The 111,033-nt window shown below is 60.2% G+C and carries 108 protein-coding genes, 1 tRNA gene and 1 pseudogene (2 of these 110 cut by a window edge); 37 read left to right on the top strand and 73 right to left on the bottom strand.

Annotated elements, in window-relative coordinates; translation table 11 throughout:
* The 7 genes from rnc to rpoZ all read right to left on the bottom strand — a co-directional run.
* Positions 1 to 413, bottom strand: the 5' portion of a protein-coding gene (rnc, locus tag ACZ5A6_RS03645; RefSeq protein WP_003512245.1) for a ribonuclease III. The gene continues 301 nt to the left of window position 1, outside the view; the window shows 413 of its 714 coding nt (coding positions 1-413); the start codon lies at positions 411 to 413; its stop codon lies beyond the left edge, outside the window.
* Positions 410 to 1,156 carry a signal peptidase I gene (lepB, locus tag ACZ5A6_RS03640; RefSeq protein WP_003512243.1) on the bottom strand — a complete coding sequence of 249 codons (747 nt, stop codon included), beginning with the start codon at positions 1,154 to 1,156 and terminating at the stop codon, positions 410 to 412. Before lepB ends, rnc begins: the two co-directional genes overlap by 4 nt.
* Before the next feature lie 211 nt (positions 1,157 to 1,367).
* The gene (acpS, locus tag ACZ5A6_RS03635; protein ID WP_003512241.1) at positions 1,368 to 1,772 is read right to left on the bottom strand and encodes a holo-ACP synthase; all 405 of its coding nucleotides are present in this window, start codon (positions 1,770 to 1,772) and stop codon (positions 1,368 to 1,370) included.
* Complete coding sequence (locus ACZ5A6_RS03630; protein WP_003512239.1) at positions 1,769 to 2,347, bottom strand: DUF2062 domain-containing protein; 579 nt, start codon at positions 2,345 to 2,347, stop codon at positions 1,769 to 1,771. The genes acpS and ACZ5A6_RS03630 overlap by 4 nt, the downstream gene beginning before the upstream one ends.
* Before the next feature lie 446 nt (positions 2,348 to 2,793).
* On the bottom strand, positions 2,794 to 2,940 hold the full coding sequence (locus ACZ5A6_RS03625; RefSeq protein WP_003496944.1) for a hypothetical protein: 147 nt from the start codon (positions 2,938 to 2,940) through the stop codon (positions 2,794 to 2,796).
* Positions 2,941 to 3,136: 196 nt separating this feature from the next.
* Positions 3,137 to 5,371 (bottom strand): RelA/SpoT family protein, encoded by a 2,235-nt coding sequence (locus ACZ5A6_RS03620; protein WP_464111047.1) that lies wholly within the window; start codon positions 5,369 to 5,371, stop codon positions 3,137 to 3,139.
* A 132-nt stretch (positions 5,372 to 5,503) separates the two neighbouring features.
* Complete coding sequence (gene rpoZ / locus ACZ5A6_RS03615) at positions 5,504 to 5,896, bottom strand: DNA-directed RNA polymerase subunit omega (RefSeq protein ID WP_003512234.1); 393 nt, start codon at positions 5,894 to 5,896, stop codon at positions 5,504 to 5,506.
* A 391-nt stretch (positions 5,897 to 6,287) separates the two neighbouring features.
* On the opposite strand from rpoZ, the gene ACZ5A6_RS03610 reads away from it, so the two are divergent.
* Both ACZ5A6_RS03610 and ACZ5A6_RS03605 read left to right on the top strand, forming a co-directional pair.
* Entirely contained in the window at positions 6,288 to 6,857 is a 570-nt protein-coding gene (locus tag ACZ5A6_RS03610; RefSeq protein WP_013635795.1) for a LabA-like NYN domain-containing protein, read from the top strand.
* A gap of 224 nt (positions 6,858 to 7,081) precedes the next feature.
* The gene (locus tag ACZ5A6_RS03605) at positions 7,082 to 8,581 is read left to right on the top strand and encodes a methyl-accepting chemotaxis protein (protein ID WP_111795937.1); all 1,500 of its coding nucleotides are present in this window, start codon (positions 7,082 to 7,084) and stop codon (positions 8,579 to 8,581) included.
* Between the two features lie 159 nt (positions 8,582 to 8,740).
* On the opposite strand, the gene smpB is transcribed toward ACZ5A6_RS03605, so the two are convergent.
* Together smpB and dapA are read right to left on the bottom strand one after the other, a co-directional pair.
* Positions 8,741 to 9,223, bottom strand: a complete 483-nt coding sequence (gene smpB / locus ACZ5A6_RS03600) for an SsrA-binding protein SmpB (protein WP_003512228.1) — start codon at positions 9,221 to 9,223, stop codon at positions 8,741 to 8,743.
* Positions 9,224 to 9,385: 162 nt separating this feature from the next.
* A complete protein-coding gene (dapA, locus tag ACZ5A6_RS03595) occupies positions 9,386 to 10,270 on the bottom strand; it encodes a 4-hydroxy-tetrahydrodipicolinate synthase (RefSeq protein ID WP_003512226.1) in 885 nt (294 codons plus the stop codon).
* Between the two features lie 387 nt (positions 10,271 to 10,657).
* Between dapA and ACZ5A6_RS03590 the strand changes: the two genes are divergently transcribed.
* Positions 10,658 to 12,730 (top strand): lytic transglycosylase domain-containing protein, encoded by a 2,073-nt coding sequence (locus ACZ5A6_RS03590; protein WP_174061508.1) that lies wholly within the window; start codon positions 10,658 to 10,660, stop codon positions 12,728 to 12,730.
* A 147-nt stretch (positions 12,731 to 12,877) separates the two neighbouring features.
* Here the strand turns inward: ACZ5A6_RS03590 and ACZ5A6_RS03585 are convergent, their stop codons facing one another.
* From ACZ5A6_RS03585 to ACZ5A6_RS03575, 3 genes are all read right to left on the bottom strand, one after another.
* Entirely contained in the window at positions 12,878 to 13,924 is a 1,047-nt protein-coding gene (locus ACZ5A6_RS03585; RefSeq protein WP_003512223.1) for a porin, read from the bottom strand.
* Between the two features lie 605 nt (positions 13,925 to 14,529).
* Positions 14,530 to 15,570, bottom strand: coding sequence for a porin (locus ACZ5A6_RS03580; RefSeq protein WP_003512221.1), 1,041 nt, complete (start codon positions 15,568 to 15,570; stop codon positions 14,530 to 14,532).
* A gap of 777 nt (positions 15,571 to 16,347) precedes the next feature.
* Positions 16,348 to 16,438 (bottom strand) — tRNA-Ser (locus tag ACZ5A6_RS03575).
* Between the two features lie 163 nt (positions 16,439 to 16,601).
* Between ACZ5A6_RS03575 and ACZ5A6_RS03570 the strand changes: the two genes are divergently transcribed.
* Both ACZ5A6_RS03570 and ACZ5A6_RS03565 read left to right on the top strand, forming a co-directional pair.
* Positions 16,602 to 16,943, top strand: coding sequence for a hypothetical protein (locus tag ACZ5A6_RS03570; protein ID WP_003512218.1), 342 nt, complete (start codon positions 16,602 to 16,604; stop codon positions 16,941 to 16,943).
* Positions 16,944 to 17,038: 95 nt separating this feature from the next.
* Positions 17,039 to 17,215, top strand: coding sequence for a hypothetical protein (locus ACZ5A6_RS03565; RefSeq protein WP_164876626.1), 177 nt, complete (start codon positions 17,039 to 17,041; stop codon positions 17,213 to 17,215).
* A gap of 3 nt (positions 17,216 to 17,218) precedes the next feature.
* Here the strand turns inward: ACZ5A6_RS03565 and ACZ5A6_RS03560 are convergent, their stop codons facing one another.
* Positions 17,219 to 18,019, bottom strand: coding sequence for an aldolase/citrate lyase family protein (locus ACZ5A6_RS03560; protein WP_038490437.1), 801 nt, complete (start codon positions 18,017 to 18,019; stop codon positions 17,219 to 17,221).
* Between the two features lie 7 nt (positions 18,020 to 18,026).
* Positions 18,027 to 19,244, bottom strand: coding sequence for an FAD-dependent oxidoreductase (locus tag ACZ5A6_RS03555; protein ID WP_174061509.1), 1,218 nt, complete (start codon positions 19,242 to 19,244; stop codon positions 18,027 to 18,029).
* A gap of 328 nt (positions 19,245 to 19,572) precedes the next feature.
* Between ACZ5A6_RS03555 and ACZ5A6_RS03550 the strand changes: the two genes are divergently transcribed.
* Positions 19,573 to 19,920, top strand: a complete 348-nt coding sequence (locus tag ACZ5A6_RS03550; RefSeq protein ID WP_013635784.1) for a hypothetical protein — start codon at positions 19,573 to 19,575, stop codon at positions 19,918 to 19,920.
* A 159-nt stretch (positions 19,921 to 20,079) separates the two neighbouring features.
* The gene (locus ACZ5A6_RS03545; protein WP_464111046.1) at positions 20,080 to 21,192 is read left to right on the top strand and encodes a pyridoxal phosphate-dependent aminotransferase; all 1,113 of its coding nucleotides are present in this window, start codon (positions 20,080 to 20,082) and stop codon (positions 21,190 to 21,192) included.
* A gap of 408 nt (positions 21,193 to 21,600) precedes the next feature.
* Here ACZ5A6_RS03545 and ACZ5A6_RS03540 read toward each other — a convergent pair whose 3' ends face one another.
* Positions 21,601 to 21,867: an SEL1-like repeat protein gene (locus ACZ5A6_RS03540; RefSeq protein ID WP_003496982.1), complete on the bottom strand. Its 267-nt coding sequence runs from the start codon at positions 21,865 to 21,867 to the stop codon at positions 21,601 to 21,603.
* 481 nt (positions 21,868 to 22,348) lie between these two features.
* On the opposite strand from ACZ5A6_RS03540, the gene ACZ5A6_RS03535 reads away from it, so the two are divergent.
* The 5 genes from ACZ5A6_RS03535 (at position 22,349) to amn (ending at position 25,539) form a co-directional block, all read left to right on the top strand.
* Positions 22,349 to 22,687, top strand: a complete 339-nt coding sequence (locus ACZ5A6_RS03535) for a DUF2147 domain-containing protein (RefSeq protein ID WP_013635782.1) — start codon at positions 22,349 to 22,351, stop codon at positions 22,685 to 22,687.
* Between the two features lie 121 nt (positions 22,688 to 22,808).
* Positions 22,809 to 23,405, top strand: a complete 597-nt coding sequence (locus ACZ5A6_RS03530; RefSeq protein ID WP_003512208.1) for a P-loop NTPase family protein — start codon at positions 22,809 to 22,811, stop codon at positions 23,403 to 23,405.
* Between the two features lie 159 nt (positions 23,406 to 23,564).
* Positions 23,565 to 23,747: a hypothetical protein gene (locus ACZ5A6_RS03525; protein WP_013635780.1), complete on the top strand. Its 183-nt coding sequence runs from the start codon at positions 23,565 to 23,567 to the stop codon at positions 23,745 to 23,747.
* A gap of 10 nt (positions 23,748 to 23,757) precedes the next feature.
* Positions 23,758 to 23,931 carry a hypothetical protein gene (locus tag ACZ5A6_RS03520; protein ID WP_003509979.1) on the top strand — a complete coding sequence of 58 codons (174 nt, stop codon included), beginning with the start codon at positions 23,758 to 23,760 and terminating at the stop codon, positions 23,929 to 23,931.
* A gap of 102 nt (positions 23,932 to 24,033) precedes the next feature.
* Entirely contained in the window at positions 24,034 to 25,539 is a 1,506-nt protein-coding gene (amn, locus tag ACZ5A6_RS03515; RefSeq protein WP_003512205.1) for an AMP nucleosidase, read from the top strand.
* A gap of 212 nt (positions 25,540 to 25,751) precedes the next feature.
* Here amn and ACZ5A6_RS03510 read toward each other — a convergent pair whose 3' ends face one another.
* The 3 genes from ACZ5A6_RS03510 to ACZ5A6_RS03500 all read right to left on the bottom strand — a co-directional run bounded on the left by ACZ5A6_RS03510 (position 25,752) and on the right by ACZ5A6_RS03500 (position 28,776).
* Entirely contained in the window at positions 25,752 to 26,222 is a 471-nt protein-coding gene (locus tag ACZ5A6_RS03510) for an OsmC family protein (RefSeq protein ID WP_038490422.1), read from the bottom strand.
* Positions 26,223 to 26,281: 59 nt separating this feature from the next.
* The gene (locus ACZ5A6_RS03505) at positions 26,282 to 27,658 is read right to left on the bottom strand and encodes an aspartate aminotransferase family protein (RefSeq protein ID WP_174061511.1); all 1,377 of its coding nucleotides are present in this window, start codon (positions 27,656 to 27,658) and stop codon (positions 26,282 to 26,284) included.
* Positions 27,659 to 27,867: 209 nt separating this feature from the next.
* On the bottom strand, positions 27,868 to 28,776 hold the full coding sequence (locus ACZ5A6_RS03500) for a diacylglycerol/lipid kinase family protein (RefSeq protein WP_174061512.1): 909 nt from the start codon (positions 28,774 to 28,776) through the stop codon (positions 27,868 to 27,870).
* Positions 28,777 to 29,011: 235 nt separating this feature from the next.
* On the opposite strand from ACZ5A6_RS03500, the gene ACZ5A6_RS03495 reads away from it, so the two are divergent.
* Together ACZ5A6_RS03495 and mgtE are read left to right on the top strand one after the other, a co-directional pair.
* Positions 29,012 to 30,256: an MFS transporter gene (locus ACZ5A6_RS03495; protein WP_112155278.1), complete on the top strand. Its 1,245-nt coding sequence runs from the start codon at positions 29,012 to 29,014 to the stop codon at positions 30,254 to 30,256.
* A 286-nt stretch (positions 30,257 to 30,542) separates the two neighbouring features.
* Positions 30,543 to 31,916: a magnesium transporter gene (mgtE, locus tag ACZ5A6_RS03490; RefSeq protein ID WP_174061513.1), complete on the top strand. Its 1,374-nt coding sequence runs from the start codon at positions 30,543 to 30,545 to the stop codon at positions 31,914 to 31,916.
* Between the two features lie 68 nt (positions 31,917 to 31,984).
* On the opposite strand, the gene ACZ5A6_RS03485 is transcribed toward mgtE, so the two are convergent.
* Together ACZ5A6_RS03485 and ACZ5A6_RS03480 are read right to left on the bottom strand one after the other, a co-directional pair.
* On the bottom strand, positions 31,985 to 32,821 hold the full coding sequence (locus tag ACZ5A6_RS03485) for an undecaprenyl-diphosphate phosphatase (protein WP_174061514.1): 837 nt from the start codon (positions 32,819 to 32,821) through the stop codon (positions 31,985 to 31,987).
* Between the two features lie 120 nt (positions 32,822 to 32,941).
* Entirely contained in the window at positions 32,942 to 33,331 is a 390-nt protein-coding gene (locus ACZ5A6_RS03480) for a winged helix-turn-helix transcriptional regulator (RefSeq protein ID WP_174049287.1), read from the bottom strand.
* Between the two features lie 103 nt (positions 33,332 to 33,434).
* On the opposite strand from ACZ5A6_RS03480, the gene ACZ5A6_RS03475 reads away from it, so the two are divergent.
* Positions 33,435 to 34,451, top strand: a complete 1,017-nt coding sequence (locus ACZ5A6_RS03475) for a zinc-binding alcohol dehydrogenase family protein (RefSeq protein ID WP_174061515.1) — start codon at positions 33,435 to 33,437, stop codon at positions 34,449 to 34,451.
* Positions 34,452 to 34,506: 55 nt separating this feature from the next.
* On the opposite strand, the gene ACZ5A6_RS03470 is transcribed toward ACZ5A6_RS03475, so the two are convergent.
* The 4 genes from ACZ5A6_RS03470 to ACZ5A6_RS03455 all read right to left on the bottom strand — a co-directional run bounded on the left by ACZ5A6_RS03470 (position 34,507) and on the right by ACZ5A6_RS03455 (position 39,621).
* On the bottom strand, positions 34,507 to 35,247 hold the full coding sequence (locus tag ACZ5A6_RS03470) for a pentapeptide repeat-containing protein (protein WP_013635767.1): 741 nt from the start codon (positions 35,245 to 35,247) through the stop codon (positions 34,507 to 34,509).
* Positions 35,248 to 35,549: 302 nt separating this feature from the next.
* Positions 35,550 to 37,214 carry an electron transfer flavoprotein-ubiquinone oxidoreductase gene (locus ACZ5A6_RS03465; protein WP_003512172.1) on the bottom strand — a complete coding sequence of 555 codons (1,665 nt, stop codon included), beginning with the start codon at positions 37,212 to 37,214 and terminating at the stop codon, positions 35,550 to 35,552.
* A 504-nt stretch (positions 37,215 to 37,718) separates the two neighbouring features.
* The gene (locus ACZ5A6_RS03460) at positions 37,719 to 38,483 is read right to left on the bottom strand and encodes an isocitrate lyase/PEP mutase family protein (protein WP_003512171.1); all 765 of its coding nucleotides are present in this window, start codon (positions 38,481 to 38,483) and stop codon (positions 37,719 to 37,721) included.
* Between the two features lie 217 nt (positions 38,484 to 38,700).
* Positions 38,701 to 39,621 carry a cation diffusion facilitator family transporter gene (locus tag ACZ5A6_RS03455; protein WP_115063930.1) on the bottom strand — a complete coding sequence of 307 codons (921 nt, stop codon included), beginning with the start codon at positions 39,619 to 39,621 and terminating at the stop codon, positions 38,701 to 38,703.
* A gap of 143 nt (positions 39,622 to 39,764) precedes the next feature.
* Between ACZ5A6_RS03455 and ACZ5A6_RS03450 the strand changes: the two genes are divergently transcribed.
* The gene (locus ACZ5A6_RS03450) at positions 39,765 to 40,553 is read left to right on the top strand and encodes an SDR family oxidoreductase (RefSeq protein ID WP_174061516.1); all 789 of its coding nucleotides are present in this window, start codon (positions 39,765 to 39,767) and stop codon (positions 40,551 to 40,553) included.
* Between the two features lie 22 nt (positions 40,554 to 40,575).
* Here ACZ5A6_RS03450 and ACZ5A6_RS03445 read toward each other — a convergent pair whose 3' ends face one another.
* Positions 40,576 to 41,553 carry a sensor domain-containing diguanylate cyclase gene (locus ACZ5A6_RS03445; protein WP_038490403.1) on the bottom strand — a complete coding sequence of 326 codons (978 nt, stop codon included), beginning with the start codon at positions 41,551 to 41,553 and terminating at the stop codon, positions 40,576 to 40,578.
* A gap of 299 nt (positions 41,554 to 41,852) precedes the next feature.
* Between ACZ5A6_RS03445 and ACZ5A6_RS03440 the strand changes: the two genes are divergently transcribed.
* From ACZ5A6_RS03440 to ACZ5A6_RS03430, 3 genes are all read left to right on the top strand, one after another.
* The gene (locus ACZ5A6_RS03440) at positions 41,853 to 43,151 is read left to right on the top strand and encodes an Hsp70 family protein (RefSeq protein WP_003512167.1); all 1,299 of its coding nucleotides are present in this window, start codon (positions 41,853 to 41,855) and stop codon (positions 43,149 to 43,151) included.
* Positions 43,152 to 43,194: 43 nt separating this feature from the next.
* Positions 43,195 to 44,094 carry a uracil-DNA glycosylase gene (locus ACZ5A6_RS03435; protein WP_112958990.1) on the top strand — a complete coding sequence of 300 codons (900 nt, stop codon included), beginning with the start codon at positions 43,195 to 43,197 and terminating at the stop codon, positions 44,092 to 44,094.
* Positions 44,095 to 44,247: 153 nt separating this feature from the next.
* Positions 44,248 to 44,439 (top strand): hypothetical protein, encoded by a 192-nt coding sequence (locus ACZ5A6_RS03430; RefSeq protein ID WP_003497027.1) that lies wholly within the window; start codon positions 44,248 to 44,250, stop codon positions 44,437 to 44,439.
* 161 nt (positions 44,440 to 44,600) lie between these two features.
* Here ACZ5A6_RS03430 and ACZ5A6_RS03425 read toward each other — a convergent pair whose 3' ends face one another.
* Entirely contained in the window at positions 44,601 to 45,539 is a 939-nt protein-coding gene (locus tag ACZ5A6_RS03425) for a DMT family transporter (RefSeq protein ID WP_003512165.1), read from the bottom strand.
* Positions 45,540 to 46,032: 493 nt separating this feature from the next.
* On the opposite strand from ACZ5A6_RS03425, the gene pepN reads away from it, so the two are divergent.
* The 3 genes from pepN (at position 46,033) to ACZ5A6_RS03410 (ending at position 51,719) form a co-directional block, all read left to right on the top strand.
* On the top strand, positions 46,033 to 48,681 hold the full coding sequence (gene pepN, locus ACZ5A6_RS03420) for an aminopeptidase N (RefSeq protein ID WP_464111045.1): 2,649 nt from the start codon (positions 46,033 to 46,035) through the stop codon (positions 48,679 to 48,681).
* A gap of 142 nt (positions 48,682 to 48,823) precedes the next feature.
* The gene (locus tag ACZ5A6_RS03415) at positions 48,824 to 49,144 is read left to right on the top strand and encodes a carboxymuconolactone decarboxylase family protein (RefSeq protein ID WP_003512161.1); all 321 of its coding nucleotides are present in this window, start codon (positions 48,824 to 48,826) and stop codon (positions 49,142 to 49,144) included.
* A gap of 238 nt (positions 49,145 to 49,382) precedes the next feature.
* On the top strand, positions 49,383 to 51,719 hold the full coding sequence (locus ACZ5A6_RS03410; protein WP_019564062.1) for a PAS domain-containing sensor histidine kinase: 2,337 nt from the start codon (positions 49,383 to 49,385) through the stop codon (positions 51,717 to 51,719).
* 62 nt (positions 51,720 to 51,781) lie between these two features.
* Here ACZ5A6_RS03410 and ACZ5A6_RS03405 read toward each other — a convergent pair whose 3' ends face one another.
* Positions 51,782 to 54,751, bottom strand: a complete 2,970-nt coding sequence (locus ACZ5A6_RS03405; protein ID WP_174061518.1) for a bifunctional [glutamine synthetase] adenylyltransferase/[glutamine synthetase]-adenylyl-L-tyrosine phosphorylase — start codon at positions 54,749 to 54,751, stop codon at positions 51,782 to 51,784.
* Positions 54,752 to 55,074: 323 nt separating this feature from the next.
* On the opposite strand from ACZ5A6_RS03405, the gene ACZ5A6_RS03400 reads away from it, so the two are divergent.
* Positions 55,075 to 55,938 (top strand): MipA/OmpV family protein, encoded by an 864-nt coding sequence (locus tag ACZ5A6_RS03400; RefSeq protein ID WP_025592866.1) that lies wholly within the window; start codon positions 55,075 to 55,077, stop codon positions 55,936 to 55,938.
* A gap of 113 nt (positions 55,939 to 56,051) precedes the next feature.
* Here the strand turns inward: ACZ5A6_RS03400 and ACZ5A6_RS03395 are convergent, their stop codons facing one another.
* The 21 genes and pseudogenes from ACZ5A6_RS03395 to ACZ5A6_RS03295 all read right to left on the bottom strand — a co-directional run bounded on the left by ACZ5A6_RS03395 (position 56,052) and on the right by ACZ5A6_RS03295 (position 75,938).
* Positions 56,052 to 56,477 carry a thiol-disulfide oxidoreductase DCC family protein gene (locus tag ACZ5A6_RS03395; protein WP_065661211.1) on the bottom strand — a complete coding sequence of 142 codons (426 nt, stop codon included), beginning with the start codon at positions 56,475 to 56,477 and terminating at the stop codon, positions 56,052 to 56,054.
* A 191-nt stretch (positions 56,478 to 56,668) separates the two neighbouring features.
* Positions 56,669 to 58,078: a sensor histidine kinase gene (locus tag ACZ5A6_RS03390; protein ID WP_003512151.1), complete on the bottom strand. Its 1,410-nt coding sequence runs from the start codon at positions 58,076 to 58,078 to the stop codon at positions 56,669 to 56,671.
* Positions 58,079 to 58,087: 9 nt separating this feature from the next.
* Positions 58,088 to 58,846, bottom strand: a complete 759-nt coding sequence (locus ACZ5A6_RS03385) for a response regulator transcription factor (RefSeq protein ID WP_013635754.1) — start codon at positions 58,844 to 58,846, stop codon at positions 58,088 to 58,090.
* Positions 58,847 to 59,116: 270 nt separating this feature from the next.
* On the bottom strand, positions 59,117 to 60,670 hold the full coding sequence (locus ACZ5A6_RS03380) for a Do family serine endopeptidase (protein ID WP_003512147.1): 1,554 nt from the start codon (positions 60,668 to 60,670) through the stop codon (positions 59,117 to 59,119).
* A gap of 156 nt (positions 60,671 to 60,826) precedes the next feature.
* Entirely contained in the window at positions 60,827 to 61,291 is a 465-nt protein-coding gene (locus ACZ5A6_RS03375) for a cytochrome c-type biogenesis protein (protein ID WP_025592862.1), read from the bottom strand.
* Positions 61,288 to 63,282, bottom strand: coding sequence for a heme lyase CcmF/NrfE family subunit (locus ACZ5A6_RS03370; protein ID WP_111796152.1), 1,995 nt, complete (start codon positions 63,280 to 63,282; stop codon positions 61,288 to 61,290). The genes ACZ5A6_RS03375 and ACZ5A6_RS03370 overlap by 4 nt, the downstream gene beginning before the upstream one ends.
* A complete protein-coding gene (ccmE, locus tag ACZ5A6_RS03365) occupies positions 63,279 to 63,791 on the bottom strand; it encodes a cytochrome c maturation protein CcmE (RefSeq protein ID WP_174061519.1) in 513 nt (170 codons plus the stop codon). Before ccmE ends, ACZ5A6_RS03370 begins: the two co-directional genes overlap by 4 nt.
* Positions 63,788 to 64,942 (bottom strand): c-type cytochrome biogenesis protein CcmI, encoded by a 1,155-nt coding sequence (gene ccmI / locus ACZ5A6_RS03360; protein ID WP_174061520.1) that lies wholly within the window; start codon positions 64,940 to 64,942, stop codon positions 63,788 to 63,790. The genes ccmE and ccmI overlap by 4 nt, the downstream gene beginning before the upstream one ends.
* A 143-nt stretch (positions 64,943 to 65,085) precedes the next feature.
* Positions 65,086 to 65,514: a hypothetical protein gene (locus ACZ5A6_RS03355; RefSeq protein ID WP_174061627.1), complete on the bottom strand. Its 429-nt coding sequence runs from the start codon at positions 65,512 to 65,514 to the stop codon at positions 65,086 to 65,088.
* A 107-nt stretch (positions 65,515 to 65,621) separates the two neighbouring features.
* Positions 65,622 to 67,022 (bottom strand): sensor histidine kinase, encoded by a 1,401-nt coding sequence (locus ACZ5A6_RS03350; RefSeq protein WP_003512137.1) that lies wholly within the window; start codon positions 67,020 to 67,022, stop codon positions 65,622 to 65,624.
* Positions 67,012 to 67,683 (bottom strand): response regulator transcription factor, encoded by a 672-nt coding sequence (locus ACZ5A6_RS03345; RefSeq protein WP_003512135.1) that lies wholly within the window; start codon positions 67,681 to 67,683, stop codon positions 67,012 to 67,014. Before ACZ5A6_RS03345 ends, ACZ5A6_RS03350 begins: the two co-directional genes overlap by 11 nt.
* 96 nt (positions 67,684 to 67,779) lie before the next feature.
* Complete coding sequence (locus ACZ5A6_RS03340) at positions 67,780 to 68,034, bottom strand: hypothetical protein (protein WP_003497070.1); 255 nt, start codon at positions 68,032 to 68,034, stop codon at positions 67,780 to 67,782.
* A 139-nt stretch (positions 68,035 to 68,173) separates the two neighbouring features.
* Positions 68,174 to 68,380 (bottom strand): hypothetical protein, encoded by a 207-nt coding sequence (locus ACZ5A6_RS03335; protein ID WP_003512133.1) that lies wholly within the window; start codon positions 68,378 to 68,380, stop codon positions 68,174 to 68,176.
* Positions 68,381 to 68,414: 34 nt separating this feature from the next.
* Positions 68,415 to 72,219: pseudogene (locus ACZ5A6_RS03330) on the bottom strand (baseplate multidomain protein megatron).
* A gap of 17 nt (positions 72,220 to 72,236) precedes the next feature.
* Positions 72,237 to 72,671 (bottom strand): C40 family peptidase, encoded by a 435-nt coding sequence (locus ACZ5A6_RS03325; protein WP_174061521.1) that lies wholly within the window; start codon positions 72,669 to 72,671, stop codon positions 72,237 to 72,239.
* Positions 72,668 to 73,552, bottom strand: a complete 885-nt coding sequence (locus ACZ5A6_RS03320) for a DUF2163 domain-containing protein (RefSeq protein WP_174061522.1) — start codon at positions 73,550 to 73,552, stop codon at positions 72,668 to 72,670. Before ACZ5A6_RS03320 ends, ACZ5A6_RS03325 begins: the two co-directional genes overlap by 4 nt.
* Positions 73,549 to 74,187 carry a TIGR02217 family protein gene (locus tag ACZ5A6_RS03315; RefSeq protein WP_038490375.1) on the bottom strand — a complete coding sequence of 213 codons (639 nt, stop codon included), beginning with the start codon at positions 74,185 to 74,187 and terminating at the stop codon, positions 73,549 to 73,551. The genes ACZ5A6_RS03320 and ACZ5A6_RS03315 overlap by 4 nt, the downstream gene beginning before the upstream one ends.
* Before the next feature lie 90 nt (positions 74,188 to 74,277).
* Positions 74,278 to 74,859, bottom strand: coding sequence for a phage tail tape measure protein (locus tag ACZ5A6_RS03310; protein WP_174061523.1), 582 nt, complete (start codon positions 74,857 to 74,859; stop codon positions 74,278 to 74,280).
* A gap of 97 nt (positions 74,860 to 74,956) precedes the next feature.
* Positions 74,957 to 75,178: a rcc01693 family protein gene (locus ACZ5A6_RS03305; RefSeq protein ID WP_174061524.1), complete on the bottom strand. Its 222-nt coding sequence runs from the start codon at positions 75,176 to 75,178 to the stop codon at positions 74,957 to 74,959.
* The gene (locus ACZ5A6_RS03300; protein WP_019564076.1) at positions 75,175 to 75,531 is read right to left on the bottom strand and encodes a gene transfer agent family protein; all 357 of its coding nucleotides are present in this window, start codon (positions 75,529 to 75,531) and stop codon (positions 75,175 to 75,177) included. The genes ACZ5A6_RS03305 and ACZ5A6_RS03300 overlap by 4 nt, the downstream gene beginning before the upstream one ends.
* Positions 75,531 to 75,938 carry a phage major tail protein, TP901-1 family gene (locus ACZ5A6_RS03295; protein WP_003512111.1) on the bottom strand — a complete coding sequence of 136 codons (408 nt, stop codon included), beginning with the start codon at positions 75,936 to 75,938 and terminating at the stop codon, positions 75,531 to 75,533. Before ACZ5A6_RS03295 ends, ACZ5A6_RS03300 begins: the two co-directional genes overlap by 1 nt.
* A 107-nt stretch (positions 75,939 to 76,045) precedes the next feature.
* Between ACZ5A6_RS03295 and ACZ5A6_RS03290 the strand changes: the two genes are divergently transcribed.
* The gene (locus tag ACZ5A6_RS03290; protein WP_174061525.1) at positions 76,046 to 77,245 is read left to right on the top strand and encodes an MFS transporter; all 1,200 of its coding nucleotides are present in this window, start codon (positions 76,046 to 76,048) and stop codon (positions 77,243 to 77,245) included.
* A gap of 7 nt (positions 77,246 to 77,252) precedes the next feature.
* Here ACZ5A6_RS03290 and ACZ5A6_RS03285 read toward each other — a convergent pair whose 3' ends face one another.
* From ACZ5A6_RS03285 to ACZ5A6_RS03235, 11 genes are all read right to left on the bottom strand, one after another.
* Positions 77,253 to 77,648, bottom strand: coding sequence for a tail completion protein gp17 (locus ACZ5A6_RS03285; protein WP_174061526.1), 396 nt, complete (start codon positions 77,646 to 77,648; stop codon positions 77,253 to 77,255).
* Complete coding sequence (locus ACZ5A6_RS03280; protein ID WP_003512107.1) at positions 77,645 to 77,980, bottom strand: phage head closure protein; 336 nt, start codon at positions 77,978 to 77,980, stop codon at positions 77,645 to 77,647. The genes ACZ5A6_RS03285 and ACZ5A6_RS03280 overlap by 4 nt, the downstream gene beginning before the upstream one ends.
* A 3-nt stretch (positions 77,981 to 77,983) precedes the next feature.
* The gene (locus ACZ5A6_RS03275) at positions 77,984 to 78,553 is read right to left on the bottom strand and encodes a head-tail connector protein (RefSeq protein ID WP_174061527.1); all 570 of its coding nucleotides are present in this window, start codon (positions 78,551 to 78,553) and stop codon (positions 77,984 to 77,986) included.
* 112 nt (positions 78,554 to 78,665) lie between these two features.
* The gene (locus tag ACZ5A6_RS03270; RefSeq protein ID WP_174061528.1) at positions 78,666 to 79,934 is read right to left on the bottom strand and encodes a phage major capsid protein; all 1,269 of its coding nucleotides are present in this window, start codon (positions 79,932 to 79,934) and stop codon (positions 78,666 to 78,668) included.
* A gap of 37 nt (positions 79,935 to 79,971) precedes the next feature.
* Positions 79,972 to 80,562, bottom strand: coding sequence for an HK97 family phage prohead protease (locus ACZ5A6_RS03265; RefSeq protein ID WP_065661221.1), 591 nt, complete (start codon positions 80,560 to 80,562; stop codon positions 79,972 to 79,974).
* Between the two features lie 41 nt (positions 80,563 to 80,603).
* A complete protein-coding gene (locus tag ACZ5A6_RS03260) occupies positions 80,604 to 80,924 on the bottom strand; it encodes a DUF6107 family protein (protein WP_174061529.1) in 321 nt (106 codons plus the stop codon).
* 187 nt (positions 80,925 to 81,111) lie between these two features.
* Complete coding sequence (locus ACZ5A6_RS03255) at positions 81,112 to 82,278, bottom strand: phage portal protein (RefSeq protein WP_174061530.1); 1,167 nt, start codon at positions 82,276 to 82,278, stop codon at positions 81,112 to 81,114.
* Positions 82,279 to 82,464: 186 nt separating this feature from the next.
* A complete protein-coding gene (locus ACZ5A6_RS03250; RefSeq protein ID WP_236762836.1) occupies positions 82,465 to 82,788 on the bottom strand; it encodes a Dabb family protein in 324 nt (107 codons plus the stop codon).
* 43 nt (positions 82,789 to 82,831) lie between these two features.
* The gene (locus tag ACZ5A6_RS03245; protein ID WP_174061628.1) at positions 82,832 to 83,470 is read right to left on the bottom strand and encodes a hypothetical protein; all 639 of its coding nucleotides are present in this window, start codon (positions 83,468 to 83,470) and stop codon (positions 82,832 to 82,834) included.
* Positions 83,471 to 83,920: 450 nt separating this feature from the next.
* Positions 83,921 to 85,180: a DNA-packaging protein gene (locus ACZ5A6_RS03240; protein ID WP_174061531.1), complete on the bottom strand. Its 1,260-nt coding sequence runs from the start codon at positions 85,178 to 85,180 to the stop codon at positions 83,921 to 83,923.
* Positions 85,177 to 85,704 (bottom strand): hypothetical protein, encoded by a 528-nt coding sequence (locus tag ACZ5A6_RS03235; RefSeq protein WP_112155260.1) that lies wholly within the window; start codon positions 85,702 to 85,704, stop codon positions 85,177 to 85,179. The genes ACZ5A6_RS03240 and ACZ5A6_RS03235 overlap by 4 nt, the downstream gene beginning before the upstream one ends.
* A gap of 251 nt (positions 85,705 to 85,955) precedes the next feature.
* Here ACZ5A6_RS03235 and ACZ5A6_RS03230 point away from each other — a divergent pair, with 251 nt between their 5' ends.
* Positions 85,956 to 87,596 (top strand): alpha/beta hydrolase, encoded by a 1,641-nt coding sequence (locus ACZ5A6_RS03230; protein ID WP_013635730.1) that lies wholly within the window; start codon positions 85,956 to 85,958, stop codon positions 87,594 to 87,596.
* A gap of 26 nt (positions 87,597 to 87,622) precedes the next feature.
* Here ACZ5A6_RS03230 and ACZ5A6_RS03225 read toward each other — a convergent pair whose 3' ends face one another.
* Positions 87,623 to 88,462, bottom strand: coding sequence for an SDR family oxidoreductase (locus tag ACZ5A6_RS03225; RefSeq protein WP_111789364.1), 840 nt, complete (start codon positions 88,460 to 88,462; stop codon positions 87,623 to 87,625).
* A gap of 143 nt (positions 88,463 to 88,605) precedes the next feature.
* Between ACZ5A6_RS03225 and ACZ5A6_RS03220 the strand changes: the two genes are divergently transcribed.
* The gene (locus tag ACZ5A6_RS03220; protein WP_019564087.1) at positions 88,606 to 88,977 is read left to right on the top strand and encodes a winged helix-turn-helix transcriptional regulator; all 372 of its coding nucleotides are present in this window, start codon (positions 88,606 to 88,608) and stop codon (positions 88,975 to 88,977) included.
* A 103-nt stretch (positions 88,978 to 89,080) separates the two neighbouring features.
* Here the strand turns inward: ACZ5A6_RS03220 and ACZ5A6_RS03215 are convergent, their stop codons facing one another.
* On the bottom strand, positions 89,081 to 89,512 hold the full coding sequence (locus ACZ5A6_RS03215) for an Lrp/AsnC family transcriptional regulator (RefSeq protein ID WP_003512084.1): 432 nt from the start codon (positions 89,510 to 89,512) through the stop codon (positions 89,081 to 89,083).
* A gap of 147 nt (positions 89,513 to 89,659) precedes the next feature.
* On the opposite strand from ACZ5A6_RS03215, the gene ACZ5A6_RS03210 reads away from it, so the two are divergent.
* A complete protein-coding gene (locus tag ACZ5A6_RS03210) occupies positions 89,660 to 90,760 on the top strand; it encodes a saccharopine dehydrogenase family protein (RefSeq protein ID WP_174061532.1) in 1,101 nt (366 codons plus the stop codon).
* A gap of 137 nt (positions 90,761 to 90,897) precedes the next feature.
* On the opposite strand, the gene ACZ5A6_RS03205 is transcribed toward ACZ5A6_RS03210, so the two are convergent.
* Positions 90,898 to 92,358 (bottom strand): protein adenylyltransferase SelO, encoded by a 1,461-nt coding sequence (locus tag ACZ5A6_RS03205; RefSeq protein WP_174061629.1) that lies wholly within the window; start codon positions 92,356 to 92,358, stop codon positions 90,898 to 90,900.
* Positions 92,359 to 92,535: 177 nt separating this feature from the next.
* Between ACZ5A6_RS03205 and ACZ5A6_RS03200 the strand changes: the two genes are divergently transcribed.
* The 3 genes from ACZ5A6_RS03200 (at position 92,536) to ACZ5A6_RS03190 (ending at position 95,619) form a co-directional block, all read left to right on the top strand.
* The gene (locus ACZ5A6_RS03200) at positions 92,536 to 93,606 is read left to right on the top strand and encodes a sensor histidine kinase (protein WP_336510037.1); all 1,071 of its coding nucleotides are present in this window, start codon (positions 92,536 to 92,538) and stop codon (positions 93,604 to 93,606) included.
* Between the two features lie 63 nt (positions 93,607 to 93,669).
* Entirely contained in the window at positions 93,670 to 95,388 is a 1,719-nt protein-coding gene (locus ACZ5A6_RS03195) for a glycoside hydrolase family 32 protein (protein ID WP_111796163.1), read from the top strand.
* A 57-nt stretch (positions 95,389 to 95,445) separates the two neighbouring features.
* Positions 95,446 to 95,619, top strand: coding sequence for a hypothetical protein (locus tag ACZ5A6_RS03190; protein ID WP_003512077.1), 174 nt, complete (start codon positions 95,446 to 95,448; stop codon positions 95,617 to 95,619).
* A gap of 22 nt (positions 95,620 to 95,641) precedes the next feature.
* Here ACZ5A6_RS03190 and ACZ5A6_RS03185 read toward each other — a convergent pair whose 3' ends face one another.
* Positions 95,642 to 97,030: an MFS transporter gene (locus ACZ5A6_RS03185; protein WP_174061630.1), complete on the bottom strand. Its 1,389-nt coding sequence runs from the start codon at positions 97,028 to 97,030 to the stop codon at positions 95,642 to 95,644.
* A gap of 175 nt (positions 97,031 to 97,205) precedes the next feature.
* On the opposite strand from ACZ5A6_RS03185, the gene ACZ5A6_RS03180 reads away from it, so the two are divergent.
* Entirely contained in the window at positions 97,206 to 97,454 is a 249-nt protein-coding gene (locus tag ACZ5A6_RS03180) for a hypothetical protein (protein WP_003512073.1), read from the top strand.
* Positions 97,455 to 97,482: 28 nt separating this feature from the next.
* On the opposite strand, the gene cueR is transcribed toward ACZ5A6_RS03180, so the two are convergent.
* The 4 genes from cueR to ACZ5A6_RS03160 form a co-directional block, all read right to left on the bottom strand.
* Positions 97,483 to 97,908, bottom strand: coding sequence for a Cu(I)-responsive transcriptional regulator (cueR, locus tag ACZ5A6_RS03175; protein WP_003512071.1), 426 nt, complete (start codon positions 97,906 to 97,908; stop codon positions 97,483 to 97,485).
* Between the two features lie 139 nt (positions 97,909 to 98,047).
* On the bottom strand, positions 98,048 to 98,656 hold the full coding sequence (locus ACZ5A6_RS03170) for a class I SAM-dependent DNA methyltransferase (RefSeq protein WP_111798937.1): 609 nt from the start codon (positions 98,654 to 98,656) through the stop codon (positions 98,048 to 98,050).
* A gap of 34 nt (positions 98,657 to 98,690) precedes the next feature.
* Complete coding sequence (blaOXA, locus tag ACZ5A6_RS03165) at positions 98,691 to 99,512, bottom strand: class D beta-lactamase (protein ID WP_111798936.1); 822 nt, start codon at positions 99,510 to 99,512, stop codon at positions 98,691 to 98,693.
* A gap of 150 nt (positions 99,513 to 99,662) precedes the next feature.
* On the bottom strand, positions 99,663 to 100,142 hold the full coding sequence (locus ACZ5A6_RS03160; RefSeq protein ID WP_019564095.1) for a YcgN family cysteine cluster protein: 480 nt from the start codon (positions 100,140 to 100,142) through the stop codon (positions 99,663 to 99,665).
* A 255-nt stretch (positions 100,143 to 100,397) separates the two neighbouring features.
* Here ACZ5A6_RS03160 and ACZ5A6_RS03155 point away from each other — a divergent pair, with 255 nt between their 5' ends.
* Together ACZ5A6_RS03155 and ACZ5A6_RS03150 are read left to right on the top strand one after the other, a co-directional pair.
* Positions 100,398 to 102,593 carry a transglycosylase domain-containing protein gene (locus ACZ5A6_RS03155; RefSeq protein ID WP_013635720.1) on the top strand — a complete coding sequence of 732 codons (2,196 nt, stop codon included), beginning with the start codon at positions 100,398 to 100,400 and terminating at the stop codon, positions 102,591 to 102,593.
* Positions 102,594 to 102,774: 181 nt separating this feature from the next.
* Positions 102,775 to 103,233: a VOC family protein gene (locus ACZ5A6_RS03150; RefSeq protein WP_019564096.1), complete on the top strand. Its 459-nt coding sequence runs from the start codon at positions 102,775 to 102,777 to the stop codon at positions 103,231 to 103,233.
* Positions 103,234 to 103,239: 6 nt separating this feature from the next.
* On the opposite strand, the gene ACZ5A6_RS03145 is transcribed toward ACZ5A6_RS03150, so the two are convergent.
* On the bottom strand, positions 103,240 to 104,139 hold the full coding sequence (locus ACZ5A6_RS03145; RefSeq protein ID WP_065661233.1) for a LysR family transcriptional regulator ArgP: 900 nt from the start codon (positions 104,137 to 104,139) through the stop codon (positions 103,240 to 103,242).
* Between the two features lie 295 nt (positions 104,140 to 104,434).
* Between ACZ5A6_RS03145 and ACZ5A6_RS03140 the strand changes: the two genes are divergently transcribed.
* The gene (locus ACZ5A6_RS03140; RefSeq protein WP_174061535.1) at positions 104,435 to 105,043 is read left to right on the top strand and encodes a LysE/ArgO family amino acid transporter; all 609 of its coding nucleotides are present in this window, start codon (positions 104,435 to 104,437) and stop codon (positions 105,041 to 105,043) included.
* Here ACZ5A6_RS03140 and ACZ5A6_RS03135 read toward each other — a convergent pair.
* Positions 105,040 to 106,428: a M20 family metallopeptidase gene (locus tag ACZ5A6_RS03135; protein ID WP_174061536.1), complete on the bottom strand. Its 1,389-nt coding sequence runs from the start codon at positions 106,426 to 106,428 to the stop codon at positions 105,040 to 105,042. The two genes, ACZ5A6_RS03140 and ACZ5A6_RS03135, sit on opposite strands and share 4 nt — an antisense overlap.
* Positions 106,429 to 106,536: 108 nt before the next feature.
* On the opposite strand from ACZ5A6_RS03135, the gene ACZ5A6_RS03130 reads away from it, so the two are divergent.
* Positions 106,537 to 107,124 (top strand): DUF1214 domain-containing protein, encoded by a 588-nt coding sequence (locus tag ACZ5A6_RS03130; protein ID WP_003512054.1) that lies wholly within the window; start codon positions 106,537 to 106,539, stop codon positions 107,122 to 107,124.
* Positions 107,117 to 107,665 (top strand): DUF1254 domain-containing protein, encoded by a 549-nt coding sequence (locus ACZ5A6_RS03125; RefSeq protein WP_003512053.1) that lies wholly within the window; start codon positions 107,117 to 107,119, stop codon positions 107,663 to 107,665. Before ACZ5A6_RS03130 ends, ACZ5A6_RS03125 begins: the two co-directional genes overlap by 8 nt.
* Before the next feature lie 20 nt (positions 107,666 to 107,685).
* Here ACZ5A6_RS03125 and ACZ5A6_RS03120 read toward each other — a convergent pair whose 3' ends face one another.
* Positions 107,686 to 107,874 carry a hypothetical protein gene (locus tag ACZ5A6_RS03120; RefSeq protein ID WP_038490312.1) on the bottom strand — a complete coding sequence of 63 codons (189 nt, stop codon included), beginning with the start codon at positions 107,872 to 107,874 and terminating at the stop codon, positions 107,686 to 107,688.
* 555 nt (positions 107,875 to 108,429) lie between these two features.
* Between ACZ5A6_RS03120 and ACZ5A6_RS03115 the strand changes: the two genes are divergently transcribed.
* Positions 108,430 to 109,338 (top strand): DUF2336 domain-containing protein, encoded by a 909-nt coding sequence (locus tag ACZ5A6_RS03115; RefSeq protein ID WP_003512047.1) that lies wholly within the window; start codon positions 108,430 to 108,432, stop codon positions 109,336 to 109,338.
* A 58-nt stretch (positions 109,339 to 109,396) separates the two neighbouring features.
* Here the strand turns inward: ACZ5A6_RS03115 and ACZ5A6_RS03110 are convergent, their stop codons facing one another.
* The 3 genes from ACZ5A6_RS03110 to ACZ5A6_RS03100 form a co-directional block, all read right to left on the bottom strand.
* A complete protein-coding gene (locus ACZ5A6_RS03110; RefSeq protein WP_003512046.1) occupies positions 109,397 to 109,750 on the bottom strand; it encodes a DUF1491 family protein in 354 nt (117 codons plus the stop codon).
* Between the two features lie 112 nt (positions 109,751 to 109,862).
* Positions 109,863 to 110,786, bottom strand: a complete 924-nt coding sequence (locus ACZ5A6_RS03105; protein ID WP_174061537.1) for a peptidoglycan-binding domain-containing protein — start codon at positions 110,784 to 110,786, stop codon at positions 109,863 to 109,865.
* Positions 110,758 to 111,033, bottom strand: the 3' end of a protein-coding gene (locus tag ACZ5A6_RS03100; RefSeq protein WP_174061538.1) for a sensor histidine kinase. Its footprint extends 1,254 nt past the window's final position; only the last 276 of its 1,530 coding nucleotides appear in the window; its start codon lies off the right edge, out of view — the gene reads right to left on this strand; the stop codon is at positions 110,758 to 110,760. The genes ACZ5A6_RS03105 and ACZ5A6_RS03100 overlap by 29 nt, the downstream gene beginning before the upstream one ends.

Raw genomic sequence — 111,033 nt, 5'->3', positions numbered from 1 at the left:
AGACCACCATCCAGATAGAGAGTGGCGATCAGGCTTTCGACCACATCGGCGCGCACGTTCAGCATCGCCTTGCCGGTCAGCTTCTTCACATCCGATCCGGTGCGAATGAAATTATGCAGGCCCATTTCGTCGCCGATAGCGGCGCAGGATTCGGCGCTGACAAGCTGGTTGAGGCGAACCGAAAGCTCCCCTTCGCTGGCGTTGCGGAAGGTGGAGAACAACAGCTCGGCAACACAAAGGCCGAGAACGCGGTCGCCCAAAAACTCCAGCCGCTCGTAATTGCCCGCTGCAGCGGAACGGGCACTCGCATGGGTCAAGGCCCGGTCGAGCCGGGCCTTTTCCTTGAATTCATATCCGATCAACGCTTCGAGACGGGAAATCTCCGCAATCGACAGCGGCTTGGTCTTGCTCATCCCACAACCTTGAAGAGACGGTCCCAGCGCATGTTGGACGGCCAGTCCCAAATGCGGCTGAACGGCGTGTCATTGCCCAGCGAGAAGAAGATGACGCTGGCGCGGCCGATCAGGTTTTCTTCCGGCACGAAACCGACGTCGAAACGGCTGTCGAGCGAGTTGTCGCGATTATCGCCCATCATGAAATAATGGCCTTCCGGCACCAGGAATTCGCGGGTGTTGTCGCCGCGCGAATCGGGCGACTGGTCGAGCGTGTCGAAGGTGACGCCATTATCGAGCGTTTCGCGGAACACCGGTACATTGGCGCCCGGATCGGCACGGTAATCGGAGGTGAAGGTGCCATCAGGCTGCTTCGGAACCGGCTGGCCGTTGATGAACAGCACGCCGTTCGTCACCTGGATGCGGTCACCCGGCAAGCCGACGAGACGCTTGATGTAATCGACTTCAGGATTGGGCGGCAGGCGGAAGACCACAACATCGCCGCGCTTGGGCTTGCTGAATTCGAGGATACGGCCGGAAAACAGGTTCGGCGAAAAGGGCAGCGAATATTTCGAATAGCCGTAGGAGAACTTGTTGACGAAAAGATAGTCGCCTACCAGCAGCGTCGGCATCATCGAACCTGAAGGGATCGTGAAGGGCTGAAACAGCACGGTGCGGATGACCATGGCCAGCAGCAGCGCCTGAATGATGACCTTGACGTTTTCCCAGAGGGCGTTCTGCTTCTTTTCAGCTTTTTCGGACACTTAAAGACCTGCCTGATTGTTTACCGGTTCCTGCGATTTGACGGAGGCGTCCGGGCCGTTGTTGCTCGCGACTGCGGCGGGGTGAAGCAATTTTTCACGCAGCCAGCGACGCTTTCATATTTCTGCGACTTCTCTAGAACCTTTCCAGCCGGAAGGGAAGCGCTTCTGTCATACGCCTGCAAATAGGCCGCCAATGCGGCAGCCCCCAGTCTCAGTCGCTCACGGGAAGCGCCTCGATAATCACAAATGCCTGAGCGTAAGGGTAATCGTCCGTGATGGTCAGATGGATATTGGCGCGGTGACCGGCGGGCAGCATGGCCGCCAGCCTTTCTGCGGCACCGTTGGTGAGCGCCATGGTCGGCTTGCCGCCCGGCAGATTGACGACCCCCATATCCTTCCAGAAAACGCCGTTCGCAAGGCCGGTTCCGAGCGCCTTTGAACAGGCTTCCTTGGCGGCGAAACGCTTGGCGTAGGATGCCGCGCGGTTCTTGCGGCCATCGGACTTGGCGCGCTCGATATCGGTGAAACAGCGGTGCGTGAAACGTTCACCGAAACGGGTGAGCGAATGTTCGACGCGGCGGATATCGATCAGGTCGCTGCCCAATCCAAGAATCATTTCAACATCTCCAGAGACGCGTTTTTATTGGCGGCGCGATGCGCGAGATTTTCCATCTTGCGGCGCTGGAAACCGCTGATGAGGCTGTAGACGGTGATATAGGCGATGACCGCGCTCACGGCCGCGGGCAGAAGCGCACCGACGGTCATGGGTTCCAGCACCGGCCTCCATATCTGCCGGAATTCGAGGTGGCTGAACAGCGCAACGAAATCCACATGCGCAACCCCCGCCTCCTTCTGTCGTCCGAGCAGGAAATGCCCGAGTTCCCAGGTGGACGCCCAGATGAACGGAAATGTCAGGGGATTGGCGAATGTGGTGCCGAGTGCTGCCGCAACGAGATTGACGCGCATGAGGAAACCGAGCGCCATGGCGATAATGATATGCACGCCGAGAAACGGTGTCCACGCCACGCCGATACCGAGCGCGACACCGGCAGCAATCGAATGCGGAGACGCAGACAACCGCAGGAGACGCAGCTTCATATAGCGCAGCGAACGGGTAAATCCCGTGCGCGGCCAAAAGAGGTCACGAATCTTCTCTGAAAAACCAACGGGTTCACGGCGGCGAAACGGCATGAGGGCAGTCTATTTCATCGCCCCGGCTGAGCCAAGAGCATCGTATACGACACGGGGATTTCTTTTGCAGGCATATTTTCCCCGTCATTCCGGCCTTTAGCTGGAATTCCGCCCACGCCACGTGGCACAACCGAGTATACGAACCTTGCCGAACACTCTGACCTCATCCTCAGGCTTGTCCCGAGGATTTGCAAACGATTGATTGAATGCAAGGTTATCAGCTCCCTGGGACGCGCCAAGGATGACGTCGAGGAAACAAGCACCTCTCGCCGTCAAATTCGTTTCAAAAGCAGCATGTCCTATCATTTGGACCGGACAGCGGTAAACGCCCGTTCGTAGCGCGCATTCACACAGCCTTACGAGACACGAGAAGGAGCTTACCGATAACGGCCACCCACCTTCCAAGTCCCATACGCATGGCGAACGGCTGCCATGCGCTGAGTGCATTACCGGCGGAACAGGCCGCGGTCGATTTCGCGCTGGCGGAACTCTAGGTCGACATTCGACACGGAGCCGCTGAGATATTCGAATTCGCGTTCCTGGGTCGTCTTGCCACGAACTGCACGGGCGATCTTGCGAAGCGGAGTAAACATGATTTCATGTCCTTTCAGTTTGGAAATGGCGTTTCTCATCGGGGCAGGACCACCGGCACGCCGCGTTTTCCGTTTTCAATTTCTGAAAGGAAGATAGTCGCAAACCACATGCGCGACCAGAGACAGTAAAAGGCCGCTGCCATGCATCCAATGCATAACAGCGGCCTTTTGGAATGTGTGAATGATCAAAAATGCCTCAATCGAAGGCACGTTTGACCGTGGATACGCAATCGAGGTCTTTCAGCTGCGACAGCAGCTGGTTGAGTTGCCGCAAATCCCAGACTTCGACATCCAGCGCCAGTTCGGAGAAATCCGTGCCGATGCGGACCATATTCAGAGCGCGTATGTTGACATCCAGCGTCGCGATCGATTGCGCCACGGAGGCGAGCGTGCCGGGTTCGTTCAGCGCGTTGATCATCACCCGCGCCATGAAGCGCGACTTGTTCGCCTCATCAAGATCCCAGCGGACATCAATCCAGCGCTCCGGCTCATCGTCGAAACGCTGCAGCGCCGGCGCCTGAATGGGATAGATGGTGATGCCCTTGCCTTTTTCCATGATGCCGACGATGCGATCACCCGGAACGGCACCGGCGGCACCAAAATGCACATCGACATTGCCGGAAAGACCACGGATGGGCAGCGGGTCCGGTCCATCGAGCATTTCGGCTGCGCCATCGTCTTCCAGAACGGAGCGCGACTTTCCGGGGATCTTGAAGACCATACCGGAAGCGCTGCGCATGTTGAACCAGCCGTCGTCGCCGGTCATCTTCACCGTCACGCGCTCGTCCTGATAATCCGGATAGACTGCACGCAGCACGTCGAGCGAGGAGACCTCGCCGCGCCCGACGGCGGCGATAGCGTCTTCCACATCCTTCTGCGCCAGACGATGCAGCACGGGTTTTAGCGCGTCACGCGAGAAGGCCTTGCCGGCACGTTCGAAAGTGCGCTCCAGAATACGGTAACCGAGACCCGAATATTGCTTGCGAATGGCCATGCGCGTGGCGCGGCGGATGGCCGAGCGGGCTTTGCCCGTCACCACCACCTCTTCCCATGCAGCGGGCGGAACCTGCACGCCGGAGCGGATGATCTCCACCTCGTCGCCGTTGTTGAGCCGGGTCACAAGCGGCATGATCCGGCCGTTGATCTTGGCGCCAACTGTGGTGTCGCCGATATTGGTGTGCACCGCATAGGCGAAATCGATGGGCGTCGCGCCGCGCGGCAGCGCAATCAGCTTGCCCTTGGGTGTGAAGCAGAACACCTGGTCCTGGAACAGTTCCAGTTTGGTGTGTTCGAGGAATTCTTCCGGGCTGTCGCCTTCTGCCAGCGATTCGATGGTGTGGCGCAGCCAGGAATAGGCGTTGCTCTCCGGCGAGAGCAGATCGCCCTCCCCGTTTTCGCCGTCCTTATAGAGCGCATGGGCGGCAATGCCGAATTCGGCGATTTCGTGCATGCGCTTGGTGCGCAGCTGCAACTCGATACGCTGGCGCGAAGGGCCAACGATCGTGGTGTGGATGGAACGATAGTCGTTCTGTTTCGGCGTGGAGATATAGTCCTTGAAGCGACCGGGTACCACGCGCCAGCGGGTGTGGACGATGCCGAGCGCCCGGTAGCAGGAAGGAATATCGTCCACCAGAATGCGGAAGCCGTAGACGTCGGACAGTTGCTCGAAAGAGAGCGATTTCGACTGCATCTTGCGGAACACCGAATAGGGCTTTTTCTGACGCCCCTTGACGCTGGCGCCGAGAAGGCCATTCGCCACGAGAAGCTCGCGCAGCTCGTCCTCGATCTTCTTGATGAGCCCTTCGTTGCGCGTTTCCAGTTCCTGAAGGCGGTTGGTCACCGTCTCATAGGCTTCCGGATTGAGGTAACGGAAGGACAGGTCCTCCAGCTCGTCGCGCATGTCCTGCATGCCCATGCGGCCGGCCAGCGGCGCATAGATTTCCATGGTTTCTTCGGAAATGCGGTTGCGTTTGTCCGCCGGCATATATTCCATGGTGCGCATATTGTGCAGGCGGTCGGCCAGCTTCACCAGAAGAACGCGCACGTCGTCGGAAATGGCAAGCAGCAGCTTGCGCAGGTTTTCGGCCTGCTTGGCCTTGCGCGTGACGAGATCGAGTTTCTTGAGCTTGGTCAGCCCCTCCACCAGTCTGCCGATATCCTCGCCGAACAGCTCGTCGATTTCAGCGCGGGTAGCGGTGGTATCCTCGATCGTATCGTGCAGCAACGCCACCGCGATGGTCGATTCGTCGAGATGCATTTCCGTCAGGATGGCGGCAACTTCCAGCGGATGCGAGATATAGGGGTCGCCATTGGCCCGCTTTTGCTGGCCATGTTTCTGCATTGCATAAACATAGGCCTTGTTCAGCAGGGCCTCATTCGCATCCGGTTTATATTTTTGAACCCGCTCAACGAGTTCGTATTGCCGCATCATGCGATATTCCACAAAAAGAAAGCGCGCCAACCTTGGGGTCGGCGCACAATGCTGCATCAATAGGGATCAGATTATGACGGCAAATATTGACAGACGGTAACCACCGCCTGCCAATGGCGTCATAAAGTCAGATCAATAGTCGTCATTTTTTTCCGGCGGCACAAGGCCTTCGATACCGGCCAGCAGTTCTTCTTCCGACATCTGGTCGAAAGTAACGGTTTCCGGCTGGTCGTCCTCTTCGCCATCGGCAGTAGCGGAGGCTGCCAGCGTAACCGGATCGGGCTCGGGCTCGTCCACTTCCACATGCTTCTGCAGCGAATGGATGAGATCTTCCTTGAGGTCGTCGGGCGAAAGCATCTCGTCGGCGATTTCGCGCAGAGCGACGACCGGGTTCTTGTCGTTATCGCGGTCAACCGTGATGGACGAGCCCTGGGAAATCTGGCGCGCACGGTGGCTGGCGAGAAGGACCAGCTCGAAACGGTTGTCTACTTTATCAATGCAATCTTCAACTGTGACGCGGGCCATTGCCTGTCCTTTGCGAGTCGTAATGTCGTGGATCAGAGCGCCGTGCTTTCTTGAGGATGCACAAGGGATGCTCTAACCTATTGAATCTGCGCTTCGTGCCTTGCGAAAAACGCTTTGGATTCCTCGCGACGAAGCCTTCCAGCTTCCGATACAGCCATTGGCCGCGGAATTCAAGTTTTTCCTGTCTTTGGCGTCTTTTGGCACCTTATTGCCCTTGTTTGGCGTCTGATGAACAAAATGTCTAGAAGAATTGTCTTGGAATACGGGTGAAGTTACCTTACTTAAAACGCAACGGCGCTACGCAAAATTCGTTGATACGACATGATTTTTCGCATTTGCGACCGGAAATAAAAGCCAGATAATGGCCTTTCCAAAAAAGGAATGGGATGGAATGTTCGATCCACGGGAGAAAATTGCGCTCTTTATAGATGGAGCCAATCTTTATGCAGCATCTAAAAGCCTGGGGTTCGATATCGACTATCGCAAGCTTCTTAAGGCGTTTCAGAAGCGCGGATACCTGCTGCGCGCCTACTATTACACCGCATTGATCGAGGATCAGGAATATTCCTCGATCCGCCCTCTGATCGACTGGCTGGATTATAACGGCTACAAGGTCGTGACGAAGCCGGCGAAGGAATTCACCGACGCGCTCGGTCGCCGCAAGATCAAAGGCAACATGGATATCGAACTTGCTGTCGATGCCATGGAACAGTCCGAGACCGTCGATCATCTGGTTCTGTTTTCCGGTGACGGCGATTTCACCAAGCTGGTGGACGCGCTTCAGCGCAAGGGCCGCAAGGTTTCCGTGGTGTCCACCATGGCAACGCAGCCCGCAATGATCGCCGACGATCTGCGCAGGCAGGCAGATCACTTCATTGATCTCATGACTTTGAAGGCCGAAATCGGGCGTGACCCGAACGAGCGCCCTGCCCGGCACGTCGAAAGCCCCGAAACGATCTGATCCCGGTTTTTAAGCCGCCGACCTAATGAGAACGTGTCCGTCTGCAAGGCGGGCGCGTTTTTGTTTGGCGCCACAACCGTGTATTCCTGCCGGAAAATTCCTCTTAAAATTAACAAACATCAAATTCGGCCAGTCAAAATTATATCTTGGTTAATTTTAGACGTGTCTAAATCACCCAACGGCACCAACGACATGATTTCGGTGTCAAATCAGGATGTTCAGACATGCATGGCCAAGTAAAAACCAATCAACAACTCGACGAAAGACTTAATTTTCTGGGGCTTGGCCAGGAGCAACGGCAAAACCTTTCGGACATGAAGGGCGTCATTACAGGCTCTCTCGACGCCTCTCTCGACCGGTTTTATGCGAAGGCGCGCTCCGTGCCGGAAACGGCGAAATTCTTTGCAAGCGACGCGCATGTCCAGCATGCTAAAGGCATGCAGATGAAACACTGGGCAAGAATTGCCTCCGGCACCTTCAACTCGGACTATACCGATGCCGTGACGGCCATCGGCCGTACCCATGCAAGGCTGGGGCTGGAGCCGAGATGGTATATTGGCGGTTACGCGCTGATGCTTGATGGCATCGTCAAAGCCGTCGTCAATTCGGAACTGAAGGGCCTTTTCCAGGAAAAGAAGGCCAAGAAGCTGAACGACGCCCTGACGGTAACGATCAAGGCCGCCCTTCTCGACATGGACTATTCGATCTCCGTATACCTCGACGTGCTTGCCGCCGAGCGGCTGAAGGTCGAGGAACAACAGGCGCAGATGAAGAAGGAGCAGGAGCACGTTCTCGAACTGCTCAACAACGCCCTGAACAAGCTGGCGAATGGCGACCTCACCTCCAGCATCAATGAAAAGACTGCACCGCAATTCGAGGGGCTGATTGCCAATTTCAACGCTGCGGTCGGCAATCTCGCGGGTGCATTCTCGCAGATCGTCGAGGAAGCCAACAAGATATCAGGCAATACGCGCGAACTGACATCGGCTACCGACGACATGGCCCGCAGAACGGAGCAGCAGGCAGCAGCCCTTGAGGAAACCGCCGCCGCCGTGGAGGAAATCACCACCATTTCCAAACTTTCGGCGCAGCGCTCCGAAGAAGCCAAGGCCATCGTCGAAAGCTCGGCGGCCGAGGCGGCGCGGTCACGGGATGTGGTGACGGAAGCGGTAAAAGCGATGGGCGCCATCGAGGAATCGTCGCAGAAGATCACCCAGATCATTTCCGTCATCGACGAGATTTCGTTCCAGACCAACCTTCTGGCGCTGAATGCCGGTGTGGAAGCCGCGCGTGCCGGTGAAGCAGGCAAGGGTTTTGCCGTCGTCGCCCAGGAAGTGCGCGAGCTGGCACAGCGTTCAGCCAACGCCGCCAAGGAGATCAAGACCCTCATCACGAAATCCTCGGAGGATGTGATGCAGGGCGTATCGCTGGTCAATAAAACCGGGCAATCGCTGAATACGATCGGCAACAAGGTGGATCATATTCAGGAACATATCACGTCGCTGACCAAGGCGGCCCAGGAGCAGTCCGTCGGCATTCAGGAAATCAGCGCCGCCATCAACAGCATGGACAATCTGACCCAGAAGAATGCGGCCATGGTGGAAGAAACCAACGCGGCCACGCATAATCTGAGCGATGTGAGCGCCAATCTGGCGGCACTGGTCAGCCGGTTCAGCGTTTCGGCGTCCACGTCCTATGTGGAGCGGACTTACAGGGCGGCGTGAGAGCTGTCTATTCAAGAGGCGAAAGCATCCCCGCTCTCATTCCTGTGCTTGTCACAGCAATCTAGCCAGCCCAAATCCTTGGGCTGAAAAGAACTCTCTCGCCGCGCAGAAGCGCGGCGGCTTGATTTCTGCGACAAGTGCAGGAATGAGGGATGAGCTCTAGGCGTTGTTGCCCTTCAGCAGCCGCGACTTCTGCCGGTTCCAGTCGCGTTCCTTCTCCGTCTCGCGCTTGTCGTGCAGCTTCTTGCCCTTGGCCAGTGCCAGTTCCAGCTTCGCACGGCCCTTTTCGTTGAAATAGACTTTCAGCGGCACCAGCGTCATGCCTTCACGGTTGATGCCGGCGCGCAGACGGTTGATCTCGCGCTTGTTCAGCAGCAACTTGCGACGGCGGCGCGGCTCGTGGTTGAAGCGGTTGGCCTGCAGATATTCCGGCAGGTGGGAATTGATGAGCCAGATTTCATCGCCCTCGTCCGATGCGTAGGACTCGGCGATATTAGCCTTGCCTTCGCGCAGCGCCTTGACCTCGGTGCCGGTCAGCACCAAACCCGCCTCATAGGTGTCGATGATTTCGTAGTTGAAACGAGCCTTGCGGTTTTCCGCAACGATCTTGTTCACCACGCGCTGGCTGCCTTTGGGGGCCATGATATTTCAATCCCTTGTTTTTCTTATTGCGCCTGCGGCTTGTCCGCCACGAGCGGTTTTCACGTTTCTATTTAGTATCGTCGTTACGAAAAGAAAAGGCGCGCGAAACGGCTTCTGTCGCGAAGCAGTCCCATTGCGCGCCTTTCGGGTTTCAGGTGTCCGTCAGTTCATCAGGCCGGCATGCTTCAGCGCCGCGTCGATTGCCGCTTCCGTTGCCGGTTCCAGCGTGCTCATCAACGGCGAGCGGACCTTGCGGTTGCCGCCACGGGTCTTCGAAAGCGCATATTTTGTGCCGCAGACACCAGGTTCCATGAAGATGGCCCGGTGCAGCGGCATCAGGCGGTCCTGATACTCCAGCGCCTTGGCGTAGTCGCCTGCAAGCATGGCCGCCTGGAATTCGGAACAGAGGCGTGGCGCAACATTGGCGCTGACCGAAATGCAGCCGACGCCGCCATGGGCGTTGAAGCCGAGCGCCGTGCCATCTTCGCCGGACAGCTGGATGAAATCCTTGCCGCAGGAAATACGCTGTTCGGAGACGCGGTCGAGCTTGCCCGTCGCATCCTTGACGCCGACGATGTTCTTGTGCGCCTTCACAAGCGCACCCATGGTTTCCGGCGACATATCCACCACCGAGCGCGGCGGGATGTTATAGATCACGATCGGCAGTTTCACCGCTTCCGCAACTGCGGAAAAATGGGCGAAAAGCCCCTTCTGCGTCGGCTTGTTGTAATAGGGGGTGACCACCAGCAGCGCATCCGCGCCGGCATCCTGCGCGTGCAGGGCAAGTTCTATCGCTTCATCGGTATTGTTGGAGCCAGCGCCCGCGATGACCGGAACCCGTTTCGCCGCTACCTCGATGCACAGCTCGACCACACGTTTGTGCTCGTCATGGGACAGGGTTGGAGATTCCCCCGTCGTGCCCACAGGCACAAGTCCGTTGCTGCCTTCGGCAATCTGCCATTCCACATGGGCGGCAAATGCCTGTTCGTCCACGGCACCATTGTCCGTAAACGGGGTAATGAGGGCGGGAATTGATCCCTTGAACATACAAAGCTCCTGGCGCCGAGCCGGTTCATGCTTCGGCCGCATTCGATGGTTAAAACCGGCACACATTAGTGCCAGCCCTTGGCGCCGACAAGCGCAAAGGCAGCCTATTTTGTCCGAAATTGTCGGAAGTGTGACAGTCGCGGAAGCTCACGCGGCAGGCAAAAAACGAGGCGGTGGAATTTTGCGCCGCTCGCAGACCGGTGAATAAAAGTTGATTGAAGTGCCGAGCGGAAAGTAAGGTTTCGTTAAGCACAGTCTCCGTAGATTCCAGAGCGGGATCTGAGGCGAAACTCATAGGTGCAACGCACTGGCGCATTTCGCAATCCCGCTGCAATGAAACGACAATACAAGAAGGTCGATTGTTTCCGTCCAGTGATGAAGAGCGGTATGAAAAAGACAGTTTGGGGATTGATGGCGGCAGGTCTTGCCGCGACCGTTTGGAACGCGCTGGCCGGCCCCGTGCCGGAAGCTGCCGTGCCGCTTCCCTATGTGAAGCCGAATGCGCCTGCTATTCCCGCCTTCATGCCGGCCTCGCCCGAAATTACCGGCGCCATACCACGCCTTAACCGGCCTGACGATGCGAGCCAGCTTAAAGCCGGACTGGATGCGCTTTCCAGCCGCGACACGACACGCGCCATCGCCGTTCGCAACGCCATGCAGACAGGCAGTCTCGACCGGCATATTCTTACCTGGGCGATTGCCATTTCCGGGCAAAAGGACGTGCCTTCCGCCGAAATCACTACAGCCCAGAGCGAACTGGCGGGGTGGCCAGGTGCGGCGACGCTGCGCGCCAATTCCGAAAAGGCGCTTTACCGCGAAAATCCACCGGCACCCCAGGTGCTTGCCGCTTTTGGCAGCGGCCGGCCGGAAACAGCCGAGGGCACCGTTGTGCTCGCCAAGGCCCTCACCTCTTCCGGCAAGGTTTTGGAAGCACAACGCCTCATTCGCCGGCTCTGGGTGAGCGAAGGCATGGACAAGGACATGGAAGACCGTGTTCTTGCCGAGTTCCCCACTTATCTGACGCCCGCCGACCACAAGGCGCGGATGGATTATCTGATGTATCGCAGCCGAATCGGCCAGGCGAAACGTTTCGGTGATCTCGGCAAGGCGCAGTCGCTCTACAATGCCTGGGCCGCCGTGCTGCAGCGCTCAGGCAATGCCGTGGCGCTGCTGGGCAAGGTTGACGCCAACTTGCGCAGCGACCCTGCTTTTCTCTTCGCGCGCATCGAAAATCTCCGCAACCAGCAGAAATATCCGGAAGCCGCAGCACTTTTAAAGCAGGCGCCGAAGGACACGGCAAAACTCGTCAATCCCGGCGAGTGGTGGAACGAGCGGCGAATCATCGCGCGCGGCGTCGCCGATCTCGGCGATTTTGCCGAAGCCTATCGCATCGTTGCCAATCATTCGGCCACATCAGCCGTCGATGTTGCCGACGCGGAATTCCATGCTGGCTGGTATGCGTTGCGGGCGCTGCGCGATCCCGCCACGGCCTCACGCCACTTCAACACCCTTTTGCAGACCTCGAACCGGCCACTTTCCGCCTCGCGGGCCTATTATTGGCTGGGGCGGGCGGCGGAAGTGGGCGGGCCGGGCAATGCCCGCGATTTCTTCACCAAGGCGGCTGCCCATTCCGGCACCTTTTACGGCCAGCTTGCCGCCGCACGAATCGATGCAAAGACGCTGAACGTCACATACCCTGCTCCGAGCGCTGCCGACCGTGAACGATTTGCCGGCCGCGAAGCCGTGCGGGCCATCGACAGGCTGGAAGCCGCAGGCTACGGCTGGCGGGCTGACAGCCTCTACAGGTCATTGGCAGATCAGCTCGACAGCCCGGGCGAGCTTGCCATTCTGGCAGCAAGGGCAGAGGGCAACGGCAACCATCAGGTATCACTGCAAATCGGCAAGACGGCCTTCAGCCGGGGCATCGATGCGGCCGCCCTTGCCTATCCGCTCGGTGTCATTCCCGCCAGTGCCAATATTGCCGGCTCCGGCAAGGCGCTTGCCTATGCCATCGCCCGGCAGGAAAGCGCCTTCAACCCGGCCGCTGTCTCCGCTGCCAATGCCCGCGGACTACTGCAATTATTGCCCGGAACCGCCAAGGGCGTGGCCGGACGCCACGGCCTGCCCTACACTCAGGCGATGCTGACCAGCGACGCCGGATATAACGCCACGCTCGGCGCACATTATCTCGGCGAACAGATCGACAGTTTCGGCGGCTCCTACATCCTCACCTTCATCGCCTATAATGCCGGCCCGAAACGCGTGCCGGAATGGATCGCCCGCTATGGCGACCCCCGCGGCAAGCCTATCGACGATGTCGTGGACTGGATCGAGCGCATCCCCTTCCCCGAAACCCGCAATTACGTGCAGCGGGTGATGGAGAATTATCAGGTCTACAAGACGAGGCTGGGGCAACAGGCCGATATTGTCGATGACCTGCGTCATGGCCGGGCGGGATAGAACACCGGTTCATCAGTTGATCACTCTCAACACGTCAAAGCACCGGCAGGCCCGGTGCTTTTTTTTTGTTTTCAGGATTTACCGCACTCAAACGAAAAAGCCCGGCTCGAGAGCCGGGCTTTCCATCACTGACAATGTCAGATCAGATTAGAACGAACGCTGCAGACGAACGAAACCGGTGACCTGATCGTCAGCGCCATCTTCGTCGTAGTAGTTCGCGGTAACCTTGGTGCTCAGACCTTCGGTGATCTTGTAGTCAACCGTCAGACCAGCGGTCCAGGCATCACGGTCACCAACGAAGTCACCATCAACCGGGTTGACGTCGAGCTTGCTCAGATATTCGAAGCCGGGCGTGATGGTCAGGCGGTCGGTAGCCTTAACAGCATACTCAACAGCAACAGCCCATTCAGACTTTGCGTAGTAAGCGTTGTCACCCGAAGCCCATACACCTGCGAGGCCGAACGTGCCCGGACCAACGTCTGCGAACAGGATGCCGCGCACCGCAACGTTTTCGGCATCGAAGTCGTAGCTGGCAATCAAGTTGGCAGAAACTGCGCCGAACTTGCCGCCGATCATGCCACCGATACCTACGTTGTTATCCGGATCGTAACGAAACTGACCGAACTGGCCTTCAAGCTCGTCAACCGAGATAGCAGCCTGGAAAGAACCTGCATCGTAGGTGTACTTGATCGAGTTGAACAGGGTGTTCGTGGACAGAATGTCGGTTTCGCCATTCAGATCGTCGTCCCACCAGCTGTAGAACTTACCGACCTTCAGGCCGCCGAGTTCGATGAAGGCCTGGTCAACGAAAACGCTGGAGCCAGAAGCAGTACCGTTGTCGGCATTGCCACGGAAGCCAATGAAGCCACGCAGAGCGCCGAGTTCGGTGTCGGTGCGTGTGTCGATTTCGAACTGAGCGCGCGTGAACGAATCCCAGTCAGACGTGCCGCCAGCAGCGGTGCCTGCGCTTGAACCGTTACCACGATTAAAGTCGGTCTGGAAACGGATGTAACCGCCGAACTTCAGGCAGGTTTCGGTGCCGGGGATGTAGAAGAAGCCGGTGCCGAAAGCGTCGCAAACGCGAACGTATTCCAGGGGCTCAGGCTCAGCAGCGACGATAGCGTCGGCAGCGTGAGCGCCGGATACTGCTGCGAGAGCCGCAGCGGAGCCGATCAAAAGGCTCTTGATGTTCATGGTTGACCTCCAGTCAAACGCTTAATCTTCTAAGCAGCGAGTGGGAAACACAAATCGATGCGTGCCGCTTATGGAGATGATTAGAGCCAAAACCGGCCGGACAGGCAATCGCAATCGTGACAAAAGGAAGACAGTAAGGTGCCCTTAGTTTTGCATTGTTGCGAAATAGCTACAATTCTAATTTCCCCAACTCCAATTCTTAATGAGTCGTTAATTTCTTATTTATTTCACATACTTACGAGGAATGGCAAAATTTCCTCGCGAGCTAGACTCGGCCCGCAAGCAGGATACCGACGCAATCAGGCCACGCGAACTTGTCAAAAGAGCGATTTACAGGGCTGTAGATTCGGACATGCTCAGCGCTCAGAACCGCCTCACCGCCCCGCTTGATATATTGCGCCCAAGCAAGAGATGCTGAACGAATCGGCAGCCATGGACGCCGTCTGACGTCAGTCAGAGAAAATGGACTCGGAGACCTGCAATCAATCGTGGCTGACCACCTTTGCAGTGATGCGTCACACGCGCCTTCCGAGGGCAGATTGACAGAAAATGAAAAAGCCCGGCTCGAGAGCCGGGCTTTCCTTCACTGACAATGTCAGATCAGATTAGAACGAACGCTGAAGGCGCACGAAACCGGTAACCTGGTCGTCACGGTTGTCGATGTCAACGTAGTTAACAGCGATCTTCGTGGAGAGGCCCTGGGTGATCTTGTAATCAACCGTCAGACCAGCCTTCCAGCCGTCGTCGTTCGAGAAGTCGTCGAAGGAAACGAGGCCGTAGTTGCCATAGTACTGCGCGCCGGGGGTGATCGTCAGCTTTTCAGTTGCCTTGATGGCATATTCAGCTGCAACTGCCCACTCGGAGACGTTGTAGTAAGCGTTTGCGCCAGAAGCCCAAACACCGGCCAGACCGAGCGTGCCCGGACCAACGTCAGCCGTTGCGATCAGGCGAACGGAGCCGTTTTCGCGGTCGGTGTCGTAGCCGCCGATGAGCTGGAAGGAAGCAGCGCCGAGCTTGGCGCCAACGCCGAGAGCAACACCAACGTTGTTGTCGGATTCGTTGAACGGACCAACAGAGATGCCTTCGAGTTCGTCAACCGAAGCGCCTGCCCAGAACGAGCCAGCGTCGTAGGTGTAACGAATGGAGTTGAACAGAGCGTTGGAAGACAGCTCGTCCGTTTCGCCAGAAAGGCCATCGTCCCACCAGCTGTAGAACTTACCGACCTTCAGGCCGCCGAGTTCGATGAAGGCCTGGTCAACGAAAACGCTGGAACCAGAAGCAGAACCGTTGTCGGCATTGCCACGGAAGCCGATGAAGCCACGCAGAGCACCGAGTTCGGTGTCGGTACGGGTGTCAACTTCGAACTGAGCGCGCGTGAAAGCGTCCCAATCAGACGTGCCGCCGTTGTTGGTGCCAGCGCTCGTGCCGTTACCATTCTTGAAGTCTACCTGGAAACGAACGTAACCCTGGAACTTCAGGCAGGTTTCGGTGCCGGGGATGTAGAAGAAGCCGGTGCCGAAAGCGTCGCAAACGCGAACGTATTCCAGGGGCTCAGGCTCAGCAGCGACGATAGCGTCGGCAGCGTGAGCGCCGGATACTGCTGCGAGAGCCGCAGCGGAGCCGATGAGAAGGCTCTTGATGTTCATGATTGACCTCCAGTCAAAGTTTTTAAGTGGGTCTGGGTACTTTTGCCGAAGGACAGCATTCCCTGCCCCATTCCCGTGTTCTTAGAAGCCAAACGATCCACCGCCTCGCTTCTGGTCGTGAAAATACAAAAGGTTTCGCCGCTTGCAATCGCCAACATCCGATAAAGCGCATTTACGTACATGCTTCATTTCGGTTTGTTGCGGAAACAGCACACAGTGGGCACACGGCCCACAGGCGGCTTTACCATGCGTTAAGAAATGACTTGAAAATCCGTTAGTTAGCGCGGTTAACAAGGTCTTTCTAAACTATAGGCCTTTTCGGAGATCCCTTGCCCCGCAGGGGAACGGCGACGGAAACTTTTGCCCCGCTCCGGCGCCACCCTTAGTATGGCGCCCGGGTGCGCAAATAGAAACAACAGTGAAACCCGAGCGGTTCGCCACCGATTCCCCATCAACGATTCGGCTCGCAGGCTCCGGCACTTCAATTGTTTGGCCGATTGCGTCCGCAAGCGTTATGGGACGAGTCGCGAAAACGGCGCGGGATACGAGTGTGTGTCACTTGGGTACAGAGTGCTTTATAACTGCCTGCAAGAAACGAGGGGCAGAATCGAGTCGGCCCATTAGCTCTCTCCACTATCCTGCGGTTTATCGCAGGGGCCCGGAGTTTCGCGAAATGTGCTGAAGAACGAACTGGCATGCGGAAACGCATGCTTTGGGTGTCTGCTGGGAAGAAGTAGCTGTTTAGGGAGATTTATAATTTCAGGCTTCGTGCCGGAATGGCGGAGAGGATGGGATTCGAACCCACGATACGCTTTTGACGTATACTCCCTTAGCAGGGGAGCGCCTTCGACCACTCGGCCACCTCTCCGGTGCGGCCTGATTATTGCTTTAAAAAAATGAATGCAAGGGTTTTCCGCCAAGAAGCCGAAAAACCTGTTGGCCGAACACCCGCCAGCGAAACTTTGCGGGCCATTGGGGAACTTCTTCTCTTCCGGGACGTTCTGGCTTCGGTAACAAAAAGAGGTGTTCTAATGGCTCAGACCAAACTGAATGTTGTCGAAGATACGATCGAAAACCAGATTGCGGAGTTGCGTTCGCAGATTTCGTCTCTCTCCAAGTCCGTTTCCGCTCGTGCGGAAGGCGTTGGTGAAGATGCATCCGAATTTCTGGATGAGGCTCGTGGCCGCGTTCGCAAGGCGGCAAGCAATGTGCGCGCCCAGGGCCAGAACGTTGTGGAAGCAGTCAAGGAAAACCCCGGCACTGCAACGTCGCTGCTGACGATCGTAGGCGCACTCGGCTTTGCGATCGGTTATGCGGTCGGCGCTGGTACGCAGCAGAGTTCTTCGAACAGCAGCCTTTATCGCTGGCGTTGATTGCCGCACTAGAGGCTAGAATTCAGGCAAGGTGGGATACGTTCCGCCTTGCCTGTTCGCATTTATTTTAGAGAATTGACGACCCGGGGGCGGAAATGATGTTTAGCAGCGATCTTGAAGAAGCATTGTCGGATTTCGCGAGAGATCACGGCATTGACAGGGATGAGGCTATCCAGCGCATCGTCCGCGCGGCACTCATCAATAACGGCTATCTCGCTTCCGGCGAAGAAGGCATTCCGCCGGAAAAGCTGAACGCCAGCAACGATGACTAAGACTCAATATCCGGATTTGGATGGCGCAGGCGCTGCCCCGCCCTTGTAGCGGCTGGAAAGCGCACGCAGTGTATTGGAAAACTCCGTAACATCGGCGCCAACAGCCACGAAAGATGCGCCGAGTTCCAGATAACGGCGATTGAAGGTCTCGTTGAAGGTGAGAATGCCCGCAGCTTTGCCGGCCGCGACGATCTTGACGATCGCTGCCTCGATTACGGCCTGCACTTCCGGCTCGTCCAGCCTGCCGAGATAGCCCATATCCGCAGCAAGATCGGCCGGGCCTATGAAAATGCCGTCCACACCTTCCACCGCAAGAATATTGTCGAGATCATTGATCGCGGCGCGCGTTTCGGCCTGCACCAGCAGGCACACGCTGTCGGACGCACTGTCGGCATAATCGGTTATGGTGTTGAAGGCTGAGGCGCGGGCAACCGCCGCCCCCATGCCGCGAATGCCGCGCGGCGGATAGTGCATCGCGCTGACCAAATCTTCAGCTTGCGCCGCCGAATCGACCATCGGCACCAGAAGCGTGCGGGCGCCTGCGTCCAGCAGCTGCTTGATCATCCAGCTTTCGCCAACAGGCACACGCACCACCGGTTCGGCGGGCGATGTGGCGAGAGCGCGCAATTGGTCGATGATGCTGCGAAGATCGTTTGGGCCGTGCTCACCATCGATGACCAGCCAGTCGAAACCCGCTGTTCCGGCAATTTCCGCCGTGATGGCCTCACCCATATCGAGCCAGAGGCCGATTTGCGGCCTGCCGGCGTGGATGGCTGTTTTGAAACGATTTTCGGGAGCGGGCATGATGTCCTCAGGAAAGCAGTAATTTCAGATCGGCGGACGGGTCCGCCAGGATGGCGCGATCCGGCTCAGCGCCGGTATCGAGCAGTTTTTTGCCGGAAACATAAGCCTTGGCATCGTTGACGGCGTCGACCGCCACGAATCGCCCGTCGCGGAAATACCAGACCGACCAGCTGCCTTCGCGCGCGCCGGGCCGCAGCACCGTCTCGTCATAACCGAGGTTGAAGCCGGCGATCTGCAGCTTTACCTCGTATTGATCAGACCAGAACCAGGGTTTGGCATCATAGGCGACTTCAGCGCCTGCCAGTACATGCGCGGCGGCCTCGGCCTGATCAACCGCGTTCTGGACTGATTCGAGACGCACAAGCTGGCCCCGCCACGGCAGCAACGCGCAATCGCCCACCGCGTGGATATCCTTGTCCGAGCTGCGGGTGTGTTCATCCACCACGATGCCATTGCCGACATCGAGGCCCGATTCGCGGGCAAGGCGATCGTTCGGGGTTACGCCAATGCCGACGATGACGAAATCCACGTCAAGCACCGAACCATCGGAAAGCTCGGCAGCGGCCACCCGGCCATCCATGCCGACGAGCCGCACGAGGCCGGTCTTTTCGCGGATGGAGACGCCGTGCTCCTGATGGATGCCGCGCATGATATCGGCGGTTTCCTTTGCCGCCACGCGCTGGAGAATGCGGTCGGCCATTTCGATCAGCGTGACCTCGAGACCGAGCTTGCGGGCGACGGCTGCCGCTTCCAGACCGATATAACCACCGCCGATAACCAGCAGCCTGCGGCCGGGTTTCATTTCCTCAAACAGCCGGTCAGCATCGCGCTTGTCGCGAACGGTCAGAACACCTTCAAGATCGCCACCGATGCTGGCGGGCAGCTCGCGGGGTGCAGCACCGGTCGCCAGTACCAGCTTGTCGTAGGAAAGCGTGCTGCCATCCTGCATGCGAACGGATTTGGCAGCGCGGTCTACCTCCTCCACGAAGGTGGAGAGCCGGATATCGACATTGTTTTCCGCGTACCACTCCTCAGGCCGAAACATCAGCCGGTCGAAGCTCATCTCGCCTAAAAGGTATTTTTTCGACAGTGGCGGCCGTTGATAAGGATAGGCATCCTCCGAGCCGATGATGGTGATGGGGCGCTCATCCTTCAGCGCCCTGAGCTTTGCCGCCAGCGCGAAAGCGGCCTGCCCCGCCCCGACGATTACCAGCCTTCCCGCCACATTTCACTCCCAGAACAATCGCCAATGGGCAGATTTGCCGCACCCTGCGAAGCCATATTGCGGGATCAGGCGTAACGCCAAGTACGGCCCGCGTCAACCGTACAGCGCCACCAGCCCGGTGCAAGCATGACACATTATCACCCCAGACTGCGACACCCTTGCAACCGGAAGGAGCCGGGTGCATTTCCTCAAGGGAAACATCGGCTTCCGACAGGCGGTCTGGCCCATGTCGAGACGCACAACAGACAATTGCGCGGATTTCCTTCACGCACTGGCAAGGAAGCAGCGTTAAAATCGGCATCAGGAAAAGGCAATCCGGGAGGTTGTCATGGCTTTACATATTGATCACCGTCAAAGCGTCCCGCAGGACGAGCAATACGAGAAGTTTCAGATCGACCGGCCCGGAAAGATCACCTTCATCGGGCATCACCTCAGCGCCAAGGATACCATGCGCTGCCTGGTGCGCAGCATCTCGCTTTATGGCGCAGAGATCGAGGTCAGCCCGCATCTGGAGATGCCCACTAATTTCTATCTGGAAATTCTCGGCATTCGCGATGAGATCGGCTGCAACCTGATCCGCAGGGAAGAGGAAAAGGTCACCATCGGATTCAACATGTTGATCGACGCGGAATTCCTGCACCATGTGCGCAGGCTGAGTTTCGAGACCAGCGTCTGAGCCGCATCGGCCGATTCGCGGCCGAGTTTTTCTCTCACGGCGCGACGGTGGAAAAAACTGTTCCAAAACAGGCTTCCGGTAACCGGGCGCGACTTGCGTCCGGTTTTTTTGCACCTATTGTGTGCCGGGTTTTCAAACAGGTACTGGAAATCTCAGCCAATGTCCGCTTTCTCACGTCTTACGCCGCTTGCCGTCTCTCTTCCTTCAACCGTTCCCTTCGTCGGCCCGGAAGCCATCGAGCGGGGCCGCGGCCTGAAGGTGGAAGCGCGGATAGGCGCCAATGAAAGCGGGTTCGGTCCTGCCCCATCCGTGCTTATGGCCATGCGGGATGCGGCGGCCGAGACCTGGATGTACAGCGATCCGGAAAATTTCGAACTGAAGGAAGCACTCGCCATCCACCACGGCGTTTCGCGTGGCAATATCGCCATTGGCGGCGGTGTCGATGGTTTGCTGGGTGAGATCGCCAGGCTAATCGTTGAGCCGGGCACGCCGGTGGTCACCTCGTTCGGCGGTTATCCTACTTTCAACTACCATGTGAACGGCTTTGGCGGAAAACTCGTGACCACGCCATATGTCGACGATCACGAGAACCTCGACGGGCTTCTCGATCTCGTCATCCGGGAAAATGCACCGCTGGTCTATTTCGCCAATCCCGACAATCCGATGGGAAGCTGGTGGGAGGCAAGCGAGGTCGTGGCCTTTGCCCGTGCGCTGCCGGAAACCTGCCTGCTCATTCTGGACGAGGCCTATTGCGAGACCGCACCTGCCAGCGCCGTGCCAAGCATCGACGCCCTTATCGGCCAGCCGAACATCCTGCGCATGCGGACTTTCTCGAAAGCCTATGGGCTTGCCGGCGCCCGCGTGGGGTATGCCATCGGCACGCTCGGCAATGTCGAAGCCTTCGACAAGATCCGCAATCATTTCGGCATGGCACGCGTTTCGGTCGCCGGCGCATTGGCGGCACTGAAGGATCAGGCCTATCTGCATGACGTCGTTGGAAAAATTGCGGTGGCTCGAGATCGCATTTCCGCGATTGCCCGCAATAACGGCCTCTCGCCCCTGCCGTCGGCAACCAATTTCGTCACCATCGATTGCCAGCGCGACGGCACTTACGCCCGCGCCATCGTCGACGGCTTGATGGAACATGGCGTGTTCATCCGCATGCCGGGCGTGGCGCCGCTCAACCGCTGCATTCGTGTGAGTGTGGGACCTGATGACAAGCTTGATCTTTTTGAACAGGCATTGCCGAAGGTCATCAAGGCGCTGGGTTGAGGTTTCGCTTGCCTTCTCATTCCTGTTCTTGTCACAGGAATCGAGCCAGCCCAAGTCCTTGGGCTGAGAGGAGTCTTTCGCCACACGGACGTGTGCCGGCTGGATCCCCGTGGCAGACAAAGGGATGAGGATGGCGAGCCAGGCGGCATATGGTGCGATCGACCATTGCGTGCATCGATTCAACATCCTCTGACAAACCCCTGTTCGCGAATCGTTTTCCATCAACCGACATCGCCAGACATAAGAAAACCGCGCCGGCCTTGTTTCTGCCGGTCGCGGTTTGATGTGTCAGCGCAAAAGCTCCTTTTCAAAGCCCTCGCCGCATTCCCCTTCGGGTTTACTTTCGTTTGTACCGGTCATCGGGACTGGAGGGAACCGGACCGGAAATTCTGTCGCGGATCAGGTGCGTCAGTGCATCGTCATCCAGTCGCGTGCGGCACGCAGCGCTTCGGCCAGTTCCGCCTTGGTCATGTTGCGGGCAAGATCTGCTCGCAGCGAAGCGGCTCTTTCCGATCCGCGGATCGCGGCGATGTTGAGCCATTTGTGGGCCGCGACCAGATCCACCTTGCATCCCCGGCCGGTCGCATAGACCAGGCCGAGATTGCAAAGGGTGTCGGCGCGGGTTTCGCCACCGGCAACTGCCATTTCGATATCGCGAATTTCAAAGCGTGCCATCGTTTTAATCCCTGTCTTCTCGCCTGTTTCATCAAGTGCCTTCTTGTCGAGGCTAACCTTTGGAACTGCCGTCTTTTGCGGCTTTTTTGTTCTTCCGGCCGGCAGGTTTTCCCTGCGCTTTTGATGACCCCAATATGTCATGAGGCTTTCAACGGGCGCTTAAAAGGCATGATTAATGGGCCGCAAACAAACTGCAAACGATTGGTAAAATTGGGTTTTTGTTAAATATCACGAGGTGCGGAAATTAAGGACTTTCGAGCGAATTTTACGAAAACTTTAGAATTGGATTTCAACCCTTCATTCACCACGATCCAAACAACGGTTTTTCGAATTGCCCCTCTCCCACTCTCCTAACCGACGCAAATGCCGTCTCGCAGCTGGAATTTTCTGTTTCCTTTTACGTGAACGTCAAATACTATCCGAATGCCCGTGCGGAGGACGAAACGGGCAAAGAAAGCGCGACATGGACGGAGGAGTTTTTATGAAGCGTGTGATGATGATTGCCGCAGGCCTGCTGATCGGCAGCAACCTTGCTTTTGCTGCTGAGCCCATTGAAGGCAACTGGAAGACGGCGAGCGGCGAGACAGCCGTAATCGGCCCCTGCGGCGCAGCTTTCTGCGTGACGCTGAAGACAGGCAAACATGCGGGAAAACAGATCGGCAAGCTTTCCGGCAAGGGAAACAGCTATTCGGGCGATATTACCGATCCCGCCAATGACAAGACCTATAGCGGCTCCGGCACCGTTTCCGGCAATTCGCTGAGCATGAAGGGCTGCGTGCTGAAAATCCTGTGCAAATCGCAGACCTGGACGCGGTTGTGAGATAAGATGCGGCGGACAGGCTTTTAACAGCCTGTCCGTCGTCGCAGACGGACGTCGTGTGTAACGCATATATCCGTTGATGTATCGTCGCGGCCCGAACGAACACTCTTAAGAGCGACGCATGCCTGCCACCCTTTCCATAATCCTGATTTCGGGTACGTCCCATGTCGGCAAAAGCACTCTAGCCGGCCTGTTAAGCGAAAAGCTCCACTGCGAGGCAATTTCAACCGACAGCCTGGCACGCCACCCCGGGAGGCCATGGCCGGGCATACCCACGCCTGTGGAGGAATATTACAGGCAGCTGTCGGCAGAAACGATCCATTGGTTTCTGAAGGTGCATCACCAGAATATCTGGCCGCTTGTGCGCGGGCTGATCGACAGCAAGACAGGCACCGGCAATATCGTCGTCTTCGAGGGCGCGGCATTGCGGCCGGAATTTATAGCGCCCCTGCTGGGCAGAACGGTTGCCGGGGTCTTTCTTCACGCACAGAATGACTTTCTCTCCGACAGAATGCGCGCGCATGCAGGATATAAAGATGCGACGGCGGGCCAGCGCCGGATCATGGACGCCTTCATTGAGCGGTCCCTGCGCGAAAATACCGAAATGCTGGCATCCGCGCGACACCATCACGTCCCGATCGTCGACATCGCCAATCCCGAAGCATTCGATGGCCTCGTCAACGAACTTAAAGCCCGTGCGGTAGCCTCTCCGGCGTGATCCAAAAGCAGGCGATTTGAGGCCGCTGAAGCCAGCCACCGCCCTAATTCACACTGGAAGTATCCCGTTAATCTCCCTGAACACCATATGAACCGGGGTCTCAGGGTCCGTTCAGTCCGAGTGTGGCAAAACTCTGTCCATGAACTCCAATAAAGGGGAATGGACATGACAAAGTTGATCAGCCGGCTGGCAATCTTCGCGTTTCTCATGGCGATCTTCGCCATGTCCTTCGCCTCGCTCGTCGTTAATCCCAACCGCAGCTTTCAGCGGGTGAATGCGGGTGCGGCGCTTGCCTGCCAGCACAGCCCGGCACCCGCCGCCAATTGCCCCGTCGTGCTGTGAGGACCGGCCGATGACGACGAGCTTTTCCAACGGCCTGTTTTCCGCACTGAGACTGGTGCTGATGGCATCGATCTTTCTAGGCCCGGTGGCGGGACTTGCAGTTTACAAGGCAGATCCCCGCCCGGCATCCAAAGGCGCCGGTTTCGTGCTGCTGATGAGCCTGCAACGCGGCGCGCTCGGCTGAGATTTCACCGCCTGCCCTTTGTCGCAGCCATTTTTCCGTTTCTTTTCAGTTTCTTCGTATTTCTGTCGCTTGCCTGTCGAAATAGGCCTCCTATAATGGGCCATGACAATAGCAAAACGAACGATTCCGCCCTTCTCCTTCATCAGCCCCGAGCCTTTCGCGCCGCAGACGTTCACGGACCCGAAAGAAGCTGTTGAGGCTTTGACCGCGCTTTACGAACGCAATACGGCGTTCCTCATCAACTCCTTCACCGAACTTGCCAAGGGTGCGCCGATTACCGGCCGCTACCGCGCCTGTTATCCGCAGGTCAGCCTCGAGACATCCACTTTCGGTCATGTCGATTCGCGCCTTTCCTATGGCCATGTCACCTCCCCCGGCGTCTATACGACGACGATCACCCGGCCGGAGCTTTTCCGCCACTACCTGAAAGAGCAGCTGGGGCTTCTGATCAAGAACCACGGCGTTCCGGTGACGGTTGCCGAATCGGCCACGCCCATTCCGCTGCATTTCGCCTTCGGCGAAGGCGCTTATGTCGAGGCGGCGGCGGCATCCTCGCTGTCCGACGTGCCGTTGCGCGATCTTTTCGACACGCCCGATCTCAACAACACCGACGATCTCATCGCCAATGGCGAATATGATCAGGTGCCCGGCGAACCCGCGCCGCTTGCGCCGTTCACCGCGCAGCGCATCGATTATTCGCTGGCCCGCCTCAGCCATTATACGGCAACGAGCGCCAGCCATTTCCAGAACTTCGTGCTGTTCACCAACTACCAGTTCTATATCGACGAATTCGCCGCATGGGCGCGGCAGTTGATGAAGAATGGTGGCGAAGGCTACACGGCCTTCGTGGAGCCGGGCAACATCATCACCCCCGCCGGTTCCGACAGACCGGACACGGATGCGGTGCTTGGCCGCCTGCCGCAGATGCCAGCCTATCACCTGAAGAAAAAGGGCCATGCCGGCATTACGCTGGTCAATATCGGCGTCGGCCCTTCCAACGCCAAGACGATCACCGACCATATCGCCGTGCTGCGCCCGCATGCCTGGCTGATGGTTGGCCATTGCGCCGGCCTGCGCAACAGCCAGCGCCTTGGCGATTATGTGCTGGCACACGCCTATGTGCGTGAGGACCACGTTCTGGACGACGACCTGCCGGTCTGGGTGCCGATCCCGGCTCTGGCGGAAGTGCAGCTGGCGCTGGAAGGTGCGGTTGCGGAAGTCACCGGTTACGAGGGATTCGAGTTGAAGCGCATCATGCGTACCGGCACCGTCGCCACGATCGACAACCGCAACTGGGAGCTTCGCGACCAGGCGGGCCCGGTCAAGCGCCTGTCGCAATCGCGCGCCATCGCACTCGACATGGAATCGGCCACCATAGCGGCCAACGGCTTCCGGTTCCGCGTGCCCTACGGCACCCTCCTCTGTGTCTCCGACAAGCCGCTGCACGGCGAATTGAAGCTGCCGGGCATGGCGACGGAGTTCTACCGCACGCAGGTTGCCCAGCATCTGCAGATCGGCATCCGCGCCGTGCAGAAACTCGCCGCCATGCCAACGGAAACGCTGCATTCGCGCAAGCTCAGAAGCTTCTACGAGACGGCGTTCCAGTAAATTTGCGCATCCATGTCCTCAAGGTGGTGATGTTGCTCAGACACCTTGAGGCGCTGCAAAGGCTGGAAACCTCTCCGTCGTTATCCTCCGGCTTGACCCGAGGATCCACCACCGGTCGACTATGGATCCTCGGGTCAAGCCCGAGGATGACGTTGAATTTGGGCCGAGCAAAATAATCCGCTACGCGCGCTGGGGAAGCAACTACATCCGTCTCAAACCACCTTCACCGTCCCCTCCACACGCACGGGAAAATTCACCGACCGGGCGATGAAGCATTTGTCGTGGGCATCGTGGTGCAGCTCATCAGCCCGCGCAAGATCACCCTTCGAGATGGTGATGACCGGTTTCAACACCACCTCGCTGAATTGCCCGGCGCCGTCCTTTTCCATCACCAGCGTGCCCTCGGCATTGTCGACATAGTCTTCAACGATGATGCCGTTGACGGAGCAGAAATGCAGGTACCATAGCTTGTGGCAGGCCGAGAGCGAGGCAACCAGAAGGTCTTCCGGGTTCCAGCGGGAGGCATCGCCGCGAAAGGCGGGATCTGAAGAGCCGACGATATCCGCTTTCCCGGACGTGGAAATCGTGTAGTCGCGTTCATAGTCACGGTATCCCGAGGTACCCTTGCCGCGATTGCCGGTCCACTTCACCTGAACGGCATAGTGATGTTCCTGTCCTGCCATTTCATTTCTCCCTTAGAGTTTTTTGTCGCATTTCCCGCACGTAAAACAACTACGCGCTTTTATTGGAAATGCTCTGGTGTATCGCGCAGGTGATCGAGCCCCTTGCGCAGAGTCTCGATGATCTGGTCCACCTCCGAGCGGCTGATCGTCAGCGCCGGTGAGGCCAGCATGCGGTCGCCGGTGGCACGCATGACGAGGCCGTTTGCCAGGCAATGGTTGCGCACGGCGGTGCCGATGTCATCCGGCTTGGCAAAACGCCTGCGGGTCGCCTTGTCGGCCGCAAGCTGCAGGCCACCCATGAGGCCGACATTCACTGCCTCACCCACCAACTCGTGGTCGGTGAGGCTTTTCCAGCCTTGCGAAAAATAAGGGCCGATATCATCCCGCACCCGTTCCACCAGCCCCTCATCCTCGATGATACGAATATTTTCCAGAGCAGCCGCGGCGCAGACGGGGTGGCCGGAATAGGTGAAGCCATGGTTGAAATCACCGACCTCGGACAACATCACATCCGCCACGCGGTCGGAAACGAGGACGCCGCCAATCGGCAGATAACCGGATGACAGGCCCTTGGCGACGGGCGCGAGGTCCGGCTCCACGCCGAAATGCTGGTAGCCGAACCAGGAACCGAGGCGGCCGAAACCGCAGATCACCTCGTCGGACACCAGCAGAATGTTGCGCGCCTTGCAGATGCGGGCGATTTCCGGCCAGTAGGTTTCCGGCGGCACAATGACCCCACCGGCGCCCTGAATGGGTTCCGCTACGAAAGCCGCGACATTCTCTTCACCGAGCTCGTCTATCTTCGCTTCCAGTTCGCGGGCCACCTTCAGGCCGAATTCCGCGGGTGAGAGATCGCCGCCTTCCGCATACCAATAGGGTTGGCCGATATGGGCGACACCCTCGATCGGCAGATTGCCCTGCTCGTGCATCCACTTCATGCCGCCGAGCGAAGCGCCGGCGACCGTAGAGCCGTGATAGCCGTTGCGGCGAGCGATCACCTTGGTCTTCGTCGGATGGCCGAGCGCCTTCCAGTAGACCCGTGCCATGCGAAACCAGGTGTCGGTGGCTTCCGAACCGGAATTGGTGAAGAACACATGGTTCATCTTCGGCCCGGCACGGGAAGCGATCTTCTGAGCCAGAAGTGTGGCTGATGGTGTCGTAGTGCCGAAAAAGGCGTTGTAATAGGGCAGTTCGTTCATCTGGCGCTGCACGACATCGGCGATCTCGCGGCGTCCGTAACCGATATTGACGCACCACAGTCCGGCAAAGGCGTCGAGATACTTCTTGCCGGTGCTGTCATAGATGAAGACGCCTTCTGCACGCTCGATGATGCGGGTGCCGCTCGCGTTCAGCTTACCCATATCGGAAAAGGGATGCAGGTGATGGGCGGCATCGATGGCGGCAAGGTTGGACACCGGCTTGGAGACTTCATTCATGACAGATCGCACTCCCGCAAAGACGACGGCGCCTTCCGGAGCCGCACCCAACCGAACATGGCCGGGCGGCTTCGATTTGGCAAGACTGGCGTTTTTTGGGGGGTCGAGACGATGGGTCGGCCTTGCCGCTTGTTTCTACTCCCCGCCGGGGAGAAGAATGCGCCGCTATCTTGAAGCAGGTTCGATTGCACCGTTATGGAGGTGGTGCGCTACGCCAAGACCCCTCGCCCCACCAGCACCTTCAATTCGCCGGCATGGACTTCAAGTGCCACGTCGCGCTCCATCGGCAGCAATTCGCCATCGATGACGCAGCGCACGTCATGGCGCTTCTTGGGGAAATGAAGTTCCACACCCGTGACGGTCGTGGCCGTTACCGCAGCGTTTTCCTTCAGCTTGCCGCGCAGGATGTCGAAAGCGAGCCTTGCGACGCCCGAGGGGCGCAGGGGATCGGTGAGATAGAAGCCGAGATGGCCGCCCGAGACATTATCCGCGACCAGAAGCGAGTTCTGCCCGAATTCATTGTTGGAGACGGAAATTGCTGACACCTTGCGGCGCTGCGTCTTGCCATTGACCGTATATTCCACCTCGAAGACCGGCGGATTGAGAATGACGCTGATGGCGGCGCGGACGCTTGCCTTGATCTTGCCAAGGCGGGAGGCGAAGGCGAGATTGTTGCGATAGCGCACCATGCGCGAATGCAGGCCTGCGGAAAACTGGTGGACGAAAAGACGGCCGTTGGCGCTGGCGATATCGACATTGGCGATCTCGCCATTCGCCAGTGTCTCCAGGACCTGGCGGATATCGAGCGGCAGCTTCAGCGAGCGGGCGAACAGGTTCATGGTGCCGGCCGGTACGATACCGAGCGCGATGCCGTGTTTCCAGGCGATACCGGCAGCGGCCGAAATCGTTCCATCACCACCGCCGGCAATGATGCCTTTGATATCAGGCTCATCGGCGGCGCGTTCCATCTCCTCGACGACTTCCTTGCCGGAGACCACGCGGCAGTCGATTGTGTGGCCGGCGCGGGAGAAGACCTCGCGGGCGTGGTCGCAGTAGGCATCCATATCCGTGGTGCGGAAGGTGCCGCCGTCACGATTGAAAATTGCAATGAGCTTCATATTTCCAACCTGATCCTGTGAGGCAGCCGCGCGTAAATGCTTGGGGTTATATAGGGTTCCAAACACCATCGCGTGAAGATGCTCTTTTGCCGAGAATCGCTCTACCGCAATGCATCATTTCATGTTAGATATCACTTAAGGTCATTTTCATGACCGCGCATCTCCAGTCAGGGCAGGCCGTTCCCATACGGTCTTGCCCTTTTTTCTGTGGGGTCCTCCCCCTTTTCAGGTCGCAATGAGCCATTCGAATTTGTCGGAAGCCCGCCTCGAGGCGGAGAGTGAAACCGTTGTTGCGGCAAGGCCTGCCGTGGCACTGACGCCTTTTGCCGTCGCACTCATCGAACTGGCGCTTGCCGCAGGCGGTTTCGGCATCGGCACCGGCGAATTCGCCATCATGGGCCTGCTGCCTGACGTCGCAACGACCTATGGCGTCACGGTGCCCCAGGCAGGTTACGTCATCACGGCCTATGCGCTGGGTGTCGTCATCGGCGCTCCCATCATCGCGGTGCTGGCTGCACGCATGACGCGGCGCACCCTGCTTCTCGGGCTCATGGGACTTTTCGCACTCGGCAATATCTTGAGCGCCGTCGCACCTGATTTCCTGAGCTTCACCGTGCTGCGCTTCATCACCGGCCTGCCGCACGGCGCCTATTTCGGCGTTGCAGCGCTGGTGGCCGCCTCCATGGCGCCAATCCACAAACGTGCCCGCGCCGTTGGCCGCGTCATGCTCGGCCTCACCATCGCCACGCTGCTTGGAACGCCGCTTGCCACTTTCTTCGGGCAGGTGCTTTCCTGGCGCGCAGCCTTCATGCTGGTGGGCGGCATCGGGCTGTTGACAGTCGCCCTGCTGTGGCTGTTCCAGCCGCGCGACAGGGTAGAGGAAGGTGCCAGCGTTTGGCGTGAACTCGGGGCTTTCCGCCGCGTGCAGGTGTGGCTGACGCTCGCCATCGCATCGGTCGGTTTCGGCGGCATGTTCTCGGTTTTCAGCTATATCGCCAAGACCACCACCGATGTCGCGATGATGCCGGTTTCCACCGTCTCCATGGTCCTCGCCCTCTTCGGCATCGGCATGAATGTCGGCAATGTGGTCGGCTCGCGGCTGGCCGATATCTCGCTCAACGGCACGATCGGCGGCATGCTCGCCTTTAACGTGGTGGTCATGGCCGTGTTCGGCATGACGGCGCATGACCCATTCATGATGTGTCTCTGCGTCTTCCTGATCGGCTGCGGTTTTGCCGCCTGCCCCGCCGTGCAGACGCGGCTGATGGATGTGGCAGCGGATGCGCAGACGCTTGCGGCTGCCTCCAACCACTCCGCCTTCAACATCGCCAACGCGCTCGGCGCATGGCTTGGCGGCATGGTCATCGCCATGGGCTATGGATATGCCTCCACCGGTTATGTGGGCGCTGTTCTTTCGCTTCTCGGGCTTGGCGTTTTCCTTGTGTCCGTCACCGTCGAACGGCGCGCAAAAGCCGGCTGAAAGCCGGTTTTTCAGCGGCTGGAACACCCGTTCCGGCACCTGCAATAAACCTTACGGAAATTTCACGATCGGCTCGCTTGACTCTTTTTGGTTTCGGGCGCAACACGGCGTTACGCGCAGGCCGTGACCCGGCACAGCGCGGATTTTAACGGAGCATCATTTGATGTCTAGCGACAGTAGTAGTCGATTGCCTTTGCCGAAAGCGGCGAACGGGAACTGATCCGGCACCTGTCGGCTCACCACCGCGTTCGTCGTAATCGGCGAATCGACGGAAAGGTGAGCAATCATGAACTTCCACACCCTCTCCCAGAGAGCCAGCAAGGCCGCACGTATTCTCCGCAGCGGAAATGCCGGTTCCACCACCATTGCAGAACGCGTCGAGCACCTCAACACACTCGATACGCATGAGGCAGTCGCCGCCCTGCTCGCCATGCCGCAGGCAAAGGCTGTCGCCATTCTCGACCGGCCGGAACTGCATGACGCAGCCGCCATCATTGCCGGCATTCCGCTTGATCAGGCCGCCCGCTTCGTCAACCTGATGTCAGACGACCGCGTTGCCGACGTCATGGCGGAAATGGACGAAGAGCCGCGCGCAAAGCTGTTTTCCCGGCTGGATCGCACGACCGCGCTCTCCATCAAACATCTGATGGGTTATCCGCCGCGCACCGCCGGCTCGATCATGACCACGGAATTCGTCAGCGTGCCGGATAGCTGGACGGTGGAACAGACCCTTTCGCACATCCGCGTCGTCGAGCGGTCGCGTGAAACGGTCTATGCCATCTATGTGCTGGCGCAGGACGGAACGCTGTCCACCGTCGTGACGCTGCGTCGCCTTCTGACCGGCGAGGCCGGCGCCTCCATTCTCTCCGTCGCATCGAAGGAAGGCATCGTCTGTGCCAGCCCCTTGATGTCGCAGGAGGATGTTGCCCGGCTCATCCGCAAACACGACCTTCTGGCGCTTCCCGTCGTTGACGATCATTCGCACATTCTCGGCATCGTCACGGTCGACGACGTGATCGACACCATGATCGCCGACACCACGGAAGACGCCCACAAGTTCGGTGGTATGGAAGCACTCGGCAAGCCCTATATGGCAATGGGTTTTCCGGACATGATCCGCAAGCGCGCAGGCTGGCTGGCTGCCCTGTTCCTGGGTGAAATGCTGACGGCAAGCGCCATGCAGCATTTTGAAGGCGAGCTGGAAAAAGCCGTCGTGCTGACGCTGTTCATTCCGCTTATCATGTCATCAGGCGGCAACTCCGGTTCGCAGGCCACCTCGCTCATCATCCGGGCGCTGGCGCTCGGCGAACTGAAGCTTTCGGACTGGTGGCGGGTGCTGCTGCGGGAAATCCCGACGGGCCTGACGCTCGGCTGCATTCTCGGCGCCATCGGCTTCCTGCGTCTGACCATCTGGCAGCAGGCAGGCTTTTATGATTATGGCGACCACTGGCTGCTGGTGGGCGCCACCGTCTTTGCCGCACTCGTCGGCATCGTCACCTTCGGCTCGCTGGCCGGCTCCATGCTGCCATTCCTGCTGCAGCGTCTGCGGCTGGATCCAGCCAGCGCATCTGCGCCGTTCGTCGCCACGCTGGTGGATGTCAGCGGCCTCGTCATCTACTTCTCGGTGGCGCTGGTTATCCTCAGCGGCACGCTGCTCTGAAACACAAAAGGCCCGCTCGAAAGAGCGGGCCTTTTCATTTGCAGCGTTTTCGACAGGGCAACCACCCCTCAACCGCCGGCGCTGATAACGCCCGTTCCGAGAAGTCCCAAAAGAATGACGCCGATGACCACCCGGTACCAGACGAAGGGCATGTAGCTCTTGGTGGAGACCAGCTTGAGGAAGACAACGATCACGGCGTAACCGACGACGAAGGCGATCAGGGTTGCAAGCCCCGTCTGGCCCCAGCCTACAGGGTTCTCCTCGCCGATGCTTTTGAACAGCTGGTAGAAACCGGAACCGAACACGGCGGGAACGGCGAGCAGGAAGGAATATCGTGCGGCCGCCTCGCGCGTGTAGCCTAACAGCAGGCCGGCGCTGATGGTGCCGCCCGAGCGCGAGACGCCGGGGATGAGCGCCATAGCCTGCGCGAAACCGAACAGGATGCCATCACGCCAGATCAGCTGGTTCAGCTTGTAGCGCTTCTTGCCGATACTGTCGGCGACGCCGAGAATGATGCCGAAGACAATCAGCATTACGGCGGTGATATAGAGATTGCGCAGCGAATGCTCGATGGCATCCTTAAAGAACAGGCCGAGCAGCACGATCGGCACCGAGCCGACGATGATCAGCCAGCCAAGCCGCGCATCAGACTTGTCATAGGGTCCGAGGCGAAGGTTCTGCCGGAGCCAGGCGGCGGCGATCCGCATGATATCGGACCAGAAATAGACCAGCACCGCAGCTTCCGTGCCGATCTGCGTAATCGCCGTGAAGGCGGCGCCCGGATCCGCACCGGAGGGCAGAAACTCCCCGGCTATCCTCAGATGCGCGCTTGAAGAAACCGGAAGAAATTCCGTAAGTCCTTGCAAAAGGCCGAGAAATCCGGCCTCCAACCAACCGATGCTCATGTGATTTGGTGTCCCTGCTGCGAATCGAATTCGCAGCATTATGCATCAAACCGGGCAAATCCGTGTTGCATCGCACCATGAAAAAGAAGTGCGGGAGGGCTTGGTTTTACCCGTTATTTTTCAGGCTGCTTTCTCCGCAGCCTCAGGATGAAGGGTGTATTTCGCGCCGTTCTTGCACACAACATGGGCGTCGCCCCAGCTTTTCAGCGCCGAGATCACCGGCTTCATGGTTTCGCCAAGTGGCGTCAGCGCATAGTCCACGCGCGGCGGCACCACCGGGAAGACGGTGCGCGAAATCAGGCCCGCCTCTTCCAGTTCCCGCAGCTGCTTGGTGAGCATGCGCTGGGTGATGCTTGGAATGTGGCGGCGCAACTCGTTGAAGCGCAGGGTGCCCTCGTTGATGAGGTGATAGAGGATCACGCCTTTCCATTTGCCGTCGAGAAAACTCAAGGCAGACTCCACCGGGCAGCCCGGAAAATTGCCGGTAAGCTTGGCGCGCGGTCGCGACATCACAGTATCCTTTTTGTATGTATCATCACAAAATGTGCATTCTTGCGATCGATGTTCATATGTATCAAGTAAGAGGCACGCAAACAAGCAAAGGAGACTGTTCATGCGCGCCATCGGTTACAAGACGGGCCAGCCCATCACCGCAACGGATGCCCTTATCGACCTCGACCTGCCGCAGCCGGAGGCGACGGGGCATGATATTCTGGTGGAGGTGAAGGCCGTTTCGGTCAATCCTGTTGACACCAAGGTTCGCCGCAACCAGGCGCCGGAAAACGGTGCTGCCCGCGTGCTGGGCTTCGATGCGGCGGGCGTGGTGAAAGCCGTCGGCGACAAGGTATCGCTGTTCAAGCCCGGCGACGAGGTGTTTTACGCTGGTGTCATCAACCGCCCCGGCTCCAACAGCGAATTCCATCTGGTCGATGAGCGCATCGTCGGCGCCAAACCCAAGTCGCTGAATTTCGAGGAAGCAGCGGCACTGCCGCTGACCGCGATCACGGCCTACGAGACGCTGTTCGACCGGCTGCGGGTGACAGAGCCCGTTCCGGGTGCGGCAAATGCCGTTCTGGTGATCGGTGGCGCCGGCGGCGTCGGCTCGATTGCCATCCAGCTTCTGCGCGCACTGACCGATCTCACCGTCATTGCCACGGCTTCGCGGCCGGAAACGATGCAATGGGCCAAAGACCTCGGCGCGCATCATGTCGTCGATCACAGCAAGCCGATTGCCCCGCAGGTGGAAGCGCTTGGCCTTGGTGCACCGGGCTTCGTATTCTCGACCACCCATAGCGACATTCACGCTGCAGACAGCGTGGCGACCATTGCGCCGCAGGGCCGTTTTGCGCTGATCGACGATCCGGCCGGCGGTTTCGACGCCATGGCGTTCAAGCGCAAATGCGTTTCAATCCATTGGGAAATGATGTTCGCCCGCGCGGTTTTCCAGACGCCTGACATGATCGAACAGCACAAGCTGCTCAATCACGTTGCGGAACTGGTTGATGCCGGCAAGATCAAGACGACGTTGACCGAGGTTTTCGGCACCATCAACGCCGCAAACCTCATCAAGGCCCACGCCTTGATTGAAAGCAACACGGCCAAGGGCAAGATCGTGCTTTCGGGCTTTTGATCTACACGTCACACGAAGTGGGAGGTGCGCGCCTGATAAAGCGCGCCCTTCCCGGTCAATCGTCTTCCGGATCTTCCGGGCATGGCCATGCGGCAGGCGTCGTCAGGCCGCTCGGCAGTTTTGTCTTGGCGTCGCCGCAGGCGATGTCGATCTGTTTCTGCTCAAGGCCGGTGGCGGCGGAAAGATCGACCCCCTCTATGCGGGTCAACAGCAGGAAGGCGTTGGCAAAATCCACCGCGCCGCCGAGCTTTGCGCCCTGGAAGCTGGCACGCGACAGGTTGGTCAGCGAAAATTTCGAGCCGGACAGGCTGGCATCTTGAAACTCGGCACGCCCGAGCTCAGCCTTGGTAAAATCCGCGCCGTCCAGTTTGGCCTTGTTGAAATTGGTCCGCTGCATTTCCGCATTGATGAATTTTGCGCTGGTGGCGTCGGCGGCGGAAAAGTCACTGCGGTAGGCTTCCACCTTCGTCAGGTTGGCGCCCTGCAGGTTCGCCTCTCCAAGAGCCGTCCGGATGAGTTTCGCCTTTTCAAGATTGGCGCCCTTCAGCGAGGAGCCGCGCAAATCCGTATAAGTGAAATCCGTGCCGTAAAGCATCGCCGAATCGAGGTTGCTGCCGCCCAGCATCAGGAGGCGCTTGTTGCATTCGCGCCAGTCGATGCCGGCCATGGCGTCGGCGCGGCAGCTGGCGGCCATCAGCGGGCTGCCACTGAGCGAAACGGCAACTACCATACCTGCCGCCAGACCGGCGACGATCCTTGTATTCCGCACGATATTCAGCCTCTGAAAGCCGGACATTCCATCACTCCTGCCGCCGGGCGACGGCCCAAACGCAACATATGCACATTCAAGGCGTTACCGCATTCCTGACCCACAATCCATGGACCATGCAAAGCTACAACACCCCAACATCCTATATGTAAGAAATCGAAGGGCAATCCACAAATACTAGGGGGGACGAGACTTTCGACGCCTCGCGCACGCGACGTCATCCTTTCGCTTGTCCCGAGGATCCAACCACGTATCGTGAAATCAATCGGTTGCAGATGCCCGGGGCAAGCCCGGGCAAGACGAAGGTTGCCGGCAGACCAACACCACGATCACATATTGGCGTAAACCGGCCCTTCGCCACCCTGCGGCGGCACCCAGTTGATGTTCTGGTTGGGGTCCTTGATATCGCAGGTCTTACAATGCACGCAGTTCTGCGCGTTGATCACGTAGACCTCCTCACCGTCCTTCTCCACCCACTCATAAACGCCGGCAGGACAATAACGCGTCGAAGGACCGGCATAGACGTCGTGTTCGGAACGCTTCTGCAAGTCCATATCCTTCACCTGAAGATGCACCGGCTGGTCTTCCTCATGGTTGGTGGAGGACAGGAACACCGATGACAGTCGGTCGAAGGTCAGAACACCGTCCGGTTTCGGATAGGCGATGGGCTTGTGTTTGGAGGCCGGCTCAAGGCTCTGCGCATCCGTCTTGCCGTGTTTCAGCGTGCCGAAAACGGAGAAACCGAACAGCTGGTTGGTCCACATGTCGAGACCGCCAAGGCCGACGCCAACAAGCGTGCCGAACTTCGACCACAGCGGCTTGACGTTGCGCACACGCTTCAGGTCCTTGCCGATATCGCCGTCGCGCCATTCCGCCTCGATCTCGGCCACCTCATCATGGGCGCGACCGGCGGAAATAGCCGCGGCGATCTTTTCCGCCGCCAGCATGCCCGACAACACCGCATTATGGCTGCCCTTGATGCGCGGCACATTGACGAAACCGGCCGAACAGCCGATCAGCGCGCCGCCGGGGAAAGTCAGCTTCGGCACCGACTGGTAACCGCCCTCGGTAATCGCGCGCGCGCCATAGGAAATGCGCTTGCCGCCCTCGAAAGTGTCGCGGATGGCAGGATGCGTCTTGAAGCGCTGAAATTCCTCGAAAGGATAAAGATAGGGGTTCTTGTAATTGAGATGCACCACGAAGCCGACGGCAACGAGATTGTCCTCCAGATGATAGAGGAACGAGCCGCCGCCGGTCTTGAAACCGAGCGGCCAGCCGAAGGAGTGCTGCACGAGGCCCTGTTTGTGGTGTTCCGGCTTGACCTGCCAGAGTTCCTTGATGCCGATGCCGAATTTCTGCGGTTCGCGATCTTTCGAAAGGTCAAACCTGGAAATCAGCTGCTTGGCGAGCGAACCGCGCACACCTTCGCCGATCAGCACATATTTGCCATGCAGCTCCATGCCGCGCGTGAAGGCGGGGCCGGGTTCACCGTTCTTCTCGATGCCCATATCGCCGGTGGCGACACCGATCACTGCGCCTTCTTCATTATAAAGCACTTCGGTGGCGGCAAAGCCCGGATAGATCTCGACGCCGAGCGCTTCCGCCTTTTCCGCCAGCCAGCGACAGACCAGCCCAAGCGAGACGATGTAATTGCCGTGATTGTTCATGAGCGGCGGCATCATGAAGTTCGGCAGACGGATGGAGCCCGCAGGGCCTAAGAACATGAACTGGTCGTCCTTGACCTCGGTCTTGAAGGGATGCCCCTCTTCCTCACGCCAGCCGGGCAGAAGCCGGTCGATGCCGATGGGATCAACCACGGCACCTGAGAGAATATGCGCGCCGACTTCAGCACCCTTTTCCAGAACGACGACCGAAAGCTCCGGCTCGACCTGCTTCAGACGGATCGCGGCGGCAAGGCCCGCAGGACCCGCACCGACGATCACAACGTCGAATTCCATCGCTTCGCGTTCCGGCAGTTCCATCGCTTCCGTCATCTTGTCCTCTCACCTCGCCGGTCCCATCCGGCTGTTGTTATATCCGCTTCCGGCATTCGCACCGTGTTGCCTGCACTGGCCGAAAAGCCAGTCTGCGACAACACATTCGCCCTAGCCTGTCTTCGCAAAGCACGACGGCTTTGTCGAGCTTCCATAGCGGCAAAACATGTCGCACGCCACTCAATTGTCAGACAACCTGATGAGTATTTTATTACTTTTACGTGCACGTAAGATTGAGAATAGGAGTTGAGTGGGTGGGCGTCAAGGTTTGTCATTATTTGATGGCAAAGGATTGCCAATTCCAAGGATTGCACCGAGCCCAAGTCGCTAGGGCGGTCAGGACGCTTCCCGCCGTTCATTGCAGCTCGCACTCCCAGCCATCCGGCCGGCCGAAAACTCGAGCTGCAAAGTGTTTTTCCGCCAAGGCCGACTCAGCCGGGCTAACGCCGCTCTTCCGACTTTGACCTCAGCAATGATGAGATCAGGTCAGTACAAGAGTTGCTTTCAGGCAAAAACGCGTGCGCTGTTTTCCAAGTCTCCAGCCACCTTGATGTATGGCGTGGGGCCAAAACTGATCCGGGCCACACCAAGGTCTGCCAGCTCTCGGATATCTTTCAGGTCGCCCGATATCATAACATTGACCGGTAAAGTCGCGCGGTCGCATATTTCTTTGATCAGCTTTTTGTCTTTTAGCCCGGGCACGAAAAAACCATCTGCTCCTGCCGCCTTATAGGCTGCCCCGCGAGCGAGCACCTCATCCAGCAAGACCGCATGATCGATGCCCTCATCTGCTTTGAGAAACACGTCCGTTCTCGCATTGATGAAGACCGGGACACGGTGGTCTTCGGCAGCGCTGCGAATAGCTCGAAGCCGGTCCACCTGATAATCGACATCATAGAGGCCCGTCCCGTGCACCACCTGATCCTCGAAGTTCAATCCGATGACGCCGAGGGTGAGTAGACGACCTACGTTGCGCCTGACCGTTGCAGCATCACTCGAATAACCGCCTTCAAAATCCACAGTGAGAGGCAGATCGATGCATTTCATTATTCGAGCGACGACCGCCAGTGCGTCATCGAGCGGCATCTCCTCACCATCCGAATAGCCTTGCGCGGCAGCAACGGACCAGCTTCCGGTTGCAATGGCCTTCGCACCGCTGCGGGCAACGGCCATCGCGCTTCCTGCATCCCAGATGTTGTAAAGGACGATGGGATCGCCCGGAATGTGCAAGCTTCGAAACTTTTCTGCACGTTCAATCTGATTGCTCATTTTGGTGTCTCCCGTGTGCTATCTTTGAGCTTTCGCTCATTTCGATCAGCCGTCGCCTGTTCTAAAGGCCGCAGCCGTTACCTGGAAACGACTAGCACCGGGAAAATGCTCAGAACGCCGATTTTCGGGCACCTATTTCTTTTTGTCTAAAATTACGAGAGTCCTCTACTTGCGAATCAGGATGAGTACCGCAAGCAGCTAAAATCAAACATCCCGTTCAAACCGCCCATTCCTCATCCGTCGTAAACACAATCGTCAGCCACCGATCCGTCCCCTCGCCGCCGAGTGCATCGCCGATCTCGTCGCGGATCGCGTCCCATTCTTCGAGACGCCGGGGTGGCCAGTTTTTCGGGACGATGAAGAAGAGTTCGATCTGGCGGCCTCGGCCAACGCGGGCGACATAGGAATAGTGCGAGGCGAAGCCGAATTTTTCGACGGTTTCGGCCGCTACCCTGTCCACATGCTGCTTGAATTCAAAAGGCGTCACCAGAAGGATGTCGGCGAGCGCCTGCTTCACATTGCCGAGCGGCATGGGAATGATGATGAGGCAGACCAGCGCCAGAACGGCGGGGTCGATATAGGGCGCGATCCACTGATGCGCCGTTCCCGTCAGCCCGTAGCCGATGGCGAAGGCGAGGAACAGGGCCGCGCTCAGGAGCGCGCTCATCAGCCAGCTTTTGGCGTCCAGCGCCACGAAGGCCGATTTCAGTCTGCGGTTCTGGCGTTTGACGAACCATGCCATGACGAGCGAAATGGCAAAGCTGACGAAGGTGACGATGATGGCGTAATCGAACTCGATCGATCTGCCGCCGTCCATCAGGCTGTCGATGGCGTTGATCAGGGCATAGATCGCAGCGCCCATCAAAAGCGTGCCGTTGAGGCCGAGGACCATCGGCTCCAGATGCCAGAAGCCCATGGTGAAACGCTCTGCCAGCCTTCCACCGGGCCGTGGGGCGGCGGAAGCCGCGATCAGCCGCGCCACCAGCAGCGCCAGCACCGTCATGAAGGCATCCGTCAGGGCATAAACGCCATCGAACACCACCGCGAAAGAGCCGGAAAACAGGCCTGCACCAATGCCGAACGCGGCCAGAAGAACCGTGATGGCAATTGAGAATTTCAGCAGAGATTGTTCGGTCATGACGCGTATTTAACCTTCAAAAGCGGGCGCCGCCTTCCTATAAACAGCACAGATGGAGCGGGATAGCGAAAACTGTGGACGGTTTTCGCCTGTAGTCACGCTTCGATTCTTTGATACGCTGCAAACAAGACAGGACAAAACCCATGGATCTCGGCATTTCCGGCAAACGCGCCCTCGTTCTCGCCTCCTCTCGCGGCCTTGGGCTGGGCATCGCCACGGCGCTGGCGAATGAAGGCGTGAATGTTCTTCTCGTTGGCAGAAGCAGCGAAAAGCTGGACGCGAACTGCAAGACGATCAATGCACTCGGCAAGGGCAAGGCCGACTGGGTGCGGGGCGATCTTGGCGACGACAATTTCGTCGAGGCCATGGTTCAGGCCGTGAACGACAAGCTCGGCGGCATTGACATTCTCGTCAACAACACCGGTGGCCCGACGCCGGGTCTTGCGCAGGAGATCACGACCGAGAAGCTGGAGAGCTTCTTCCAGTCGATGGTGCTGCGCGTCATCACGCTCACCAATGCGCTGCTGCCGCAGATGAAGGAACAGGGCTTTGGCCGCATCCTGACCGTTGCCTCCTCCGGCGTGTTCGAACCCATCCCCAATCTGGCGCTCTCCAACACGCTGCGTGGGGCGCTGGTGGGCTGGAGCAAGACATTGTCGAGCGAAGTGGCCTGTTTCGGCATCACCTCCAACCTTCTTCTGCCCGGCCGCATCCATACCGACCGCATCGACGAGCTGGATGGCGCCAATGCCAAGCGCCTGGGTAAAAGCATGGAGGAAATCCGCGAGGCTTCGGTCAAGAGCATTCCGGCAGGCAGGCTTGGCACGGTGGAAGAATTCGCCGCCGCCGGAGCTTTCCTCTGCTCGGTTCCGGCAAGCTACATCACCGGCACAATGCTGCGGGTGGATGGCGGCGCGGCGAAATCGAACTGACGCCGGTGCGACGCCGGAGCGGTCAAGAGGCCGCTCCGTAGACTACGAAGCGGTTTCTGCCGGTATTCTTGGCTTCGTAGAGTGCCGTGTCGGCGCGGCGCAGCACATCGCTCGCGCTCTCACCGGGATCGGCAAAGGCAATGCCGGCCGAACAGCTGTAACGGAAATCCGGCACATCGCTCAGCGGCGATGCCTCGGTCAACGTCGCCAGCAGCTTCTGCATGGTGCTTTCCGCGCTCAGCATTCGCGAACCGCTGAGAACGAGCAGAAACTCCTCACCGCCGATCCGCCCCACCAGATCGTCCCGGCCGATCGCGGCGGAAAGCCGGGTGGCGAAATCCTTGAGGACGAGATCGCCGCAGGCATGCCCGAAACGGTCGTTCACCGCCTTGAAATGGTCGATATCCATGATGATCACCGCAAGCGCCTGCGCCTTGTTGGGGCCAAGCATCTGGTTGAGGATATCCATGGCATAGCGGCGGTTGCCGAGGCCAGTGAGCTCGTCGCTCAGCGCCGATTTCAGCGCCCTGTCGCGCTCCTGCCGCAGATCGCGCAACTGGATGCCAAGCTCGGAAACATCAGTCACGACACACAACATCCAGCCGCCCGGCAGCGTCGTTTCCGTCGTCAGCATCCAGCGTCCATCGTTCAGGCTGGTTTCGATGGTGCGGTAAGGCAACTTGCCGCGCCTTGTCCGCGCCGAGCGCAACCACAGTTCGAAATCGGTGGTTTCGACCGCCGTTCCTGTCGAGCTGCGATACCCGCCGCGCATCAGCTCCATCCAGTTCGGAAAACCGTCCGGAGCCATGCCCAGCGCCTCGCGGAAGGCCGCATTGGCAAAGCGCAACTCGTCGCTGCCATCGAAAAGGGCATAACCCTGCTGCGATGACGCCATGAGGTTCATAAGCTGGGAATGGAAAATTTCCACGTCGCCGCGAATGAGGACCTCCGGCCCGGGCGGCACATCTTGGAGGGCGGAACATGCCTGCTTGCGGGACATCTGGACTTCCGGGTTACAACGCGACAGCTACAATTAAGAAAGCTCCCTGAGGATATAGCCTTTATTTATACTTTGCGATTGCGAAAAAATATTTAATTTGCATCGCAAAACTGTATTTATAACGGAAAATTACTTTATTCTAATGTTTTAATAAACCGAGAAGTGGCGCTTGCCATTCTGCCGGGCCTGTGCAATCAACCGCCCTCCTCTGACATCGGGATGCCAAATGCGTCCCTTATTCTCAAGCCGGGCCGCCTTTGGGCCGGGCGAGCATTTCTATCGGCGACAAGGATATGGCGATGACGCAAAAGCGGGCACTGGGCCTCGATTTCGGCACGACCAACACGGTCATGGCTCTTTCCGACGGCGGCGGCGAAAGCCGCTCCATGCAGTTTACCAGCAGCGCGGGCACGGATGACAGTATGCGCACCGCGCTCTCCTTCATGAAGGATTCGGGCCTTGGTGCGGCTGCCCTGCACGTGGAAGCGGGCCACGCAGCCATCAGGCAATTCATCGACAATGCGGGCGATTGCCGCTTCCTGCAGTCGATCAAGACATTTGCGGCCTCGCCGCTCTTTCAGGGCACGTTGATCTTCGCCAAGCGCCAGAGCTTCGAGGATTTGATGGACGTGTTCCTGCGCAAGCTGAAAACCTATGCGGGCGCAGAGTGGCCAAGCGACGTCTCGACCGTCATCGCCGGTCGCCCCGTGCGTTTCGCCGGTAGCAATCCGGATGAGACGCTGGCGCTCTCCCGCTACAACGAAGCGCTGACGCGTGCCGGTTTTCCGGAAATCCACTATGTCTACGAGCCGGTGGCGGCCGCCTATTATTTCGCCCAGAGCCTGAAGAAGGACGCCAATGTGCTGGTGGCGGATTTCGGCGGCGGCACCACCGACTATTCGCTGATCCGCTTCGAGACCCATGCCGGCAAGCTTTCCGCCACCCCCATCGGCCATTCCGGCGTCGGTGTCGCCGGTGACCATTTCGACTTTCGCATGATCGACAATCTGGTTTCGCCGGAAATCGGCAAGGGCAGCAAGTTCAAGAGCTTCGACAAGGTGCTGGACGTGCCTTCCGGCTACTACGTGAATTTCGGTCGCTGGAACCAGCTGTCGATCTTCAAGACCTCGAAGGAATTCACCGATCTGAAATCGCTGGTGCGCTCGGCGCTGGAGCCGGACAAGCTCGAACTCTTCATCGATCTCGTGGAGCATGACGAGGGTTATCCGCTTTATCAGTCGATTTCCGCCACCAAGATGGCGCTTTCCTCGGCCGAAGAAGCGGAATTCAACTTCGCGCCGCTCGGCAAGGCCGGCCGCAAAATGGTCAAGCGCAGCGACTTCAACAACTGGATCGCCGACGACCTCGCTAAGATCGAGGGCGCGCTGGACGAGGTTCTGGAGAAGACGCAAGTCGCGCCCGAGGCAATCGACAAGGTGTTCCTCACCGGCGGCACCTCCTTCGTGCCGGCGGTGCGCGAGCTTTTCACCCGTCGTTTCGACGCGGACCGGATCGAAACCGGTGGCGAGCTGCTCTCGATTGCCCATGGTTTGGCCATGATCGGCGAAAGCGGTGACATTCAGCGCTGGACAGCGTGATTTACGGGTTCCCCGGGCGGGGAACATGGGATAATTTCACCCCATGATCGCCGCTCACGACCTCTCCCCGGCCGAACTCGCCGCGCTTCTGCATTTCCATGCGGATGCGGGCGTGGACTGGTTGCTGGAAGACGGACCTGTTGACCGTTTCGCCGAATTTGCCGCCTCCCGCCCTGCCCGACCGGCAGCGCGTCAGGAAAGTTCTGCGCCCGCACACCAGATGGACGGCGGCGCGGAGCGTCGTGCCGATGCTCCGCAGCGGCAGACGGCAGGTCGCAGCGCGCCGACGAGAGGCGCGCCGCCTGCTCCGGCACTTCAGCAGAATGTTGCCATGCCGGACGAACAGGCCGTGGCGGCTGCCCGTTTTGCGGCTGAAAGCGCAAGGTCGCTTTCCGAACTGAAAATCGCGCTTGAGGGTTTCAGCGGCTGCAACCTCAAGAACAGCGCCCGCAACACGGTATTCACCGAAGGCGACCCTGCTTGCGCCGTCATGGTCATCGGCCCGATGCCGGATGCAGATGACGACCGCGAGGGCCAGCTTTTTGCCGGCAAGACCGGGCTGCTGCTCGACCGTATGCTGGCCGCTATCGGCCTTGACCGCGCACGCATCATGCTCGGCAATGTCGTGCCCTGGCGTCCACCGGGCAACCGCCCGCCGACTCAGGCCGAAATGGATATCTGCCGCCCCTTCATTGAGCGCCAGATCGCACTTGCGGAGCCGAAACACCTGTTGCTTCTTGGCAACTTGACCGCACGTTTCTTTTTCGGCGGCACCGGAACGATCCATACGCTGCGCGGACAGTGGCGTGATGTCGCAGCTGGGCACCTGGTTTTACCGGCGCTGGCGAGCCTGCATCCGCAGGAACTTCTAAACGCACCTGCCAGCAAGTCATTGGCATGGCAGGATTTATTGGCGTTTCAGGCAAAAATCTCCGAAGGCTGATTGCCTGATTCTTACTCAGAGTAAACGAAGTATGAAAAAAGCCATGCGTATTACGCATAACAGCGGCGCGCTGACCCGGCTTGCCGAATCCATGCTGCACTGCGATAAGCCAGCCTGTGTCTTGGGAGGAATTCGGTTTAAGGAACCAAGGCAATGACCACTCGCTTCCGTCCGGTACATTCCGGCTTTGAAACGCTCCGACTGGCGGGCCTCGGCCCTCGCTCCAGTCAGGGTTACCATCGTTTCGGCGCTGCCGCTAACGAACAGATGACCGCACGTGCTGCCATGCAGCAGGTTCGCGTCACACGTCCTGCAGCTGTCTTTGCGGATTTCCGCGAGCGCTGAGAGCACTCAGGCCGGCGTAAAACCGGTCCATATCTTTGATTGCGCGCTGGCGTCTTTCTTCGGGAAGGCGCCTTTTGCATTTGCGGGACTAGGCGACGAAACGACAACGGCTCTGGCGCCGACGATGCCGCATGTTTGCGACCTCCGCCAAATTTGGTGCGTTACCCCTGCGGCGTGGAGGCCTTGCGTGCCGCGCGTCTCGCCAGGCCCAGCTGGTGCTCGCGGAAAATGATGAAGATGCCGGCGAAAATCACGATTGCCGTGCCGATCAGCATGGTGAGCGTTGGAATGTCTCCGAACAGGATATAGGAGACCGCTATCCCGAAAACGATGGAGCTGTATTCGAAGGGCGCGATAGTGGAGACCTCCGCGTGGCGATAGCTCTCCGTCAGGAAGATCTGTGCGACGCCGCCACAAATGCCGCTGGTGATCAACAGCACGGCCTGCTTGGTATCCAGAGCGCTCCACCCGAAGGGCACGCTGACGAGCGAAAGCAAGGTGGCCGTGAGCGAGAAATAGAGAACGATGGTCGGCGTCTTTTCCGTTTCCACCAGTTGCCGCACCTGGATCATTGCGAGACCGCCAAGTGCTGCCCCGCATAGCACGGCAATCGCGCCCAGCCCCTCGCCCGCGGCAAAACCGCCTTCACGCAACAGGGTCATCTTCGGCCACAGGATAACCAGCACGCCCATCATGCCAACGAAAACCGCGCTCCAGCGGTAGATGCGCACCTTCTCGCGCAGGATGAAGGCGGCGAACACGACGGCCAGCAGCGGTGAGGCATAACCGATGGCGATGAATTCCGGCAACGGCAGCAGCGTCAGCCCGTAAAACCCGCAGGCCATGGAGAGAATGCCGAGAAACCCGCGCTTGAAATGGCCGATGAGATTGTTGGTGTGCAGCGCGCTCGTTAGCGCATGCAGCCAGGCAAGATAAACGACGATGGGGATGATGGCGAAAGCGGAGCGGAAGAAAGTGATCTGACCGGCCGGCACATCGGGACCGGAGGCCTTGATACAAGTCTGCATCACCAGAAAAAAGCCAACCGAAATCAGCTTCAGGCTTATCCCCCGAAAGGGATTTGTCGGTTCGGCGTTCATCGGCAGTTACTCATATCGGCTGCGCAAACACGCCATCGGGAGATTGTTCATGCGGGGGAGGACGACGCGGGGGAATTGGATTTGCCCAAGGCTAGAGCATTCCCGAAGCGCTTTACAACAAAAAATGTTATTTACCCATGAATTCCGTTGATCTGGTGAGGCGCAGGATTGCTTTCCCCGGCTTGGGGCCTCCTCACCCCCATTGTTCAGGCCTTCAGCCCTGATGGCGACGTGAGAATCAGACCAAAAGCGACACGCGCTAAAATTTGAAGAAAATAAAATACAATTTCAGCAATCGTTCAACATTTGCTGGCATGGTCCGCAGGTCCGGCAGCGGCAGGATCGTCTGCAGGGCCGGCAAAGCCTTCCATGGCAGGACAGAACGTCCTCCCGATGCGCACATGATTGTGACGAATACTCTACCTATTTTACATCCGGGCCTTATGACGACATGATGCCCGGAGGACAACGACAAAGTTATTCAGGAACAGTCATGCGAACAGACACGGGCCAGATCGTTCACCTGGCAGATTACCGCCCCACCGATTTCGTTCTGGAGCGGGTGGATCTCACCTTCGAACTCGACCCCAAGAATACCAAGGTCGAAGCCCGTCTGATCTTTCATCGCCGAGAGGGCGTCGATGTGTCAGCGCCGCTCGTTCTCGATGGCGACGAGTTGACGCTTTCGGGCCTGCTGCTTGATCAGGTGGACATTCCCGCAAGCCAATATGACGCGACGCCCGATAGCCTGACGATCCGCGATCTGCCTGCGGCGACGCCCTTCGAGATCTGTGTCACCAATTACATCAACCCGCAGGTCAATACGCAGCTGATGGGGCTTTACCGCACCAACGGCGTTTATTGCACCCAGTGCGAGGCTGAAGGTTTCCGCCGCATCACCTATTTCCCAGACCGGCCCGATGTTCTGGCACCTTATACGGTGACGATCATCGCCGCGAAGGACGGCAATCCCCTGCTGTTGTCGAACGGCAATTTCCTCGGCGGCGGCAATTACGATGAAGGCCGCCACTTTGCAGCCTGGTTCGATCCGCACCCGAAACCCAGCTATCTCTTTGCGCTTGTCGCCGGCGATCTCGGCGTGGTGGAAGACACGTTCACCACCCTTTCTGGCCGCGAAGTGGCGCTGAAGATCTATGTCGAGCATGGCAAGGAGCCGCGCGCGGCCTATGCCATGGATGCGCTGAAGCGCTCGATGAAGTGGGATGAGGAACGCTTCGGCCGTGAATACGACCTCGATATTTTCATGATCGTCGCCGTGTCCGATTTCAACATGGGCGCGATGGAGAACAAGGGTCTCAACGTCTTCAACGACAAATTCGTGCTGGCCGACCCGGAAACTGCCTCCGACGCGGACTACGCCAATATCGAGCGCATCATCGCGCATGAATATTTCCACAACTGGACCGGCAACCGCATCACCTGCCGCGACTGGTTTCAGCTGTGCCTGAAAGAAGGCCTGACGGTCTATCGCGACCAGGAATTTTCCGCCGACATGCGCTCGCGCCCGGTCAAGCGCATCGCCGATGTGCGTCACCTGAAATCGGAGCAGTTTCCAGAGGATTCCGGTCCGCTGGCCCATCCGCCACGCCCCGATACCTATCGCGAAATCAACAACTTCTACACGACGACCGTTTATGAAAAGGGCGCCGAAGTCACCCGCATGATCGCCACGATCCTTGGGGAAGACGACTTCAAGAAAGGCATGGACCTTTATTTCGAACGTCATGACGGCGAAGCGGCGACTGTTGAGGATTTCGTCAAGAGTTTTGCCGATGCCAGCGGCCGCGACCTGTCGCAGTTTTCGCTATGGTACACCGAGGCCGGCACGCCGCTCGTCTCCGTTTCCTCCGCCTACGATGCCGCCAAGGCGACCTTCAGGCTGACGCTGGAACAGACCGTCGCACCAACGCCTGGCCAACCGGTGAAGCAACCGCGTCATATTCCGCTTTCGCTGGCGCTGATTCTCGACAATGGCCAGATCGCCGAGCCGCAGGCTGTCACGGCCGGAGAATACCGCGACGGCGTGCTGCATCTGACCGAACGCAACCAGACATTCTCCTTCTCCGGCATTTCATCGCGCCCAGTGCTGTCGCTCAACCGCAGCTTCTCGGCGCCGATCAACCTGCATTTCGAACAGAGTGCTGCCGATCTGGTGCAGGTTGCCCGGCACGAGACGGATATGTTTGCCCGTTTCCAGGCGCTTACCGATCTCGCTTTGCCGGCGCTGATTGCCGCTACCAAGGCCGTGCAGAACGGCCAAGAAGTACGCTCGGACGCCGACCTCATCGCAACGTTGATCGAAATCGTCGGCGACGCTTCGCTTGAACCCGCTTTCCGGGCACAGGCGCTGGCGCTGCCGAGCGAAACGGACATCGCTCGCGAACTGGGCGGCAATACCGACCCGGACGCCATCCACAAGGCCCGCAACGCGACGATCAAGGCCATTGCCACGGCCGGTCTCGAAACGCTCCGCGGGCTCGCCGACAGCGACGGCAATGGTGAAGCCTACAGCCCCGATGCCGACAGCGCCGGACGGCGTTCGCTTCGCAACGGCGCGTTGAGCTTCCTTGCTTTTGCCGAGGGAACGCCTGACAGGGCGGCAAAGGCCTATGCCAGCGCCACCAACATGACCGATCTTGCGCATGCGCTTGGTGTGCTGACCCAGCGTTTCCCCGACAGCGCGGAGACAAAGGAGGCGCTTGCCGCCTTCGAAGCCCGCTTTGCCGACAATGCGCTGGTTCTCGACAAATGGTTCTCGCTGCAGGCCGCCATTCCCGGCGACGGCGCGCTGGAACGTATCAAGGCGCTGATGACGTCGAAACACTTCATCGCCTCTAATCCCAACCGGGTACGGTCGCTGGTGGGCACGCTCGCCTTCTCCAACCCGACCGGTTTCCACCGCGCCGACGGTGCCGCCTACCGGTTCCTCGCCGAGCAGATCATAGCCATCGACAAGCGTAACCCGCAGCTTGCCGCACGCATTCTCACCTCCATGCGCTCCTGGCGGTCGCTGGAAGCAAGCCGCGCCGAACACGCCAAGGCAGCGCTTTCGACAATCGCCGAAGCAAAAGGTCTTTCGACGGATGTCAGCGATATCGTCGGGCGTATTCTGAAAGGATAATACCCGGCGAACATTCGCCAACTCCCCTATTCCGGACAATGCGTTGCGCCGTCTTGATTTCCGTCAAGGCGGCGCAACGCATTGCGCGACACAATCGTCAGCGACAGGCCGGAACGCGGCCGCGAGCGGAAAGGGACTTCAAATGACGGATATTTCCAACACCAGCAATTCGTTCCAGCGTTTCATCACCGAAGCCCCGGCCCATCAGGCGGTCTGGCTTCAGGCCGTGCAGGGGCTGGGTGCGGCGTCCACGCTGGATGCCAAGACGCAATGCCTGGTCTATATCGGCATTCTTGCCGCACTGAGGCTTGAAGGCGGTGTGGCATTTCATGTGCTGGAAGCCAAAGCGCATGGCGCAAGCCGTGACGATATCATCAGCGCGGTGCTGACCGGGCTTCCCGCCGCCGGAAACGGCGTTCTCGGCGCACTTGGACCTGCTCTTGAAGCTTTCGACAAGGCTTGAGAACCACCGGCCGGAACACACCGGAACGTCCCAGACCGGCCATCCGGGTGTCGGTTTTTCCAATGCCTGGCGTCGCTGTGCAGACCGTAACGCGCTGTCCCGAAAAAATACGGAGTCGGTTCAAGGGGTTAAAATTCTTTTAACTTTTGCCTCTGGACACGGCGAATCGCATTTGATTCACTATGCATATTCGAGCGGCGGCGCTTCGAATCAGTGGGGATATCTTGAAGGCGGGACAATGACGAACGTGCGGCGGGCGACTGCGGGCGATGAGCGGCCGTATGCCAAATTTTCTGATCTTGCGGCCTGGGGCGAAAGGCTTTCCAGCGACCTGATGGGTTTGATGAACGGCTCCGACCGCCCGATGCCGCAGGTCGAGACCCTGCTGAAGCGCCTCATTCCCATTCTCATTCTTGCATTTCTCGTCGTCATCGCGGCGTCACGCATGCTGGGCATCGTTGCCGAATATAGCCGCATGGAAGAGGCAGCCCGCCACTCTACCGCACTGACAGCGCTGACGGCCAAAGCAGCCCTTATCAACAACGGTATTGTCTTTGCCTCGCAAGAGCGCACCCGCGCAGAGGCGAGCCTTGCCGCAGCGCTGCCTTCGGGCAGCCTTGCTGATGGCACCATGGTGCTTCTGTCGGGCAGCAACGGCCGGATTTTCGCCGGCGCTGGCAAGGGCGCCACGCTTTATATCGGCACCTCCCTGCCGGCTTTGCTTCCCGAAATCGCCATTGTTCAGCGTTTTCCCGGCGCGCCCGGCACCATCGAAACGAATATCGACAACCAGCCGCATTATGCGACGATGATCCCCTTCGGTGACGATGGCGGCATGGTCATCGCGGCGCGCTCGCTTGAGCCGATCCGTTCTTTCTGGCGCAGCGAAATCGCCATGAACGTGACGCTGTTTGCCGGAATCTCCTCGATCCTTCTCGTCGTGCTCTACGCCTATTACATGCAGGTCAAACGCGCCCGCGATGCCGACGACATCTTCGCCGAATCGAACCTGCGGGTGGAGACGGCGCTGTCACGTGGCCGCTGCGGCCTGTGGGACTTCGATCTTTCCACGCGGCGCATGTTCTGGTCCGGCTCGCTCTACGAAATCCTCGGCAGACCGCCGAAGGCCGCACCGCTGTCCTTTTCGGATGCGGCGCGCATGATGCATTCCGAAGATGGGAACCTCTACGAGCTTGCCCGTGCTGTCGGCTGCGGTGATCTGCGCCAGATCGACCAGATCTTTCGCATGCGCCACGCGAAAGGCCACTATGTCTGGCTGCGCGCCCGCGCCCAGGTCATCCGCACCAATAACGGCCCGCGCGTCATCGGCATCGCCATGGACGTGACTGAGCAGCACCGCCTTGCGCAACGTTATGCCGAGGCAGACCAGCGCCTTGCAGACGCCATCGAATCCACCTCGGAAGCCTTCGTGCTATGGGACAAGAATGACCGTCTCGTCATGTGCAACACCCATTACCAGAAGGCTTACGGCCTGCCGGACAGCGTTCTGGTAGCGGGCACCGAAAAGAGCGCCGTGCAGGCGGCTGCGGCACGCCCGGTTGTGGAGCGGCGCGTTGCGGACCCCGATCAGTCTGGCCTTTCGCGCATGACGGAAGTGCAGCTTGCCGATGATCGCTGGCTACAGATCAATGAACGCCGCACCCGTGACGGCGGCCTCGTCTCCGTCGGCACCGACATTACGCTTCTGAAGCGCCATCAGGAGCGCCTACGTGACTCCGAACGCCGGCTGATGGCCACCATCGGCGATCTTTCCGCCTCGCAGCATAAGCTGGAGCGGCAGAAGACGGAGCTTTCGGACGCCAACGCCAATTATCTCGCCGAAAAAGAGCGCGCCCAGGCGGCAAACCTCGCAAAGTCCGAATTCCTCGCCAATATGAGCCATGAACTGCGCACGCCGCTCAACGCCATTCTCGGCTTTTCCGACATCCTGCAAAACGAGATGTTCGGGCCGGTTGGCTCGCCGAAATATTCCGAATATGCCCGGGATATCCACGACAGCGGCAAGCACCTCCTAAATGTCATCAACGACATTCTGGATATGTCCAAGATCGAAGCGGGCCATATGCGGATCAACCGCGAGACAATCGATCTCGCGCCGCTTATCGAGGAAACCCTGCGGCTGACCGCCATCCAGGCGGAACAGAAGAACATCACCGTGCAGCAGAAGGTCTGCGCCGGGCTGACGATGCAGGGCGACCGCCGCGCCATGAAGCAGATCATGCTCAACCTTCTGTCCAATGCCGTGAAGTTCACCGGCAATGGCGGCCGCGTAGCGCTGCGCACCCATGTGCATCAGGCCGCCATGATCCTCACCATCGCCGATACCGGCATCGGCATTCCCGCCGAGGCACTCGACAAGATTGGCCAGCCCTTCGAGCAGGTGCAGAGCCAATACGCCAAAAGCCAGGGCGGCTCAGGCCTCGGGCTCGCCATCTCGCGCTCGCTCGTCAGGCTGCATGGCGGCACGATGAAAATCCGCTCCTGCGAAGGCAGAGGCACGGTGGTGACGATTATCATCCCGCATGCGGCAGGGTGCTGTGGCACGGTGCATTGAGGAATATCGGGCTGTGCCCGCTGCGTTGCAGTAAGTGAAGGCAGAACGCGCGATACCCACCATCACCCGCCATTCTTCACCGTTGCCACAAACGCCTTCCTGACAACCTTCGCCAGCCGCTTCACCTCGCCCTCCAGCGTGGAAATATCCGGGCAATCCCCGGCCCGGCAAACCAGATCGATAAGACCGGCAGGCGCTTCCTTCGGATTGAAAGCACCGTCGATGCACAGCCGCACGATCTGCGATATCTCGGTGTAAAGCGCAGTCGCCGCCAGGCAGTCGTCGAAAGATTGCTGCTCCATCACCGGGGCGGCCAGCACCTGCAATGCCTCTGCCGTGTTGCGACCCGGTTCGTGCGGCTGGAGACCCTTGGCGGGACCGACCAGCGCCAGATATTGGGCGATGAATTCGAGGTCGATCAGGCCGCCATTGATGAGCTTGAAGTCCCAGATATTTTCCGGCGGCTTCTCCTGCTCGATGAGGCTGCGCATCTCCAGCACGTCAGCAGAAACCTTCGCCACATCGCGTTTTTGCGAAAGGATCGAGGCGATGATGCCGCGCGCATCTTCCATCAGCGAGGCTTCGCCACAAATCAGGCGAGCGCGGGAAAGCGCCATATGTTCCCAGGTCCAGGCTTCCTCGCGCTGGTATTTCTCAAAGGCGGAAATGCGCGTCGCCACCGGCCCCTTGTTGCCGGAGGGGCGAAGCCGCATGTCCACCTCGTAAAGCACGCCTTCGGCCGTGGGCGCCGATAGTGCGGCAATCAGCCTTTGGGTGACGCGAGTGAAGTAACGCACCACATCGAGCGGTTTTGCGCCGGTCGATTCATGGGCGGCATCGTCGTAATCGTAGAGGAGAATGAGGTCGACATCCGAACCCGCGGTCAGCTCGAAGGAGCCGAGCTTGCCCATGCCCATCACGGCCACGCGCCCGCCCGGATATGGCCCATGTGCCGTCTCCATCTCCGAGAGAACGGCATTCAGGGCCGCTTCAATTACCAGATCGGCAAGATGGGTGAAGGCGCGGGCGGCGATCTCGCCACGGATCGCGCCTGTCAACAGCCGCACGCCGATGAGAAAGCGCTGCTCGGCGGCGAAAATACGGAGCCGGTCGAGAATATCCTCGTAGTGGCGGGCATTGGAAAGGAAATTGCCCATGCGCTGGGCAAGATATTCGCGCGTCGGGATGTCACTCATCAGCGCCGGGTCCAGCATGCCGTCAAAAACATGCGGGCGGGCGGCGATGATTTCGGCAAGGCGCGGGGCCGACGACATGATCGTCACCAGCAGCGACAGCAGCGCCTGATTGTTGCCGAGCAGCGAGAAGAGCTGGATGCCCGCCGGTAGCCCGGAGAGGAAATTATCAAAGCGCAGCAGCGCCTCATCCGCCCGCTTGCTTTCGCCAAAGGCGCGCAGCAGATCCGGCGTAAGCTCCGTCAGCCGCTCGCGCGCCTCGACCGATTGCGTTGCCCGGTAGCGGCCATTGTGCCAGGTGCGTATGACGCGGGAAATATCCTCCGGCCGCTGAAAACCAAGTGCTGAGAGGGTTTTCAGCGTATCTGGATCGTCCTTCTGGCCCGTGAAGACCAGATTGCCTGCCTCACCGGAGAGTTTCGTCTCCTGTTCGAACAGCGCCGAATAACGGCGCTCCACCAGCCGCAGCACCTTTTCCAGCTTCTCGGAAAACGCCTTGGTATCTTCAAAACCGAGCATGAAGGCAATGCGCTTCAGTTCTGTTTCGGTGTCGGGCAGCACGTGGGTCTGCTCATCGCGCACCATCTGAATGCGGTGTTCCACTTCGCGCAGGAACCAGTAGGCGTCAGTCAGGCTGTCGCGCGTTTCGGCATCGATCCATTTCGCTTCGGTGAGCGCCGCCAGCGCCTCCTGCGTCGCGCGGACCCTGAGCGCCGGCATACGGCCGCCGGCGATCAGCTGCTGCGTCTGCGCGAAGAACTCGATCTCGCGAATGCCGCCGCGTCCGAGCTTGACGTTATGGCCCTTAACCGCAATCGCGCCATGGCCCTTATGCGCATGGATCTGCCGCTTGATGGAGTGAATATCGGCAATCGCCGCGTAATCTAGATATTTGCGGAAGATGAAAGGCGTCAGTTCGCGCAGGAAATTGTCGCCGGCCTTCAGATCGCCGGCCACCGGCCGCGCCTTGATATAGGCGGCGCGTTCCCAGTTTTGGCCCCTGCCCTCGTAATAAAGCAGCGCCGCTTCCACGGGAATGGCGAGCGGCGTCGAGCCGGGGTCTGGCCGGAGCCTCAAATCGGTGCGGAAGACGTAACCGTCTGCCGTGCGTTCCTGCATGATACGCACGAGGCGGCGCATCATGCGGCCGAAATTCTCTGTCGCAGCATAGGGATCATCGATAATGCCAGCAGAGGGTTCAAAGAACACCACTGCGTCGATGTCCGAGGAATAGTTCAGTTCGCGCGCGCCGAGCTTGCCCATGCCAAGCACGATCAGGCCGGAACCTTCGCTTGGCGTGGCAACGTTCTTAAGTTTGAGCTTGCCGGTCTCATGGCCGACAAGCAGCAGGTGGTCGATGGCGGCCGACAGCGAAGCATCCGCCATGTCGCTCAGCCAGCGCGTGGTATCGCGGGCGGTGAAGATGCGCGCGAGATCGGCAAGCGCTGCGACGAAGGAAAGCCGACGCTTGGCGATCCTCAAGCGCGACATCACCTCGTTTTCGACGGGCACGCCGCCCTCTTGCCCCGGCTTCCAGCAATCGCGCGCTTCACCGACGAGATCGGCCAGTAGTGGCTCCAGCGGCTTCGAAATCGCGAGCGTCAGCAGTCCCTCGTCCGCCGCGGCCATATCGCGCAGATAGGGCGACAGCGTGAAAGCCGCAGCGATGAAGTCCTTCAGCGGGCTTTCGGCGGCAAGAAGCGCGGCCACAGCTGGCTCGCCCTTGGCGATATCCTTCAGTGTGGAGAGAACGGATTTCAGTTCCGTCTGCGTATAGGGGCGGATAACTCCCGGCAGAACCTCGCTCAGCCGCCTTTCAGCGGTTTCCCGTTTCGTCACTGTCTCTCTCCCTCTCCCGAGCGACCCATCCTTGCGCTTCGACCGTGCCTGATTCTCAGGAAGGATCGCTCCCCGCAAAATCGTCCTGCCGCCACGCATTGTCGAAGCTTCCGGGCGCATACACTCCGCGTTGTAACAAATGCGTGGCGCTTTGCGATCAGGAAAACCGTTTTTGCCGATCTTTTCCGAAGTCCGGCCTGCGGAAGCGCCATTTCAGTCGTGGCCGGCAATCTCGCGTAATGTCTCCGCAATTATGCCCACGTAGCGTCCTGCTCAACGAAACCCGACTCCCAGGTTTTGCAACGCTTGATGCTGCAACGGATATGATCATGAAACAGATTTTTACAGTGAAATGGCAAAAGAACCTGCGTGCAATGGCGTTGTGCCTGACCGCGCTGCCCCTGGCGCAGGGCATCTGCACGCCCGTCCTCGCTGCCGATCTCGGTAAATCGGACAGGTTCGCCGAACCGCAGGGCAATTTCGACAATGCCCGCTACAGCAGTTCCAGTGAGTGGAAAATCACACTTGGCGTGGGTGCTGCCTACGCTCCCAAATATGAGGGCTCGGACAAGCTGGAAGCAGGCGCGGTTCCCCTGGTTTCCGTTGAGTATGGAGATACGCTGAGCATCGATTTCAGTGGCGTCACCGTCAACCTGCTGAACAGCAACGGCTTCAGACTGGGCGTCAAGGGCGGCTGGGAAGCAGGGCGCAAGGAAAAGGACGACAAGAAAAATCTTCGCGGAATGGGTGACATCAAGGCGGGCGGCGTGGTCGGCGGTGTTATCGCTTATGGCATCGACCCCTTCGAGGTCTATGCGAAGGTGGACAAGACCATCAGCGGGAGCGAAGGGTTGACCGCAACCGTCGGCGCCAGCGTTTCGCACAAAGTCGACCAGTTCATCCTTGGCGCGGACCTCTCCGCCACCTGGGCGGACGACAAGCACATGAAATCCTATTTCGGCGTCACCTCGGCCCAATCCGCCCGTTCCGGCCTGCGCCGCTATGACGCCAAGGCAGGCTTCAAGCGCATCGACGCCAGCGCCTCCCTCACTTATCTTATGACCGAGAACTGGTCGATCACCGGCGCCGGCGGTGTTGGCTTCCTGCTGGGCGATGCCAAGGACAGCCCGCTCTCCAAGAAGGACATCCAGCCCTTCGCGATGATTGGCGTGGCTTATACGTTCTGAGCCGATGGCGATGTGGCATTGCGGGGATGCGTAACCATCTCCGCAACGCCGTCACGTGTCTGTACCGCCACCTGAAATTGTCGCCTGCCTTGGGCGGAGGATCGTCGCTAAGTTCAGAGAATCCTGTCCCTGTATTCCGGCGGCGCCACCCAGCATTGCGCACGTTTTCCGAACCAACGGTAGCGATTGCGGGCGACAAAACGATAGACGGGATCGCGCAGAAATGCGGGAATTATGCGCAACATGCCAAGCAGCCGCCAGGGCATGCCAAGCGCCTCATAGATCGCAAGAACACCGTCGCTGTCCTGTCGCACCCTGTCGCCATCGACGACGAGCAGGCTGACCGGATTTTTGGGGTCCATTCCGTGCCGCCGGTAGATTTCCGTGCCGACGGCTCCCTGCATGGAGGCCAGCCGGAAATATCCGGCCTTGTCATGCCGCAGTACGAATTGCGCATTCACGGAACACAGCACACATTCGGCATCGAACAGAATGATCGGTCCATGGTGGTCGCCGACCAAGGGGGCCATGTTTGCCATCAATCATAAGTCCTTTTGCCGATCGCGATGCGATCCCCTCATAAAGTGCAGCTGTAGAACCTTATAAGATATTCTTCCGATCATCTTTCAATTCAATCTCGAGAGACGATTATTTCTCGGAGGTGAACGAATTTCCGCACAAATAGCGGTGACCAGCCGGTGCTGGTGTCAGCGGCGTTGGACAGCGCGGCTTACTGGGTCGAAACGGGAAAGATCATCGAGACGGTCAGGCCCGGGCAGACGGAATTTGTAGTGTCGGTGTCCGACAGCGCGAGCGATCCGCCGTGCAATTCCATCACGGCCTCCACCAGCGACAGGCCGAGCCCCGTGCCGGGTTTGGAGCGGCTTTCGTCCAGCCGCACGAAACGTTTCAGCACCTCGCCGCGCTTGTCGGCGGGGATGCCGGGGCCGTTATCGGAGACGGACAGCACGATGGCGTCCGGTTCGCTCACCAGACGCACGATGAGTTTTTTGTCGCCCTCGCATTCGCAGGCATATTTCATGGCGTTGTCGATGAGGTTTGAAAGCGCCTGGCCGATCAGTTCACGGTTGCCCTGCACCGAAAGACCGGGTTCGATCTCGGCCTCAAGCGTAAGTCCCGCGTCCTCGGCCACCGGTTCGTAAAGTTCGGCGCTGTCGGCGGCGATTGCCGACATGTCCACATCGGTCATTTCGGCGGCGATGGAGCCGGCCTCGACGCGGGAAATCATCAACAATGCATTGAAGGTGCGGATCAACTGGTCGGATTCGGCGATGATGCCTTCGAGTGCCGCGCGGCGTTTCGTCTCATCGTTGTCATCCAAGGCGGCGGCTGCCTTGTTGCGCAGCCGCGTCAGCGGTGTCTTGAGGTCGTGGGCGATATTGTCGGACACCTGCCGCAAGCCCTCGTTGAGCTTTTCGATACGGCCGAGCATGGCGTTGAGCGAGCCGGATAGCCGATCGAACTCGTCGCCGGAGCGGCCCTGCGGCAGGCGCTGCGAAAGATCACCGGCCATGATCTTCTTGGTCGCTGCCGACATGCGGTCGATGCGTTTCAAGGCATTGCGGCCGATGCCGAACCAGATGAGCAGCGCACCGGCGCTCATGATGGCAAGCGCCACCATCAGCGCATTGCGCACCAGCGCCCGGAATTTGGTGGGCTCGCCGAGATCGCGGCCGATCAGGATGCGCAGGCCGTTGTCCAGCATGAAGACATTGGCGGTCGCCATATGCTGCACGCTGTCGCCGCTTTCGGAATAACGTTCGTAACGGAAGGGGAAACCCGTCCAGCCCTCCTTGTCAAACACGCCGGGCTGCACGGAAGCGACGTTGCCTGCAAGGATTTCGCCATTGGGGCCGGCGATGATGTAAAGGCTCGCCCCCGGCTGGCGGGCACGGCGCTCCATCATCCGCAACAGCGGGTTGATGCCGCCGCGATTGTAGATGCGCTGCACATCCGACACTTCCTGCAGCACCGCGTCACGCGTCTGCTGGTTCAGCAGCCGTTCGGAAAGGGCGGTGACATAAAAGACCAGGAAGGCGGCGCAGAGCGCAAACAGCAGGATATAAAGCGCAGAAAGGCGCACCGCTGTTGACCGGAACAATATTCTGAGGCGGACCATTTTCGCCAATCAGCCCTCATCCTTCATCATGTAACCCGCGCCGCGAATGGTCTTCAGCAGCGGCTTTTCGAAGTCCTTTTCGATCTTCGAACGAAGGCGGGACACATGCACGTCGATGACATTGGTCTGCGGGTCGAAATGATAATCCCAGACGTTTTCCAGAAGCATGGTGCGGGTCACCACCTGGCCGGCATTCTTCATGAGATATTCCAACAGGCGGAACTCACGCGGCTGCAACAGGATTTCCTTGCCGCCGCGACGGACATCGTGGGATAGCCGGTCAAGTTCGAGATCGCCGACACGGTAGACCATGTCCTGTTCGGGTTTGCCCTTGCGGCGGCCCAGCACTTCGATGCGTGCGAGAAGTTCGGAAAAGGCGTAGGGTTTGGGCAGATAATCATCGCCGCCGGCACGCAGGCCGGTCACGCGGTCGTCCACCTGCCCAAGCGCCGAAAGAATGAGAACCGGCGTTTCGATGCCGCGCCGGCGCAGCTCGCTGATGACGGAAAGTCCGTCGCGGCGCGGCAGCATGCGGTCGATCACCATCACGTCATAGGAATTCTCGCAGCCCATGAACAGGCCGCTTTCACCATCGCTCGCGTGATCGGCAACGATACCGACTTCCCGGAACGCCTTGGTCATATAGGCCGCAGCCTCGAGATCGTCTTCAATAACAAGAATCTTCATGTGCGGGACAATAGCGCCCTCGCCCTTTTCCGCACAACCGGAAACAGATGCGACGGACATTTCCTGAACCTTGTTTTCCATGAGATTTCCTCCTCGGTGCTGACTGGACCGGCTTTGTGGGTCCTTGTCTTCTCCCCGGCGGGGGGAAGGTGGCCCGAAGGGTCGGATGAGGGGGCAAGGGCGCGGTCTATCGCTGGCCTTGCCCTTGATCCCGCTGCCGCGACCTCCTCCTCCCTAGCGGAGAAGAAACAAGCGGCACGCGCGTTCCACATACTCTGTCCCGCCCTTAAGGGGAGACACAGTCCCGAGCGACGCCGGCTCGAAGAAGAACCGGCGTCGCATCTCAGATTATCAACCCTGGTCGATATCCAGTGCGATGAAGCGGCTGCCGCTGTCCGTCTGGATCTGGAACAGCGCCTTGGAGCGTCCGTCCTTCTTCGCCTGCTCGAGAACCTTCTCGATATCGGCGGCAGAAGCCACCTGCTGGTTGTTGACGGAGGTGATCTTCTCACCCGTCTTCAGGCCACGGGCAGCGGCGTCGCTGTCCGGATCGACATCAGTGATGGCAAGGCCGTTGCCGTCGTCAGCGGGCGCAACCGTCAGGCCGAGGCTCGACAGCACCTTTGCGCTGGAAGGCTTGCTGCCACTGTCGTTTTCCTGGCCCGGCGTTGCCTTGGAGGCATCGTCGCTTGCGAGATCGCCAAGCGTCACGGTGACCGACTGCGACTTGCCGCCGCGCCAGAGCGAGATTTCAACCTTGCTGTTTGGCGTCATGCTGCCGATGCGACGCGACAGATCGCGGGCATCCTTGACCGGGTCGCCATTGACGGCAGTGATGATGTCACCCTGCTTGATGCCAGCCTTGTCGCCCGGCGAACCGGACTGCGGCGAGACGACGAGCGCGCCCTTCGCTTCGGCAAGACCAAGCGACTCGGCAATGTCCTTGCTGACCGGCTGGATCTGCACGCCGAGCCAGCCGCGTTCGACCTTGCCGTCCTTTTGCAGGTCGGCGATCACGTCCTTGGCAACGGACGACGGGATGGCGAAAGCAATACCGACATTGCCGCCGGAGGGCGAGAAGATCGCGGTGTTGATGCCAACGACTTCACCGTTGAGATTGAAGGCGGGACCACCGGAGTTGCCGCGGTTCACGGCGGCGTCGATCTGCAGGTAATCGTCATAGGGGCCGGAGCCGATATCGCGGCCGCGGGCGGAAACGATGCCCGAGGTTACCGTGCCGCCGAGGCCGAAGGGGTTACCGACGGCTACGACCCAGTCACCGACGCGAATCTTGCTATCGTCGGCAAACTGCACATAGGTGAACTTGCGGTTCACATCGACCTTCAGTAGCGCCAGGTCGGTACGCGGATCACGGCCAACGAGCTTGGCTTCGAGTTCGGTGCCGTCATTCATCACCACCGTGTAGGCGGAGCCGTCATCGACAACGTGGTTGTTGGTGACGACATAACCGTCTTCGGAGATGAAGAAGCCGGATCCTTGAGCGACGGGGCGCAGCGGACCCTTGCCGTCACGGTGACGGTTCGGACCACGGTCGGGACGGTCCTGGTTGGGACCGCCGAATTCCTTGAAGAAGCGCTTCAGGGGATGGTCGTCCGGCAGTTGGTCGAGACCACGGCCGCCGAAATTGAAGGAAAAGTTGCTGGAATCGTCGGAAGCGGGCTGCACGTTCGACTGGACGCGAACGGAGACGACGGCGGGCGAAACCGCCTCGACCACATTGGCGAAGCTCGGAACCTGCGGCGCAGTCACCTCGACCGGAGCGGCAAAGGAATGAACGATCGGTGCGGCGATGCCTGTGGAAAGCATCAGCGCGGCAAGACCGCCAACGGTCGTTGCCTTCAGAACCGTCTTCAGCGAGGAGCGTCCGTTTTGCGAGTGAGACATGGTGTACCTTCTTTCTTCATTCAGACTGGAACCCGTTTGACCGGGGGAGAAGCGGTGGATGATGAAGATATAGGAGGCGACACCTTACAGCGAAGTGTCTGACGAATGAAAAAACCGTAATGTTGAAAAAGAACCGAGGACGGATATGAAAATCAGTTATTTTTCAATGAGATTACGAATTCTCTCTTCTTCGTCCGCGCTCAGTTTTTCCGGCCGCTCCTGGGTGGCGCGCCGACGCGAAAAAACGAGGATGGCGAATATTCCCGCAAGCGCCAGAACGATGGGCGCGCCCCACAAAAGTGCGGTGCGCAGGCTGAAACGCGGTTTCAGCAGCACGAATTCGCCATAACGAGACACGACGTAGTCGACTACAGCCTGATCGCTATCGCCTGCCACCAGCCTGTCCCGCACCAGAACGCGCAGATCCCGTGCCAGTTCGGCATTGCTGTCATCGATCGACTGGTTCTGACAGACCATGCAGCGCAGTTGAGACGTGAGATTGCGGGCGCGCTGTTCCAGTGCGGGGTCTTTCAGCACCTCGTCCGGGTTGAAGGCGAAGGCCGGCCATGACGTAAACATGAGAACGAGAAGGAGCGTGAGCCCCGCCACAACCTCCCTCATTCCGCCGCCTCCGGCATCGCGGCCGTTTTTGCCGGCTTCGCCTTGCGGCTCGGTGCGCCCACCCTCAACCGTCTGTCGGAGAGCGATATCAAACCGCCGGCCATCATGAACAGCGTGCCGCCCCAGATGCACAGGATGAAGGGTTTCCACCAGATGCGCACGACCATGCCGCCATCCGCCATCGGGTCACCGAGCGAGACGTAGAGCTGGCTGAGGCCGAAGGTCAAAATGCCCGCTTCCGTGGTCGGCATTCGCCGTGCGGTGTAGAGCCGTTTGGAGGACCAGACGTCGGCCACTTCCACACCCGCCTTGCGTATGGTGAAATGGCCGCGATCCTCGGTGAAATTAGGGCCGACGGCATGGCGGATGCCATCGAAGGTGAGACTGTAGCCGCCCGCCTTCGCCTCCATGCCCTGCTTCATTTCAAGAACGGTTTCGGTCTCGAAGGTGGTGACGGTGACGATGCCGAGCACGGTGATGCCAAGCCCCATATGGGCAAGTGCGGCGCCGAAGGCCGAACGCGGCAGGCCCTTGAGGCGTCGAAAAGCGATGCCGAAAGCCAGTTTGCCGAAATTGGCCCGATACCAGAGATCGGCAAGCGCCCCGAAGATCAGCCAGAAACCGGCTGCGATGCCAAGTGCGGCGAGTACCGGGCCGCCATTTTCCACGTACCAGAGCGTCAGCCCGGCAAGGGCTGCAATGGCGGCCGCCACATAAAGCCGCTGGAAAGCGCCGAGAAGATCGCCGCGCTTCCAGGCGAGCATCGGCCCGAATGGCGTGACGATCAGGACCGGGATCATCAGGAGGCCAAAGGTGAGGTTGAAGAACGGCGCCCCGACCGAGATTTTTTCGCCTGTCAGCGTTTCGAGAATGAGCGGATAGAGCGTGCCGATCAGTACCGTTGCGGTCGAGACCGTCAGGATCAGATTGTTGAGGACCAGCGCCCCTTCGCGTGAGATCGGCGCGAACAATCCACCCACCTTCAGCGAGGGCGCCCGCCATGCGAACAGCGCGAAAGCTCCGCCGATGAAAACGGTAAGGATGCCGAGAATGAAGATGCCGCGGCTCGGATCGGTGGCGAAGGCGTGCACGGAGGTCAAGACGCCGGAGCGCACGAGGAAGGTGCCGAGCAGCGACAGCGAGAAGGTCATGATCGCCAGAAGCACGGTCCAGATTTTCAGCGCTTCGCGCTTTTCCATGACGAGTGCCGAATGCAGCAGTGCGGTGCCCGCAAGCCATGGCATGAAGGAGGCGTTTTCAACCGGATCCCAGAACCACCAGCCGCCCCAGCCGAGTTCGTAATAGGCCCAGTAAGATCCCATGGAGATACCTGCCGTCAGGAAGGTCCATGCGGCGAGCGTCCACGGCCTTACCCAGCGCGCCCAGGCCGCATCGATCCGGCCCTCCAGAAGTGCAGCGACGGCGAAGGAGAAACAGACGGAAAAGCCGACATAACCGAGATAAAGCAGCGGCGGATGTATGGCGAGGCCGAAGTCCTGAAGGATAGGGTTCAGGTCCTGCCCTTCGGCCGGCACCCGCTCCAGACGCATGAACGGATTGGAGGTGAGCAGGATGAACAGCAGGAAAGCGACGGAAATCCAGGCCTGCACGGACAGCACATTGGCTTTCAGCGTTTCCGGCAGGTTGCGACCAAAGACGGCAACGAGCGCACTGAAAAACACCAGGATCAGAAGCCATAACAGCATGGAGCCCTCATGGTTGCCCCAGACGCCAGTCAACTTGTAGAGCATCGGCATCAGCGAATGGGAGTTTTCCCAGACGTTGCGCACGGAGAAATCCGAAACCGCATAGGCCCGCGTCAGCGCCGCAAAGGACAAGGCCACGAGCACGAACATCACGACGGAGCCGAGCGAGGCGATATCCATCAGCGCCCGGTCGTTGCGGCGCGCGCCGATCACCGGCAGCGTCGAGACGATCAGCCCCACGGCGAGTGCCAGAACCAGAACGTAGTGGCCGATCTCATTGATCATTTTATCGCTCCGGTCTTGTCGGTTGAAGCCCCCGCAGGAGAAGGCGCTGCGCCGGAAGGTTGCCCGCCCTCTCCGGTGTTCTGCCACAGGCCCTTGTCTTTCAGCCGGTCGGCCACTTCCTTCGGCATGTAATTTTCGTCATGCTTGGCCAGAACGCTGTCGGCAACAAAGCCATGGGTCGCGGCATCGAAAACGCCTTCCGTCACCACGCCCTGCCCCTCGCGGAAAAGATCGGGCAGAATGCCGGTATAGCTGACGGGCACGTTTGCTTCACCGTCAGTCACCGTGAAGCTCACCGTGCGGCCCTCCCCGCGCTTGACGGAGCCTTCCGCCACCAGCCCACCTAGGCGGATGCGGGTGCCGGGATTGACCGGCGTCTTCTCCAGATCGGCCGGCATGTAGAAATAGGCTATGGACTGGCCGAAGGCGAACATGACGAGCAGCACGGCCGCGACGATGAAGCTCATGCCGCCGCCGATGATTGCGAGCCGTTTCTGTTTGCGGGTCATTGCGTCACTCCCTGCGGCATCGCGCGCCCTTGCCCGTCCATGCGAACGGGTCCGGCAGAAACTCCCAATTCCTTCGCCAGCGCCAGAAGCTGCTTACCCTCTTCGCCCTCAGGCGGGAAAACCTGCAAACCGGCTCTCAGTGCCTCGCCCGCCTTCGCTGCATTGTTCAAGACGGAATAGGCGCGCACGAGGCGCATCCAGCCTTCGAAATCACCGGGATTTTCCTTGAGCTTGGCGTCGAGGCTCGCCACCATGCCCTCGATCATCGCCTGCCGGTCGGCGGGCGTCATGTCTTTCGCCGCCGCCACGTCGCCTGCGGTCGGGCCGGGCGCTGCCTCGCCGCCGGTTCTGGCGATATGTTCCCGCACCAGCGGCAACCATGGCGCACCGGCTGGTGCATCCGCCGCCAGTGCTGCAAAGGCCGCACGCGCCTCCTGCGCCTTGCCCGCCTGCTCCAGCGACAGCGCCAGATAAAAGCGGGCGCGTGGATTGCCGGGTTTCAGCCGCTCGGCTTCGGCAAAGGCCTCACGCGCAGCCTCGATGACGATGCCGTCATTGCTCGCCACCAGTGTTTCGCCAAGTCCCGTCAGCCGTTCTGTGCTCGGCCCTTGCAGACGAAGCGCGTTGCGATAGGCAAGCTCGGCATCGCCAAGCCGCATCGTCTTGAAATAGATCGGCGCCAGGATATCCCAGCCTGCACCGTCGTCGGGGTTTTCGGCCAGGTGCCGCTCGGCACGGGCGACCAGAAGGTTCATGTCGTTACCGGGTTGCTCCAGACGTGCCTCGAGCGGCATGTCCGGCACTACCGGACTTCCCTTCCAGATGTAAAGACAGAGGCCAAGTGCAGGCAGCAAAACGGTAATCAGGGTTACGGCGAGATTGTGCCGCAGCGGCCGGGCGCTGCTTTCAGCGTCTTGACGGGTATCGGCTGCGGCAAGCAGCCGGCGGCCGATTTCGGCGCGGGCATATTCCGCCTCCGTCTCGCCGATCAGGCCAGCGGCACGCTCGCGGTCCAGTTCGGCAAGCTGGTCGCGATAGACTGCAACCTCGCCGTCGCGGCGCGTGTGCGACACCTCGGTCTTCCGCATCAGCGGGTACATCAGGACGATGGCGACAGCCGCCGTCAATATCGCAACGACAATCCAGAACATAAGGCTCAATTACTCGAATGCACGGCACATGGAAACATGAAGCGCGGAGATGACGCGAATTTGAGACATCACGCCGCACCGCCCGGCGTCCAGCTGCACCGCTATAGCCCTTCCTGTCACTCGGAAAGGTCCATGACCTTGATTTACGTCAAAGGAGACCAGCTGCCATCGGCATTGCGGCAGGCCGCACCGCGAACCCGGGTTTCCTTTTCATCGACAGTCAGCGTGTGGGAATACTGCCGGCAATTCTGGTTGCCCACCTGATAGGGCGCATTGGCAACCACCTGGCCGCTGGCATCGTCGCCGGTCCATGTCACCGGCGTACCGACCGGGGCGGTTTCCAGTGCGCGATATTCGGCCTCAAGCGCTTTGGTGCGGTCGCCCTTTTCGAGTTGCAGACCGCTTCGTCCGACAATGCCGCCCTGCATGTTGGTAAGGAACGGCGTTGAAGGTTGTGCCGAACCGCCGAACAGACTGCCACCGGCCGAGCGGGTGCCCGTGGTGGTGCAGGCGCTCAGCATCGATACGCACAGGATCGAGAGAAGTGCCGGGCGTGACACAAGCGAACGCATCGTCACGGAGCGGCAGCCATCATACACGTCAACCAAACCCTGTCCTCTTTTCCTTACCGCACCGCGCGTTATATATCGGCATTGAATTTCTTGCCTTTTTTCTTGCCTCACGCAAGCTCTTTCGAGAGGCCAGGCAAAATCAAATCGGCTTTCAGGCCACCTATCCCGCTGCGCGAGAGGGAAAAGTGGCCATGGTACTCAGACACCACTTCGGAAACGATCGACAATCCGAGGCCGGTGCCCGGACGGCTTTCGTCCAGCCGCCTGCCGCGCTTCATCGCTTCACTTATCTGCCCGGGCTCCAGCCCCGGCCCGTCATCCTCCACGATCAACTCCACCCATGAGCGCCGGCCCATTTCGGGGTCGGAGGACGGGTGAGTGCCGGTCGCAAGCGTGACAACGACTTTGGTCTGTGCAAAACGCGCGGCATTCTCGAGAAGATTGCCGACGATCTCCTCCAGATCCTGCTGTTCCATGCCCAGCACCGCCCCCGGATGCTCGAAATTCAGCTCGAACTGCTTGTCGGGGTTGAGGCGGCGCATGACGCGCACCAGCCGTTCCAGCGCCGGCTCCGCTTCCACGCGCGCAAGAATCGAGCCGCGCTGGGCGGCGATGCGGGCGCGCGAAAGATAGGATTGCACCTGCGCCTGCATGGCGTCAGCCTGCGCGCGCACCAGATCGCCATGCTGCGGCTCCAGCGTGCGGGCCTCGTTCAGAAGCACGGCAATCGGCGTTTTCAGCGAATGTGCGAGATTGCCGACCTGCATGCGGGCGCGCTCGACGATGCGCCGGTTGCTGTCGATCAGCGCATTGACTTCGTTCGCCAACGGCTGGATTTCGCGCGGGAATTCGCCTTCGAGGCTTTCCGCCTCCCCGCCCCTGATCTTTCCGAGCGCCAGACGGGCCTGATCGAGCGGCCGCAGACTGTAGAGAATCGCAAGGCCATTGACGACCAGACTGCCGACACCGAAGACGGCGAGCGCCAGATAAAGGCTGTTGGAGAAATTGCGCACATCGTCTTCAACGACATTCAGGTTGCCGGAAACGCGGAAACGCGCCGCGCGGCCTTCACCATCCAGCACGACTTCCGTTTCCGCCACCCGCACCTTGTTGCCCGCCTCGTCGGTCACGGCATAAAAACGCTCGTATCTGTTATCGAAGGGAGCATCGATAATGCTCGGCACCGGCAAGGACGCGACGCCGAGCGAAGAGGAGACCAGCGGTGCCGTCTGGAAATTGCCGAGCGGCTCCACCACCCAGTACCAGCCGGTATCGGGCTGCGAGAACCGGAGATCGCCGAGCTGCGGGCTGCCGGCCAGCGTATTCTCGTTCGAAATCGTCACGGAATTAATGACGTTATAAAGCTGCGCCCGCAGAAGATCGGTGAAGCTGCGCTCCACGCCCTGCCGGTAGAGCGTCGAGATCACGACGGCAATGACCACCAGCGCCAGCGCCGACCAGGCGGAGGCGAGAAGAAGAACGCGGGCGGTAAGAGAGCTACTTCGCATCTGCCGGCGCTTGCATCCGGTAACCGAGGCCACGGATGGTCTCGATCAGATCAACCCCGAGCTTCTTGCGCAAACGTCCGACAAACACCTCGATCGTGTTGGAATCCCTGTCGAAATCCTGATCGTACATATGTTCGACCAGCTCCGTGCGCGAGACGACCTCGCCCATGTGATGCATGAGATAGGAAAGCAGGCGGAACTCATGCGAGGTGAGCTTCAGCGTCACGCCGTTGACCGTTGCCTTGGAGGATTTGGTATCGAGCTTGACCGGTCCGCAGACGAGTTCGGAGGAAGCGTGGCCAGCGGCGCGGCGGATGAGCGCACGCACGCGGGCAAGAACTTCTTCGACATGGAAGGGCTTGGTCACGTAATCGTCGGCACCGGCATCGATGCCCGCCACCTTGTCGCTCCAGCGGTCACGGGCGGTGAGAATGAGGACCGGCATGGCCTTGCCCGCCGCGCGCCATTTCTCGACGACGGTGATGCCGTCCATCTGCGGCAGGCCGATATCGAGAACGATAGCGTCATAGGGTTCGGTATCGCCGAGATAATGGCCTTCCTCGCCGTCAAATGCCTGATCGACAACATAACCGGCTTCTTTCAGCGCGTCGGTCAGCTGACGATTGAGATTGGCATCGTCCTCAACCACGAGAATACGCATTATCCGCCCTTTCCTTACGTCCCGGCCCGCGCGCGCGTCGCCGGTCATGCTAACTGTGTCGGATTGTTTTCCGATATTTCGGCGATGCGGGCAAGGCTACATCGGCACGCGCATCGTTACCTTGCGCGGGCGCTCGCCATTACCCTGGACGAGAACGGTAACTACACAGGACTGACCGTCACCGGAGGGATAGACCGAAAGAAGCTGACCACCGGTTTCGCGCACCACGCGGGCAACGGCCGCGCCGCAATCGCTTGCAGCCAGAATGTAATGGCCCTGCAAATCAGCCTCGGGCGCCGTGAAACCGGAAAGCCCGGCTGCAAGCGTCGCGATGATGAGAGGTGATGCCATTGCACAAATCTTCCAAAAAAATCGGCTGCGTCTCGAACCGTATTGTGACCGAATATGTAGCGCAAAGCGTCTGAATGGCAAATGAATGCCGCCCCCGACGCCACGACGCACGGCGGGGACGGTATGGGCGCTAGTGGCGTCAGCGGATGGCACGGGTTGCCGAAAGGCGGCCGTAAAGTGCGACGAGGCCGCCAATTCCGCCCGCAACGGTCACCAGTCCCTCCGCCAGCTCGCCGTGCAGGCCGGCGGGAAGATCAAGACCAGCGACGCTGAAAAGCGGTGCGAAAACCGCAACCAGGGCGCCCCAGATCGTGCGCGATTGATACCATGCCTTGGTACTCTCCATAATCTCGTCCTTTGCGTTGTTTTTCAGGTGGTTGTCAGAGTGGGAGAACGGCGTGCGCCGCCACTCCCAGAGGCACCGCGCGGCCGAGCTGACGGACACGCACGGAAATGTGATCCCGCAAGGTCGGGAAATCTGTGAGTTCGCCCGCTTTGGGGTACAGCCAGAAGGGTTCGGAGACCTCTGCCGTGCGTCGAACGGCCTCGCGATCCAGCACCTCCACGCGGTAACGCTCGAACGGCTCTTCCAGCGGTATCTCGCTCGCGTCCCAGCCATCGGCCTCCATCCGGCCTCGGCGCACCCAGCGCAGCAAAATGCCGTCCCTGCGCCGCTCGGCCGCAAGATGCACCGGCGCAAGCGGCGTTTCAGCCCGCAAGCCACCCTCGAAGACAAAAGGACCGGCGGGGGCGCCCGCCATTCCCGCAGCCTCGGCGATCCAGTTCAGCCGCCGTCCGCGTTCGGTCGCGGCAAGACCGAGCGGCTGCACCGCCGCGTCCAGCACCACAACAGGGGCGCCCACCGGCGCGCCAATGGCCAACGCATCTTCCGTGCCGCCAAGCCCACGCAACAAAGCGGAAAGCCGCCAGCGCGCGGGCGCAGTTTCCTCTGCGCGCGCGAAAGCGATGATCTCCCAAACACCGTTTGCGGCCCTCACCGCCATGCGGTTCTCGCCGTTCAGCACCAAAAGCTCCGTGGCCGAGGAAAGCTCGCCGGATGGCAGATCGATCAGGATGGTGTTTTGCCGGTCGAAACGGCCGGAGGGGCCTGATGTCAGCGGCATGGCCAACGTGCCGATCATCGCGGGCCGGTCAAGCACGGCGCGCTGCCGGTAGCCTTCCGTGCCGGCGGAGGACGAAACGACGATAGGCCGCCATGGCCGTGCAAAAACGGCAATCCGCGCCGAATTTTCAGACGCTGTGCCGTCATGGCGCGGCAGGTCGAGAAACAGCACCTCCGGGGCAAAACCTTCCGCGCCGTTTGCCCCGCCAACACGACGCTCATCCAAAGCGCCCGAAAAAGCAGCGGATGCGGCGGAAAAGGCGCGCGCCTCCACCTGCCGTACAGTACCGTCCTCAATCCGGCTGACCAGAAACCTCCCTGCCGGAGCCTCCGAAAACACATTCTGCGGGAGACGAATGCAATCGCCGGGTTCCAGAGCGATATCTGCGGGCGGCAGGGCAAAACGCAGCGTGCGCCGTGCCTGCCTGTTGTCACGCAACAGGGCCTCAGCCGCGACTTCCGCTGTTTCCGCCGGGAGTGCCGCGTTCAGGTCGAGCCGCATGACGCGGCTGCCGGCATTGTCGATACGACGCGAACGCACGCTCGCCTGCTCGTAGTCCAGCGCCGGATTGAACGAGGTCAGCACGGCCTCTGCGGCGAAATCGCTGTCATGGCCGCGATTTTCCGACCACAGCGGTTCGTCGTCCAGATCGGCCAGCACGGCAGCGTCACGCACGGGCAGAACCGCCGTATTGCGAGAGCGGAAGCGCAGGGTTCCGCCGTCCTCGGCCACATCCACCTGAAACGCCGACATCAGCGGCTCCAGGAGGTTGCGGGCCGAGGTCACGTCGCCCTGCACATACCCCGTCAGATCGCCACTGACGGCGGAGACGTCGAAGCCAGAAAATCCATGGTCCGTCAGGATCGCGGCGATGGTATCGGCAAGTGTGGCAGTCCCAAGCCGGCCGTTCAGCCAATGGCCGGTACGCCAGTTGGCCCCATCGCTCCAGGCCGCGCCGTTCTGCGGAAAGGCGGGGAACGGCCGCGCATCCCAGGTCCACATATAGACGCGGTTCGGATCCACCATCGCCGCATCGCCCTTCCCCCTCCAGTGGTCGAGATGCGCCTCCAGAAACCGTCGCTGCTGGCTATCGGCGCGGCTTCTGCGGGAAAAATAGGGATAAGCGTTTTCCGCCGATTTCGGATCGGGAAAGACATTCGGGCGCGTCGCACTCTTGTCCACCGCCGGGCAGCCGAGTTCGGTGAACCAGATCGGTTTCGACCCCGGCACCCATGCGGTTGGCGTCAATTTCTCTGCACCGCGCACCCGGTCAAAATGGGCATTCTGCCACCAGCTTCGCAGGTCCTTGTAGCGGAATACCCACGGCTTGCCCCTGAGACCATCAGTGATGGGCTTGCGCCGCCGCGCCGCGCGGTCGGCATGGCTGGGCGTAATACCAGTCGAAACCCTCGCCCGCCGTGATGGCACGACGGAAGGCGTTAGCATCGTCCGGGCCGCTCATACCATCAGGATTGCCGTTTGCGGCATCCTCGTCGCGCCAGTCGGAAAGCGGCATATAGTTGTCGATGCCGATGGCATCGATATCAGGGCTTGCCCAAAGCGGATCTAGATTGAAGAAGACGTCGCCGGAACCGTCCGCCGGCTGATAACCGAAATATTCGCTCCAGTCCGCGCCATAGGTCAGTTTCGTTGCCGGCCCAACAACGGCGCGCACATCCGCCGCCAGCCGCACCAGTTCCTCCACGAAAGGAAAGGCGTCGTTATGGTCGCGCAGGCTTGTCAGCCCGCGCAGCTCCGAGCCGATCAGGAAGGCATCCACCCCACCCGCCTGCGCCACCAGCGCCGCATAATGCAGCACCATGCGGCGATACCCCTCAGTGCGGTTGCAGAAGGTGTAAATCTCCGTGCGCGTGCCTGCACTGCGGTCGGGCGAACCTGCCAGGCCCGGTGCCGGAAAACAGGTGATGCGTCCGCGCCAGCCATAGGCGTCCTGCTCGCCTTTGCCGTAGGGGTCCGGCAGGCCGTTGCCAGCTGGCACATCCATCATCACGAATGGATAAAGGCAGACCTTCAGACCACGCGCCTTGAGGTCGGCTATCGCCTGCACAACGCTTTTATCATCCGGCGTGCCACCATAGGCCGGGCCGCCGCCGTGACGGCTGACGAGATGCGCTTGCCCACGCGAAACACCGGCGACGGACCATGCCGCACTTTCCCTGTCGCGACCTGCCACTTCCACACCCGGCAGAATGCGGCATTCGCCCGCGCGCATGTCGGTGCCGAACCAGCTCACCACCAGCGCCACGCTTTGCAGATTGGGGCACAGCGCCTGCAATTCGTCGATCGCGGCCTGCCAGTCGGTCAAGGCCGTCAGGCAATTGCGGTTCATGATGCGACTTTCGCCCATGCCGGTGCGTTCCGAAACCTGCGCCGTGGCGTAACCGTGTTCCGTCGCACCGGGAATGACGGTGATGGCACGGATGGCTTTTTCCAGCCGGCCGACCGGTCGCACCACCTCGAACTGCATCAGCGGAATGCGGTTGCCATAGCTGTCAAGCGGCAGGCGCTCGAACACCACATAGGCCAACCCGCGAAAGGCGGGTGCATTGCCTGCGCCCTGTTTTGCCTCGATCAGCGGATCCGGTAATTGCGTCTCGCTGCCGGGATAAAAGCGCATCTCGATGGCGCTCAGGTCCAGTTCCCGCCCATCGGCCCAGACACGCCGCACCATGGCAGCCTCGCCCTCGCACAGCCCGACGGCGAGATTGGCGAAATAGCGGAAGGTCTCGACCTTCGGGCCGCGATTGCCCTTGCCGCCACGACGCGTCACCTCGACGCTTTCCTCAAAGCGCGTCGCCCAGATCAGCGTGCCGCCGATCCTCGCCGTGCCGTAAAGCCGGTTGATGGCCGCGCCTTCGTCCGCACCCGGAATACGCGCTGTGGAAAGCCGGGCGCCGGACACCGTCCGCCCGTTCGAAAGCAGCGCGCGGTCGACGGCATTGCCCGCCAGCGCGCCAGCCGCGCGGCCGATGATGGCAGCCGCGGGGCCGAAAACGCCGCCGAGTGCTGCACCCGCCGCCTGAAAGAGAATGGTCGCCATGGTCGCCTCGAAAAATGTCAGGGTTCGGGAAATCGGAAGACGCCGGCAATACGTCGCTTCCAGCCGGGCACCAGCGCCGAGCGCACAACTGCCACCTGTTCATAGGCATGGATGAAATGCTGCGGCCCGGCGAGGATGCCGAGATGTTTCGCCGCTGCATCGGCCCGCCAGCGGAACAGCAGCAGGTCGCCCGGCATAGCCTCTTCCATATCAGGCACCGCCGAAAAATAACGTTTCGCGGCCTTCAGCAACCGGTCCTCGCCGCCCCGCTCGGCCCAATCTGGTGTGTAGGGCGGCGGCAGTTCCGGTTCCTCGCCGTAAATCGAGCGCCAGATGCCCCTGACAAGGCCGAGGCAATCGCAGCCAACGCCTTGCAACGACGCCTGATGCCGGTAGGGCGTGCCGATCCAGCCTTGCGCGACCGCCAGCACTTTTTCTGAGGTGCTGCTCATGGAAACAGCGCCTTGCCGTCATGGGTCTGGCCGCCGCTGGCGTAGGAATAGGCGAAATCCGCCCCCGGCAGATGCGGAAAGCCATGAAAGTTCAGGTAATTGGCGAATTTCGCCTTGCAGGTCGCAAAACTCTTGTCGCAACCGGCGATGACGGAAAAAACATCACCCGGCTGCGGCGGTTGCTCCGGAGCGAGCCAAAAGGACAGAAGCGTGCCGCCATCGCGTTTCTCGTGGCCGTCGAGATCGAAACCCTTGCCGACAAGTTGGCCGCTCAGAAACCGCAATTTCCCCCGGCTGAAGAAACCATCGGCGAAAGCGTCCAGCCCTGTTACCAGCAGGCTGCCCGCCGCGTCCATGCCCGCAACGCTGCCGGTGCCGGTAAATCGCTTGAGATCGACGCCGCATCGCCGATCACCAAGGGCGGCATCGCAGCGCCGCCCATAGACCCTGCCCTGCGGCTGGGAAAGACGATGGGCGATGCTGCGCAGCTCGGCACGAAACGCTCCGCCCGCGCGTGTCACCTCGCCGATTTCGCGCATGTTCAGCAGCACATGCTGTTCCGGCGCCTGCCAATTGACGAGGTAGAGCGCCACCTGCGCACCATCGAAACGTCCGGCGGCCAGATCGCTTTCGGAAATCGCCTCACTGGCAAAGCCGCCCGTCACTTCGCCCGCACTCGCGCCAAGTCCGGCCTCGCTGTCGCTGTCACTCGCACCAAAGCCGCTTGCGGCCAGGTAGGCAGTACCGGCGAAGGAAAGGGTCCCGTCATGGTCGGTAAAACCGATGACCTCGCCGTCCTTCAGCGTCACTTTCCAGCAATGGCAGGTGGTCGTGGCCTCGCCCGCCAGATGTTCGGCCAAAGCGGCAGGAATGGTCTTCATGGCAGGATTTCCATCAATGGAATGGAGGGAATGCGGCCCGCCTCGAAGGCGGTAAGGTTCACGTCGATGCGGTCGATTGCAAATCGCACCGGCACGTCGAATTCGAAACCGGCCCGAATTGCGGCACCGGCAGGCGGCGCCTTACCGGCGCGAAACGTCACCGTACCGGTCGCATGGTCGACCGAAAAATCCGACAAGACGGCTTTCACCCCATCGACTGAGATGATGACCGAAGCCTCGACCGGCTTCGCCACCCGCCGGGTGAAGGAACCGCCCGCATCGGCATAGGTCTTCACCAGCTGAAAAGCCGTCGTCGTGCCGTCACCGGTGCCGATCTTCTGGTCGCTTGCAGCAGGTGTCTGGCCCGGCGGACACGATTTGAAATCCACCGGGTCGCGAAACCGAAAACCATGGAGTTCACCGCGCCGCGCCTCGAAAAAGGACAGCACCTCGTAAAGATCGGCGACGGAGCGAATGCCCGATCCTGCGTCATAGGCGCGTCTGGCATTCTTCCAACGCTGGTTGCGGTTCTCCCGCCCATTGGAAAGGTTGACGATATCGGTTCTCCTTACCGGCCCGCCGCTCACGCCAAGTGCCAGCCTCAGCGGAAACCGCACTTCATGAAATGCCGCCATGTCGTTGTTCCTGGATTCGTTTTGATAGTCTGGGAAAGATGGAAGGGTCACGCTCGACACAGAGGTCTTGCAGGGAGGAGGTCCAATCCGTCACAGGCCGCGCTGGCCACGCCCGACGCTGCGCGCCAGCATGGCGGCGATCTGGCCTTCACTTTTTCTGAAGCTCGCCGCATCCGTCGCCGTCACATTGAAAACGATCTGCGCGCCGCCGCCACCCGCCGGTGCGGCAACACCGAGCGCCCCATCCGAACCACGCTTCAGCGGCAGGATCGCCTCGGCACCCGCTTCGCCCATCAGGCCAACCCCGCCGCCCATCGGGAAGAAGGCCGGGCTTGCGACCACACCGCCATCGGCAAAGGGCGTGATACTGCGTCCCGGCACCCCGCCATCGGCAAAGGCAAACAGCGAACCGCCGCCATTCAAAAGCCCGCCCACGGCATTGCCGATCATGTTCTCAAGCGGCTTCAGCCCGGCGGAAAGCGCAATGCCGGAGAGCCGTTCGCCAAGCCCGCGCAACACTTCATCCAACCCCTTGCCGCCTGTCACCGCGGCCTGCATGGCAGAAGTCAACGCCGCCCCGAACCGCTCGGAACGCCGTTCGAGATCACCCATCACCTCCGAGAGCGCTTCCGCTTCCTCGCGACTGTCCGCAATCGATCCTTCGCCTGCCATCACGCTTGCCTTTCTGATTCAAAACGGAGCCGTAGATGTTTGAATTGCCTGGTCGTTTTCACGAAAGATGCACGTCCCCCAAAATAGCAAACCACACTCACCCATCCGGAAACCGCCGCATCATCGCATCCATCGCCGGGCGGTCGAGGGTGTGGAAAGCGGGGCGGATACCGCCGGTCATGGCAAAGAATTCCCTTGGCGTCAGCCGCCAGAAGGTTTCGGAGGAAAGCCGCAGCAGGTGGAAACCGGTGTGTATTACCGCCCCCCAGGGAAGAGGACGCGCCGTCAGATCGCCCACCTCACCTGCTGCGGCACTCAAGGGTCCGGCGGCGTGCCCCTCGAACCGGCAAAGGTGGCGGTCAGGAGATCGGCGACGATGGCGGCGTGGCCGGCAACGCCGCCTTCTACCGTGGCTGCGGCCACGTCCTGATCGGAAAACACGTTGCCCGCGCCGCGCAGACCTGCGCCGATCACCCGTATCATATCGGTCGCCTTCATACGTCCGGCTGCGAAACGTTCGGCTAGCGCGGTGAGATCATCGGCCTGAAAGGCGGTTTCGAGTTCGGCGAGAGCGCCGAGCGTCAGGCAAAGAACGCGCCTTTCGCCATCGATCAGCGCCTCGATCTCGCCGCGATGGCGGTTCGCCCGCCCGTAACGTAACCCTTGCGGCATCACAGTGCTCCGAAATTGAGGAAACCGGCCGATTCCAGCGCAGTCTCGAATTGCACTTCGCCATCGTGGCGACCGGAATATTCGAGTGCGACGATCTGGAACGGCCCGGTGATTGTGCCGAAGTCAGGAATGACAATCTGCCAGCCCGGAATGGAGCCGGCGAAAAATGCGCCACGCACCAGTGCATCGCTTGCCTGATCCTTGAAGATGCCCGACGCCGTCAGCGATGCCCGCTGCACGCCGGCGCCGGCCAGAAGCTCGCGCCAGCGCCCGGCGCTTTCGCCGTCGGTAATATCAACCGCCTGCGCGTTGAAGGCCAGACGCTTGGTTCTGAGCCCCGCCACGGTCACATAGGAGCCGGCGTTGTTGAACTTCAGCAGCAGGTCCTTGCCCTTCTGCGCCACCATGGTGTTCTCCCTCTCGTTTCGATTGATGTCGTCTCGTTTGATGTTGCCGGGTCGCAACTGGCCTGCTACCAAAAGCATTCCCGCATCTCGCACCCGCGATTTTCATCATGTCTGATGCCACCCCCTTCACGTCTCGCGCGCGCCTTATCGGCGTGCTTGCGGTTGGGCAGGTCGTCAGCTGGGGCACCGGTTTCGACATGCTGGCCATACTGGGGCCACGCATCGGACAGGAACTGACCATCGCAAACGAGGTCGTTTTTGCCGGTCTCACCGTCATGATGACGATCAGCGCCCTCTGCGGCCCGCTTCTGGGAAGAACGCTGGTGCGCCGTGGTGCCGCCCCTGTTCTTGTGGCGGGTTCGTTGCTCTTCACGGCGGGTTTTGTCGTGCTCGCCTTTGCGGGCGGCGTGATAAGCTACGTCCTCGGCTGGATCGTGATGGGTCTGGCCGCGACCTGCGGCCTGACGACGGCGGCCCATACGGCTGTGGTGGAACGTGTCGGCGCGGAAAGTGGCCGGTCGCTGACGCTTCTGATGGTGTTTACCGGGCTTTCGGCAGCGGTTTTCCTGCCCGTCACCACCGTCGCAGATCAGCACCTGGGCTGGCGCGGCACCCTTTTGGTATATGCCTGTCTGCAGATATTCGTGCTTCTGCCACTCTATGTTTTTGTCCTTCCCGGACGAAGGACGAGCAATACTCCAGGCACGTCGAAAGGCGCTGCGGTCTCGACATCGCCTGTCGATACGCGGCGCGCCTTTCTGCTTCTGGCGGCAATGACGACGCTTAGCGCCTTCACAGCCTTTGGCTTTTCGCCGCTCCTGCCTCTGCTGCTGGTCCATGCCGGCGCATCGCAATCGCTCGCCGTGCAACTGGCAGCCGTGCGCAGCGTGCTTGCGATCATGGCGCGCGGGTTGGATTTTCTGCTTGGAAAACACGGCAATCCTTTCGTCACCTGCATGATCGGCTTAGGTATGCTGCTCGCATCCTTCGTGCTGTTGCTCGTTTTTGCCCCGGCCATGCCCGCTTTCATCGGCTTCATCATTTTCTTCGGCTTTGGCGCGGGCGTGCTCACCGTCAGTCGCGCGGTGTTGCCGCTCGCGGTATTTTCACCGGAACAATATGGCCTTCAGGCTGCGCGTATCTCCCTGCCGCAGAACCTTGCCATTGCCGTGGCGCCCGTCATTTTCACGCTGGCGCTGGATCGCGGCGGGGTGGCGGCCATGCTCACCATCGCCGCCGTGCTGATCAGCATTTCGTTTCTGCTGCTGATCGTGCTCTGGCGCACCGTGCGCAAACAGAATTCCTGAACGGACCCTATTCCGTTACCGCCCTGAAACGCATTTCTGCGAGGAAGTTCCGTGTCTTCGGCTCGCGCCGCGAACGGCTCGAGAGAAGCTGCAGATTGACGAGCGAAATACCGACAAGCGGAAGGGCGGCATCGTCGAGCAGGGTTTTCACCCGCCCGGCAATCTCACCCGCGCACCTGCGGCCATTGACATCGCCCCAGATGTCCAGCGACAGAAAATGTTCTTCGGCCTTTTCCGTCGCCGTCGAGTAATCGCGGCTTTCAAGTTCGCCGATAACGATCAAGGGCAGGACGGCGCGCGGCAAAAGCCGGTCGACGATACCGCCGGGGATAAGCGCCATCAGAGCAGCGTCGCCGGAAAGTCTTGCGAAAATCGCCTGTAGAAGCACATTTGCGGCACTCACGGGCTTTCCTCCTCACAGCGGCAGACGATGAAACGGCGGGTCTCGTCCGGATCCATCACGGCCCGGATCGCCAGAATGCGCCGTCCCTTGCGAAAGCGCATGCCGGCGGCAATGTCGCTGCGCCAGACCAGCCAGACGCGGTGGGTGATTGTTACGCCCTCAGCCGAGGCCCGCTCATGCGAGGCATTCGAAACAGGTTCGATAGCCGCCCAGAGCGAACGCAGGAAACTCCAGCTTTCCGCGGCCCCACCCTGCCCGTCCGTTACCTCGCTGCGCACCTCAAGCTCCAACCGCGCCGTAAGCTTGCCGGGGTCGAGAAAAACGAGGTTCATGGCTCAGAGCCCCACACGGCAGAACGGCGACACCAGCCGCTCGTAACCGGCCGGAACCGCTGCGGGTTGATTATCCAGAGCAACGGCTCCGCGGAAGGCGAACATCTGGGCCACATGCATCAGCATGGCGCGTTTCAGCGTATCGGGCACATCGGTTCCCGCCTCACCGTAACCGGCAATGAAGTCGATCTCGATGCCGTTCATCACCCGTCCGGGGGCTGGCGGGTCGCGCAGCCACAGCCGCGCCGGGCGCGCCTCGCCGTCAAGCAATCTGTCGGCGGCTGTGATGTCGGCCGCGCGCCCTTGACCGTCAAAAACCAGAATCGTTTCGATGGTTTGCACCGGTCCCTTACCAATCAGAATCATGCCACTCGGCGGCCACCGGTCGAGATAGAGCCGCCAGGTCTGGCGTATCAGGCAAAGTCCTGTCGTACGTTCCAGATGCTCGCGGGCGGTACGGATCAGCGCAGCCAGCAGCGCATCCTCGTCGCCGCCGTCGAGACGCAAATGCGCCTTCACCTCGGCAAGCGTCAGCGGCTCCGCCTGCGGCGGATGAATGAGGGCATAGGTCATGGGGTCTCCGGATATGGGACAGAAAGAATTCCGGCCGAAAGCGTTTGGCGAAAATGTAGCATCCGCACGCCGTCACCCCCGACTTGGTCCGGGGTGACGGGGAAGATTGTGGTCAATTCACCCCGAACTTCACCAGCTTGATCGCCTCGAAGTTCTGCACGCCGCCGCCCACGCGCTTGGTGGTGTAGAACAACACATAGGGTTTTGCCGAATAGGGATCGCGCAGGATGCGCACGCCGGTGCGGTCCACCACGAGGTAACCGGCGCGGAAATCACCGAAAGCGATGGCGAAGCTGTTTGCCGCGACATTCGGCATGTCTTCGGCCTCCATCACCGGAAAGCCCATCAGCGAGGCGGGCTGCCCGGCGGCAGCGGGCGGATGCCAGAGATAGGCGCCGCTGGTATCCTTGAAGCGGCGCAGCGCGCCTTGCGTCTTGCGGTTCATCACGAAGTTGCCGTTCTGGCGGTGGCCTGCCTTCAGTCCATAGACGGCATCCAGCAGGACATCCATTGGCCCCGCGGAGGCGAAGCCACCCGCAACACCGGTGGCGACATAACCGATATTGCCCCAGCTCCAGCTGTCATTGGCGACGGCCGTATAGGAGAGGAAACCCTTCGGTTTGTTGGTGCCGTCGCCGGCGATGAACGCCGCTGCCTCCTGTTCGGCAAAGGCAATGTCCACTTCCGAGGCGATCCAGGCCTCGATATCCACGGCCGCATCATCCAGCAACCCCTGGGTTGCGGCAGGCATGGCGTAGAGTTCCATAGTCGGGAAGGAAAGTTCGGAGAGCTTCGGTGTCGTCGTCTCGGGGCGAGCCGCAGTTTCAGAAACCCAGCCGGTGGCAAATCCACCCGGCGAAAACGGCTTCTTCAGCACGGCAGTGGAAACCTGCCGCACGGTCGCCAGCGACCGGATCGGTGAAATCGCCGTCATGCGGCGGCCGATCTCGCCATCCGTTTCGGTGGGCAGCAGATAACCACCATCGACGCCTGTCGATCCGGCAAAGGCCTTGGCCTCCAGATCGCGCAGCGCGCCCTCCTCACCCCGGCGGATATAGGCCTCGAAGGCGGCCTTGTGCTCATCCGTATCGAGGGAATGCGCCTGCTTGCGGCCGAGCGCCGGGCGCGCTTTCTTGAGCGCCAGATCGTCCATGATCTTGCGGTTGTCATCGAGCGCCTTGTCGATGCGGTCGAGCTTGTCGCGGGTCACGACGTCGGACCCCATCTTGCGTTCGATATCGGAAAGCCGCTGGTCGTTGGTGTCGCGGAAGGCCTCGAAGGCCTCCATGAACTCGTCGAAGGCCGCCGTCATCGAACCGGGCACGGCCTTCACCTGCGGCGCAACCGTCATTGCGGCCGGTTTTGTCATCTGGTCTGTCATGTCGCCATCCTTGTTTTCGGAAGTGTTTGGGAGGAAGTCAGCGTTTGAAGGCTGTGTCGAAAAGCGAACGCGCCGCGCGGCGCATGGTGCGCACCAGCTCGGTTTCGCGGTCGCGGAAGAAGCGGGCGTGTTTGACATCCGATACCCGTGCGGACGGCAGCATCGGAAAGGTCACCACCGAGATTTCCCAGAGATCGGCCTCCAGAATGCGCCTGACGCCAGAGCGTGCCGCCTTGCCGGAGCGCCCCTCCTTGCTGGAACGTACCGTGCGAAAACCGATCGAAAGCCCGTCCAGCGCGCCTGTCTTCATCAGCGAATGGACCTCTCGCGAGCGGGCGACGCCGGGCGCTAGAACACCTTCCACGTAAAGCCCGCGCTCATCCTCGCGGATGGTGCGCCATGCGCCGATCGGCTCGGCCGGATCGTGCTGGTAGAGCATCCGGATACCGCCCGCACCGCGTTCCTCGATGGAGCGGCGGAAAGCGCCGCGCTCGATCACGTCGCGGCCGAGATCGACCTCGCCGAAGACGCTGGCATAACCGGAAAACGTGCCGTCGCCAGCTATGCCGCGCAGTTCCAGATTGGCGAATTTGCGCGTGGCGGGGCGCGGCCCGCGATAGACGTGCATGGGAAACTCCTGCGATGTGAAAAGGGGGTGCCGCGTGGAGGCTAAGCGCGCGGACGGGCGTTGTAACGTTCGGCCACGCGCACCAGCAGGCCAAGCCCCCACCAGGCCACCATGCTGGCAGCGGCAGAGCCCGCCACCATGATTTCCCGGCCGGAAAGCGCGCCGGCAATCTCGAGTTGCTGCACGATCCACAGGCCCACGGGGCCGCCGAAGATCATGCCGCAGGAGACGCCGGTCACGAAACGGCTCGCCGCCTCGCGTTTGCTTTTCGGCAGGAGGTAGACGAGCGACACACCCGCGCCTGCGACGGCACCGGTGATGCGGGCGGCCCAGATGCCGCCTTCATTGGCGAATTCAGACATGGGTAATCATTCCGGTTTAGGATGTGAAAAATCGGACAGACGCGTCGCGTCGCCCGCAGGTCGGGTGTGCAGTTTCAAAACGCCATTTCGCGAGTCTTCAGAATCGCTTGAACGGCGAACCTCACAAAACGATTCCGCTGGTTCAGAAATTGGTCGAAGACGCAGCCCGGCGGCTCAAGCACGGAGGCTAATACCCCACCGCCTCCCGCTTTTCCTCGTCGGTCAGAAACGACGCTGCGCCGATCCTTGTCCACAGGGCGTCCCGCTCACCGGCAAGACCGGCGATCCTGTCAAGATCCGGTTCCAGCCGCAGCCCGGAGCCGAAAATCGGCGACAGCCAGCCGCAGAGCCGTGCCGCCGTGCGGTTGACGAGCGGCAGCACGGTGAGACGATAGAAAGCGCGGTTTGCCTCCTGGTAATTGGCATAGGTATTGTCGCCGGGAATGCCGATCAGCATCGGCGGTACGCCGAGTGCAAGCGCTATGTCGCGTGCGGCACCGTTGCGCGCTTCCAGAAAATCCATGTCGCGCGGCGAAAGCCCCATGGCCTTCCAGTCGAGACCGCCTTCCAGAAGAAGCGGCCGGCCTGCATTCATCGCGCCCTGATAACCTTCCTCCAGCTCGCGCTTCAGCCGCTCATATTGCTCGGTGGAGAGATTGCCACCCTCCTTTGGCTGATAGACCAGTGCACCGGAAGGGCGAGCGGAATTGTCGAGCAGACGTTTGTTCCACTGGCTTGCGGCATTGTGCAGATCGAGAGCCGCGCCCGCCGAAGCAAGTGGCGCGAACCCGGCCCGATCGTCCAGCGGATGAAAAAGCTTCAGGTGCAGCAGCCCCAGCCCGTCACGTTCAGAGGCAATGCGCCTGATGGCGCGGCCCTCGGCACGATAATCGTAACCCACGGGCCAGCCATCCGCGCCTTCGATGATGCTCACCCGGTCCGGCCGTAGAAGATGCAGCTCGCGCAGTCGTTCGCCGACCACTAGCGGTTCGATATAGGCGTTGCCAGCCAACATCAGATGGCCATACAGCGTCTCGAAAAAGTCCGGCCCGCCCATATGAGCGCTCGGCTTACCTAGAAGTGCGAGCAGCGAATGATCGCCGATCTCCTCATCGCCATCGTAAAGCAGCCAGCTCACTGATGCGGAGGCTTCTGCCACCATGCGGGCGGCGCGGTGCGCTACCGGGTTTTTCATGAAGCCCTCGCGGGCGAGTGCGGCATAGGAGCGGCCGGACCAGAATGCCTGCCCACCCTGCGCCGCAACCGCCATGAAGCCGCCCGTCGCTGTCTTGCGTTCAGGCACGGCTCTGCCATCCGCCGGGCGCCGCCACGGCAGGGAAAAAGGAAATCGCATGGAATTGTCCTTGTTTTAATGCGGGCTCAGTTTCCCGCCAGGCCCTCATCCCTGTGCTCGTCACAAGGATTCAGCCAGCCCAAGTTTTTGGACTGAAAGCATTCTTTTCGCCGCGCAGACGCGCGTCGGCTGGCTTCGTGTGACAAGCACAGGAATGAGGATCGAGAGCCCGAGTCTTGACGAAACTTACCGGATTGGCGCTTTCACTGCCGTATCGCTGTTGAAATCAGCGGCAACCCGCGTCTCGCGCAGCGGCTTCACCGTACGCGTCGAAAGATCATAAGCGGGGTCGGCCTTATAGGCCGCGAGCGCCGCCTCGTTTTGGAACTCGCCATAGACGATGAAATCGACCGAATTGCCCCATTGGTCCTTCTTCACATTCTCGCCGATTTCCAGCTTCAGCGAATGCGGTATGGCGGTGAGGCCGGAGAGCCCCTTGCGCACGGCGTCGCGGTTTTCCTCGGGAACGGTGAAAAAAACGATATGGCGGATCACGGTGTCACCTGTCATGCAAAATTCGAAATTGGCCCTTGCGGCGCTTGCTAACGAGTTATCATCTGGCCCGCGCCGGTTCAATCCGCGCCGCCAAAAGGGCGCGATGAAATGCCCGGCCGTAGTCCCCGACAAGCCGCGCCCGGTCGCGGCCATTGATGATGGCGCGCGCACCCTCCCAATCCTCACGCTTACCCTCGAAGACATCGGCAAGCTTCCGGCCGGTAAAGCTGCCGGCTACCATGCCGTGGATCAGGATCGCGGTTGCCACATCCGGTTCCATGGCGCGTTCTGGGCGCGCCAGAAGGTCCACACCGGTCAGCTGCGACATGGCCTCGTAATTGCGGCGATGCGTCAGTTGCACGAAACCGCGCCCGAGCCAGCTTTTGCCCTCGGCGTCTGGCCGCCAATAGGGTTTGCGCACCATGGGCAGCCTGCCTGCCGCAAAGGCCCGGTCCAGCCTTGCGATCGCCTCGGCATCGTTTGCCGCCAATGTCTCGCGCACCGGCTGCATGGTCGCAGCCGTCTCGTGAAAAGTGGTGGCCAGCATGTAGGCGAGCCAGCGGGGATCACCGCCCGGCAAGGCCTTGCCGAAGCCGGCCAGGATCGTCTTCGTGCCGTCAAGCTGTGCAGCTCGCAGGCGACCACCGTAGATGGAAATTCGCACCGACGCGAAGAATCGCGCCTCGTCATAGGCCACAGCCGGCTCCTGAAAATCGGGGGCGATATCACCCTTTGTTTTTTCCACATGACAGCCGTCAGAACTAAATCGATTTGAAAAAATCCTAATCGATTTTAATCCGCTGACCGGGGTTTTGAGGTAAAAAATTCCTTGAGTTGCGGAACCTTAGCGCGCTAACTCCATTCACCGCGCACTTCCGCAGCGTTGACCATTCAAGGAGGAATGCCACCATGACAGCGACAATCCCCCAGACCGTTTATGACCGGCTCGAAAACGAGTGGCGCCAGATGCGCGAAACCGGTTCTCAGCCGAAACCCGCGCAGTCTCCGAAGAAGTAGCATCTGCCAGACGTCCGATTTTGGGCGTTAACGGCGACCCGGATTTCTTCTCCCCGCCGGGGAGAAGAACCAATATGCGTCTGCTAGATAGGCAATTGGCTCTCATTCATGGGGCCAATTAGCGCCGATATCACATCCCGCGCACCCTCGGCTCACTCGCCACAGTCGTCGTCAACGCCGTTATTGACCAGACCAGCGCATCCAGCCGGTCGGGCGAGCGTCCGGATGAAAGGCCGTCGGGTCCGAAATCCGCCATCTGGTCGGTTAGCTTTTCAAACCGTGCGGCGTGGCGTACCCTGCCCTGTTCGTAGAGTGCCGCCACCGGCTCGGCGCGGGTGAACTTGCCCCGGCTTGCTCGCACCAGGGTCAGCGGCAGATTGGCGTCTATGCTCTGCAACATTGCCCGCACCATCTCGCCGCCCTGATTGACTTCCGCCACCACCCGGTCGGCCTCATGACGGCGAACGGCAGCGACAACGGCCCGCGCCCAGCCGGCCGGTGTTTCACCTTCCACCGAACAATCCGCAAGCACGACCAACTTGCCTGATATGCCAAGCCCGGCCGCCACGATGCCGCAGCAGGAATTTTCACCGATACCGGCGGGCGGGTCTACCGCGACCACGATCCGCGCCAGCGGCTCATGGTCGGTTTCCACAATTGCTTCCAGATCGGCACGTTTCCACAGCGCGCCTTCGCGCTCATCAATCAGTTCGCCGCCGATTTCCTGACGCCCCAGCCGCGTGCCGCCGTAACGGTCGTGCATGGCTTTCAGGAAACCCGGTGAGAGATTTTGCGCATTCATCGCCGTCGGCATTTTGGCCACCCAGCTCGAAGGGTCAGCGAGAAGCGCCTTCAGGAGCGGAATGGGCCGTGGCGTCGTCGTCACCAATTGCCGTGGGGCCTCACCAAGACGCAGGCCAAATTGCAGCATGTCCCAGGTTTCCTGCGGATATTTCCATTTTCCAAGTTCATCGGCCCAAGCCATGTGAAATTGCGGGCCGCGCAGGCTTTCTGGGTCTTCAGAGGAAAACACCTGCGCCATGGCCCCGTTTGGCCAGATGAGCCGGCGGCGCGATACCTCGAAGGCGGGGCGGCAACGGCGGGCGATACGGCAGATACCGGAAATGCCGTCGATCATCACCTCACGGGCATCCCCCAGGGTTTCCGCAACAAGCGCGATGCGCAGATCAGATTGCTTGCCGGCGGACGCAATCCTGTGCACCCATTCGGCCCCGGCGCGGGTCTTGCCGGATCCTCGCCCGCCGATCAGAAGCCACGTCCGCCAGTCACCCTCAGGCGGCTGTTGCGGCAGGTTGCCGATGAAACGCCAGTCGCGCAGAAGGGTGAAGACCTGCTTTTGCAGTTGGGGTTCGCTCGAAACATCCGTCATGTGTCAGCTTCTGTAGATGGACTACGAGCCAGATCTGCCTCCAGCCTCGCGCGGCATTTCTGTTCCGCCAGTTCGTCGATGCGTTTGAGGAAATGCGCCACCGCCATTTCGTAATCTTCGGTATCGGCTTCGTCCTCGCCGGCAAGAGCCTGCCTCTCTTCTGCCAGCACCCGTTGCAGGGCATCGATCCGTTCCAGTGTGCGCACAATCAGCGAAAGCTGATCCGTTGCGGCCTTCACGTCGGCGCGCGCCTGTTTGCCCGAGGCATCCTCCACCGTTGATAAAAATGCCGCTTCGCTTGTCTGCCGCAGGTTGCGGTACATGCAGAACTGTTCGCGCATCTCCACCGTCAGCTCGTTCAGCAATTGCCGCAGATTGCCATTGCGCGCCGCATCTTCGGCAGCCAGCTTGTCGGCCCGCGATTTTATCTCGGGTGCGGCCTCTAGCCTGCCCTCGCCGCCATAGGCGCAGCTTTCCTGCCAGACGCCGTGGAGCGCCAGATCGCAATTGCGGATATTTGCCATGAGGTGGACCTGCGAGAGAATGACGTGTCGCGGAAAAGCATCGGCTAAACCGACCTTTGCCGCTCAGCCGCAAATCTCCGACTGTGACCTAAACCTATCAAACCACCGTCACGCTGTAAAGGATTATTTTCCTATAATTGTGATTTTTGTCCTGCGAACAGGGTTTGCACCCTCGCCCGCCGCATACTACACTCGTGCCAGACGGCGGGAAAAAGGGGCAAGTCAAGTTGTTGAAACAATGGGTTGGGCGGTTGTTTGCGGGTCTTTCGGCAACCGGCATCGTCTTTGGCACTATTCTTTTCTGCGCTTCGCTCACGCCGTCTCTTCTGCCGCGCACATGGCTGATGCAGGGTGTGCTGTGCGGATTTTCCTTTGCCATCGGTTATCTGATCGGCGTGGCGCTCACCGCCATCTGGACCTATCTGGAATTGCCCCACCCCTCGCGCCATAACCGGCGCAGCATCCGCTTTCTCATCGCCCTTGCCAGCGCGATAACGGCGATCGCGTTTCTTTGGCAGGCGAAAGACTGGCAGAATTCCATCCGTATCCTGATGGAGCTAGATCCGTTGCCCAGCGCCCACCCCACCAAGACCGGCGGCGTTGCGGTGCTGGTCTCCGCCCTCCTCATCGGCGCTGGACGGCTTTTCCAGCTCATCCGGCGATTCTTCTCGGTGCGCAGCCGTCACTTCCTGCCGCGCCGGCTCGCCAATGTGCTCGGTATAGCCGCCGCCATCGTGCTGTCATGGATGCTGCTGAACGGTCTGATCTTCGATATCGGCCTGAAGTTTGCCGATTCCTCGCTGAAACAGGTGGATGCGCTGATCGAGCCGGATGTACCGCGCCCTTCCGATGCGCTCAAAACCGGCAGCAGCGCTTCCCTGATGACATGGGAATCGCTTGGCCGCAGAGGCCGCGAATTCGTGGCCGGCGGGCCGGAGGCACAGGAGATTTCCGCCTTCACCCACCGCCCGGCCAGGGAACCGCTCAGGGTCTATGCAGGCCTGAATTCTGCGGCAACGCCCGAGGAAAGGGCAGCACTTGCGCTGGAGGAGCTGAAGCGGGTTGGCGGGTTCGAGCGCAAGGTGTTGCTGGTCGTCATTCCCACCGGCACCGGCTGGATCGATCCGGAAGCGCTTGATACGGTCGAATATCTGCATGACGGCGATATCGCCAGCGTTGCCGTGCAATATTCCTATCTTTCCAGCTGGATCGCGCTTCTGACCGAACCGGATTACGGTGTGGAAACGGCGCGCGCGCTGTTTCAGGCTGTCTACGGTTACTGGACCACACTGCCGAAGGAGACGCGCCCGAAACTCTATTTGCACGGGCTGAGCCTCGGTTCGCTGAACTCGCAGAAATCATCCGATCTTTACGATGTGCTCTCCGACCCGTTCCAGGGTGCCCTGTGGAGCGGTCCGCCCTTTTCCAGCCCCACATGGCGCATGGCCACCAATGGGCGCGTGGCGGGTACGCCGGAATGGCTGCCGCGATTCCGCGATTCCTCGGTCATCCGCTTCGCCAACCAATATACCACTGCGCATATGCCTGATGCGAAGTGGGGCCCGATGCGCATCGTCTATCTGCAATATGCCAGCGACCCGATCACCTTCTTCGAGGCCGCATCGCTTTACCGGCGACCGCAATGGATGGTTCATCACGGCCCTGACGTCTCCACATCCTTCCGCTGGTTCCCGGTCGTGACCCTGCTGCAGCTCGGTCTTGATGTTGCCGCCGCCACCACGGCGCCGATCGGTTACGGCCATGTTTACGCGCCGGAGCACTATATCGATGCGTGGATGGAGGTAACCGCACCGCAGGGCTGGAATGCGGATGATATCCAGCGGCTCAAGATGTTGTTCAAGGCCCGCCGCGGCTCCACCGATCCGGCGTGACGCGACGGGCGTGTCGTTTCTGAGCGTCAGTCCTTCAGCGCGGCCACATGGTCGGCCACATAGGTTTCCAGCGAGCGCGGTGCGTGGCCGGTCAAAGTCTCGACATCACCGGTGACCGCCGACGTCCAGCCTTCGCGCACCGGATAGAAGATCGACGCGAGGAAGGCGGCGTAATCCTTCGGAACGCCAGCGCCGGTCAGAATGCCGATGAAAACATCGTCCGAAACCGCGCTATAGCCGACCGGCTTGCCGATGGCCTGCGAGATGATCGTGGCCGCCTCGCCGTAACTCAGAGCCTTCGGCCCGGTCAGGTTGAACGCCTTATTGTCGAAAGCCGTCGAGGTCAGCGCTGCCGCTGCACTGTCGGCGATATCGCGCACGTCGATGAAGCTCGACTTGCCTTCGCCTGCCGGAACGGCGATCTGGCCGTGTTCGATGCCGGCCTTCCAGTAGGTGTGGAAATTATCGGCAAACCAGTTGGGGCGCAGAATGACGTAAGGCGCGCCGGAAGCGATGATCTTCAGTTCCACCTGGCGATAGGGAATGGAATCGTCGGCATCGACGCCGAAGACGCTGAGGAACACGATCTTCACATTGCGGCGGGCAGCTTCCTCGACAACCGGCGTCAGCGCGTCGATTGCATCCAGACGCCCGCCAGCCAGGATCAGAAACAGACGATCAACGCCATCGAAGGCATCCGTGTAGGTCGAGGCGTCGGTATAATCGAAGCGCACCCCTTCCGCGCCTTCGGCTGCCTTGCCGGTGCGCGAGGCTGCTTTCACGCTTTCGCCCTTGGCCAGAAGCGCCTTTACCAGCGGCGTGCCGATGGTGCCGGTGGAGCCGATTACGAGTATCTTGCCAGTCATCTCAAATCTCCGTAGTATCTAGTGGAAACCATGTTTCGAAAACATACGTACTGCGTATTCGAAATCAGGAAAAGAGAGCACTTTCCGGTTATCTGGTATCCTCAAGGAAACCGACCCGGGCTTTTCAGAGCTGGATGAGACCCATGGAACATGTCTATGACGTTTACGAGGATCGCTGCCCCACACGCATGGTGCTGGACAGGATCGCTGACAAATGGGCGCTGCTGATCCTCGACAAGCTGCGGGTGGACGCGGTGCGCTTCAATCTGCTGCGGCGGGAAATCAAGGGCATTTCGCAGAAGGTTCTGTCTCAGACGCTGAAAAAGCTCGAGCGCGACGGCCTGATTTCGCGGCAGGCCTTTCCGACGGTGCCGGTCACGGTCGAATATTCCCTGACGCCGCTCGGGCGCACGCTGACCGACACGGTTGCGGCACTGGCCCACTGGGCGGAGGGCAACATGGACGCGGTGCTGGCGGCGCAGAAGGCTTATGACGAGAGGGGTGGGTTAGGGTAAGGCAAGCCCCCACCTTCCTGATTTCTGTGCTTGTCAAAGGGATGAGGGAGACGAGAGCATTGCGCGCACTCGTCCGCCTTTCGCCTGCCAAACCCTCCAACGCCTACCGCGAAATCCGCGTGGAAAGAATGATCGACGATAGCGTGCGTTCCACGCCGTCCAGCGCGCCGATCCTGTCGATCAACCGGTCAAGGTCGAGAATGGAAGGTGCTGCCAGAATGGCGATCAGGTCGAAAGTGCCGCTGACCGAATGCAGCGTTGTCACCTCCTTGATGGCGGTGAGCGCCGCCGTCACGCCAGGCAGCGCCTTTGGCCCGATGGTGATCAGCACATGGGCGCGCACCAGCCCGGAAAGATAGCTTTCCGAAAGTCTCAGGCCATAACCGGCGATCACCCCTTCGGCCTCGAGCCGCTCGATGCGAGCCTGCACGGTGGTGCGCGAAAGGCCAAGTTTGCGGGCCAGTTCCGCCACCGGCATGCGGGCGTTTTCGGAAAGCAGGGCGAGCAGCGCCCGGTCCTTGTCGGCAATCGTCATAATGACCAATCCTGTCGTCTAATTGTCCAATATTAACCCGCTATCCGCACATAGTGAAGCTGCGAATCGTCCAAAAAAGCTGACATTCTGTCTATGAAGCGCATCTGGTGCGCAGAGGCATATAAATTTACTGCGGGGAACAAAAACATGAAAAACATCGTCGTCATCGGCGCGGGCAATATCGGTTCAGCCATCGCCTGGATGCTGGCTATCACCGGCGATTATCGCATCACGGTTGCCGATCGCTCGGCAGACCAGCTGACGAATGTGCCGGCGCATGAGCGTGTCGACACTGAAATCGTCGACATTGGCGACCGTCCGGCGCTGGAAGCGCTGTTGAAAGGTAAGTTCGCCGTGCTTTCCGCTGCGCCCTTCCACCTGACGGCGGGCATTGCGGAAGCTGCGGTTACAGTCGGCACGCATTATCTCGATCTGACTGAAGACGTCGAATCCACCCGCAAGGTCAAGGCACTGGCGGAAACGGCTGAGACCGCGCTCATTCCACAATGCGGCCTCGCCCCCGGTTTCATCTCCATCGTCGCCGCAGATCTTGCCGCCCGGTTCGACAAGCTGGACAGCGTGCGCATGCGTGTCGGCGCGCTGCCGCAATATCCGTCGAATGCGCTCAACTACAACCTTACCTGGAGCACGGACGGGCTGATCAACGAGTATATCGAGCCCTGCGAAGCCATCGTCGAAGGCCGCCTCACCGCCGTTCCGGCGCTGGAAGAGCGCGAAGAGTTCTCGCTCGACGGCGTGACATATGAGGCCTTCAACACCTCGGGCGGCCTCGGCACGCTATGTGCGACGCTGGAAGGCAAGGTGCGGACGATGAATTACCGCACCATCCGTTATCCCGGCCATGTCGCAATCATGAAGGCGCTTTTGAACGACCTCAACCTGCGCAACCGCCGCGATGTGTTGAAGGACCTGTTCGAAAACGCCCTGCCCGGCACCATGCAGGACGTGGTCATTGTCTTCGTTACCGTCTGCGGCACCCGCAACGGCCGTTTCCTGCAGGAAACCTATGCCAACAAGGTCTATGCCGGCCCCGTTTCCGGCCGGATGATGAGCGCAATCCAGATCACCACCGCAGCCGGTATCTGCACCGTTCTCGACCTGCTTGCGGAATGCGCCCTGCCGCAGAAGGGGTTTGTCCGGCAGGAAGAAGTGGCCCTGCCGAAATTCCTGGAAAACCGGTTTGGAAGATATTACGGCGCGCATGAGCCGCTGGCCCGGGTTGGGTGAGTTAAGGGGAGCAATCGGCCCCGACACTGTCATCCTCGGGCTTGTCCCGAGGATCTAACGTCTCACGAAATCGATAGGTCGCAGATGCTCGGGACAGGCCCGAGCATGACGACGAGCGGCGGAATGCCTCTCCCAAATCACGTCCCGCAAAAGGTCCGAAACACCTTCTCATCGCTCATCGGCGGCTGCATGTAGACGAAATTGTCCGGCCGTTCCTCAAATGGCGTGGCAATCGCCGCCAGCATGGCGTGGAACGGTTCGAAATCGCCGTCTTCCACCGCCGCCTCGATCAGTTCCTCGATGCGGTGGTTGCGGGGAATGATGGCCGGGTTGACGGCGAGCATCGCCCGCGACCTCTCGGAGGCAGAAACTTCTTCCCGCCCGGCCCGCTCCTGCCAGCGCGCCAGCCATGCATCCGCCGCCGCGATATCGATGAACATGCCGCGAAACGGCTCGGCATCGCCCTCTACCGCGTGAGAAAGACGCCGGAAGGTCAGCGTATAATCGGCTTCCGATGCCTGCATCAGCGAAAGAAGCGCCTGCACCAGCTCGATATCGCCGTCCTCTTCGCCCCTCAGCCCAAGCTTTTCGCGCATGCCGGCAAGCCAGCGCTTGGGAAACGCGGCGGCGAAATCAGCGAGCACGGCGTTTGCGAGTTCGGCTGCTTTCTCTACTTGAGGGTCGAGCAGCGGCAACAGGCATTCCGCCAGCCTTGCAATGTTCCATTGGGCGATGCCCGGCTGGTTATTGAAGGCGTAGCGCCCCTGTGCGTCGATGGAGGAGAACACCTTGTTCGAATTGTATTCGTCAAGGAAGGCGCATGGACCGAAGTCTATCGTCTCGCCGGAGATCGCCATATTGTCGGTATTCATCACGCCGTGGATGAAGCCAACCATCATCCATCGGGCGATGAGTTCGCACTGCCTCTGAGCGATGCCCTGCAACAGGGCGAGATAGGGATTGTCCGCGTTTTTCACTTCGGGATAGTGGCGGTCAATCACATAATCCGCAAGATTTCTGATCCCCTCATCATCCTCGCGCGCGGCGAAGAACTGGAAGGTGCCGACCCTGATATGGCTTGCCGCAACACGGGTGAAAACCCCGCCCGGCAGACCCACCTCGCGCTGCACCCTGTCACCGGACAGGACGGCGGCGAGCGCCCTTGTCGCGGGAACGCCGAGCGCGAACATTGCCTCGGAGACGATATATTCGCGTAGCACCGGGCCGAGCGCCGCGCGCCCGTCGCCCCTTCGCGAAAACGGCGTCGGGCCGGAGCCCTTCAGCTGGATATCCCGACGTTTGCCGTGTTTGTCGATGACTTCACCGAGAAGAATGGCACGACCATCGCCGAGCTGCGGCACGAAACCGCCGAACTGGTGGCCGGCATAGGCCATCGCCAGCGGCTCGGCCCCTTGCGGTACCACATTGCCGGAAAAGATCGCCGCCAGCCTGTCGTCGTCGAGGCCTGAGACGTCGAGAAGAAGCTCGTCTGCCAGCGCCCGATTGAAGGCGATGAGGCGTGGCGCCTTCACCGGCGTTGGCAAGACGGCGGCGCTGAACCTTTCCGGCAGGCGGGCATAGGAATTGTCGAATCTGATCACGGGTAAACTCCCTGCTTTTACCTGATATGGCCCTTTTTCCGCCCGGTTGCGAGGGGTGAATAGCCACAATTACGGGAAGCCGCAGCGGAGTTTGGAAAAATCAATTTGAACTACAGGTATATTTGAACATACAAACATCCAATGAATGAGCCGCAATGCAAGCAGGATAAATTCGTGCCAGAGTTCCCGTATGACGACAGTGAAATGGGCGAGGCCATCCGCCGCTTCGACTGGGCGTCGACAAGCACGGGGCCGATAGAGACATGGCCGGTATCACTCAAAACCACCGTGCAGATGATCCTCAAGCAAGGCCATGCAATCTGTCTGTTCTGGGGGCCTGACCTCAACATCGTCTACAACGACGCCTACCGCCCGTTTCTTGGGCTGAAGGAAGAGGGTGCGCTCGGCAAGCCGTTTCACATCATCTGGTCCGATGTCTGGAACGATGTGAAACCCTTCGTTGATCAGGCACTCTCCGGCAAGGGCACGTTCGCCGAGGACATGCATCTCGTCATGGACCGCAACGGCTACCCCGAAGACACCTACTGGACCTTTTCCTACAGCCCGCTTTACGACGACCAGGGCAAGATCGCAGGGCTGATAGACATAGCCGTCGACACGACCGGAGCGGTGCAGAGCCGCAGCCGGGAGGATCTTCTGCGGCGCGAACTCGTCCACCGGGTCAAGAATACGATGGCGATCACCACGGCGGTCGTCAGCGCCACCCTGCGCCATTCGCAGACGCTTGAGGATGCGCGCGACACCATCAAAAGACGTATCGCAGCACTCGGCAACGCCCAGAACCTCATTCATGCTTCGGGAAAGGGTGCCAGCATCTCCGCGCTTGTCCGCGAGTCCGTTTATCCGCATCTCGACGACAAGGCGCGCGTAACGATTTCCGGACCGGACATGGAAATCGCGCCGCAACAGGCGCTGGGCCTGTCTCTGGCCATTTATGAACTGGCCACCAACGCGATGAAATATGGCGCACTTTCCAACGCGAGCGGCAAAATCGAAATCTTTTGGACGCTGGACGAGGATGACCGCTTCGAACTGCGCTGGCGCGAGACGGACGGACCTGCGGTCAGGACGCCGACGCGTACGGGTTTCGGCTCGCGGCTGACCAACCAGATCGTTGCGGCTTACTTCTCCGGCGAAGGCCGCACCTTCTATCATCCAGACGGGCTGCTGTTCGAGCTGGATGGCAAATACGAGGCTGGCGACGGCGAAACCTCTGGCGGTTGAACTTTCTTTCGTCCCATTCGTTGCGTTTCCTGAACCAAAGTAGCCGCGACGAAAGGAACGGGAATGACCGTCGTTGAAGCCGTAGCCGCCGAGCCGGAAAGCGCAATCCGCATCCTGCACACCGATCTGCCTGTTAACGCCACTTTCCATGTATGGCTGAAGGCGAAAAAACCGGCGGAACCCGGTGCCGTCTCCTTTTCCAATGCGAATGGAAAATTCGCTGAGGTTTCAAGCCTCAACACGGAAGAGTTCGGATTTAGAATCTATCAGGTCTTCGGCGGCGGCCATGTGGAACTGAGCTACGATACTGTCACGACCGCCGTTTCCGTCATCTACTGGTTCACCGCCGCCGACGTGCTGGAAACCGGCATAACCGTCGTCCATACCAAGCCGGACAATGCCGCACCGGAACTGCCTGACAGCTATCACTTCCGCCCGCCCTTCGGCTGGATGAACGATCCGAACGGCTTTGGCCGGTTCGAAGGACGGCCGCATCTGTTCTACCAGCATTATTCACACGGGCTGCGCTGGAACACCATGCATTGGGGCCACGCGGTTTCCTCCGATTACCTGCGCTGGCGGCATCTGCCGATCTTCCTCTTCCCTTCAGAGGACCTGACAACGCGGCCGGACAAGCGCGGCGGCGCTTATTCCGGCTCGACAATTCCTTTGGTCGAAGGTTCGGGCATCCGCGTGTTCTTCACCGAGCAGGTGCAGGATCGCATTCCCGAACAGCAGATCCAGCTCACCGCCACTTCTTCCGATCTCATCATGGCCGGACAGGCCGAAGTCATTCTCGGCCATCGCCCGGACGGACAGGGGCTGACGCCGGACTTCCGGGATCCTTACGTCTTTCGCGGCCCGGATGGACTTTGGAAAATGCTGCTCGGAAGTCAGAGCGACGGTGGCGGCGTCATCCTGCTTTACGAGACGCTGGACCCGACGGCGGCGTCAGGCTGGACCTATGTGGGCAAGCTTTGGGTGGAAACGCGCTACAAGACCACTGCCATTGAATGCCCCTGCCTTCTGCCGCTCGACGGCCCGGCCAATGCCCGATCCACGCGCTGGGTTCTGGTCTATGGGCTGATGCATTCAGAAGACCCTGAAACCGGCCGCAAGAACCTGACCATGGCCGATGTCGGCTGGTTCGACGGCAAGGTCTTCACCAAGGAATTTGGGCAGGAGCTGGATTTCGGCACCGACAATTACGCCTTCCAGGCGTTTCTGGATGGCGACAGCATCATCGGCATCGGCTGGCTCGCCAATTGGGCGGATGCCAATCCGGAGATCGATTTCCCGACATCCATGACGCTGCCGCGCCGGATCCACTATTCGAACGGCGAGCTACTGACCCCGCCAATCGGTGCGGCGGAAAGCCTGCGAAGCCATATTGTCGATCGCACGCGGCTGGCGGCCGGGGAGCGCGTCACCTTCATCAACGGTGCGGTGGAGATGCTGATCGAGCTTGCCTCGCCCGGCGCACCGTTCGAGTTGGTGCTCGATCATCCCGTGGTCACACTGGGCCTCATCGCCGATGAAACGGGCCTGTGGATCCGCCATGATGACGGGCGCGATGGCCCCTCGCCGCACTATATCGCCAGAGGGGCAAGGGCCTCGCACATCCGCGTCTTTCTGGACTACGGATCCATCGAAGTGTTCGCCAACCGGGGCCGGTATGTGGGAACAAAACGCATAGAGGGTTTCGAGCCCGTGCGTTCAGCGCTCCTCAAGGCAGCGCCGGGGGCTGTAGTGCACGCCACCAGCTGGGCGCTGCGTCCGTGAGGAACCTTTTGGCGGATCTGCTGTTGATAAGCAGCAACCGCTCAAAGGAGAAACGGCATGACAAAAATCAGCGATTCCCGCGATCCCATCCTGTTTCCGACAGAAGCCAACGAAAACAAGACCGAGAAAAAACGCGCGGGCAAGGGTGTCGTCATCATTATTGGCGCAGTCGCGATCATGGCTTTCGTGGTTTATCTGGCGGCGATCACCATCGCCACCACGCAGTCTTAACCGCACACACGCCGCAGAGGCGTCAGCGCTGTCCGCTTCGCAAGCCGCGGGTTGTCAGGATCGCCAGAAGCGAGACGATGACACCCAGCCCATAGAGATAGAGCATCGGCATCGTCACATCCGCACGATCGATCTGCAGAACGAGATCGCTCGCGGCAGCGACGGTGCCGCTTGCGCCCGCACCGGCCGCGGCACCCAGCGTCGCGACCGTAGGCAGCAGCGCGCCCGTCATCTTGCGTTCCTCTTCCGGCGCGGCTTCCATGGCTGCCTGGCTGATGCCTGCCCAGGACATGCCGAAAGCTGAACCGATCAATATCTGCCCGATCAGCATTTCCGGCCAGTTCCCCGTCGCCAGCCCAAGCCCGAGCAGCGCACAGCCCGGCACCATCTGGTAGGGTCCGTAATGCAGGCAAAGCTGCCGCAGGCGGCCCGAACGCAGGCTGCCGATCAGCATTGCCACGAAGCTCCAGGCAAGCGGCATCGTCACGACGATAAAACCGGCGAAGGTCGGCTCATGGTGCCAGAGATTGATGGCGACATAAGCGAGATAGACGCTGCCGAGTGCATGGGCATAGGACATCAGGAACAGCACCCAGAAACGGCTGCCAAGTACCGTTTTCAACCGGAAGGAATCCCTGGGGAACAGGCCGGTGGAAGGCCGGATGCCCGCCTTCAGCGACGCCCACAACAGTGCCGCACCAACCAGCAGCGACATGATGCGCAGACCGGCATCCTCAAAGGCGGAGGGTGCGGAGAAAGCCAATGCGCCAACGAGGCAAAGCAGCAGCGGCACCATCGGCTTGCGCGAGGTCGCGACCGACCGTTCCGCCGAGACCGCAATCGCCGTATAGGCCAGCAGCAGCACGATCAGCGGCGCAGACAACAGGAATGTGGCGCGCCAGGAGATGTGCTCCGTGGCAAACCCGCCGGTGAGCGGCCCGACGAAGGACGCCACCGCCCAGATGGCCGCCTCGATGGCAAAGACCTTCGGCAGTAGAGCCGAGCGAAAGCCGGCAGGTATGAGGCTGTAACACACCGCCACGATCAGGCCATCGGCAAGTCCCTGCAACGCCCGGCCGATGACGACCCATAAAAAGCTGTCGGCGAGTGCCGACATGACGGAGCCGAAGGAAAAGATAAGGCAGCACAGGAATAGAACGCTGCGTGCGCCAAAACGCTCGCGAAACAGAACGGCGGTGACACCGCCTGCCACGGAACCGACGAAATAGAGGCTGTAGGCCCAGCTATAGAAGGCCGCGCCGCCAATCTCGCGCACCGCGACCGGCAGGGCCGTGACTACTGCAAACTGGTTGAAGGCATGCAGGCCGATACCGGAGGAAATGACGGTCAGAAGCGAGAGGTTCGCCCCACCAAGCAATTCCGACCAGCTATTTTTCTCCGTCATTTCCATACTTGTCAAAGCCGTATCCTTTCCATTCTTGCGATACGGCGGGCAAACTAGAACCTCAAGCACCATTGAGGTCAAGGCGCCTTTTCACCTATTCCGCTCGAGCGAACTTGCAGGCATCAGGAACCCTCTGCCTCCCCGGTCGTTTGCGCAATGACCAGACAGAAAGGATACCACCATGGACCGCAAGAAAATCACACCTCTCAACGAAGACGCCATGGACGAGGAACTGCTCGATCTCGATATCGACGCCCTTCCGGCAAAGGGAGAAATTCCGCAGTCCATCGAACATGAAATCGAGGAAGAAGAGGCCGAGAGCGAGGACGACCCTTATCAGGAAAGCGACGAGGCCCTTCCCGATGACGCGGAAGAGCGCGTGATCGACCGCAATCCCTCGCGCGAAGGCGGTGCGTTCGACGAGGTTTAGGGACTGGCGGCGGGGCGGGATGCGGCCGTCAGTGGGCCTTCGCAGGCTTGTGGGCGGCCTTTTCGACGCCTGCCGCTAGATCATCGAGGATCGGGCAATCCGGCCGGTGGTCGCCGCCGCAGCAATGGGCAAGGTGGGACAGCGTCTTCACCATGCCCTTCATCTCGGCAATCTTCTGTTCGAGATCGGCGATATGGCCGAGCGCAATGTCCTTCACTGCCGAACTCTCGCGGCTCTTGTCCTGCCAGAGTTTCAGGAGCGTTTCGGTCTCCTCCAGCGAGAAGCCAAGCGTGCGCGCCCGCTTTATAAAGCGAAGATTATGCACGTCCTGCTCGCCATAGACCCGGTAGTTGTTGCCGGTGCGGGCGGCGGGGGTAATGAGGCCGATCTGTTCGTAATAACGGATCATCTTGGCGGAAACGCCGGATGCATCCGAAGCCTGTCCGATATTCATAATGCCACTTCCCTCAGGGCGACTTTCGCCCGTTTATGGCTACTATGTAAGGATTCCCATCATGGGAAGGTCAAGGGATAACGACATTTTTTATCGCACGCACAATCGTGAGTGCCTGGCAGGGCTCTGAATTCGATGGTTACGCCGCCACACGTCTGGCGAGATAAATCGTCGCCCCACCGCAATCGGGATCGTTGACGATGTGATCGAGAAGTAGAAACCCGTGCGCGGCAAGCAGGCTTTCATATTCTTCGCGAGCGAGGCTGGCATGGTAAAGCGGTTTTCCCTGAAGGGTCCCCGTCGCTTCCCCGTGTCCCGGCCCGGCCGTGAACATCAGTGCGGCGCCGTCATTGGCGTGCTGCCGGAAAATACCGAACATGCGGCGCTGATCGTCGGCTTTCAGATGGAAAAAACTATGCCAGGCAATCAACCCGTCGAAGCGGCAACTCAATACGAGTTCACGCATATCGGCGACCACCCAGCGCTTTTCCGGAAATCTGGTGCGGCAAATTTCTATCAGGGGATATGACGTATCGATGCCGGTCACGTCATATCCGTTGCCGATGAAGTAGCCGGCAATCGGCTCGCCTGAACCGCAGCCGATATCGAGGATGGATCCGCCCTGCGGCAAAAGCGACGTGAACCGATCCAGCCAGGATTTTTCGGCGAGGGAGCGACCGCGCAGCCTGTCGAAATCGGCCCCATGGTCGGTGTAGAGCTTGATCACATCGTTGGAGGCATCCGCCATGTCCGCTTTTCCTTGGGGCTGGCCGGCTGTGTAATCATCTGTGCACCGCCAGCCGGGCAATATCGCGCAGGAAGGCGTCGCGCACTGCGGGGCCGAGCGGTTCATTCGACGGCTTGTCGGCAACGCGAAGCCTTGCGAAGACGATGTGCTGGCCTTCGCGCTCCGCCCAGCCAACGAACCAGCCGAAGGGGCGGCTGCGGTCGGGGTTGCCTTTTTCGTCGCGCATGAAGCCCGTACCGGTCTTGCCGTGCACGCTCCAGCTCTCCGGCGCATCGAACACCGGCACGATCGCCCGCGTCTTTGCCTGCGCGTCGCGCGAAACCGGCAGATTTCCGGCCAGAAGGCGGCGGATGAAGCCCACCTGCTCGACCGGGGAAACGGTCAGGGAAGCACCGAGCCAGGAATGGGTGAGACCGTTATTCTTGCCGGGCTCACCCGAGACATCGGCATTGCCGTAACCCAGACGTTTGACATAGGCGGCGAATTTTTCCGGGCCGAGACGGCGGGTGAGTTCGCGCGAATACCACAGCACCGAATCCTGCTCCCATATGGTCGGATCAACCGTCTTGCGGTCCTGCGCGCGGGCCTCCGTGCCGGGTTTCCAGTCCCATGCGGGGGTCTTGTCATCCAGCAGGATGCCGGCGTCATAACCGATCAGAGCCAACGGCACCTTGAAGGTGGAGGCCGGCGCCACGCGCTGATCGCAGGCGCCCTGCTGGTTGATGACAGCGCCGGTCTCGATGGAGGTGACCAGCGTGCATTCAAAAGCCTGCGATTGCTGGGCGGAGGCGGAAAGCGGCAGAATACCCTGAAGGGCAATGCACGAAAGAACGATGGCGGGCAGCCGATAGCGCATGCGTTTTGATGTCCCTCGTCCGCATTCTGCGGATCATATGCCGGAATGGATGAACGGCGGCCCTTGTTTCAGGCATGCCGTTATTCCGAAACATGCCTTAAGAAAACGATGGGGCAGGAATAGGACCAACACGAAAATTGGCGACTTCCGTCAGCTATTCTCTTTTTCGCCCGCCGTCTCACCCACTGTGAGCGGCCAGTCCACCACATAATCCTCGAAATCGTCAACCTCCACGTCCAGCTCGTTGACGGTGCGGCCGCGCGCGGAAATGCCGGCCTGATGCACCGTGTTCACGTCGCCGGAGACGAGATAGTGCCACCAGTACAGATCCTTGCCATCGCGCACCAGCGCGTAGGCGCAGGTGGGCGGCAGCCAGCCGATTTCGTGCACCTTTTTCAAATCAAGCTGGATACAGTCCGGCACGGTGGCGCGGCGGTTCTCATAGTCGGAGCACCGACAGCTTTCACCGTCAAGCAGCTGACAGCGGACCGACGTGAACACCACTTCGCCGGTGTCCCAATCTTCCAGCTTGTTCAGACAGCACAGGCCGCAGCCGTCGCACAGGCTTTCCCATTCCTGGCCACTCATCTCTTCCAGCGATTTGGTTTTCCAGAACGGCGCGTCATTCATCGTTAACATTTCCGTTCCATTTTGATCTCTTGGAGGGCAAGGTTTAACCGATCCCTAATCCTTAATATCGTATCGCCAAGGGCTGGTTTGTACGATATTTTAGCATTTTGGCGAGTGGCAAAGGGTCATTGACCCGCGAGAGGCCGCCGCGTCAAGCAATTCCAGCAGAACCATGTCATGGTTTTGCGTCCGGAATTGGATGAAGCGCAGAAACATCGACAATACGCGTTGCGTTGAACAGGAAAACATCGCCAGGTGCAGGAAGAAAAAGACGATAAAAACGGTCGCAAAAAGCGGCACATCCTGCTGAGAATCGATAGCTTTATCGACTCCGGCCTGTGGACGGCTGCGGCAAGGCTGGTGGATTTCTGGGAAGACGTCACCATTGCCTCGCGCAAACTGCATGTGCGCGGCTGGAAGAAGCTTCTCGTCAACCTGACATGCGACGCGCTGACCTTCGGAACGGCCGGCTGTGTCGTGCTTCTGGCGCTTGCCATGCCCGCCTTTGAGGAGACCAAGAAGGACTGGCGTTATCGCGGTGATTTTGCCGTGACCTTTCTTGACCGTTACGGCAACACCATCGGCCATCGCGGCATCATCCATGAGGATTCCGTCCCGATCGACCAGATGCCGGATCATTTCATCAAGGCGGTTCTGGCCACCGAAGACAGACGCTTCTTCGACCATTTCGGCATCGATTTCATTGGCCTTGCACGCGCCATGAGCGAGAATGCCCGCGCCGGCGGCGTGGTGCAGGGCGGCTCGACGCTGACGCAGCAGCTTGCCAAGAACCTGTTCCTTACCAATGAGCGCTCGCTTGAGCGCAAGATCAAGGAAGCCTTCCTCGCGCTGTGGCTCGAGGCCAACATGTCGAAGAAGGAAATCCTCAGCCTTTATCTCGACCGCGCCTATATGGGCGGCGGCACGTTCGGGGCGGCAGCGGCGGCGCAATTTTACTTCGGCAAGAACCTGACCGATGTCACGCTTGCCGAATCCGCCATCCTCGCCGGCCTGTTCAAGGCGCCGGCCAAATACGCACCGCATGTCAACCTGCCCGCCGCACGTGCGCGCGCCAACACCGTGCTTTCCAACCTGGTGCAGAGCGGGCTGATGACCGAGGGTCAGGTGATCGGCGCGCGGCGCAATCCAGCCACCGTCATCGACCGCGCCGATGTGAAGGCCCCGGATTATTTCCTCGACTGGGCGTTTGACGAGGTACAGCGGCTGGCGGCGCAGGGCAGGTTCAAGGACCATACCGTCGTCGTGCGCACCACCATCGATACCGGGCTGCAACAGGCAGCCGAGCAGGCGATGGAAATGGAGCTGCGCGAGTATGGCGAGGGCTACCGCGTCAAGCAGGGCGCGATGGTGATGATCGAGAACGGCGGCGCGTTGCGCGCCATGGTCGGCGGGCGTGACTACGGCGAAAGCCAGTTCAACCGCGCAACGGCGGCGCTGCGCCAGCCGGGATCCTCCTTCAAGGTCTATACCTACTCGGCCGCCATGGAAAAGGGCATGAAGCCGGAGACGCTGATTTCCGACGCGCCCGTGACCTGGCGCGGCTGGTCTCCGCAGAATTATGGCCGCTCCTACGCCGGCAAGGTGACGTTGCAGGTGGCGCTTGCCAAATCCTACAACACCGTGCCGGTGCGTCTCGCCAAAGACGTGCTCGGCACGCAGGTGATCGTCGACACCGCCAAGGCGATGGGCGTCGCCACGCCGCTGCGCAGCGACAAGACCATTCCGCTCGGCACATCGGAACTGACGGTTCTCGATCAGGCTACGGCCTATGCCGTGTTCCCGGCCGATGGCATGCAATCGCGCCGCCACGGCATCGAGCAGGTGCTGGATTACGAGGGCAAGGTTCTCTACGATTTCGGCCGTGACGAGGAACCCGCCAAGCGGGTGCTTTCCGAAGAGGCCAATTCGAAGATGAACCAGATGCTTGTCACCATTCCCGTGATGGGAACGGCCAGGCGCGGCGCGCTTGAAAACGGCATCGTTTCCGGTGGCAAGACCGGCACGTCGCAGGCTTACCGCGACGCCTGGTATGTGGGCTTCACCGGCAACTACACCACGGCGGTCTGGTTCGGAAACGACGATTTCACGCCGATGAACAACATGACCGGCGGCGCGCTTCCCGCCATGACCTTCAAGCGGCTTATGGACTACGCCCATCAAGGCATGGAGCTGCGCCCCATTCCCGGCATCCAGAACCCGCTGCCGACAGGCGCGCGCCCGCAGCCTTCGGCCCAGGTCGCTGCCGCATCCGCCACCGCTGCACCCGCCATGCCGGCACTCACCCGCCCACGCTCGCTCTCGGCCGAAGCAACCCGCGTCATCCGTTCCATCGCCAAGAAGATGAAGGAAGCCGCGCCTTTGACCGTCACGACGCAAAAGGTTGCGGATGCGTCGTTGCGGGATGGCCCGGGGGATGCGGCCCGGCGGTGACGGCTTGGCAACCTTGGCTCATAATGCTGAAGGCGTTTTTCCCTCCAGATTGCTGCCTGCACTCGGCTTAAGAAAAATCCGCATTTGGCGCTTGACCTCAATCATGGTTGAGGTTGCACAGTCCGATTGCAAGAAAGCGAATGCCCGAAAGGCGCAGCGCTAAGGCAATTGAGGACAGGAAATGGTGAAAGTAAAAGCATTGTTCGAGACGCATTTGACGGTTTCGAACCTGGAACGCTCGGTTGAGTTTTATCGTAATGTTGTCGGCCTGGAGCTGGCACAACGATTCCCTGAACGGAATGTGGCGTTCTTCTGGACCGGCGAACGTGGGCATTCGATGCTTGGCCTATGGTCCATCCAGTCCGCACCCATCAATATGAGACTGCACATCGCCTTCAGCGTCGATTTTGATCAGCTTCTCGCCGCACCGGACTATCTCCGCCGGAACGGCGTAACGCCGCTCGGTTTTGACGGCGAAAAGGAGATCGACGAGCCCGTCGTCTTTCCATGGATGCCGGCAGCCAGCGTCTATTTCAAGGATCCCGACGGCCACTCGCTGGAATATATCGCGTTTCTTGGCGGCGAAGCAAAACCGCAGATTCCGCGCGTGTTGAACTGGAGCGAATGGCAGACTATTTGATCTGCCTCAGGAAAGAAGCGCCGCCCGTGCTGTTTCCACCACATGGGCGGTGAGCGTGCCGAGTCGTTCAGCGGCGAGCCGATTGACCTGCCAGTAAAGCGGGATATCGAGCGGCGTGCCGGGAACGACTTCCACAAGCCGCCCCGCCTCAAGGTGCTCTCCCACCAGCTGCACCGGGTTGAGGCCCCAGCCCATGCCGGCAAGACTTGCCTTCACGAAACCGTCGGTCGAGGGCAGCCAGTGGGTGGGATAGGATATATCCTCACCCAGCGCTTTTTTGATCCAGCTGGCCTGCAGCCTGTCCTTCTGGTTGAAGGTAAGCCCCGGCGCGCGGGCAAGCGTGGCGGGCGTGACGCCATCGGAGAAATGGCGCGCCATGAAAGCCGGGCTGGCGGTGGCGTGATATCTGAGCACACCGAGAGCCAAGACCCGGCAGCCCTGCACAGGCTTGGCATGGGCGGTGACGGCGGCGAGCACCCTGCCCCCGCGCAGCCATTCCACCGTATGGTCCTGATCGTCCACCGCGATGTTGACGAGATAGTCGCTGCCACCGGTGAATTTCGAAACCGCGTCGAGAAACCATGTGCCGAGACTATCGGCATTGGTGGCAATGTTGAGTGTGACACGCTCTGCCGCCGCGCCCGCTTCCGAAAGAACCGGAAGCTGCCGGAACAGTTCGGTTTCCAGCATGCCGACATGGTCCATGTGCCGGCAGAGCCACTCGCCCTTTTCCGTCGCCACGCAAGGATTACCGCGCACTATCAGCACCACGCCGAGGCGCTCCTCCAGCTGCTTGATACGCTGGGAAACGGCCGAGGGCGTGACACACAGCACCTGTGCCGCCTTCTCAAAGCTGCCGGTCTGGGCCACGAGCGCCACGGCGCGCATGGAAGGATAGTCCAGCATCACAAGCCTCCTTGTAAAGATTGATATGGGCGTGGTTGGCGGGAAGCGTCCGGGCAGTAGCAGTAGCACTCTCCTCTTCCCTCATTCCTGTCCTTGTCACAGGAATGAGGGTCAGGCGAGGTGCCCGCACATGAAATCGCCCTGTCGCATCGTTTTTGTCCGTCATTAGTTTTACTTACTTGAACTGAGTTTGTTTAATTTGATTAAACCATGTGAGGGAAATATCAAAGCACTCGGGCTGGAAGCGGTGGCATCATCCATCCGCACAGGCAGAGACAAAAGGCAGCAGCCAGACATGGACATTCAGATCTTCTTCACCGGCCTGACGATGGGTCTCAGCCTCATCGTTGCCATCGGCGCGCAGAATGCTTTCGTTCTAAAGCAGGGGCTGGCGCGCTCCCATGTCTTTGCCGTCTGTGCCACCTGCGCAATTTCCGATGCGCTGCTGATCACCGTCGGCGTCTTCGGTTTTCAGCGGATAAGCGCCGTCATGCCGGCGCTCGATCCCATCATGCGGTATGCCGGTGCGGCGTTTCTCATCTGGTATGGCGCGAAAAGCCTACATTCGGCCCTGCGTTCGTCGGAGGTGCTTTCGGTGGCGGAAAGGCGGGAGGCGAGCCTGTGGCAGACGCTTGCCATTTGCCTGGCGCTGACCTTTCTCAACCCGCATGTCTATCTCGATACCGTCGTGTTGCTCGGCACCATCTCCACGCAATTTCCCGGCTTTGAAAAAACCTTCGCGGCGGGTGCCGCCACCGGCTCCCTGCTGTTCTTCTTTTCGCTGGGTTACGGCGCGCGCTGGCTGCGCCCGATCTTCGAAAAGCAGTCCGCCTGGCGCATCCTCGAAGGGGTTATCGCCTTCACCATGTGGGCCATAGCCTTCAAGCTGGTCATGGGCGCTTAAAGCGAAGGGGTATCTCCCTCTCCGAGGTCCCAGTAAAGCCCGGCCATGATGGCAAGCGCCTCGCGGGCAATCTCTTTCGGCAGATGTTCGTTCGGCGCATGCTGAGAGCAGCCGGGATAAGAATGCGGCACCCAGATGGTGCGCAGTTTCAGTATATCGGCAAAGATATCGTTGGGCAGCGAGCCACCCAGATTGGGAAGAAGTGCCGGTTTCTTGCCCGTCGTGCGGGCCATGGAACTCAGAGTGAAGCCGACCCATGGGTCCTGCGGATCGAGCCGCGTGGCGCGGAAAATCTCGTCGCCGGCGGGTACGATCCGCACCATGCTGAATCCCTGCCGGTCGAGATGGCGGCGTATGGCGGGCAGCACGGCTTCCGGATAGATGCCGACAACGAAGCGCAATTGCAGCCGCGCCCATGCCCGTGGCGGAATGGCATTGACCGGCGCGCGCGGATTGCCGGTCTCGAAGGCCAGCACCTCCAGCGCGCACCAGCCGAACACGCGTTCGGCGGTGGAAAGGCCGGGCTCGCCCCAGTCAGGATCGATTTTCGGACCATCCGGGCCGCCATCGATCTCGCAATCGGCAAGCGCGTCACGCACCGCCTGCGGCAGCTCTTCGGGCACCAGTTCGGGCACGCGGATCTGCCCGGATGGGCCAACGAGGCTTGCCATGGCATGCGCCAGCTGGACGCCGGGATTGGACAGCGCCCCGCCCCAATTGCCGGAATGATGGCCGCCTTCCCGCGCCTCGATCACCAGATCGAAGGTAATGCCGCCGCGCGCACCGAGAAAAACGGTCGGCCGCTCCGCATTCAGGCGCGGGCCGTCGGAGGCTATCAGAAGATCGGCTTTCAGCCGCTCGCTATAGTCCCGGCAAACTTCCCTCAAGCCGGGAGAACCCCTCTCCTCGCCCATCTCGATCAGATATTTGGCGTTGAACCCAAGTCTTCCACGCGTCTCCAGCACCGCTTTCAGCGCCGCCATGTTGACCGAATGCTGCCCCTTGTTGTCGGCGGTGCCGCGCCCGTACCACCTGCCATTGCGCTCGGACATCACGAAAGGCGAAAGGCCTTCTGCCCAGCCGTCATCAAGACCACGCACCACATCGCCGTGGCCATAACCCAGCACGGTCGGCAGATTTTCACCCTCGAAACGTTCGGCGATCAGAAACGGCAAATCCGCCGCCGGGTCGCGCAGGATCGTGCAGGAAAACCCCATGGCGGTGAAAGCGGGCTGCATTTCGCGCTCCAGATAGAGCGCCAGCTCGGCGCCGCGCGCCTTATCCTGGCTTTCGGTGCGCAGCGAAACGCGCCGCGCCAAGTCCTGCTCGAACCTGCCATCGTCGAAAAAGCGGGTGGCGTGGTCGATGGCGGCTTGTCGCGACATGGTGGAATCCCTCTTCTGGTCATTTCCATCAAGACTAAACAAGGCGTACCATTTTCCAAACAGGGAATCAGTGATAGTCCTCGACCTGTTCAAAAACGGGAAAACAGCGTGTTTCGAGTTCCATTCCTTGTCGGCATCGCCTTATTGATCGCCTTTGGCGGCGGCATTGCCGCGACGCTGGCAGCACTTGAGGCGACATCCGGCTTCGGCTCGATCCGCATCGGCTCATGGGATGCCTTTCCGGAAGCGCAGACGATCGAGGCCGATCCCTACGCCAAGTCGCACCGCGCAGATGCCGGCAAGCTGCTTTATGGAACGGCCGAGGGGCTGGCCTTCACCGCCTCCGTCGACAGCGACGGCCAGCGCCTGACCGGCGAATGCCGTTACCAGCTGGCGGGCGCCGTGCCGCCCTCACGGTTCTGGACGCTCTATACCGCAGACCAGCAGGGCAATGTTCTGGCGGAAGATGCCGGACGACCCTTTGCGCTCAATTCGCGCACGCTGTTGCGCAGCGCCGATGGCGGCATCGACATCACCATTGCACCCGATGCCCAGACCTATAACTGGCTGGCTGTGCCGCAGGGGCAGACATTCAAGCTGGTCATGACGCTGCTCGACACGCCGGTTGCCGGCAGTTCCGGCCTTATCGACATCGCCATGCCGCAAATCCGCAAGCTGGGGTGTGGCAATGCTTAGGACCCTGCTCGCCATCCTCACCGGCCTTGTCGCCGCCGCCGTGCTGCATGTCGTCATTCTTCTGGCGATACCGCATTTCAGCAATCGCGACGCCTATACCCGCGCCTTGGCGGAAGGTAAGCCGCATCAGTTTCATCTTCTCGAAGAAACGACGGAGAAAAAGACACTGGGAAGCGGCGATCCCTTCATGCGGGTTGCCGTCTGCACCTTCAATATCGAGGAAAAGCCCATCAGGCTGACGGCCATCGGCGCGGTGCCCTTCTGGTCGGTCGCGGTTTACGACAAGGCGTCGAACGAGGTGTTCAGCATGAACGACCGCACGTCCGCAGGCGGGGTGATGGATATTCTGGTGGCGGATTCGGTGCAGATCGCGGCCATTCGCAAGGCGCAGCCGCCATCGCTCTCACAGGCCATTTTGGCGGAATCGGATCAGACGGAAGGGTATGTGGTGTTGCGGACCATGGTGCCGCAGCCGAGCTTCGGGGAAGAAGCGGAACGGTTCCTGAACGAGGCGAAATGTCAGCCGACACCCTGGAAATAGCGCCGGTCAATCAAGCGTAATCAGGATTTGAAGACGGTTTCCGGTGCGGGCTTGCGCTTGCGCGCATCCTTGCCAGCCGGTTCCGTATCGCGTTTTTCATAACGCACGCCGGTAAACAGCACGACCTTTGCCGGGCCCATAACCTTGCCGGACATTCCGGCCGGGCGCAGGCTTCGTCGGGCTTCGGCGATTGGAATAATAACTGCCATGCTCGTCTCCTCTTCGGGAGTCAATGTTGCCCATGGGAACCGCGCAAGCCTCGTCTTGCGTCGGGAATTTCATCACCATCACATTGCGCATAATCCAGCCCACAGACTGGTTTTCGCACGACCCAAAAATCGATGGCGATTTTGCAAGGTGTCGTGCGCATATCAAGGCTTCGGCATGCCATTTTCGAAATTATTCTATCAATCAGAATAACATGGAATCCTAATACTGCCCATGAAATTAGAAACAGACAGAGGTTAATGATCCGTTAACCCTAATCGCCGGGCGCCAACTTATCCTTCATAAAGCTGCACCCGTTGAAAACAAAGGCGAGACGGCAAGGTTCCATGCCGTTTTGTCCGTCACGAAGGTTTTAAAATTTCCTTGTTGATAAACGCACAATAACGCTTGCCACCCCCCATAGTTAACAGGGTGTCAACGGATTTGCTCTAATTTGAACCGATATTGTGTTTGCGTTTTTGTTGGGTAGTGCGTTGACCGACCGGTTTCGAGAACTTGAGAGGCCAAGAGCCGTGAGGAAGAAAGATGTGGTGCTAATGGCCACTGTCACGAATTTTGAGACTGTTCCCCATCCGTCAAAAACGGACCTTCGGCAGTTTGCCGAGCTTTTCATGCCGCTTTTCAACGCTTCCACCGAAGAGGCCAAGCGGGAAGCCATTGCAGCGCTTTCCCAGCATCCAAACGTGCCTTCGGCGGTTGCCTTCTTCATCGCCTGCCAGCCGATTTCCATTGCCGCCCCCTTCCTGATTTCGTCGAAGTGCCTCGATGACGACACGCTGATCACCATTGCCCGCACGCAAGGGGCCGCCCATGCGCGCGCCATCGTGCGGCGCGAGGACCTGTCGCCGACCGTCATCGACGCGCTAGTCGGCCTGCGGCACATGGAAGACCTGAAGCGACCCGATGACGCGACGCCTCCCGCCATGCCGGAGCCAGCCATTGCGCAGCCGGCAGACGCCCAGATCAAATCCACCGCCGTGGAAGAGGAAATGCGCCAGCGCATCAAACGGATGGCGCATCAGCTCAGCCGCCCGGAAAGCGACGTTCTTGGCCTGCGCCGCCTGAGTGACGTGCAGGAAGCGCTGCTCGTGCGGTTCGCGCGCGAGCGTGATGCGCGGCAGTTTGCGGTGACGCTGGCGGATTCGCTGTCGTCCAGCTACTGGCTGTCGGAGCGCATCATGCTCGACATATCAGGCACGCAGCTCGCCACCACCCTCATCGGGCTTGGCATGGAATTTTCCGAAGCCGCCTTCATATTGCAATGCTTCTATCCGCATCTTGCCGCCGCCGAAGGCGACATGAGCCGCGCCGAGGCCATGCTCGACCGCCTCGAAATCATTGAATGCGAAGAGCGGGTGGAAAGCTGGCGGCGCGCCGACAGCTACACCCACGGCCGCGAACGACCGAACCACAGCGCACCTGTCATTCACAGAACGGGGACGTGAGGGTTAAGGCGGCCACCCCTCGCCCGGAGCAATTCCGGGCGCAAAGCTGCTGCACGCTTTAAATCTTCGGTTGGTCCACCAGCGTCAGGAGAGTGCCGATCTCGTCCGTTTCGATCTCGACGACCCACAGATCGCTGTCGAAGCGCCGCTCCCTTTCGAGAAGAGCAGCACTTTCCTCCCCCTCCACACCTGCAAGACGCGTCTCGAAACGGCGTTCGGCCCGGACTTCCTCGTCCTCGGCAAAACTCTGCGGCGCGGGTCCATAGAGGTTTTCGCGGCCATCACGAAGGCGCTGGCGGATGAAGATCGCACCGGCCTCTTCGGCACCCTTCTTTTCGACAGCGGCAAAGCCACCAGCGGAAAACACGCGGCGGATAAGAGCTGATACGAAGATTTCGGATTTGAGGCGCATTGGGGTGCTTTCGATGGAGGCGGCAGGCCGCTGCCTGTCCGTGTTGTTACGCTCTCTTCTTTCCTCGTTCCTGCGCTTGTCACAGGAATGGGGAGAGTTGAGACCCAGTCCCCTAAAGCGCCCCGATCGATTTCAGCTTCTTCAGCACGGCTTCGCTCGGTTCACCGGTCTCCGGCAGGCGGTAGTGTTTTTCGAAATGGCGGATGGCGTTGCGGGTCTGCTCGCCGGCCACACCGTCCACCTTCACATCGGCATAGGCGATATTGATCAGTCCCTGCTGGATCTTTGCAATCAGATCGCGGCTCACCGGCTTTGAAGCGGCGGCAGCGCTGTTCAAGGAGACCGGTTCGGCCTTGGGACGAGGCGCTTCAGCCTTGCGGATTGCGGCCGCGACCGGGTCGATCTCAACGCCGCCGCCGGTGTTGGCGTCGGAAGGCCGATCCTTCGGGATTGCGGCGACGGTTGCGCCGTCGATCCTGAGCGCCGCCAGCACCCGTGTCGTCGGTTCGCCGGTCTGTTCCATGCCAAGCGTTTCTTCGAAGAACATGATGGCGGCAGCCGTGCGCGGTCCCATCTTGCCGTCCGCCTCGCCTTCGTAAAGCCCGCGTTTTTTAAGTTCGGCCTGAATATCGGCAACGATCTGCTGCGGCTTCTGGTTTTCCGCCGCAACCGATGTCGCGAGCGTCGCCGTTACGGCCGCCGGTTGCTGTGCCGTTTCGGTTTCGCTCGGGCGTTCTATGCGGAAGGTCGTGACATGGCCCTGCGTGCCGAGCGGCTCTGCCGCGCGATAACCGGCAATGCCGTTCGGGTTTGCCGCATCGCGGGTACGCAGGAAAGGAGACGGGTGAACGCCCGGCTGGTACCAGAGCGCGTTGGCGGCGACAAAACCGAAGACGACCACGAAGGCGCCTGAGCCGCCCACCAGTTTCGGACGGCGCAGGAGTTCGCGCCCGATGGCCGAAACCACCAAGGAAACAATCCCGGCGCCAATCTGGGCCGTTGTTTTCTTAGGCGATTTTCGCTTTCGCGGGGCCATCGTCACCATCCTTCCTCATAATCACGGCCATTTCGCCGAGCCGTTTGATGCGCGGCGGAAACTCCACCATGCATTCGGTTTCAGCGTTTTCGCCACCTGCCATGCCGGAACCGTCAGCAGGCAACATGATCGTTACGACCGTCCCCGCGCCAGGCTGGCTGGTGATGGCGAAAGTGCCGCCATGCAGTGCTACCAGACCCTTGACCAGGGACAATCCCAGACCCGTGCCCTCATAGCGACGGGTATA

It is taken from the genome of Agrobacterium sp. 6Ca8, assembly GCF_055382765.1.
Note: the sequence above shows the minus strand (reverse complement) of the source record. Positions and strands in the feature narration are given on the sequence as shown.

Excerpts from the sequence above, each read along its gene's own strand:
- acpS (WP_003512241.1), bottom strand. The coding sequence starts at position 1,772 with ATGATTCTTGGATTGGGCAGCGACCTGATCGATATCCGCCGCGTCGAA.
- ACZ5A6_RS03630 (WP_003512239.1), bottom strand. The coding sequence starts at position 2,347 with ATGCCGTTTCGCCGCCGTGAACCCGTTGGTTTTTCAGAGAAGATTCGT.
- ACZ5A6_RS03625 (WP_003496944.1), bottom strand. The coding sequence starts at position 2,940 with ATGTTTACTCCGCTTCGCAAGATCGCCCGTGCAGTTCGTGGCAAGACG.
- ACZ5A6_RS03620 (WP_464111047.1), bottom strand. The coding sequence starts at position 5,371 with ATGATGCGGCAATACGAACTCGTTGAGCGGGTTCAAAAATATAAACCG.
- rpoZ (WP_003512234.1), bottom strand. The coding sequence starts at position 5,896 with ATGGCCCGCGTCACAGTTGAAGATTGCATTGATAAAGTAGACAACCGT.
- ACZ5A6_RS03610 (WP_013635795.1), top strand. The coding sequence starts at position 6,288 with ATGTTCGATCCACGGGAGAAAATTGCGCTCTTTATAGATGGAGCCAAT.
- ACZ5A6_RS03605 (WP_111795937.1), top strand. The coding sequence starts at position 7,082 with ATGCATGGCCAAGTAAAAACCAATCAACAACTCGACGAAAGACTTAAT.
- smpB (WP_003512228.1), bottom strand. The coding sequence starts at position 9,223 with ATGGCCCCCAAAGGCAGCCAGCGCGTGGTGAACAAGATCGTTGCGGAA.
- dapA (WP_003512226.1), bottom strand. The coding sequence starts at position 10,270 with ATGTTCAAGGGATCAATTCCCGCCCTCATTACCCCGTTTACGGACAAT.
- ACZ5A6_RS03590 (WP_174061508.1), top strand. The coding sequence starts at position 10,658 with ATGAAAAAGACAGTTTGGGGATTGATGGCGGCAGGTCTTGCCGCGACC.
- ACZ5A6_RS03585 (WP_003512223.1), bottom strand. The coding sequence starts at position 13,924 with ATGAACATCAAGAGCCTTTTGATCGGCTCCGCTGCGGCTCTCGCAGCA.
- ACZ5A6_RS03580 (WP_003512221.1), bottom strand. The coding sequence starts at position 15,570 with ATGAACATCAAGAGCCTTCTCATCGGCTCCGCTGCGGCTCTCGCAGCA.
- ACZ5A6_RS03570 (WP_003512218.1), top strand. The coding sequence starts at position 16,602 with ATGGCTCAGACCAAACTGAATGTTGTCGAAGATACGATCGAAAACCAG.
- ACZ5A6_RS03565 (WP_164876626.1), top strand. The coding sequence starts at position 17,039 with ATGATGTTTAGCAGCGATCTTGAAGAAGCATTGTCGGATTTCGCGAGA.
- ACZ5A6_RS03560 (WP_038490437.1), bottom strand. The coding sequence starts at position 18,019 with ATGCCCGCTCCCGAAAATCGTTTCAAAACAGCCATCCACGCCGGCAGG.
- ACZ5A6_RS03550 (WP_013635784.1), top strand. The coding sequence starts at position 19,573 with ATGGCTTTACATATTGATCACCGTCAAAGCGTCCCGCAGGACGAGCAA.
- ACZ5A6_RS03545 (WP_464111046.1), top strand. The coding sequence starts at position 20,080 with ATGTCCGCTTTCTCACGTCTTACGCCGCTTGCCGTCTCTCTTCCTTCA.
- ACZ5A6_RS03540 (WP_003496982.1), bottom strand. The coding sequence starts at position 21,867 with ATGGCACGCTTTGAAATTCGCGATATCGAAATGGCAGTTGCCGGTGGC.
- ACZ5A6_RS03535 (WP_013635782.1), top strand. The coding sequence starts at position 22,349 with ATGAAGCGTGTGATGATGATTGCCGCAGGCCTGCTGATCGGCAGCAAC.
- ACZ5A6_RS03530 (WP_003512208.1), top strand. The coding sequence starts at position 22,809 with ATGCCTGCCACCCTTTCCATAATCCTGATTTCGGGTACGTCCCATGTC.
- ACZ5A6_RS03525 (WP_013635780.1), top strand. The coding sequence starts at position 23,565 with ATGGACATGACAAAGTTGATCAGCCGGCTGGCAATCTTCGCGTTTCTC.
- ACZ5A6_RS03520 (WP_003509979.1), top strand. The coding sequence starts at position 23,758 with ATGACGACGAGCTTTTCCAACGGCCTGTTTTCCGCACTGAGACTGGTG.
- amn (WP_003512205.1), top strand. The coding sequence starts at position 24,034 with ATGACAATAGCAAAACGAACGATTCCGCCCTTCTCCTTCATCAGCCCC.
- ACZ5A6_RS03510 (WP_038490422.1), bottom strand. The coding sequence starts at position 26,222 with ATGGCAGGACAGGAACATCACTATGCCGTTCAGGTGAAGTGGACCGGC.
- ACZ5A6_RS03505 (WP_174061511.1), bottom strand. The coding sequence starts at position 27,658 with ATGAATGAAGTCTCCAAGCCGGTGTCCAACCTTGCCGCCATCGATGCC.
- ACZ5A6_RS03500 (WP_174061512.1), bottom strand. The coding sequence starts at position 28,776 with ATGAAGCTCATTGCAATTTTCAATCGTGACGGCGGCACCTTCCGCACC.
- ACZ5A6_RS03495 (WP_112155278.1), top strand. The coding sequence starts at position 29,012 with ATGAGCCATTCGAATTTGTCGGAAGCCCGCCTCGAGGCGGAGAGTGAA.
- mgtE (WP_174061513.1), top strand. The coding sequence starts at position 30,543 with ATGAACTTCCACACCCTCTCCCAGAGAGCCAGCAAGGCCGCACGTATT.
- ACZ5A6_RS03485 (WP_174061514.1), bottom strand. The coding sequence starts at position 32,821 with ATGAGCATCGGTTGGTTGGAGGCCGGATTTCTCGGCCTTTTGCAAGGA.
- ACZ5A6_RS03480 (WP_174049287.1), bottom strand. The coding sequence starts at position 33,331 with ATGTCGCGACCGCGCGCCAAGCTTACCGGCAATTTTCCGGGCTGCCCG.
- ACZ5A6_RS03475 (WP_174061515.1), top strand. The coding sequence starts at position 33,435 with ATGCGCGCCATCGGTTACAAGACGGGCCAGCCCATCACCGCAACGGAT.
- ACZ5A6_RS03470 (WP_013635767.1), bottom strand. The coding sequence starts at position 35,247 with ATGTCCGGCTTTCAGAGGCTGAATATCGTGCGGAATACAAGGATCGTC.
- ACZ5A6_RS03465 (WP_003512172.1), bottom strand. The coding sequence starts at position 37,214 with ATGACGGAAGCGATGGAACTGCCGGAACGCGAAGCGATGGAATTCGAC.
- ACZ5A6_RS03460 (WP_003512171.1), bottom strand. The coding sequence starts at position 38,483 with ATGAGCAATCAGATTGAACGTGCAGAAAAGTTTCGAAGCTTGCACATT.
- ACZ5A6_RS03455 (WP_115063930.1), bottom strand. The coding sequence starts at position 39,621 with ATGACCGAACAATCTCTGCTGAAATTCTCAATTGCCATCACGGTTCTT.
- ACZ5A6_RS03450 (WP_174061516.1), top strand. The coding sequence starts at position 39,765 with ATGGATCTCGGCATTTCCGGCAAACGCGCCCTCGTTCTCGCCTCCTCT.
- ACZ5A6_RS03445 (WP_038490403.1), bottom strand. The coding sequence starts at position 41,553 with ATGTCCCGCAAGCAGGCATGTTCCGCCCTCCAAGATGTGCCGCCCGGG.
- ACZ5A6_RS03440 (WP_003512167.1), top strand. The coding sequence starts at position 41,853 with ATGACGCAAAAGCGGGCACTGGGCCTCGATTTCGGCACGACCAACACG.
- ACZ5A6_RS03435 (WP_112958990.1), top strand. The coding sequence starts at position 43,195 with ATGATCGCCGCTCACGACCTCTCCCCGGCCGAACTCGCCGCGCTTCTG.
- ACZ5A6_RS03430 (WP_003497027.1), top strand. The coding sequence starts at position 44,248 with ATGACCACTCGCTTCCGTCCGGTACATTCCGGCTTTGAAACGCTCCGA.
- ACZ5A6_RS03425 (WP_003512165.1), bottom strand. The coding sequence starts at position 45,539 with ATGAACGCCGAACCGACAAATCCCTTTCGGGGGATAAGCCTGAAGCTG.
- pepN (WP_464111045.1), top strand. The coding sequence starts at position 46,033 with ATGCGAACAGACACGGGCCAGATCGTTCACCTGGCAGATTACCGCCCC.
- ACZ5A6_RS03415 (WP_003512161.1), top strand. The coding sequence starts at position 48,824 with ATGACGGATATTTCCAACACCAGCAATTCGTTCCAGCGTTTCATCACC.
- ACZ5A6_RS03410 (WP_019564062.1), top strand. The coding sequence starts at position 49,383 with ATGACGAACGTGCGGCGGGCGACTGCGGGCGATGAGCGGCCGTATGCC.
- ACZ5A6_RS03400 (WP_025592866.1), top strand. The coding sequence starts at position 55,075 with ATGATCATGAAACAGATTTTTACAGTGAAATGGCAAAAGAACCTGCGT.
- ACZ5A6_RS03395 (WP_065661211.1), bottom strand. The coding sequence starts at position 56,477 with ATGGCAAACATGGCCCCCTTGGTCGGCGACCACCATGGACCGATCATT.
- ACZ5A6_RS03390 (WP_003512151.1), bottom strand. The coding sequence starts at position 58,078 with ATGGTCCGCCTCAGAATATTGTTCCGGTCAACAGCGGTGCGCCTTTCT.
- ACZ5A6_RS03385 (WP_013635754.1), bottom strand. The coding sequence starts at position 58,846 with ATGGAAAACAAGGTTCAGGAAATGTCCGTCGCATCTGTTTCCGGTTGT.
- ACZ5A6_RS03380 (WP_003512147.1), bottom strand. The coding sequence starts at position 60,670 with ATGTCTCACTCGCAAAACGGACGCTCCTCGCTGAAGACGGTTCTGAAG.
- ACZ5A6_RS03375 (WP_025592862.1), bottom strand. The coding sequence starts at position 61,291 with ATGAGGGAGGTTGTGGCGGGGCTCACGCTCCTTCTCGTTCTCATGTTT.
- ACZ5A6_RS03370 (WP_111796152.1), bottom strand. The coding sequence starts at position 63,282 with ATGATCAATGAGATCGGCCACTACGTTCTGGTTCTGGCACTCGCCGTG.
- ccmE (WP_174061519.1), bottom strand. The coding sequence starts at position 63,791 with ATGACCCGCAAACAGAAACGGCTCGCAATCATCGGCGGCGGCATGAGC.
- ccmI (WP_174061520.1), bottom strand. The coding sequence starts at position 64,942 with ATGTTCTGGATTGTCGTTGCGATATTGACGGCGGCTGTCGCCATCGTC.
- ACZ5A6_RS03355 (WP_174061627.1), bottom strand. The coding sequence starts at position 65,514 with ATGCGTTCGCTTGTGTCACGCCCGGCACTTCTCTCGATCCTGTGCGTA.
- ACZ5A6_RS03350 (WP_003512137.1), bottom strand. The coding sequence starts at position 67,022 with ATGCGAAGTAGCTCTCTTACCGCCCGCGTTCTTCTTCTCGCCTCCGCC.
- ACZ5A6_RS03345 (WP_003512135.1), bottom strand. The coding sequence starts at position 67,683 with ATGCGTATTCTCGTGGTTGAGGACGATGCCAATCTCAATCGTCAGCTG.
- ACZ5A6_RS03340 (WP_003497070.1), bottom strand. The coding sequence starts at position 68,034 with ATGGCATCACCTCTCATCATCGCGACGCTTGCAGCCGGGCTTTCCGGT.
- ACZ5A6_RS03335 (WP_003512133.1), bottom strand. The coding sequence starts at position 68,380 with ATGGAGAGTACCAAGGCATGGTATCAATCGCGCACGATCTGGGGCGCC.
- ACZ5A6_RS03325 (WP_174061521.1), bottom strand. The coding sequence starts at position 72,671 with ATGAGCAGCACCTCAGAAAAAGTGCTGGCGGTCGCGCAAGGCTGGATC.
- ACZ5A6_RS03320 (WP_174061522.1), bottom strand. The coding sequence starts at position 73,552 with ATGAAGACCATTCCTGCCGCTTTGGCCGAACATCTGGCGGGCGAGGCC.
- ACZ5A6_RS03315 (WP_038490375.1), bottom strand. The coding sequence starts at position 74,187 with ATGGCGGCATTTCATGAAGTGCGGTTTCCGCTGAGGCTGGCACTTGGC.
- ACZ5A6_RS03310 (WP_174061523.1), bottom strand. The coding sequence starts at position 74,859 with ATGGCAGGCGAAGGATCGATTGCGGACAGTCGCGAGGAAGCGGAAGCG.
- ACZ5A6_RS03300 (WP_019564076.1), bottom strand. The coding sequence starts at position 75,531 with ATGCCGCAAGGGTTACGTTACGGGCGGGCGAACCGCCATCGCGGCGAG.
- ACZ5A6_RS03295 (WP_003512111.1), bottom strand. The coding sequence starts at position 75,938 with ATGGTGGCGCAGAAGGGCAAGGACCTGCTGCTGAAGTTCAACAACGCC.
- ACZ5A6_RS03290 (WP_174061525.1), top strand. The coding sequence starts at position 76,046 with ATGTCTGATGCCACCCCCTTCACGTCTCGCGCGCGCCTTATCGGCGTG.
- ACZ5A6_RS03280 (WP_003512107.1), bottom strand. The coding sequence starts at position 77,980 with ATGAACCTCGTTTTTCTCGACCCCGGCAAGCTTACGGCGCGGTTGGAG.
- ACZ5A6_RS03275 (WP_174061527.1), bottom strand. The coding sequence starts at position 78,553 with ATGACCTATGCCCTCATTCATCCGCCGCAGGCGGAGCCGCTGACGCTT.
- ACZ5A6_RS03270 (WP_174061528.1), bottom strand. The coding sequence starts at position 79,934 with ATGACAGACCAGATGACAAAACCGGCCGCAATGACGGTTGCGCCGCAG.
- ACZ5A6_RS03265 (WP_065661221.1), bottom strand. The coding sequence starts at position 80,562 with ATGCACGTCTATCGCGGGCCGCGCCCCGCCACGCGCAAATTCGCCAAT.
- ACZ5A6_RS03260 (WP_174061529.1), bottom strand. The coding sequence starts at position 80,924 with ATGTCTGAATTCGCCAATGAAGGCGGCATCTGGGCCGCCCGCATCACC.
- ACZ5A6_RS03255 (WP_174061530.1), bottom strand. The coding sequence starts at position 82,278 with ATGCGATTTCCTTTTTCCCTGCCGTGGCGGCGCCCGGCGGATGGCAGA.
- ACZ5A6_RS03250 (WP_236762836.1), bottom strand. The coding sequence starts at position 82,788 with ATGACAGGTGACACCGTGATCCGCCATATCGTTTTTTTCACCGTTCCC.
- ACZ5A6_RS03240 (WP_174061531.1), bottom strand. The coding sequence starts at position 85,180 with ATGACGGATGTTTCGAGCGAACCCCAACTGCAAAAGCAGGTCTTCACC.
- ACZ5A6_RS03235 (WP_112155260.1), bottom strand. The coding sequence starts at position 85,704 with ATGGCAAATATCCGCAATTGCGATCTGGCGCTCCACGGCGTCTGGCAG.
- ACZ5A6_RS03225 (WP_111789364.1), bottom strand. The coding sequence starts at position 88,462 with ATGACTGGCAAGATACTCGTAATCGGCTCCACCGGCACCATCGGCACG.
- ACZ5A6_RS03220 (WP_019564087.1), top strand. The coding sequence starts at position 88,606 with ATGGAACATGTCTATGACGTTTACGAGGATCGCTGCCCCACACGCATG.
- ACZ5A6_RS03215 (WP_003512084.1), bottom strand. The coding sequence starts at position 89,512 with ATGACGATTGCCGACAAGGACCGGGCGCTGCTCGCCCTGCTTTCCGAA.
- ACZ5A6_RS03210 (WP_174061532.1), top strand. The coding sequence starts at position 89,660 with ATGAAAAACATCGTCGTCATCGGCGCGGGCAATATCGGTTCAGCCATC.
- ACZ5A6_RS03195 (WP_111796163.1), top strand. The coding sequence starts at position 93,670 with ATGACCGTCGTTGAAGCCGTAGCCGCCGAGCCGGAAAGCGCAATCCGC.
- ACZ5A6_RS03190 (WP_003512077.1), top strand. The coding sequence starts at position 95,446 with ATGACAAAAATCAGCGATTCCCGCGATCCCATCCTGTTTCCGACAGAA.
- ACZ5A6_RS03185 (WP_174061630.1), bottom strand. The coding sequence starts at position 97,030 with ATGGAAATGACGGAGAAAAATAGCTGGTCGGAATTGCTTGGTGGGGCG.
- ACZ5A6_RS03180 (WP_003512073.1), top strand. The coding sequence starts at position 97,206 with ATGGACCGCAAGAAAATCACACCTCTCAACGAAGACGCCATGGACGAG.
- cueR (WP_003512071.1), bottom strand. The coding sequence starts at position 97,908 with ATGAATATCGGACAGGCTTCGGATGCATCCGGCGTTTCCGCCAAGATG.
- ACZ5A6_RS03170 (WP_111798937.1), bottom strand. The coding sequence starts at position 98,656 with ATGGCGGATGCCTCCAACGATGTGATCAAGCTCTACACCGACCATGGG.
- blaOXA (WP_111798936.1), bottom strand. The coding sequence starts at position 99,512 with ATGCGCTATCGGCTGCCCGCCATCGTTCTTTCGTGCATTGCCCTTCAG.
- ACZ5A6_RS03160 (WP_019564095.1), bottom strand. The coding sequence starts at position 100,142 with ATGAATGACGCGCCGTTCTGGAAAACCAAATCGCTGGAAGAGATGAGT.
- ACZ5A6_RS03150 (WP_019564096.1), top strand. The coding sequence starts at position 102,775 with ATGGTGAAAGTAAAAGCATTGTTCGAGACGCATTTGACGGTTTCGAAC.
- ACZ5A6_RS03145 (WP_065661233.1), bottom strand. The coding sequence starts at position 104,139 with ATGCTGGACTATCCTTCCATGCGCGCCGTGGCGCTCGTGGCCCAGACC.
- ACZ5A6_RS03140 (WP_174061535.1), top strand. The coding sequence starts at position 104,435 with ATGGACATTCAGATCTTCTTCACCGGCCTGACGATGGGTCTCAGCCTC.
- ACZ5A6_RS03135 (WP_174061536.1), bottom strand. The coding sequence starts at position 106,428 with ATGTCGCGACAAGCCGCCATCGACCACGCCACCCGCTTTTTCGACGAT.
- ACZ5A6_RS03125 (WP_003512053.1), top strand. The coding sequence starts at position 107,117 with ATGCTTAGGACCCTGCTCGCCATCCTCACCGGCCTTGTCGCCGCCGCC.
- ACZ5A6_RS03120 (WP_038490312.1), bottom strand. The coding sequence starts at position 107,874 with ATGGCAGTTATTATTCCAATCGCCGAAGCCCGACGAAGCCTGCGCCCG.
- ACZ5A6_RS03115 (WP_003512047.1), top strand. The coding sequence starts at position 108,430 with ATGGCCACTGTCACGAATTTTGAGACTGTTCCCCATCCGTCAAAAACG.
- ACZ5A6_RS03110 (WP_003512046.1), bottom strand. The coding sequence starts at position 109,750 with ATGCGCCTCAAATCCGAAATCTTCGTATCAGCTCTTATCCGCCGCGTG.
- ACZ5A6_RS03105 (WP_174061537.1), bottom strand. The coding sequence starts at position 110,786 with ATGGCCCCGCGAAAGCGAAAATCGCCTAAGAAAACAACGGCCCAGATT.